Annotated in this window: 110 protein-coding genes, 1 tRNA gene, 1 other RNA gene and 1 riboswitch (2 of these 113 cut by a window edge); of the genes, 51 read left to right on the forward strand and 61 right to left on the reverse strand. The window is 60.2% G+C overall.

Features of this window, described 5'->3' with window-relative positions; all coding sequences use genetic code 11:
- Positions 1–334 carry the 3' portion of a pyrimidine 5'-nucleotidase gene (locus tag AKL25_RS04045; RefSeq protein ID WP_050476357.1) on the forward strand. The gene continues 395 nt to the left of window position 1, outside the view, so only the last 334 of its 729 coding nucleotides appear in the window; its start codon lies off the left edge, out of view; its stop codon occupies positions 332–334.
- A gap of 32 nt (positions 335–366) precedes the next feature.
- Here AKL25_RS04045 and AKL25_RS04050 read toward each other — a convergent pair whose 3' ends face one another.
- From AKL25_RS04050 to AKL25_RS04065, 4 genes are all read right to left on the reverse strand, one after another.
- On the reverse strand, positions 367–942 hold the full coding sequence (locus AKL25_RS04050; protein ID WP_050476358.1) for a Fur family transcriptional regulator: 576 nt from the start codon (positions 940–942) through the stop codon (positions 367–369).
- 125 nt (positions 943–1067) lie between these two features.
- Positions 1068–2048 carry a tyrosine recombinase XerC gene (gene xerC / locus AKL25_RS04055; RefSeq protein WP_050476359.1) on the reverse strand — a complete coding sequence of 327 codons (981 nt, stop codon included), beginning with the start codon at positions 2046–2048 and terminating at the stop codon, positions 1068–1070.
- Positions 2049–2076: 28 nt separating this feature from the next.
- Entirely contained in the window at positions 2077–2742 is a 666-nt protein-coding gene (locus AKL25_RS04060; protein ID WP_050476619.1) for a DUF484 family protein, read from the reverse strand.
- Between the two features lie 241 nt (positions 2743–2983).
- A complete protein-coding gene (locus AKL25_RS04065; RefSeq protein WP_050476360.1) occupies positions 2984–4162 on the reverse strand; it encodes a porin in 1179 nt (392 codons plus the stop codon).
- 370 nt (positions 4163–4532) lie between these two features.
- On the opposite strand from AKL25_RS04065, the gene AKL25_RS04070 reads away from it, so the two are divergent.
- A complete protein-coding gene (locus AKL25_RS04070; RefSeq protein WP_050476361.1) occupies positions 4533–6128 on the forward strand; it encodes a tetratricopeptide repeat protein in 1596 nt (531 codons plus the stop codon).
- 99 nt (positions 6129–6227) lie between these two features.
- On the opposite strand, the gene dapF is transcribed toward AKL25_RS04070, so the two are convergent.
- The 3 genes from dapF to AKL25_RS04085 are packed head-to-tail and all read right to left on the reverse strand — an operon-like array spanning position 6228 to position 8878.
- Complete coding sequence (gene dapF, locus AKL25_RS04075; RefSeq protein WP_050476362.1) at positions 6228–7079, reverse strand: diaminopimelate epimerase; 852 nt, start codon at positions 7077–7079, stop codon at positions 6228–6230.
- A gap of 27 nt (positions 7080–7106) precedes the next feature.
- Positions 7107–7988 carry an LpxL/LpxP family acyltransferase gene (locus AKL25_RS04080; protein WP_050476363.1) on the reverse strand — a complete coding sequence of 294 codons (882 nt, stop codon included), beginning with the start codon at positions 7986–7988 and terminating at the stop codon, positions 7107–7109.
- Positions 7985–8878: a lysophospholipid acyltransferase family protein gene (locus tag AKL25_RS04085; protein WP_276202999.1), complete on the reverse strand. Its 894-nt coding sequence runs from the start codon at positions 8876–8878 to the stop codon at positions 7985–7987. The genes AKL25_RS04080 and AKL25_RS04085 overlap by 4 nt, the downstream gene beginning before the upstream one ends.
- A 132-nt stretch (positions 8879–9010) precedes the next feature.
- Between AKL25_RS04085 and metK the strand changes: the two genes are divergently transcribed.
- The 4 genes from metK to metF all read left to right on the forward strand — a co-directional run bounded on the left by metK (position 9011) and on the right by metF (position 13182).
- Positions 9011–10174 carry a methionine adenosyltransferase gene (gene metK, locus AKL25_RS04090; RefSeq protein ID WP_050476365.1) on the forward strand — a complete coding sequence of 388 codons (1164 nt, stop codon included), beginning with the start codon at positions 9011–9013 and terminating at the stop codon, positions 10172–10174.
- Between the two features lie 84 nt (positions 10175–10258).
- Positions 10259–10335: riboswitch (S-adenosyl-L-homocysteine riboswitch) on the forward strand.
- 45 nt (positions 10336–10380) lie between these two features.
- Positions 10381–11796, forward strand: a complete 1416-nt coding sequence (gene ahcY, locus AKL25_RS04095; RefSeq protein WP_050476366.1) for an adenosylhomocysteinase — start codon at positions 10381–10383, stop codon at positions 11794–11796.
- Positions 11797–11926: 130 nt separating this feature from the next.
- Positions 11927–12277: a phage holin family protein gene (locus AKL25_RS04100; protein ID WP_050476620.1), complete on the forward strand. Its 351-nt coding sequence runs from the start codon at positions 11927–11929 to the stop codon at positions 12275–12277.
- Positions 12278–12339: 62 nt separating this feature from the next.
- Positions 12340–13182, forward strand: a complete 843-nt coding sequence (metF, locus tag AKL25_RS04105) for a methylenetetrahydrofolate reductase [NAD(P)H] (RefSeq protein ID WP_050476367.1) — start codon at positions 12340–12342, stop codon at positions 13180–13182.
- Positions 13183–13266: 84 nt separating this feature from the next.
- On the opposite strand, the gene AKL25_RS04110 is transcribed toward metF, so the two are convergent.
- Positions 13267–13875, reverse strand: coding sequence for a 5-formyltetrahydrofolate cyclo-ligase (locus AKL25_RS04110; RefSeq protein WP_050476368.1), 609 nt, complete (start codon positions 13873–13875; stop codon positions 13267–13269).
- A 26-nt stretch (positions 13876–13901) separates the two neighbouring features.
- Here AKL25_RS04110 and AKL25_RS04115 point away from each other — a divergent pair, with 26 nt between their 5' ends.
- The 7 genes from AKL25_RS04115 (at position 13902) to AKL25_RS04145 (ending at position 24443) form a co-directional block, all read left to right on the forward strand.
- Positions 13902–15860 (forward strand): lytic transglycosylase domain-containing protein, encoded by a 1959-nt coding sequence (locus AKL25_RS04115; protein WP_050476369.1) that lies wholly within the window; start codon positions 13902–13904, stop codon positions 15858–15860.
- Positions 15861–15921: 61 nt separating this feature from the next.
- Positions 15922–16890 carry a complex I NDUFA9 subunit family protein gene (locus AKL25_RS04120; protein WP_050476370.1) on the forward strand — a complete coding sequence of 323 codons (969 nt, stop codon included), beginning with the start codon at positions 15922–15924 and terminating at the stop codon, positions 16888–16890.
- 51 nt (positions 16891–16941) lie between these two features.
- On the forward strand, positions 16942–17640 hold the full coding sequence (locus AKL25_RS04125; protein WP_050476371.1) for a glutathione S-transferase family protein: 699 nt from the start codon (positions 16942–16944) through the stop codon (positions 17638–17640).
- A 7-nt stretch (positions 17641–17647) separates the two neighbouring features.
- Complete coding sequence (locus tag AKL25_RS04130) at positions 17648–18871, forward strand: multifunctional CCA addition/repair protein (RefSeq protein ID WP_050476372.1); 1224 nt, start codon at positions 17648–17650, stop codon at positions 18869–18871.
- Positions 18872–18880: 9 nt separating this feature from the next.
- A complete protein-coding gene (locus AKL25_RS04135) occupies positions 18881–19579 on the forward strand; it encodes a GNAT family N-acetyltransferase (protein WP_050476373.1) in 699 nt (232 codons plus the stop codon).
- Positions 19580–19692: 113 nt separating this feature from the next.
- Positions 19693–20583: a phenylalanine 4-monooxygenase gene (gene phhA / locus AKL25_RS04140; protein WP_050476374.1), complete on the forward strand. Its 891-nt coding sequence runs from the start codon at positions 19693–19695 to the stop codon at positions 20581–20583.
- A 263-nt stretch (positions 20584–20846) separates the two neighbouring features.
- Positions 20847–24443: an indolepyruvate ferredoxin oxidoreductase family protein gene (locus AKL25_RS04145; RefSeq protein ID WP_050476375.1), complete on the forward strand. Its 3597-nt coding sequence runs from the start codon at positions 20847–20849 to the stop codon at positions 24441–24443.
- Positions 24444–24601: 158 nt separating this feature from the next.
- On the opposite strand, the gene prmC is transcribed toward AKL25_RS04145, so the two are convergent.
- From prmC to AKL25_RS04230, 18 genes are all read right to left on the reverse strand, one after another.
- Positions 24602–25453, reverse strand: a complete 852-nt coding sequence (gene prmC, locus AKL25_RS04150) for a peptide chain release factor N(5)-glutamine methyltransferase (RefSeq protein WP_050476376.1) — start codon at positions 25451–25453, stop codon at positions 24602–24604.
- A 16-nt stretch (positions 25454–25469) separates the two neighbouring features.
- The gene (locus AKL25_RS04155) at positions 25470–25940 is read right to left on the reverse strand and encodes a disulfide bond formation protein B (protein ID WP_050476377.1); all 471 of its coding nucleotides are present in this window, start codon (positions 25938–25940) and stop codon (positions 25470–25472) included.
- A gap of 172 nt (positions 25941–26112) precedes the next feature.
- Positions 26113–27195 (reverse strand): peptide chain release factor 1, encoded by a 1083-nt coding sequence (gene prfA / locus AKL25_RS04160; RefSeq protein ID WP_050476378.1) that lies wholly within the window; start codon positions 27193–27195, stop codon positions 26113–26115.
- Between the two features lie 100 nt (positions 27196–27295).
- Positions 27296–28597, reverse strand: a complete 1302-nt coding sequence (hemA, locus tag AKL25_RS04165) for a glutamyl-tRNA reductase (RefSeq protein ID WP_050476379.1) — start codon at positions 28595–28597, stop codon at positions 27296–27298.
- Positions 28598–28723: 126 nt separating this feature from the next.
- Complete coding sequence (locus AKL25_RS04170; protein WP_083444569.1) at positions 28724–29653, reverse strand: alpha/beta fold hydrolase; 930 nt, start codon at positions 29651–29653, stop codon at positions 28724–28726.
- Positions 29654–29658: 5 nt separating this feature from the next.
- Positions 29659–30360 carry a response regulator transcription factor gene (locus tag AKL25_RS04175; protein ID WP_050476380.1) on the reverse strand — a complete coding sequence of 234 codons (702 nt, stop codon included), beginning with the start codon at positions 30358–30360 and terminating at the stop codon, positions 29659–29661.
- A 91-nt stretch (positions 30361–30451) separates the two neighbouring features.
- Positions 30452–30525: non-coding RNA, sX9 sRNA (locus AKL25_RS23660), on the reverse strand.
- Positions 30526–30586: 61 nt separating this feature from the next.
- Positions 30587–30853 (reverse strand): cell division topological specificity factor MinE, encoded by a 267-nt coding sequence (gene minE / locus AKL25_RS04180; RefSeq protein ID WP_050476381.1) that lies wholly within the window; start codon positions 30851–30853, stop codon positions 30587–30589.
- 1 nt (position 30854) lies between these two features.
- On the reverse strand, positions 30855–31670 hold the full coding sequence (gene minD / locus AKL25_RS04185) for a septum site-determining protein MinD (protein WP_007879447.1): 816 nt from the start codon (positions 31668–31670) through the stop codon (positions 30855–30857).
- 55 nt (positions 31671–31725) lie between these two features.
- On the reverse strand, positions 31726–32505 hold the full coding sequence (minC, locus tag AKL25_RS04190; protein ID WP_050476382.1) for a septum site-determining protein MinC: 780 nt from the start codon (positions 32503–32505) through the stop codon (positions 31726–31728).
- Between the two features lie 144 nt (positions 32506–32649).
- A complete protein-coding gene (locus tag AKL25_RS04195; RefSeq protein WP_050476383.1) occupies positions 32650–33051 on the reverse strand; it encodes an SRPBCC family protein in 402 nt (133 codons plus the stop codon).
- Between the two features lie 411 nt (positions 33052–33462).
- Entirely contained in the window at positions 33463–34602 is a 1140-nt protein-coding gene (locus tag AKL25_RS04200; RefSeq protein ID WP_050476384.1) for a BMP family ABC transporter substrate-binding protein, read from the reverse strand.
- Positions 34603–34685: 83 nt separating this feature from the next.
- Complete coding sequence (locus AKL25_RS04205) at positions 34686–35606, reverse strand: ABC transporter permease (RefSeq protein ID WP_050476385.1); 921 nt, start codon at positions 35604–35606, stop codon at positions 34686–34688.
- Between the two features lie 5 nt (positions 35607–35611).
- Positions 35612–36712 carry an ABC transporter permease gene (locus tag AKL25_RS04210; protein ID WP_050476386.1) on the reverse strand — a complete coding sequence of 367 codons (1101 nt, stop codon included), beginning with the start codon at positions 36710–36712 and terminating at the stop codon, positions 35612–35614.
- Entirely contained in the window at positions 36705–38291 is a 1587-nt protein-coding gene (locus AKL25_RS04215) for an ABC transporter ATP-binding protein (RefSeq protein WP_420840697.1), read from the reverse strand. The genes AKL25_RS04210 and AKL25_RS04215 overlap by 8 nt, the downstream gene beginning before the upstream one ends.
- An 89-nt stretch (positions 38292–38380) precedes the next feature.
- Positions 38381–39160 (reverse strand): ABC transporter permease, encoded by a 780-nt coding sequence (locus AKL25_RS04220; protein WP_050476387.1) that lies wholly within the window; start codon positions 39158–39160, stop codon positions 38381–38383.
- A gap of 12 nt (positions 39161–39172) precedes the next feature.
- The gene (locus tag AKL25_RS04225; protein WP_050476623.1) at positions 39173–39967 is read right to left on the reverse strand and encodes an ABC transporter ATP-binding protein; all 795 of its coding nucleotides are present in this window, start codon (positions 39965–39967) and stop codon (positions 39173–39175) included.
- A 41-nt stretch (positions 39968–40008) separates the two neighbouring features.
- Positions 40009–41040: an ABC transporter substrate-binding protein gene (locus AKL25_RS04230; RefSeq protein WP_050476388.1), complete on the reverse strand. Its 1032-nt coding sequence runs from the start codon at positions 41038–41040 to the stop codon at positions 40009–40011.
- An 823-nt stretch (positions 41041–41863) separates the two neighbouring features.
- Here AKL25_RS04230 and AKL25_RS04235 point away from each other — a divergent pair.
- On the forward strand, positions 41864–42700 hold the full coding sequence (locus tag AKL25_RS04235) for an outer envelope protein (RefSeq protein WP_050476389.1): 837 nt from the start codon (positions 41864–41866) through the stop codon (positions 42698–42700).
- 447 nt (positions 42701–43147) lie between these two features.
- Positions 43148–44359, forward strand: coding sequence for a urate hydroxylase PuuD (locus AKL25_RS04240; protein ID WP_050476390.1), 1212 nt, complete (start codon positions 43148–43150; stop codon positions 44357–44359).
- A gap of 97 nt (positions 44360–44456) precedes the next feature.
- Here AKL25_RS04240 and puuE read toward each other — a convergent pair whose 3' ends face one another.
- The 3 genes from puuE to AKL25_RS04255 all read right to left on the reverse strand — a co-directional run bounded on the left by puuE (position 44457) and on the right by AKL25_RS04255 (position 46511).
- A complete protein-coding gene (gene puuE, locus AKL25_RS04245) occupies positions 44457–45389 on the reverse strand; it encodes an allantoinase PuuE (RefSeq protein ID WP_050476624.1) in 933 nt (310 codons plus the stop codon).
- Between the two features lie 90 nt (positions 45390–45479).
- Positions 45480–46211, reverse strand: coding sequence for a GntR family transcriptional regulator (locus AKL25_RS04250; protein ID WP_050476391.1), 732 nt, complete (start codon positions 46209–46211; stop codon positions 45480–45482).
- Positions 46212–46229: 18 nt separating this feature from the next.
- Positions 46230–46511, reverse strand: coding sequence for a hypothetical protein (locus AKL25_RS04255; RefSeq protein ID WP_050476392.1), 282 nt, complete (start codon positions 46509–46511; stop codon positions 46230–46232).
- A 223-nt stretch (positions 46512–46734) separates the two neighbouring features.
- Here AKL25_RS04255 and AKL25_RS04260 point away from each other — a divergent pair, with 223 nt between their 5' ends.
- A complete protein-coding gene (locus tag AKL25_RS04260; protein WP_050476393.1) occupies positions 46735–48027 on the forward strand; it encodes a M20/M25/M40 family metallo-hydrolase in 1293 nt (430 codons plus the stop codon).
- Between the two features lie 99 nt (positions 48028–48126).
- Here the strand turns inward: AKL25_RS04260 and AKL25_RS04265 are convergent, their stop codons facing one another.
- A complete protein-coding gene (locus tag AKL25_RS04265; RefSeq protein WP_050476394.1) occupies positions 48127–49179 on the reverse strand; it encodes an adenosine deaminase in 1053 nt (350 codons plus the stop codon).
- 402 nt (positions 49180–49581) lie between these two features.
- On the opposite strand from AKL25_RS04265, the gene AKL25_RS04270 reads away from it, so the two are divergent.
- The gene (locus tag AKL25_RS04270; protein ID WP_050476395.1) at positions 49582–50127 is read left to right on the forward strand and encodes a hypothetical protein; all 546 of its coding nucleotides are present in this window, start codon (positions 49582–49584) and stop codon (positions 50125–50127) included.
- 114 nt (positions 50128–50241) lie between these two features.
- Here the strand turns inward: AKL25_RS04270 and AKL25_RS04275 are convergent, their stop codons facing one another.
- From AKL25_RS04275 to AKL25_RS04300, 6 genes are all read right to left on the reverse strand, one after another.
- Positions 50242–50970: an amino acid ABC transporter ATP-binding protein gene (locus AKL25_RS04275; protein ID WP_050476396.1), complete on the reverse strand. Its 729-nt coding sequence runs from the start codon at positions 50968–50970 to the stop codon at positions 50242–50244.
- On the reverse strand, positions 50951–51607 hold the full coding sequence (locus AKL25_RS04280; RefSeq protein WP_050476397.1) for an amino acid ABC transporter permease: 657 nt from the start codon (positions 51605–51607) through the stop codon (positions 50951–50953). Before AKL25_RS04280 ends, AKL25_RS04275 begins: the two co-directional genes overlap by 20 nt.
- Positions 51604–52275 carry an amino acid ABC transporter permease gene (locus AKL25_RS04285; RefSeq protein WP_050476398.1) on the reverse strand — a complete coding sequence of 224 codons (672 nt, stop codon included), beginning with the start codon at positions 52273–52275 and terminating at the stop codon, positions 51604–51606. Before AKL25_RS04285 ends, AKL25_RS04280 begins: the two co-directional genes overlap by 4 nt.
- A 185-nt stretch (positions 52276–52460) precedes the next feature.
- Entirely contained in the window at positions 52461–53243 is a 783-nt protein-coding gene (locus AKL25_RS04290; RefSeq protein ID WP_050476399.1) for a transporter substrate-binding domain-containing protein, read from the reverse strand.
- Complete coding sequence (locus AKL25_RS04295; protein WP_050476400.1) at positions 53243–54052, reverse strand: GntR family transcriptional regulator; 810 nt, start codon at positions 54050–54052, stop codon at positions 53243–53245. Before AKL25_RS04295 ends, AKL25_RS04290 begins: the two co-directional genes overlap by 1 nt.
- Before the next feature lie 304 nt (positions 54053–54356).
- Positions 54357–55361 (reverse strand): 5'-nucleotidase, encoded by a 1005-nt coding sequence (locus tag AKL25_RS04300; protein ID WP_050476401.1) that lies wholly within the window; start codon positions 55359–55361, stop codon positions 54357–54359.
- Between the two features lie 282 nt (positions 55362–55643).
- Here AKL25_RS04300 and AKL25_RS04305 point away from each other — a divergent pair, with 282 nt between their 5' ends.
- The 6 genes from AKL25_RS04305 to otnI all read left to right on the forward strand — a co-directional run bounded on the left by AKL25_RS04305 (position 55644) and on the right by otnI (position 61886).
- Positions 55644–56342: a FadR/GntR family transcriptional regulator gene (locus tag AKL25_RS04305; protein WP_007879494.1), complete on the forward strand. Its 699-nt coding sequence runs from the start codon at positions 55644–55646 to the stop codon at positions 56340–56342.
- 136 nt (positions 56343–56478) lie between these two features.
- A complete protein-coding gene (gene ltnD / locus AKL25_RS04310) occupies positions 56479–57384 on the forward strand; it encodes an L-threonate dehydrogenase (RefSeq protein ID WP_338034469.1) in 906 nt (301 codons plus the stop codon).
- A gap of 34 nt (positions 57385–57418) precedes the next feature.
- A complete protein-coding gene (gene otnK / locus AKL25_RS04315) occupies positions 57419–58705 on the forward strand; it encodes a 3-oxo-tetronate kinase (RefSeq protein WP_050476403.1) in 1287 nt (428 codons plus the stop codon).
- Positions 58702–59346, forward strand: a complete 645-nt coding sequence (gene otnC / locus AKL25_RS04320) for a 3-oxo-tetronate 4-phosphate decarboxylase (protein WP_050476404.1) — start codon at positions 58702–58704, stop codon at positions 59344–59346. Before otnK ends, otnC begins: the two co-directional genes overlap by 4 nt.
- A 346-nt stretch (positions 59347–59692) precedes the next feature.
- The gene (locus AKL25_RS04325) at positions 59693–61012 is read left to right on the forward strand and encodes an MFS transporter (protein WP_050476405.1); all 1320 of its coding nucleotides are present in this window, start codon (positions 59693–59695) and stop codon (positions 61010–61012) included.
- Between the two features lie 67 nt (positions 61013–61079).
- On the forward strand, positions 61080–61886 hold the full coding sequence (gene otnI / locus AKL25_RS04330) for a 2-oxo-tetronate isomerase (protein ID WP_050476406.1): 807 nt from the start codon (positions 61080–61082) through the stop codon (positions 61884–61886).
- Between the two features lie 72 nt (positions 61887–61958).
- On the opposite strand, the gene AKL25_RS24405 is transcribed toward otnI, so the two are convergent.
- From AKL25_RS24405 to AKL25_RS04340, 3 genes are all read right to left on the reverse strand, one after another.
- Positions 61959–62114 (reverse strand): hypothetical protein, encoded by a 156-nt coding sequence (locus AKL25_RS24405; protein ID WP_167541852.1) that lies wholly within the window; start codon positions 62112–62114, stop codon positions 61959–61961.
- Positions 62115–62315: 201 nt separating this feature from the next.
- Positions 62316–62882: an RDD family protein gene (locus AKL25_RS04335; protein WP_050476407.1), complete on the reverse strand. Its 567-nt coding sequence runs from the start codon at positions 62880–62882 to the stop codon at positions 62316–62318.
- Between the two features lie 308 nt (positions 62883–63190).
- Positions 63191–63266 (reverse strand) — tRNA-Phe (locus AKL25_RS04340).
- A gap of 194 nt (positions 63267–63460) precedes the next feature.
- Between AKL25_RS04340 and AKL25_RS04345 the strand changes: the two genes are divergently transcribed.
- Together AKL25_RS04345 and AKL25_RS04350 are read left to right on the forward strand one after the other, a co-directional pair.
- Positions 63461–64708: an FAD-dependent monooxygenase gene (locus AKL25_RS04345; protein WP_050476408.1), complete on the forward strand. Its 1248-nt coding sequence runs from the start codon at positions 63461–63463 to the stop codon at positions 64706–64708.
- Between the two features lie 94 nt (positions 64709–64802).
- Positions 64803–65552 (forward strand): DsbC family protein, encoded by a 750-nt coding sequence (locus AKL25_RS04350; protein WP_050476409.1) that lies wholly within the window; start codon positions 64803–64805, stop codon positions 65550–65552.
- A gap of 76 nt (positions 65553–65628) precedes the next feature.
- Here the strand turns inward: AKL25_RS04350 and pth are convergent, their stop codons facing one another.
- A complete protein-coding gene (pth, locus tag AKL25_RS04355) occupies positions 65629–66210 on the reverse strand; it encodes an aminoacyl-tRNA hydrolase (protein ID WP_050476410.1) in 582 nt (193 codons plus the stop codon).
- Between the two features lie 230 nt (positions 66211–66440).
- On the opposite strand from pth, the gene AKL25_RS04360 reads away from it, so the two are divergent.
- Positions 66441–68792, forward strand: a complete 2352-nt coding sequence (locus tag AKL25_RS04360) for a Tex family protein (protein WP_050476411.1) — start codon at positions 66441–66443, stop codon at positions 68790–68792.
- A 126-nt stretch (positions 68793–68918) separates the two neighbouring features.
- On the opposite strand, the gene AKL25_RS04365 is transcribed toward AKL25_RS04360, so the two are convergent.
- From AKL25_RS04365 to pilM, 9 genes are all read right to left on the reverse strand, one after another.
- Positions 68919–69692, reverse strand: a complete 774-nt coding sequence (locus AKL25_RS04365; protein ID WP_050476412.1) for a DUF5610 domain-containing protein — start codon at positions 69690–69692, stop codon at positions 68919–68921.
- A gap of 262 nt (positions 69693–69954) precedes the next feature.
- Positions 69955–71118: an ABC transporter substrate-binding protein gene (locus AKL25_RS04370; protein WP_157050479.1), complete on the reverse strand. Its 1164-nt coding sequence runs from the start codon at positions 71116–71118 to the stop codon at positions 69955–69957.
- Between the two features lie 366 nt (positions 71119–71484).
- Entirely contained in the window at positions 71485–72636 is a 1152-nt protein-coding gene (locus AKL25_RS04375) for a deoxyguanosinetriphosphate triphosphohydrolase (protein ID WP_050476413.1), read from the reverse strand.
- Positions 72637–72714: 78 nt separating this feature from the next.
- Positions 72715–74448 (reverse strand): bifunctional shikimate kinase/3-dehydroquinate synthase AroKB, encoded by a 1734-nt coding sequence (aroKB, locus tag AKL25_RS04380; protein ID WP_050476414.1) that lies wholly within the window; start codon positions 74446–74448, stop codon positions 72715–72717.
- 170 nt (positions 74449–74618) lie between these two features.
- Positions 74619–76766: a type IV pilus secretin PilQ gene (locus AKL25_RS04385; RefSeq protein ID WP_050476415.1), complete on the reverse strand. Its 2148-nt coding sequence runs from the start codon at positions 76764–76766 to the stop codon at positions 74619–74621.
- 2 nt (positions 76767–76768) lie between these two features.
- Entirely contained in the window at positions 76769–77254 is a 486-nt protein-coding gene (locus AKL25_RS04390; protein WP_240475647.1) for a pilus assembly protein PilP, read from the reverse strand.
- 35 nt (positions 77255–77289) lie between these two features.
- Positions 77290–77901 (reverse strand): type IV pilus inner membrane component PilO, encoded by a 612-nt coding sequence (locus AKL25_RS04395; protein WP_050476417.1) that lies wholly within the window; start codon positions 77899–77901, stop codon positions 77290–77292.
- Positions 77898–78485 (reverse strand): PilN domain-containing protein, encoded by a 588-nt coding sequence (locus AKL25_RS04400; RefSeq protein ID WP_050476418.1) that lies wholly within the window; start codon positions 78483–78485, stop codon positions 77898–77900. The genes AKL25_RS04395 and AKL25_RS04400 overlap by 4 nt, the downstream gene beginning before the upstream one ends.
- Positions 78485–79153 carry a type IV pilus biogenesis protein PilM gene (pilM, locus tag AKL25_RS04405; protein ID WP_050476419.1) on the reverse strand — a complete coding sequence of 223 codons (669 nt, stop codon included), beginning with the start codon at positions 79151–79153 and terminating at the stop codon, positions 78485–78487. Before pilM ends, AKL25_RS04400 begins: the two co-directional genes overlap by 1 nt.
- Positions 79154–79532: 379 nt before the next feature.
- Here pilM and AKL25_RS04410 point away from each other — a divergent pair, with 379 nt between their 5' ends.
- Positions 79533–81953 (forward strand): penicillin-binding protein 1A, encoded by a 2421-nt coding sequence (locus tag AKL25_RS04410; RefSeq protein WP_420840698.1) that lies wholly within the window; start codon positions 79533–79535, stop codon positions 81951–81953.
- 105 nt (positions 81954–82058) lie between these two features.
- On the opposite strand, the gene queC is transcribed toward AKL25_RS04410, so the two are convergent.
- The 3 genes from queC to AKL25_RS04425 form a co-directional block, all read right to left on the reverse strand.
- Complete coding sequence (gene queC / locus AKL25_RS04415; RefSeq protein WP_050476626.1) at positions 82059–82778, reverse strand: 7-cyano-7-deazaguanine synthase QueC; 720 nt, start codon at positions 82776–82778, stop codon at positions 82059–82061.
- A gap of 46 nt (positions 82779–82824) precedes the next feature.
- Positions 82825–83619, reverse strand: coding sequence for a DUF3108 domain-containing protein (locus AKL25_RS04420; protein ID WP_050476421.1), 795 nt, complete (start codon positions 83617–83619; stop codon positions 82825–82827).
- 141 nt (positions 83620–83760) lie between these two features.
- Positions 83761–84849, reverse strand: a complete 1089-nt coding sequence (locus tag AKL25_RS04425; protein ID WP_050476627.1) for a DUF3108 domain-containing protein — start codon at positions 84847–84849, stop codon at positions 83761–83763.
- Positions 84850–85109: 260 nt separating this feature from the next.
- Here AKL25_RS04425 and AKL25_RS04430 point away from each other — a divergent pair, with 260 nt between their 5' ends.
- From AKL25_RS04430 to rfaE2, 3 genes are all read left to right on the forward strand, one after another.
- On the forward strand, positions 85110–85910 hold the full coding sequence (locus AKL25_RS04430) for a PhaM family polyhydroxyalkanoate granule multifunctional regulatory protein (protein ID WP_050476422.1): 801 nt from the start codon (positions 85110–85112) through the stop codon (positions 85908–85910).
- Between the two features lie 139 nt (positions 85911–86049).
- The gene (locus tag AKL25_RS24410) at positions 86050–86910 is read left to right on the forward strand and encodes a ferritin family protein (RefSeq protein WP_050476423.1); all 861 of its coding nucleotides are present in this window, start codon (positions 86050–86052) and stop codon (positions 86908–86910) included.
- Between the two features lie 141 nt (positions 86911–87051).
- On the forward strand, positions 87052–87525 hold the full coding sequence (gene rfaE2, locus AKL25_RS04440; RefSeq protein WP_050476424.1) for a D-glycero-beta-D-manno-heptose 1-phosphate adenylyltransferase: 474 nt from the start codon (positions 87052–87054) through the stop codon (positions 87523–87525).
- A 113-nt stretch (positions 87526–87638) separates the two neighbouring features.
- On the opposite strand, the gene AKL25_RS04445 is transcribed toward rfaE2, so the two are convergent.
- Positions 87639–88136 (reverse strand): copper chaperone PCu(A)C, encoded by a 498-nt coding sequence (locus tag AKL25_RS04445; protein ID WP_050476425.1) that lies wholly within the window; start codon positions 88134–88136, stop codon positions 87639–87641.
- A gap of 60 nt (positions 88137–88196) precedes the next feature.
- On the reverse strand, positions 88197–88550 hold the full coding sequence (locus AKL25_RS04450) for a DUF2946 family protein (RefSeq protein ID WP_050476426.1): 354 nt from the start codon (positions 88548–88550) through the stop codon (positions 88197–88199).
- A 276-nt stretch (positions 88551–88826) separates the two neighbouring features.
- On the opposite strand from AKL25_RS04450, the gene AKL25_RS04460 reads away from it, so the two are divergent.
- From AKL25_RS04460 to AKL25_RS04475, 4 genes are all read left to right on the forward strand, one after another.
- On the forward strand, positions 88827–89804 hold the full coding sequence (locus AKL25_RS04460) for an ABC transporter substrate-binding protein (RefSeq protein WP_050476428.1): 978 nt from the start codon (positions 88827–88829) through the stop codon (positions 89802–89804).
- An 83-nt stretch (positions 89805–89887) separates the two neighbouring features.
- Positions 89888–90862 carry an ABC transporter substrate-binding protein gene (locus AKL25_RS04465; protein ID WP_050476429.1) on the forward strand — a complete coding sequence of 325 codons (975 nt, stop codon included), beginning with the start codon at positions 89888–89890 and terminating at the stop codon, positions 90860–90862.
- 188 nt (positions 90863–91050) lie between these two features.
- Positions 91051–91944, forward strand: coding sequence for an ABC transporter permease (locus AKL25_RS04470; RefSeq protein ID WP_050476430.1), 894 nt, complete (start codon positions 91051–91053; stop codon positions 91942–91944).
- Between the two features lies 1 nt (position 91945).
- Positions 91946–92740 carry an ABC transporter ATP-binding protein gene (locus tag AKL25_RS04475; RefSeq protein WP_050476431.1) on the forward strand — a complete coding sequence of 265 codons (795 nt, stop codon included), beginning with the start codon at positions 91946–91948 and terminating at the stop codon, positions 92738–92740.
- Positions 92741–92816: 76 nt separating this feature from the next.
- Here AKL25_RS04475 and AKL25_RS04480 read toward each other — a convergent pair whose 3' ends face one another.
- Positions 92817–93308 carry a tRNA (cytidine(34)-2'-O)-methyltransferase gene (locus AKL25_RS04480; protein WP_050476432.1) on the reverse strand — a complete coding sequence of 164 codons (492 nt, stop codon included), beginning with the start codon at positions 93306–93308 and terminating at the stop codon, positions 92817–92819.
- A 48-nt stretch (positions 93309–93356) separates the two neighbouring features.
- Positions 93357–94106: a ComF family protein gene (locus tag AKL25_RS04485; protein ID WP_050476433.1), complete on the reverse strand. Its 750-nt coding sequence runs from the start codon at positions 94104–94106 to the stop codon at positions 93357–93359.
- A gap of 99 nt (positions 94107–94205) precedes the next feature.
- Here AKL25_RS04485 and AKL25_RS04490 point away from each other — a divergent pair, with 99 nt between their 5' ends.
- The 8 genes from AKL25_RS04490 to AKL25_RS04520 all read left to right on the forward strand — a co-directional run bounded on the left by AKL25_RS04490 (position 94206) and on the right by AKL25_RS04520 (position 100653).
- Positions 94206–95147: a methyltransferase domain-containing protein gene (locus AKL25_RS04490; RefSeq protein WP_050476434.1), complete on the forward strand. Its 942-nt coding sequence runs from the start codon at positions 94206–94208 to the stop codon at positions 95145–95147.
- A 229-nt stretch (positions 95148–95376) separates the two neighbouring features.
- Positions 95377–95826, forward strand: a complete 450-nt coding sequence (locus AKL25_RS04495; RefSeq protein WP_157050481.1) for a DUF2244 domain-containing protein — start codon at positions 95377–95379, stop codon at positions 95824–95826.
- Between the two features lie 42 nt (positions 95827–95868).
- Entirely contained in the window at positions 95869–97041 is a 1173-nt protein-coding gene (coxB, locus tag AKL25_RS04500; RefSeq protein ID WP_050476435.1) for a cytochrome c oxidase subunit II, read from the forward strand.
- 65 nt (positions 97042–97106) lie between these two features.
- Entirely contained in the window at positions 97107–98726 is a 1620-nt protein-coding gene (gene ctaD / locus AKL25_RS04505; protein ID WP_050476436.1) for a cytochrome c oxidase subunit I, read from the forward strand.
- Between the two features lie 32 nt (positions 98727–98758).
- Positions 98759–98866, forward strand: a complete 108-nt coding sequence (locus tag AKL25_RS24600; protein WP_237719848.1) for a cytochrome oxidase small assembly protein — start codon at positions 98759–98761, stop codon at positions 98864–98866.
- Positions 98863–99408: a cytochrome c oxidase assembly protein gene (locus AKL25_RS04510; RefSeq protein WP_007879570.1), complete on the forward strand. Its 546-nt coding sequence runs from the start codon at positions 98863–98865 to the stop codon at positions 99406–99408. The genes AKL25_RS24600 and AKL25_RS04510 overlap by 4 nt, the downstream gene beginning before the upstream one ends.
- Positions 99409–99461: 53 nt before the next feature.
- Entirely contained in the window at positions 99462–99677 is a 216-nt protein-coding gene (locus AKL25_RS04515; protein ID WP_050476437.1) for a DUF2970 domain-containing protein, read from the forward strand.
- A gap of 115 nt (positions 99678–99792) precedes the next feature.
- Entirely contained in the window at positions 99793–100653 is an 861-nt protein-coding gene (locus AKL25_RS04520; RefSeq protein WP_050476629.1) for a cytochrome c oxidase subunit 3, read from the forward strand.
- A 139-nt stretch (positions 100654–100792) separates the two neighbouring features.
- Here the strand turns inward: AKL25_RS04520 and AKL25_RS04525 are convergent, their stop codons facing one another.
- Entirely contained in the window at positions 100793–100993 is a 201-nt protein-coding gene (locus tag AKL25_RS04525; RefSeq protein ID WP_050476438.1) for a twin transmembrane helix small protein, read from the reverse strand.
- Between the two features lie 93 nt (positions 100994–101086).
- Here AKL25_RS04525 and AKL25_RS04530 point away from each other — a divergent pair, with 93 nt between their 5' ends.
- Genes AKL25_RS04530 through AKL25_RS04550 form a run of 5 tightly spaced genes read left to right on the forward strand, consistent with a single transcriptional unit; the run spans position 101087 to position 105069 of the window.
- Positions 101087–101806 (forward strand): SURF1 family protein, encoded by a 720-nt coding sequence (locus AKL25_RS04530; RefSeq protein ID WP_050476439.1) that lies wholly within the window; start codon positions 101087–101089, stop codon positions 101804–101806.
- Entirely contained in the window at positions 101793–102437 is a 645-nt protein-coding gene (locus AKL25_RS04535; protein WP_083444573.1) for an SCO family protein, read from the forward strand. The genes AKL25_RS04530 and AKL25_RS04535 overlap by 14 nt, the downstream gene beginning before the upstream one ends.
- Before the next feature lie 7 nt (positions 102438–102444).
- Complete coding sequence (locus AKL25_RS04540; RefSeq protein ID WP_050476441.1) at positions 102445–103581, forward strand: COX15/CtaA family protein; 1137 nt, start codon at positions 102445–102447, stop codon at positions 103579–103581.
- Between the two features lies 1 nt (position 103582).
- The gene (gene cyoE, locus AKL25_RS04545; protein WP_050476442.1) at positions 103583–104476 is read left to right on the forward strand and encodes a heme o synthase; all 894 of its coding nucleotides are present in this window, start codon (positions 103583–103585) and stop codon (positions 104474–104476) included.
- Positions 104476–105069, forward strand: coding sequence for an SCO family protein (locus AKL25_RS04550; protein ID WP_050476443.1), 594 nt, complete (start codon positions 104476–104478; stop codon positions 105067–105069). The genes cyoE and AKL25_RS04550 overlap by 1 nt, the downstream gene beginning before the upstream one ends.
- Before the next feature lie 97 nt (positions 105070–105166).
- Here the strand turns inward: AKL25_RS04550 and rpoH are convergent, their stop codons facing one another.
- From rpoH to ftsY, 4 genes are all read right to left on the reverse strand, one after another.
- Entirely contained in the window at positions 105167–106057 is an 891-nt protein-coding gene (rpoH, locus tag AKL25_RS04555; RefSeq protein ID WP_050476444.1) for an RNA polymerase sigma factor RpoH, read from the reverse strand.
- 321 nt (positions 106058–106378) lie between these two features.
- Positions 106379–107302 (reverse strand): permease-like cell division protein FtsX, encoded by a 924-nt coding sequence (gene ftsX, locus AKL25_RS04560; protein WP_050476445.1) that lies wholly within the window; start codon positions 107300–107302, stop codon positions 106379–106381.
- Positions 107299–107991, reverse strand: a complete 693-nt coding sequence (locus tag AKL25_RS04565) for a cell division ATP-binding protein FtsE (protein ID WP_007879588.1) — start codon at positions 107989–107991, stop codon at positions 107299–107301. The genes ftsX and AKL25_RS04565 overlap by 4 nt, the downstream gene beginning before the upstream one ends.
- Positions 107992–108042: 51 nt before the next feature.
- Positions 108043–109134 carry a signal recognition particle-docking protein FtsY gene (gene ftsY, locus AKL25_RS04570; protein WP_050476446.1) on the reverse strand — a complete coding sequence of 364 codons (1092 nt, stop codon included), beginning with the start codon at positions 109132–109134 and terminating at the stop codon, positions 108043–108045.
- 162 nt (positions 109135–109296) lie between these two features.
- On the opposite strand from ftsY, the gene AKL25_RS04575 reads away from it, so the two are divergent.
- From AKL25_RS04575 to rsmD, 4 genes are all read left to right on the forward strand, one after another.
- Positions 109297–110688 (forward strand): M16 family metallopeptidase, encoded by a 1392-nt coding sequence (locus AKL25_RS04575; protein ID WP_050476447.1) that lies wholly within the window; start codon positions 109297–109299, stop codon positions 110686–110688.
- A gap of 94 nt (positions 110689–110782) precedes the next feature.
- Positions 110783–111454, forward strand: a complete 672-nt coding sequence (locus AKL25_RS04580; RefSeq protein ID WP_050476448.1) for a ParA family protein — start codon at positions 110783–110785, stop codon at positions 111452–111454.
- 43 nt (positions 111455–111497) lie between these two features.
- A complete protein-coding gene (locus tag AKL25_RS04585) occupies positions 111498–112814 on the forward strand; it encodes a M16 family metallopeptidase (protein ID WP_050476630.1) in 1317 nt (438 codons plus the stop codon).
- Positions 112815–112817: 3 nt separating this feature from the next.
- On the forward strand, positions 112818–113194 hold the 5' portion of the coding sequence (gene rsmD, locus AKL25_RS04590) for a 16S rRNA (guanine(966)-N(2))-methyltransferase RsmD (RefSeq protein ID WP_050476449.1). The gene runs 262 nt beyond the window's last position; 377 of the gene's 639 nt are visible here — the first part of the coding sequence; the start codon lies at positions 112818–112820; its stop codon lies beyond the right edge, outside the window.

Raw genomic sequence — 113194 nt, forward strand, 5'->3', positions numbered from 1 at the left:
GCATTTCGACCAGCACATTTCCATCGAATCGATGCGCGTGCACCGCCAACTGAAACCCAAGCCGTCGCGGCAAATGTTGCGCAAGCTGCTGGCGCGCGAGCGTGTCGCTGCACATCGCTGCGTGCTGGTGGAAGATACGCCGGCCAACCTGAAATCAGCCAAGGAGCTGGGTTTGCGTACGGCATGGGTGACGCAGTATCTGGCGGGTAATCCACACTTCTCTTCAGCAGGCGTGCGCCGCATGCTGACGATGCATCCGTCTTATGTCGATGTGAAAGTACGTTCAGTGCGGCAGCTGAACGGCCATTTGCGCCGTCTGGTTCTGCGCGCCTAGTTAAAGTACTAGACGACGCACCAGCCTTTGGCTCAATCGGCGCAGTCGGCGCACCAGCCTTTGATGGTCAATTCGATTTCGTGACTCTGAAACCCTTTGCCCAGCGATTTTTGCAGGGCGGTCTGGAGTTGCGCTGCGGTCGTCTGGCGCTTGCCGGATGAAGGCAAAACGCTTTCCAGAAAACCTGCTTCACCGCTGCCGTCGAGGCAAAACACGCGCGCACAGCGGGTGCATTTGAAGTGGCCATGCTGGTGTTGCGGATGGCCATGGGCATGCTGATGGGCGCCGTGGTCGTGATGTTCCGCGCCGGCGCCGGCGTTGTAGCGGAAGATGCGGTCGTCGCTGGCGATCTTGTGCGCCAGGCCGGCTTCGGTCAGGCAGTCCAGCGCGCGGTACAGCGTGACGCGATCCATGTCGACCAACTGATCCTGAATATCCTGATGCGACACGGCGCTGCGTGCGCTGAGCAAGGCTGCCATGACGCTGACGCGCGCTTGCGTGACGCGCACAGAGGCGTCGCGCAATTGCAATTCAGCCAATGCCTGTGCTTTGGCCGGTTCGTGGGCGAGAGCGGTAGGCATGGCGGTGTCGGCTGGCTTGGATTTCATGGGGTGTCTGCTGGGATTGCGGCCTGGAAGTAAAAGCCTCTGGACGAATTATGCCGCAATTCGCGGTGGCGGGCTTCCTGCTTGTTCGGTTCGGCGCAATTTGGCGTCACCGCGTCTCGACGTGGCTATTTCGGCGCGACTTTTTTGGCGCGCGGATGGGCGGCGTCGTAGACCTGGGCCAGGCGCTGGAAATCGAGCGAAGTATAGACCTGCGTTGCCGTGATGGACGCGTGGCCAAGCATTTCCTGCACGGCGCGCAAATCGCCGGAGCCTTGCAGGACGTGCGATGCGAAGGAGTGGCGCAAGACATGGGGATGCACATTGGTCGCCATGCCGAGCGCCTGGCCGTGCGCCTTGATGCGCAATTGCGTCACGCGCGCCGACATGCGGGCGCCGCGTTCGCTCAGGAAAAGTGCACGCCGATCGGCGTCGGCGTGGTTCGCCAGCACGCTTTCTCGCGCCGAGAGCCAGCTTTTCAGCGCCTGCATCGCCGGTTGTCCCACCGGCACGCTGCGCATCTTGTTGCCCTTGCCGGTGACGGTGACTTCGCAGCTGTCCATGTCTACCCATCCGGAGGAAGTATAGCCCGCTTCGTGATGGTAGCGGGCGTCCAGGCCAACCAGCTCGGACACGCGCAGGCCGCTTGAATAGAGCAGTTCGAACATGGCGAGGTTGCAGCGCTGCGCCGGCGCGTCGGCATCCTTCAATGGGTTGCTTTGCGACACCAGCTGCACCGCGTCGTCGGCAGCCAGCGCCTTGGGCAAGGGTTTGGCTTTTTTTGGGGCTTTGACGCCATCGACAGGGTTCGACTTCAATCCGCCTGATTCCGACAGCCAGCCGTAGAAGCCGCGCCATGCAGACAGCTTGCGCGCAATGGAACGGGCATTGAGTCCCTTGCCATGCAATTGCGCAGCAAATTTGCGGATCTGAAAGTGGGCAACAGCATCGAGGGCGACGCCGGCCGCCTGCGCCAGCGCATTCAGCTCAGCCAGATCGCGGGCGTAGCTGCTGATGGTGTGGGGCGACAGCATGCGTTGGTTCTGCAGGCTGTCGAGATAGTTTTCGACTTGACGATCAGCAGCGACTGAGGTGGGTTCGGCGCTCACACGAGTGGTCGAAGAGAAAAGGGATATTTCAGTGTAGCAGGCAGGCCAGGGCGGCGCTGGCGGTTTCGCCGATGCGCGTCAGGAAGTCTGTGCCCATTTCCGCCGAGAAGCGGCTCGGATCGGGAGAACCCAGCACCAGCAGGCCGAACGCTTCAGGCGCCGCACCGACGCGCAGCGGCAGCATCGAGATGGATTTGACCGACGTAGCGTCTTCGAGCCAGCCGGCGGCTTCGAATTCATTGTTCGGGCCGCAGAACGGTGTGGTCAGGCCATTCGCGAAAATGCGCGCGTCTTCCGATACGGTGGCGGTGAACCAGTTGCCGTTGTGCTTTTCGTCGATATTCCACAGGCGCAAGGTGACCTGGGGCACATTGAAGATGCTTTGCAGATTGCCGGACAAGGTCTGCGGCAGGTCGCTGTCATTGCGGGCCAGCAGCAAGGAGCGCGTCCACGATTGGAATTTGCTGGTGATCTCGTCGTTCTCCTGTGCGATGCGCATCAGGTCTGCCATGTGCAGTTCCTGCACCTTGATCTTCTCACGCAGGATTTCCATCTGGCGCTCTTGCAGGGAAATGGCGCGTCCCAGCAATGGGCTGGTAAGTCGGATCCGGCCGAGCAACTCCGCATGCTCTTCGAAGAAGTGCGGATGGTCGAGCAAGTAATCGGCGATCGAATCGGAGTCCAGAGGAGTCATGTGCATGCTTGTTGGGTTGAGTGTTTTTTGCGGCATCACGCTCCAGGCGCAGCCGGGCTTGCATATCCGCAATATCGCGAGATTATCTACGCTATCGCTGGTGCTGACAACTTTTTAATCAGGTGACGAAGACTTGGTGCTTACCAATAAAAACGGGCTTACATGATTGCTCATGTAAGCCCGAATTGTTCAATCAAGTTCTGATTCTGACGTTTGCACGTCAGAGCTTCAGAGACTTAAATTAGAACTTGTGACGGATACCAACAGTAACTGCTGTTTGGCTAGCGTCGTTACCAGTTGTGTCAGCAAACACGCCTGGGTTCTTCATGTCTTTAGCACGCAGGTTCGACACGAATGCGTACAAGTCTGTACGCTTCGACAGCCAGTAGTCTGTACCAATGTTGAATTGGGTCAGCTTGCCCTTGCCGCTCAGATTGTCGAAATCAGCACGAGTGTACTGAACGCTACCCAGCAGTTTCAACGAAGGAGTCAGCGAGTAAGCTGTGCCCAATTCGTACATGTCAGCCTTCTTCGACAGGCCCAGAGTAGCGCCAGTCAGACGAGTTGCTTGGGTCAGGCCAGTCACTGCAGCAGTGTTCAAGTCTTGCTTGACGCGCGAGTAGTTACCATACACGCGTGCAGGACCGAACTGGTAGCTGGCAACAACGTTCAACACTTTAGCAGCCGAGCTACCTGCGTTGATAGTGCCCAGAGTAGCCGAGCTTGCGATCAGGGAAGTATCGCTAGGTGTAGGACCTTGCTTCGATTGGTAGTAGTTGATACCCAGACCCAGTGGGCCGTTGTCGTACTTACCACCCAGACCGAACGATTGGCCGGCGCTAGTCTTGCCAGCTGTTTCGCCGAAACCGTACATCAGGTTACCGGTGAAGCCACCCAGGTTGTTGGTAGTGTAGCTGATCGAGTTGTTGGTACGTGTACCTTGCAGACGGTTCAGACCCGAACCCGAGTTCGAAGTAACGCCGCCGAAATCGTTCACAGCTGTGTAAGCGCTGATTGTGTCAGCAAAGTCAGTTTGACGACCCAGCAGCACGGAGCCGAAGCCACCAGCCAGACCAACAACCGACTTACGACGGAACAAGTTGTTCGAAGTTGTCGAATCTTGACCGTTCAAAGCGCCGTTGTCGTTGTTGAAGCCAGTTTCCAGTTGGAACACTGCATTCAGACCACCGCCCAGATCTTCAACGCCCTTGAAGCCGATACGCGAACCTTGGATAACGCCGGAGTTGACAGCAAACTTGCTGCCAGTGTTGATGTTGCCAGCAGTGCTGCTTGGAGTAGCAGCCTTGCTTGTGTATGTGATACCGGTATCAACGATACCGTAGATAGTGACGGAGCTTTGTGCTTGTGCAGCACCTGCAAACGCGCCGAGAACGGCCAGTGCAAGCAGAGATTTTTTCATTTGACATCCTTCTATAAAAATAGTCTTGAGGATCCGTACATCTAGTCGGATGGTGAGACATTAAGGGTTCTCATTAACCATGACCTTAGATTGGTCGTTTGGCGGACAAAGTTTTGGTTGAAATTCCGAAACTCCTACACGAGTGTTGTTTTTTTCTAACGCTTTAAACCCGATTCTCTCTCAGTAGGAGTTTTTTGGCCCCGGCTGATGTCAGAGGATTATGAAATTGCCTGGGTGGCAATAAAGCGCCGTTTAAAGACTTGAATTGTTGTTTTAAAGCTCCAAATTAGTCTCTCAGGACGCAGATTAAAAAAATATAGTGATTTATGGGGGATAATTTTTTCCTTCGAAAGTGGGCTTGGATTGATTTATGGCGAGTCGGGAAGATTTGGCAATTATTCGGGCGGCACGCGCCGGGCAGGCTGAGGCGCAGTTGGCCTTGGGACGACGCTATCTGTTTGGCGGCAACGGCTTGCCGCAAAGTTTTGCGACCGCGTTGCATTGGCTGGACCGCGCCGCGCGCCAGGGGGCGGCAGATGCCTGGTCCCTGATCGGTGAACACATCCCTTATGACGTGGTGGCGCAGGCGTCGAGGCCGCTTGACTATGTGCTGTGGTATGAGCGCGCCTTCGACGCCGGCCTGAAAACGGCCGGGATGGCTTTTGCGCGCCTGGTGCTGGCGCATCGGGCGCAGGCGGAGGCGCAGTCCATGCTGGGCAAAGCGGTCAAGGTGCTGGAAGCGGAGGCGCATGCCGGCACCGCCGAGGCGCAATGGCTGCTGGCTCAGCAGCAGGCGGGCGAGCGCATTGCCGGTGCGGCGCAAGTCGTGACGGATGAGCGTCCGCAAGCAGCGGTCGATGCTGCGGCCCAATGGGCGCAAAAAGCCGCGGACGCCGGCATCGGTCCGGCACAACTGTCCCTGGCAGATGCTGCCTGGCTGCGTCAGGATCAGGAAGACTTCATCCGCCGGGCCTTGCCGCTGGGTCGTTCCCTGTTGGCGCAATATGGCGCCGACCTGCCGCAATTGAATGCACCGTCGGAAACGCTCGTGCGGCATTTGGGCGACGGCAATATCGTACTGTTGTCTCGTCTGGCGCAGGTGTTGCCGAGCATTGACGATCTTGGCGTCGATGAAGCGCAACAATTGCTGGAGCTGGGCGCTTATGCCGACGACAAGGCCGCGCAGTTGGCGCTGGGTTTGTTCTTTGCCCGCATGCAGGAAGACGGCAGCCGTGCTTTTCCTGGCTTTGGCTCCGCTAATTATAAGAAGGCGATACGCTGGCTGACCCAAGCCGGAGAGCGTGGGCTGGCGCCTGCGTGGTTCGCGTTGTCGCGCATCTATTTAAAACCGGAATTTTCCCAGCGCAATCTGGCGGATGCCCAGCATTATCTGGAGCGCGCAGCCGAAATGGGGCATGCCCTGGCGCAACTGGAATGCGGCAGCAGCGCCTGGCGCAATCGCCGCGATGATCCGTCCAACGACGTGCGCGCCGTCTACTGGCTGCAAAAGGCGGCGGCACAGAACAACACGGACGCCCGCGATTTGCTGGACAAGATCGCCGACCGCCCTGTACCCACAGGTTGGGCGGTCGAAGCCCGGCGTCACATGACGCGCGAGTTCCTCAGCGCGTATCCATTTCTGGCCGCACGGCTGGAACTGGCGATCCTGTTTGGCCTGACGCGGCCTGAAACCTTGTTGATCGACCTGAAGCAGGCTGATTGCGGACATTGCCTGGTGGTCGACATCCGCGAATACTATGCACGCAGCAAGCGGCGCCTCATATTAATAGAGACCGGTGACGAGCGGCAGGTGCTCAATCGCATCGGACGCCTGTTCGAAGACGTTGATTGCAGCCTGAGCGGGCCGGAAGGCAATTATCGCCAGCGCATGTACCGCTTGAAAACGGCCTTGCCTCAGGTGGCCGATGAGCGTGAAGAAGAAGGCGATCTGGCGGAAGAGTCCTGACCCTCTCTCATATTAATAAGAGAGGACAAATAAAAAGAGATGGCGGATTGCCATCTCTTTTTCATTTGCGAAGCACCGGATCGACATCAACAACGGTGCTCAGATTTCGATTTCGCCTTCAAACACCGACACTGCAGGGCCGGTCATCATCACCGGCAGCCCGGAGCCGCCCCAGTTGATCACCAGTTCGCCGCCATGCGTCTGAACGGCAACCGGCGTATCCAGCAGGCCGCGGCGGATGCCGGCGACAACTGCTGCGCAGGCGCCGGTGCCGCAGGCCAATGTTTCTCCTGCGCCACGTTCAAAGACGCGCAAATTGACGTTGTGGCGATCCACCACTTGCATGAAGCCGGCGTTGACGCGTTTCGGAAAGCGCGGATGATGCTCGATGACAGGGCCGTCGACCAGAACCGGCGCGGCTTCCGTATCGGCGACGATCTGAACTGCATGCGGATTGCCCATCGATACGACGGAAATCCAGCTGATTTTTCCGTTCACCTCCAGCGGCCACAAGGTGTCGTCGCTTTCATTCTTGCCGCTCAGCCCGGCGGCATCGAACGGCACTTGCTCCGGCGTCAGTATCGGCGCGCCCATATCGACCGTCACGCGGCCGTCGTCTTCCAATGTCGGTTCGATGACGCCGGACATGGTTTCCACCCGAATAGCCCGTTTGGTCGTCAGGCCCTTGTCGCTGACGAAGCGGGCAAACGCACGCGCGCCGTTGCCGCACTGTTCGACCTCGCCGCCGTCGGCGTTGTAAATGCGATAGCGAAAATCGATGCCGGGCGATTGTGTTTTTTCCACCACCAGCATCTGGTCGGCGCCGATGCCGAAACGGCGGTCGGCGATGAACTTCCATTGATCGGGGGTCAGATCAATGTCCTGGTGGATGGCGTCAACCACAACGAAATCGTTGCCCGCGCCGTGCATTTTGGTGAATTTGATTTTCATGAGACTAATTATAGATGCTGGATGGTTTTAATCATCCTGGCCGTATACATTAGTTAGGCCCTCAGGCTGAGTTTTAAAGCGCTTGTGCGCCCAAAAATATTCGGCCGGCGCTTCCAGTACGCGTTGCTCGATGAAGGCATTCATCCTGCGGGTGGCTTCCACGATATCGTCGCCCGGATAGTTTTCCCAGGCCGGATAGAAAGTGGTTTTCCAGCCTTGATAGTTCGGCAGGAAGGTGGTGATCATCGGGATGACGTTGGCGTGTGTCGCTGCGGCAATGCGTGCGGTCGCAGTCAGTGTGGCAGCCGGTCGGCCGAAGAAGGGGACGAACTCGGCGTCGCGCAGGCCGAAGTCCATGTCCGGCAACATGATGAAGGGCAGGCCGTCGCGCATGGCGCGAATGATGGGCTTGACGCCTTTTTCGCGCGACAGCAGGGTCACCGGGCGGAAGCGGGAGCGGCCTTTCAGCAGCGCCTGATCAACGACTTCATTTTGTTGTCTGGAATAAATGGTGCAGATCGACAGATCGGAGTTGAGCACCAGCGCAATGCCGGGAATCTCAAGGCAGACGAAGTGCGGGCAAAGCAGGATAGTCGGGCCGGATTTGATCACGTCCACCGGCACGCCGGAATCGATCTTGATCAGGCGTTTCAGGCGTTTCTCCGAGGCCCACCACAGAATGCCGCGCTCCAGCGCGCTGCGGGCGTAGGCCTGGAAATGTTGCCGGGCGATGATTTCGCGCTCCGCCTCGGATTTGTCGGGAAAGCACAGCCGCAGATTGGTCAGCGTAATGTGGCGGCGCGGTTTCATGATGATGAACAGCAGGGAGCCCAGGCCTGCGCCGAGGCGTCCCAGTATGGGCAGCGGCAGCCAGTGCAGGAGCCACATCAATGCAATCAGCGCCTTCATTCTGCCGCTCCGGGCGCGCTCACGCCCGGCGGCGTCTTGTAGCGGTTATAACTCCATATATATTGTGCGGGGCAGCGCGCGATCAGTTTTTCCATCGCCAGATTGATGGCGCGGGCCTGCTGATCCGGCGTCTCGCCAAGTTCTTCTTCGAAGGCGACAAAGCGGATCACGAAGCCGCGGCCCCAGGACAGGCGCTCGGCATACGACAGGATGATCGGCGCGCCGCTCATCTGATGCATCTTGGCCGACAGGGTCATGGTGTAAGCCGGCTTGCCGAAGAAATCCGCCCAGACGCCTTCGCCATGCTGCGGCACCTGATCCGGCAGCAGGCCGATTGCCTTGCCGGCTTTCAGCGCCTTGAGCAGAATGCGTACGCCCGACAGATTGGCCGGCGCCAGATGCAGATTGGGGCGCGAGCGCGCACCTTCGATCAAGGGTTTCAGCGCGGCTTTGCGCGGAGGGCGATACAGGGCGGTCAGCGATGTCTGCTCGGCAATGGCTTGCGCGATGATTTCAAAGCAGCCCAGGTGCGGGGTCAGGAAAACCACGCCGGTTTTGGCATCCAGCGCCTGTTGCGCCAATTCCCAGTTTTCAATGCGAGCGGTACGCAAAACGCGCTTCGGTGCAGCGCACCAGACGAAGGGCAGTTCGAAGATGCCTTTGCCGGATTCGTTAATTGCGGTAAATAAATGTTGCCGGTAGCCGGCGCGGGTCAGATTCTCTTTCAAACGCTTGCGATAGGACGGCGATGCCAGGTAAACAAGCCAGCCTACTGCAATCCCGATCAGGTGCAGCAGGGGTAGCGGAAAAAAAGATAGCAGGCGGAATAAAGAAAAAATCATACTTGCCGTTACCGTGAATAATGCTGTGAAATTGCCGAATTTTTGCAAGAGGCGTAAAATAGCATGAAAGCCGTCGAGTTAATGACAACTTGCGAGACGGGATATAAATTTCGCTAAAGCGTCGCAGGCTAGGGATAAGGCCGCGACACCGGTTCAATCTCTATACTGCAGGAGTACGTGATGTCCAATGAATTTCTCTTCACTTCCGAATCCGTCTCGGAAGGTCACCCAGACAAAGTAGCCGACCAGATTTCCGATGCGATTCTGGATGCCATCTTTGCACAAGACCCACTGTCCCGCGTAGCCGCCGAAACCCTGTGCAACACAGGTCTGGTCGTGCTCGCCGGTGAAATCACCACGCGCGCCAACGTCGACTACATCGACGTCGCCCGCGAAACCATCAAGCGCATCGGTTACGACAATGCCGACTACGGCATCGACTACAAGAGCTGCGCCGTGCTGGTCGCCTACGACAAGCAATCCCCTGACATCGCTCAGGGAGTCGATGAAGGCAAGGGTCTCGACCTCGACCAGGGTGCCGGCGACCAGGGTCTGATGTTCGGCTACGCTTGCGACGAAACGCCTGAGCTGATGCCTGCTGCGATTTACTACGCGCACCGCATCGTCGAACGCCAGTCGCAATTGCGCAAAGACGGCCGTCTGCCATGGCTGCGTCCGGACGCCAAGTCGCAAGTCACGCTGAAGTACGTCGACGGTCGCCCGGTTGCGATCGACACCATCGTGTTGTCGACACAGCATGCGCCTGAAATGGAACACAAAGCCATCGAAGAAGCAGCGATCGAAGAAATCATCCGCCCGGTCGTGCCGGCTGAATGGCTGAAAAACACCCGTTACCTGGTCAACCCGACCGGCCGTTTCGTCATCGGCGGCCCGCAAGGCGATTGCGGCCTGACCGGTCGCAAGATCATCGTCGACACCTACGGCGGCGCAGCGCCGCACGGCGGCGGTGCATTCTCCGGCAAGGATCCTTCCAAGGTTGACCGTTCGGCGGCTTACGCCGGCCGTTATGTCGCCAAGAACATCGTGGCTGCCGGCCTGGCGTCGCGTTGCCAGATCCAGGTGTCGTACGCCATCGGTATCGCCAAGCCGACTTCGGTCATGGTCACCACCTTCGGCACCGGCAAGATCAGCGACGAAAAGCTGTCGCAACTGGTGCTGGAACACTTCGACCTGCGTCCGAAGGGCATCGTGCAGATGCTGGATCTGCTGCGTCCTATCTATCAGAAGACCGCTGCTTACGGCCACTTCGGCCGCGAAGAGCCGGAATTCTCGTGGGAACGTACCGACAAGGCTGCTGCACTGAAGGCTGCCGCCGGTCTGTAATTTCCCCACTGCAATCCGGCCTTGGCGGCCGGGTTGCATTTGCGTGCTGGCATTGCGCGCATAAAGTGATTTACAATGCCTTTCCGTATCAAGGAGCGTTGCGACAAGACATCGATCTTGCCAGGCTTGATACCGTCACCAAGCAACTGCGCTCACGTTACTTTTTTTCTGATTTTTTGAAAGGAGGGCGTGAGAACGCCGCAGCCATGACTACCAATTCCAATACCCAAGACTATGTGATCGCCGATATCGGCCTGGCGCAATGGGGCCACAAAGAAATCAAGATCGCAGAAACCGAAATGCCCGGCCTGATGGCCATCCGTGAAGAATTTGCTGCTGCCCAGCCGCTGAAGGGCGCGCGCATCACCGGTTCCATCCACATGACCATCCAGACCGCGGTGCTGATCCAGACGCTGGAAGCACTGGGCGCCAAGGTCCGCTGGGCATCCTGCAACATCTACTCGACGCAAGACCACGCTGCCGCGGCAATCGCCGACAAGGGCACCCCGGTGTTCGCGTTCAAGGGCGAGTCGCTGGACGACTACTGGGATTTCACGCACCGCATCTTCGAATGGCAAGGCGGCGAGAACGAACAAGCCAACATGATCCTCGACGACGGCGGCGACGCAACATTGCTGCTGCATCTGGGTACGCGCGCTGAAAAAGACGTATCGGTGCTGAACAACCCGACTTCGGAAGAAGAAATCTGCCTGTTCAACTCCATCAAGAAAAAGCTGGCGACTTCGCCTAACTGGTATTCGACGCGTCTGGCGCAAGTCAAGGGTGTGACCGAAGAAACCACCACCGGCGTGCATCGCCTGTATCAGATGTTCAAGGACGGCAAGCTGGCCTTCCCGGCCATCAACGTCAACGACTCCGTCACCAAGTCCAAGTTCGACAATCTGTACGGCTGCCGCGAATCGCTGGTCGACGGTATCAAGCGCGCGACCGACGTCATGATCGCCGGCAAGGTCGCCGTCATCGCCGGTTACGGTGACGTCGGCAAGGGTTCGGCGCAAGCCATGCGCGCGCTGTCGGCGCAAGTCTGGGTCACTGAAATCGATCCGATCTGCGCACTGCAGGCGGCAATGGAAGGCTACCGCGTCGTCACCATGGATTACGCTGCAGAACATGGCGACATCTTCGTGACATGTACCGGCAACTACCATGTGATCACGCACGACCACATGAAGAAGATGAAAGACCAGGCCATCGTCTGCAACATCGGCCACTTCGACAACGAAATCGAAGTCGCCGCACTGAAGCAATACAGCTGGGAAAACATCAAACCGCAAGTCGACCACATCATCTTCCCCGACGGCAAGCGCATCATCCTGCTGGCCGAAGGCCGCCTGGTCAACCTCGGCTGCGGCACCGGCCATCCGTCCTACGTGATGAGCTCGTCCTTCGCCAACCAGACCATCGCCCAGATCGAACTGTTCGTGAACACCAAGAACTATCCGGTCGGCGTCTACACGCTGCCCAAGCACCTGGATGAAAAGGTCGCGCGCCTGCAGTTGAAGAAACTCAATGCCCAACTGAGCACACTGACCGCAGAACAGGCTTCTTATATCGGCGTGAAGACAGACGGCCCTTACAAGCCTGATCACTACCGTTATTAATTAGCTTGACGGGCAACGCGGACAATATCCGTTTGCCCGGTGTTTACCGGACTCACCCGCCATCGGCCGGATTGCAGCAATTGCTCAGATTGTTGAAATCCGGCCGATGCGCCGCTCGAAAGGACGTTTCATGCGTTTGCTCATTCTCTGGCTGATCAATGCGCTGGCCTTGCTTGCTGTGCCATATCTCATGCATTCGGTGCAGGTCGACAGCTTCGGTGCGGCGCTGATCGCTGCGCTCATCCTCGGTTTCGTCAACACGCTGGTGCGTCCGGTGCTGGTGATTCTGACCTTGCCGGTGACGCTGCTCACGCTGGGTTTGTTCATTCTGGTGATCAACGGCCTGATGTTCTGGGCGGTCTCGCATCTGGTCGGCGGCTTCTACGTCGCGGGTTTCTGGGCTGGTGTCGGCGGCGCGCTGTTGTACAGCATCGTTTCCTGGGCGCTGTCCACGCTGCTGTTGAAATCCGGTCGCAATTGACGGCTCAGTAATCTGCTCAGCGACTTGCTCATCAGGTACTTGTTTTACGGATTGATTTTTCCATGACATCACATAATTTCAGTATCGAGTTTTTCCCACCGAAGACGCCTGAAGGCACGGAAAAGCTGCGCATCACCCGCGCCAAGCTGGCCGCGCTGCAGCCCAAGTATTTCTCGGTCACATTCGGCGCCGGCGGTTCGACGCAGCAAGGCACGCTCGACACCGTGCTCGAAATCATGCGCGAAGGCCATGTCGCCGCGCCGCATCTGTCTTGCGTCGGCAGCTCGCGCGCTGTACTGCGCGACATTCTGAATAATTACAAATCGCATGGCATCAAGAAGCTGGTCGCCTTGCGCGGCGACTTGCCGAGCGGCTTCGGCGCCGCAGACAGCGCTTCCGGCGAGTTCCACTACGCCAATGAGCTGGTCGAGTTCATTCGCGCGGAAACCGGCGACTGGTTTCACATCGAAGTCGGCGCCTATCCTGAAATGCATCCGCAAGCGAAGTCGCCGCAGGACGACGTGCAAAATTTTGCGCGCAAGATCAACGCCGGCGCCGATGCAGCCATCACGCAGTATTTCTACAACGCCGATGCGTATTTCAATTTCGTCGACGAAGCAGCGAAACTGGGCGTCAGCGCTCCGATCGTGCCCGGCATCATGCCGATCACGAACTATACGCAACTGATGCGTTTTTCCGACATGTGCGGCACCGAGATCCCGCGCTGGGTCCGTCTCAAGCTGGCCAGCTACGGCGACGACAGCGAATCGATCCGCGCCTTCGGTCTCGACGTCGTCACGCAGCTGTGCGAACAGCTGCTGGAAGGCGGCGCGCCGGGTCTGCATTTCTACACGCTGAACCAGCCGGCCGCGACGATGGCAATCTGGCAACGTCTGGTCGCCTGAGTCATTCAGCGAAATCAGGTTGCAAGCAAAAAGCCGGCAGATGCCGGCTTTTTTGCGTTCTTGCGCGATCTTGTATCGCCGCCCTCAGGCATCGGCGATGATCAGGTCCAGTGCGATATCGTGCGCCTGTCCGTCAAACTCCACCAGCGCATCGGCATAGGCGATCCCGATCGCCAGCGGGCGCGGGGTTTGCGCCAGCGTGCGGTCATAGAATCCTCCGCCGTAGCCGAGCCGCAGTTTCGCCGCATTGAAGCCCAGGCAGGGGATCAGCAGGGCCTGCGGCTGCACAATGGCTCCCTGCGCCGGCACGGAGGTTCCCATGGCGTCCTTGACCAGCATTTCTCCCGGCGTCCAGCGCACGAATTCCAGCGGCAACTCTTTTCCGCGAATAATCGGCAGGGACAGGTGCACGCCTTGGACACTCAGCGCGTTATAAACCGGATGCAGATCCGGTTCTTGCCGGATCGGATGGTAGACGCCGATGCTGGTGATTTGCTGAGTCTGCAGCCACGCCAGCAGACGCGTGCAAATGGACGCCTCTGCGGCAGCCCTGGCGGCAGGCGTCATGGCTTTGCGCGCAGCCAGCAGGCGGGTGCGCAGCGCGGATTTATCCGCAGCCGGGAGCGCCGTTTTGGTTGTGGTCTCAGCAGTGTCGGACGGCGTGGTGTCGCGTGCTATCCTTGAAGTCGTCATCTGTCTCAATCTAAGGTTGTATAAGAATGCAATTAAAGAAATGCGTGGTTGTGATCACCTGTGCCGTAGCAACGGCTGCGGCACTCAGTTTTGCGATGCCGGTTTATGCGCAAAAGCGTCTTTCCACCAACGTCGCACCCGATGATATCTTTCTCGCCCTGCGCGATGCCTCGCGCTCCGACGACTCGGTGAGCGCGGCGAGTCTGGCGGCGCGTCTGCCGGATTATGTCATTCCTTCCTATGTTGATTATTATCGGCTCAAACCGCGCGTGCGCGATTTCACCGCGCCGGTTTCCGAGATCCGCGATTTCCTGACGCGCTATGACGGCAGCGCCATCGCCGATCGCCTGCGCAACGACTGGCTGTTGGCGCTGGGCAAGACCGGCGACTGGACCACTTTCGACGAGCAGTATCCCTTGTTCGTGCTGAACGACGACGTGCAGGTCAAATGCTTTGCCCTCAACTCCCGCGCCCTCAAGGGCCAGAACGTCGCCGACGAAGCGCGCGCCTTGCTGACCAGTCCCAAGGATTATGGTCAGGGCTGCAGCGACCTGATCGGTACGCTGGCGCAAAACCACCAATTCAGCGAAAGCGACCTGTGGGCGCAGATCCGTCAGGCGGTTGAAGCCGGCAACACGACGGTCGCGCGCCGCGCGGCGATCTTCACCGACAACGGCGACGTCAGCCTGCAACAGGTTATCGACAAGCCGGCCCTGATGCTGGCGCGCGGACCCGGCCAGGGACGTACTTCGCACGAGTTGTACATCATCGCCATCGGCCGCGCCGCAAAGGGCAATCCGCAACAGGCCGCGACCTTCCTCGGCAGCGCCTCAGGATTGACTGCGCAGGAGCAGGCCATCGCCTGGGCGCAGATCGCCTTGCCGGCGTCGATGAAGCTGATGCCCGAAGCCATCGATTACTGGCGCAAGACCAAGGATGCGCCGCTGTCCTACGAAGCCTATCAATGGAAGGCGCGCATCGCCTTGCGCGCCGGCGACTGGAAGATGGTCAAGGCGACCATCGACGCCATGCCCGGCTCCTTGCGCAGCGACATCACCTGGACCTATTGGCTGGCGCGCGCATTGAAAGAAGACGGCCAGGCCGAAGCTTCGCAGCGTCTGTTCCAGTCGATTGCCTCCAACGTCAGCTTCTACGGCCAGCTGGCCACTGAAGACCTCGGACAAAAGATCGTGATCCCGCCGGGACCGGTGCCGCCGACGCCGGCCGAGATCGCACCGATGGCGCAGAACGGCGGCTTCAAGCGCGCGCTCAAATTCTACGACCTGAACATGCGCTACGAAGGTATCCGTGAATGGAACTGGGAACTGCGCAAGATGAACGACCGCCAGTTGCTCGCCGCCGCGGAATTCGCACGTCAGAGCGATGTGCTCGACCGTATGGTCAACACCTCGGACCGCACCCGGATGGAGATGGATTTCACCCAGCGCTTCCCGGCGCCGCACCTGACCGAGATGAGCGCCAACACGCGTCCGCTGGGTCTGGAAAACGCCTGGGTCTACGGGCTGATCCGCCAGGAATCGCGCTTCATCAAAAACGCCAAGTCCTATGTCGGCGCCTCCGGCCTGATGCAGTTGATGCCGGCCACCGCGAAGTACGTCGCCAAGAAAATCGGCTTGACCGAATTTACCCAAGACCAGATCAACGACATCAACACCAACCTGTTGCTCGGCACCAGCTACCTCAACATGGTGCTCAACAATCTGGACGGTTCGCAGGCCCTGGCGACAGCCGCGTACAACGCCGGTCCGGGCCGTCCGCGCACCTGGCGTTCGACCTTGAACCGACCGGTGGAAGGCGCGATCTTTGCCGAATCGATACCGTTCAACGAAACGCGCGGCTACGTCAAAAACGTCATGTCCAACGCCACCTACTACGCCGCGCTGTTCGAGAACAAGCCGCAGTCGCTGAAACAGCGCCTCGGCACAGTCGCGCCGCGCGTCAATACCCCGACCGATTTGCCGTGATGGCGCGCTGATCACAAGGCGCTGCGGTGAGATGAATGAGTAACGAAAGCGACAACTGATCATGGCGTATAAAAATATACTGGTAATCGGCGGCTCCGGCTTCATCGGCAGCCAGGTCGTCGCACAACTGGCGCGCAGCACCGCCAGCCGCGTCGTGGTGCCGACCCGCCGCTACGAGCGCAGCAAGCATCTGCTGGTGATGCCGACGGTGAGAACCGTGGTCGCCGATGTGCATGACGAAGCGGTGCTTGACGCCTTGTTCGACGGCGTCGATGCCGTCATCAATCTGGTCGGCATCCTGCATTCGCGCCGCGGTCCCGGCGGCAGCGACTACGGTCCCGATTTCCGGCAGGCGCACGTGGAGTTGCCGCGCAAGATCGTCGCGGCCTGCGGCCGTCACGGCGTCAAACGCTATTTGCACATGAGTGCGCTCGGCGCTTCCGCACAAGGGGCGTCGATGTATCAGCGTTCCAAGGCGGCGGGCGAAGCGGCGGCATTTGCCGATGCCGGCATGGCGACGACCGTGTTCCGTCCCTCGGTGGTGTTCGGCGAAGGCGACCGCTTCCTGAATCTGTTTGCCGCCTTGCAAAAACGCTTTCCCATCATGCCGCTGGGCAGCGCCGACGCCAAATTCCAGCCGGTCTATGTCGGCGACGTGGCGCAGGCCTTCGTCAACGCCTTGCAGCGCGCATCGACGATCGGCAAAACTTACGAGCTGGCCGGCCCGAAGGTGTATACCCTGCGCGAGCTGGTCTATCTGGCCGGCGCCTGCTCCGGCCATCCCCGTCGCATCGTCGGTTTGCCGCCGATGTTGGCAACTTTGCAAGCCTTATGTCTGGAATATTTGCCAGGACGCATGATGAGTCGCGATAATCTGGCTTCCATGCGGGCGGATAATATTGCCGGCGGGCCGATTGCCGCCGAACTGGGCGTCACGCCGACTGCGCTGGAAGCAATCGCACCGCGCTATCTCGCCGGTGTGCACATGCAGCAGCAAATGGACGCTCACCGCAGCGGAGCGCGACGCTAGGCAGAGTAAAAGCTAGGTAAGAGCAAGACACGTCATCAAAGGACAGACAGCATGCAAAACACCGAACTCGATCCGACCCTGTCGGCCACGCTGGAAAAGGCCGGCAAGAACGCCATCACGCTGGTCATCGGCAACAAGAACTATTCGTCCTGGTCGATGCGCCCGTGGGTGGTGCTGACCGCGTTCGACATCCCTTTCCGCGAAATCCGCATCTGCCTTGACCAGCCTGACACCGCCAGCAAGATCGCCGAATATTCCGCCGCCGGCCGGGTGCCGGTGCTGCTCGACGGCCAGACCCACATCTGGGATTCGCTGGCGATTTGCGAATACCTGGCGGAACAATTCCCCGACCGCGCGCTGTGGCCGCAAGAGACCGCCGCACGCGCCGTGGCGCGCAGCATCACCGCTGAAATGCATTCCGGTTTCACCGGCCTGCGCAGCGCCATGAGCATGGACATCCGCGGCAGCTACCCCGGCAAAGGCCGCACGCCGGAAGCGCAAGGCGACATCGGCCGTGTCTGCGAAATCTGGGAAGACTGCCTGGCGGAATTCGGCCATCATGAATTTCTGTTCGGCGATTTTTCGATTGCCGACGCCTTTTATGCACCGGTGGTGATGCGCTTCCGCAGCTATCAGGTGTCGCTGGCGCCGGCGCTGCAAGCCTACGTCGATCGCGTCGTCGCACATCCTGCGGTGGCGAAGTGGGTTGCCGAAGCGCTGGCCGAAAAAGAAATCCTGCCGGATCATTGAGTTGCCCATGAAGATCTACGTCGTCGGCGGCGCGGTGCGCGATGAGCTGCTCGGTTTGCCGGTGCAGGATCACGACTACGTGGTCGTCGGCGCCACGCCGGAAGACATGCTGGCGGAAGGCTTCCGGCCGGTCGGCAAGGATTTTCCGGTGTTCCTGCATCCCGATACGCAAGAGGAGTACGCGCTCGCGCGCACCGAGCGCAAGACTGCGCCGGGCTACAAGGGCTTCGTCTTTCACACCGACAGCGCCGTCACGCTGGAGCAGGATCTGGCGCGCCGCGACCTTACCATCAACGCCATCGCCAAAGGCGAAGACGGCGTACTGATCGATCCTTATCGCGGGCAGGACGATATTTTCCGGCGGGTGTTCCGCCATGTCTCCGAAGCCTTCGTCGAAGACCCCGTGCGCATTTTGCGCATGGCGCGTTTCGCGGCGCGCTTTCCCGATTTCACCGTCGCTCCCGAAACCAATGCGCTGATGCAGAAGATGGTACAAGCCGGCGAGGTCGACGCCCTGGTGCCGGAACGCGTCTGGCAAGAGTTGGCGCGCGGCATGATGGAACAGACGCCGTCGCGCATGTTCAATGTGTTGCGCGACTGCGGCGCGCTGGCGCGCATCCTGCCGGAACTGAACGCGCTGTGGGGCGTGCCGCAACCGGCCAAATACCATCCCGAAATCGATACCGGCGTACACGTCATGATGGTGCTCGACTATGCCGCTAGCCGATCGTATTCGCTGGGCGTGCGCTTTGCCGCCTTGATGCACGATCTCGGCAAGGGCACCACGCCGCCTGACTTGTGGCCCAGCCATCACGGCCACGAAGGCCGCAGCGTCGAGCTGGTGCAAGGGATTTGCGATCGCCTCAAAGTCCCCAACGACTGCCGCGATCTGGCCGTCATCACGGCGCGCGAACACGGCAACGTCGGCCGCGCGTTTGAACTGCGTCCCGCCACCATCGTCAACTTGCTGGCGCGCTGCGACGGCTTCCGCAAGCCGGAGCGGTTCAGGGAAATGCTGCAGGCGTCCGAGTGCGACCGCCGCGGCCGTACCGGTTTCGAAGAGGTTGAATTCCCGCAACTGGACTACCTCATGGGCGCACTGAAAGTGGCGCAGGGCATCGACGCCGGCGCCATCGCAGCGAAATGCAAGGAGCAGCCGCAACGCATCCCCGAAGCGATCCTGGCGGCGCGTACCGAGGCTGTGGCGGATTACGCGGCTCAGCTCCGTTAGACTGCGCCCATGTCAAAACTCACCACGCAACTGCGCGCCCGGCTGGAAGGCTTGAAGCGCACCATCATCGAGGCTTCGGACAAACCGCTGATCCTCGTCAAGGAATTGTCGCCGCGCTCGCGCCGGCATCTGCTGCGGCATTTTCTGGCGCTGGAAGAAAAAGACCGGCTGCTGCGTTTTGGCACCAAGCTGTCCGACGAGCTGGTGACGCGCTATGTGGAAAAAATCGACTTCACGCGCGACACCATTTTCGGCGTCTACGATCGCAAGCTGCGCTTGCTGGGCGTCGGCCATCTGGCGTTTGCGCCGCGCGAGACCTCGCGTGTTTCCGGCGCCACCGTCAAGGCGCGCGTGGCCGAATTCGGCGTCTCGGTATCGGCGGCGGCGCGCGGCATGGGGGTGGGCACCAAGCTGTTCGAGCGCGGCGCCATGCGTTGCCGCAACGCCGACGTCGACACCCTGTACATGCATTGTCTGTCTTCCAATAAAGTCATGATGCACATCGCCCGCAAAGCCGGCATGGAAATCCACCGCGATTACGGCGAGGCCGACGCCTATCTCAAACTCCAGCCCGCCAATTCCGTCACCGTCTTCCAGGAGGCGATGGAAGAGCAGGTCGCGATGATCGACTACATCGTCAAAGCCAACATGCGCGCGCTGTTCAAATGGGTGGGCAAGGTCACCGGCATCGGCAAGCCGAAATCCTGAATCTCTGAATTTTCTTCCGGCCTGATCCGGATCAAGTGTCCGCACCGGATTTGAATGCAAACTGGTCGGAAGGCGCATAATATGGTTATCAACGTATCTCAATAATTATTCTCATGGACACCACTGTCTCTACCGACGATTTCTTTGCCAGCGTCGCGACAAAATCCGACAGCGGGGCATTGCGCGGCGATTACACCCACGCCGACAAGAACTACGTCGTGGCCCAGAACTGGGCCGGCTATACACCTGAACAACACGCTTTGTGGCGGCGTCTGTATGAGCGCCAGGCCAAGCTGATTCCAGGCCGCGCCTGCGACGTCTTCCTCGACAGCATCAAGGCGCTCGACGTCTCGCAAGGCATCCCGCAATTCGATCGCACCACCGAGGCGCTGTACAAAGCCACCGGCTGGCAACTGGTCGCCGTGCCGGGGCTGGTGCCGGATCACACCTTCTTCGAGCATCTTGCCAATCGCCGCTTCCCGGTGACGGTCTGGCTGCGCGAAGAGCACGAGTTCGACTACATCGTCGAGCCCGACGTCTTCCATGATTTCTTCGGTCACGTGCCGCTGCTGTTCAATCCGATCTTTGCCGAGCATTTGCAGGAATACGGCAAGGGCGGACTGAAGGCGCTCAAGCTCGACGGCCTGGCTTTCCTCGCGCGGCTGTATTGGTACACGATCGAGTTCGGTCTGATCCAAAGTCCTGAGGGGTTACGCATCTACGGCGCGGGTATTTTGTCGTCCGGCGGCGAGGTCGAGTACGCACTGCGCGGTTCACCGCAGAATGGGCAACCGAACCGGATTCCTTTCCAGCTCGACCGCGTCATGCGCACCTTGTACAAGATCGATTCGTATCAGGAAACCTATTTCGTCATTCGCGATTTCCAGCAATTGTTCGACGACACGGCGCCCGATTTCACCGCCTTGTACGAACAGCTGAAGGAGCAGGATGCGCTGCCGGCCAATACGCTGTTGCCGGGAGAGCAAAACTTTCCGGTCGGCTGAGCGGAGCTTGTCTCCTTGCCAAACCAGCAAGCCCCTGTGTGAAAAGCAGGGGCTTTTTTTACGCCGTCAGCACGCAGTCAGTTTCATCCTCCACGGGATCCCTGGCGTGTTGCACCGTGCGTAGCGGCAATAAGCCGCTTGTGCTACTGTAGCCACATCAAAAGAACGAAACCATCCGCCCACAAGGCGGAAGAGTTTTAAGCAGGATCTTGAACAGATCCATGTGCAAACAAAGACACGATTTTTGGCACGGAGACAAGCGCATGAACGCACCCCTACCTTCCAGTCAACGCCTGTTGCTGGACGACATTTCCCTCGACGACAAATACGCGCTGGAGCGCGGCCGGGTTTTCATGACCGGGATACAGGCATTGATACGGCTGCCGATGCTGCAGCGGCAACACGACCTCCAGGCAGGACTGAACACCGCCGGTTACGTCACCGGTTATCGCGGCTCGCCGCTGGGCACGGTCGACCAGACCGCTGCCAAGGCCAAGAAATATCTCGACGCCGCGCACGTCAAATTCCATCCCGGCATGAACGAAGACCTGGCCGCCACCGCCGTATGGGGCACGCAGCAGGTCAATCTGTTCCCGGGCGCGCAATACGACGGCGTGTTCTCGCTGTGGTACGGCAAAGGCCCCGGCGTGGATCGCTGCGGCGACGTCTTCAAGCATGCCAACATGGCCGGCACCTCGCAGCACGGCGGCGTGCTGGTGATCGCCGGCGACGACCATGCCGCGAAATCGTCGACCACCGCGCATCAGAGCGAACACATCCTGAAGGCTTGCGGCATCCCGGTGCTGTATCCGTCGTCGGTGCAGGAATACCTCGACTACGGCCTGCACGGCTGGGCCATGAGCCGTTACACCGGCTTGTGGGTGTCGATGAAATGCGTGACCGACATCGTTGAATCCGGCATGTCGGTGATGATCGATTCGCAACGCGTGCAGCCGATTATTCCCACCGATTTCGAGCTGCCCCTAGGCGGCGTCAACATCCGTCAACCTGACACGGTGCTCGATCAGGAAACGCGGATGAACGTCTACAAGTGGTACGCCGCACTGGCTTACGCGCGCGTCAACAAACTCAATCAGATCATCTGGGACAGCCCGCATGCGCGCATCGGCATCGTCACCGCCGGCAAGTCCTACCTCGACACGCGCCAGGCGCTCTACGATCTCGGCATCGATGAACAAGTCGCGCGCGATATCGGCATCCGTCTCTACAAGATCGGCATGACCTGGCCGCTGGAAGCCGAAGGCGTGCGCGAGTTTGCACAAGGCCTCGACGAAATCCTGGTGGTCGAAGAGAAGCGTCAGATCCTCGAATACCAGATCAAGGAAGAACTCTACAACTGGCGCGACGACGTCCGTCCGCGCGTGGTCGGCAAGTTCGACGACACCGGCGAATGGAGCGGCTCGCCCAGCACCGGCCACGGCAACTGGCTGCTGCCGGCAACGTATGAACTGAGCCCGGCGCAAATCGCGCGCGCCATCGCCACGCGCATTTCCAAGTACTACGCCGGCCATCCGATCGAGCAGCGCGTCAAGGCGCGTATCGCCTTCCTCGAAGCCAAGGAAGCCACGCTCAACGTCAGCACCAAGCCCGATCCCAACAAGGACCGCATCCCGCATTTCTGCTCGGGCTGTCCGCACAATACCTCGACCAAATTGCCCGACGGCAGCCGCGCGCTGGCCGGCATCGGTTGCCATTACATGGTGACCTGGATGGATCGCGAGTCGTCGATCTTTTCGCACATGGGCGGCGAAGGCGTGACCTGGGTCGGCCAGGCGCCGTTCACCAGCGAGAAGCACGTATTCTCCAATCTCGGCGATGGCACCTATTTCCATTCGGGGTTGCTGGCAGTGCGTGCAGCGGTGGCGGGCAAGGTCAACATGACCTACAAGATTCTGTACAACGACGCGGTTGCCATGACCGGCGGACAAGAGTTCGACGGCCCGCTCGATCCGGCCATGATCTCGCGCCAGCTGGCGGCGGAAAACGTGCGACCCATCGTCGTCGTCACCGACGAGCCTGATAAATATCCCGCCGGCACGCCGTGGGCGGAGGGCGTAACCATCCGCCATCGCAGCGAACTCGACGCCGTGCAGCGCGAGCTGCGCGAAGTGCCGGGCGTGTCCGCCATGATCTACGACCAGACCTGCGCCTCGGAAAAACGCCGCCGCCGCAAACGCGACGCCTATCCCGATCCGGCCAAGCGCGCCGTGATCAACGAGGCGGTGTGCGAAGGCTGCGGCGACTGCAGCGTGCAATCCAATTGCCTGTCGGTGGAACCGCTGGAGACCGAATTCGGCCGCAAGCGCCAGATCAATCAATCGTCGTGCAACAAGGATTACTCCTGCGTGAACGGCTTCTGCCCTAGCTTCGTCACGGTGGAAGGCGGCAAGCTGAAAAAAGCCAAACGCGTCGCGGTGGAAAAAACTGAAGCAGTGGCCCAGGGGCCGGTGCTGCCAGAGCCGCAATTGCCGGCCATGGGCGACACCTACGGCATCGTCGTCACCGGCATCGGCGGCACCGGCGTCATCACCATCGGCCAGATCCTGGCGATGGCGGCGCACGTCGAAGGCAAGGCCTGCTCGGTGCTCGACATGAGCGGCCTGGCGCAAAAAGGCGGACCGGTGATGTCGCACGTGCGCTTGTCCGATCATGCCGACGACCTGTATTCGACCCGCGTCGGTACCGGCGCTGCGGATCTGGTGATCGGTTGCGACGTGATCGTCACCGCCAGCCGTGATGCCTTGTCGCGCATGGGAGAAGGGCGCACGCACGCCGCCGTCAATTCGACGCAGATGCCGACCGCAGCCTTCGTACGCAATCCGGACTGGCAATTCCCGACGGTGTCTGCCGAAGGCAGCATCCAGAGCGCCTGCGGCAAGGATCGCGTGGCATTGATCGACGCCGGCAACATCGCTACCGCGCTGATGGGCGATGCGATTGCAACCAACATGTTCATGCTCGGCTATGCCTGGCAACGTGGCTGGGTGCCGTTATCGGAAGGTGCCATCCTCAAGGCCATTGAACTGAACGCCTTGTCGGTCGACTTCAACAAGCAAGCCTTCGGCTGGGGCCGTGCCGCTGCGCATGATGCGGATGCCGTGGCGCTTGCCGCACGCCGCAACGGCATGACGGCGCAGGTGATCGATTTCAAGCGTCCGCCGTCGCTGGAGGAAATATTGGCCAAGCGCGTCGACTTCCTGACGCAATATCAGAACGCAGCGTATGCGCGCCAGTACAGCGATTTCGTCGAACAAGTGCGCCATGCGGAAGCGGCACTGGGTGAACCGACCAAAGGGATGAAGCTCAGCACGGCGGTAGCGACTTACCTGTTCAAGCTGATGGCGTACAAGGACGAGTATGAAGTGGCGCGTCTCTACACTGCGCCTGCTTTCCGCGAAAAAATCGCCGGCATGTTCGAAGGCGACTACCAGTTGAAATTCCATCTGGCGCCGCCGCTGCTGGCCAGGCACGACGCCAACGGCCATCTGATCAAGAAGCAATATGGTCCATGGATGATGCGCGCTTTCGGCGTGCTGGCGAAGCTGCGCTTCCTGCGCAACACGCCGCTGGACGTGTTCGGCTATACCGACGAGCGTAAGCAAGAGCGCGCGCTGATCGGTGAGTATTGCAAGACGGTCAGCGGTTTGTTAAGCAAACTCAACGTCGACAATCTGGCGCAAGCAACGGCGATTGCGCGCATCCCGGAAGAGATCCGCGGTTACGGCCACGTCAAGGAACGTCATCTGAAAGCGGCCAAGCAGAAGGAAGCGGATCTGCTGCGCATGTTTGACGCAGGGCAGAAGCCGCATGTACCGGCAGGTGGCAAGCAGGCTGCCTGATCTGTCTTGCAGGTGAATCAGTAATCACCGTCGTCCCGGCGAACGCCGGGACCCAGTGTCGTACAGCGTCCCAAGGATTTTATTGAGATGCGACGAACGCCGCTGGGTCCTGACTTTCGTCGGGACGACGGTGTTTTTATTTTCGGCCGTGAGATTTGTTACGAAGCGCGAGGGAGCTTGCCGCCGCTGACGCGTTCGATACCCGCCAGATCGCGCCAGCTTTGCACCTCGGCAAAACCGCGCTGCGCCAGCAGCTTGCGCACGGCTTCCGACTGGTCGTAACCGTGTTCCATCAACAGCCAGCCATCCGGTTTCAGATAAGCCGCCGCACCGTCGATGATGATGCGCAAGGCCGACAAGCCGTCGGCATGATCGGTCAACGCGGCTATCGGTTCGAAGCGCAAATCGCCTTGCGACAAATGCGCGTCGCCGGCGACGATATAAGGCGGATTGGAAACGATCAGGTCGAGATACGGCGCAGCGACTTCGCCGAGCGCTGCGTACCAGTCGCTGCGCAAGAAGTCTACCTTCGCGCCATGCCGCTGTGCGTTGCTTGCAGCGACCTTCAAGGCGGCTTCACTGACATCCAGCGCCGTCATGGCGACGTCCGGCCGCGTGTGCGCAATGGCAACCGCAATCGCGCCCGAGCCGGTGCCCATGTCGAGCGCCTTGCCCTGTAGCGGCAAACGCTCCAGCGCCAGCTCCACCAGCAATTCGGTATCGGGACGGGGAATCAATACGTCCGGCGTGACCTGCATGGCGAGACCGAAGAATTCGCGCTCGCCGACGAGGTAGGCAATCGGTTCGCCTTGCAGGCGGCGGCGCAACAGCGCGCTCAGCTGCGTCGCTTCTGCCGCCGTGAGCAGGCGTTCGGATTGGGTGATCAGCTGGATGCGCGTCAGTTGCAACGCATGGCCGATCAGGATGCGATTTTCCAGCGCATCGAGCGGCGCGCTGCGCAGCGCGTCGGCCAGGCTGATGCCTGGCGGGATGTCCGGAAAATCGCTCACGAGGAACTGCTGAAAATCAAGCGCGCTTGAACACACGGCGCGCCAGCAGGATGGCGATGATGGCGAACCAGATCAACGACCATTGCGGAATCGACAGGCCGAGGAAGGGATACGGATTCGCGCACAGGCCGTCGGCCTTGAACAGCGTCGGGAACAGGTTGGCGGTCGGGATCGTGTTGAGCGAAGTTTCCAGCGGATCGATGCCGCAGGAAGTGCCCGGATGCGCCTGCACCCACAAATGCCAGCCGGCGGTAGCGATGCCGCCCAATGCAGCCAGTACACCGAGGCCGGCGCCAAGCTTGGCGGAACCCGGCGGGAGGAAGGCGAAGATGATGCAGATGATGGCGATGGCGACGAAAATGTAGCGCTGGATGATGCACAGCGGACACGGCATCATTTCTTCGACGATCTGCAGATAAAGGGCGGCGCCGAGCAGGGCGATGCAAAGAAGGGCGACTGACAGAAACAGGGATTTGGACGATTTCATGAGCGTTTAATTTTGATGTTGTTCGAAGGTAGCTGCACTTGAAGCTGTACCTCAGAGAGGCCTTCGTGCAATTGGTTCCGGCGCTGCTGCATTGTGCCACAGGCCGCGACAATGCTGGATTACTGGTCGTTTTCGCGGAACAATTGCACGCTCAATCGGGCGCCGCAATCTCTTACTCGTCGTCGCCCAGTTGCGCCAACAACTCCGCCTGGTGTTCAGTGATGAGCGCATTGGTCAGCTCTTCCAGATCGCCATCCATGATGAAATCCAGCTTGTACAGCGTCAGGTTGATGCGGTGGTCCGTCATGCGTCCCTGCGGGAAATTGTAGGTGCGGATGCGTTCGCTGCGGTCGCCTGAGCCGATCAGCGATTTGCGCGTGGCGGCTTCCTTGGATTGCTGTTCGCGCAGTTGCACGTCCTTGATGCGCGCCGCCAGCACCTTCAATGCCGAGGCCTTGTTCTTGTGCTGGCTGCGGTCGTCCTGGCATTCCACCACGATGCCGGTCGGCATGTGCGTGATGCGCACCGCCGAGTCGGTCTTGTTGATGTGCTGGCCGCCCGCGCCCGAGGCGCGATAGGTGTCGATACGGATGTCGGCCGGGTTGATGTCGACGTCTTCGACTTCATCGGCTTCCGGCATCACGGCGACGGTACAGGCCGAGGTATGGATGCGGCCCTGGGTTTCAGTGGCGGGCACACGCTGCACGCGATGGCCGCCCGATTCGAACTTCAGGCGTGAGTAGGCGCCGAAACCGGCGATACGCACGATGACTTCCTTGTAGCCGCCGATTTCGGAATCGGACGCCGACATCATTTCCACCTGCCAGCGATTGCGTTCGGCAAAGCGCGTGTACATGCGCAGCAGGTCGCCGGCGAACAGCGCCGATTCGTCGCCGCCGGTGCCGGCGCGGATTTCCAGGAAGATGTTGCGCTCGTCGTTGGGATCCTTCGGCAGCAGCATCTTTTGCAGGTCGGCTTCCAGCGCTTCCATGCGCGCCTTGGCGCCGTTGATTTCTTCCTGCGCGAACTCCTTCATGTCGGGATCCGACAGCAGCTCCTGCGCCGTGACGATGTCGTTGGAGGCCTGCGAATAGGTCAGGTACAGCGCCACCAGCGGACCGAGTTCGGCGTGTTCGCGCGTCATCTTGCGGTAGTTGTCCATGTCGGACGTCGCGTCTTCCTGCATCAGCAGATTGTTGAGTTCTTCCAGCCGTTCGGCGAGCTGGTCGAGTTTGGCGAGCATGGATGGTTTCATGGGCTTACTTTACGTTGAAGAGGGGTGATGCGATGCCCGCTGAAAACATGGGCAGAAGAGAGCCGGTGATCGCCAGGATCACGGCGTACGAATGGAGTCGCTAACGCTTGGTGCGGAACAGTTGCGGCAGCAGCTGGACCAGTTGCGCGCGTTCGTCGCCTTGCGCGTGATGCAGGGCCTGTTGCGGGCCGTGCAGAAATTTGGCGGTGAGGCCTTTGGACAAGGCGTCGAGTACGGCGTCGATGTCTTCGCCTTTGGCCAGCAGTTTGCGTGCGCGTTCCAGTTCGGCCATGCGCAGCGATTCGCCGGCGTCGTGCAGATCCTGAATCACCGGCACCACGGCGCGGCTGTCGATCCAGTGCATGAAGGACTGCACACGGGTTTCGATGATGGCTTCGGCTTGCGCGACGGCGGCCTGGCGGTTTTCGACGCCGCTTTGCACGACCGATGCCAGATCGTCGACGGTGTACAGGAACACGTCGTCGAGGCGGCCGACTTCGGATTCGATATCGCGCGGCACGGCCAGGTCGACCATGAAGATCGGTTTGTGGCGGCGAGCCTTGACGGCGCGTTCCACCAGGCCGAGGCCGATGATCGGCAGCGACGAGGCGGTACAGGAGACCACGATGTCGAACTTCGACAATTGCGTCGGCAGATCGGCCAGGCGCAGGGCCGAGCCGTTGAAGCGATGCGCCAGCGTCTCGCCGCGTTCCAGCGTGCGGTTGGCGACGGTCAGCGATTTCGGATTCTGTGCAGCAAAGTGGGTGGCGCACAGCTCGATCATTTCACCGGCGCCGATGAATAACACGTTCTGGCCCGAGATGGAGTCGAAAATCCGTTGCGACAAACGCACCGCAGCGGCGGCCATCGACACGCTGTGCGCGCCGATTTCGGTGGTGCTACGGACTTCCTTGGCGACCGCGAAGGTGCGCTGGAACAACTGATGCAAATAGGTGCCGAGACCGCCGGCGGCATCCGCCTGGCGCACGGCATCCTTCATCTGGCCGAGGATCTGCGGTTCGCCCAGCACCATCGAATCGAGCCCGGAGGCGACGCGGAAGGCATGGCGCACGGCATTATCCTGCGGCAAGGCATACAGGAAAGGCCGCAGGTCGGCGTAAGAAAGCTTGTGATAGTCGGCCAGAAAATGCGCCGTGCTGTCGATCGCGGCATCGATACCGCCATGCGCAGCCGTGCTGGCGGCATACAGCTCAGTGCGGTTGCAGGTCGACAGGATCGCCGCTTCGCCGGTCTGCGCCAGAGTCGAGCTCAAATCGGCACGGCCGAACCAGGCACGCGCCGAAGCCACCGCCTGACCGATCTGGTCAGCCGGGAACGCAACCTTCTCGCGCAGGGAAACCGGCGCGGTGGTGTGGTTCAGTCCGACGGCAAGCAGGTGCATGGCGTGTTTTACGGGGCTCGACAGCGTGAAAAATGGGGAAATATCAACTCGGTATTATACCCGCTGCACGTAAAGGGGTTTTGAACTGTATCAATAATGACTATATGCGCAGACTATTGGCCGACGTCAGCGCGAGACAGGGTCTGCAGCAATTTTTGCCATATGGGCAACTATTTCTCCGGCGTATCGTTCCGGCTGTTCCAGGTCGGGAAAATGTCCGCAATCGGCGAAGCGGCGGATCTCCAAGTGCGGCAGCAATTCCCGCAAGGATTCCGGATCGGTCGCGCGATGCGAGCGGTCCTGATCGCCCCAGATCAGCGTGCAGGGAAGGACGAGAGAAACCTCGCCCGGAGCCAGAACGGTCTCCCGCAGCAGGCCCTGCACCACGCCTGCCAGGCAAAAACAGGCGCCGGCATCGAAGGCTTGCCGCGTTGTCTGCTGGAACGGCGCCGCATTGGTCGATGCCGGCAAGGCGCTGCGATGCCACAGATGCGCCAGCTTGCGGCGCGCCAGCCAGGTGATGAACTGCCCTGCAACCGGAACCCGCAGCGGCTGCGGAATCATGCGGTAAGCCCAGGCTTGCATCGCGGCCAGCGACGGCGTTTGCGACAGCATCAGGCTGGCAATGCGCGTCGGCGCCAGTTGTGCAGCCCGGATGGCGTACAAGCCGTTGGCGCAACTGAAAGCCAACGTGGCTTGTGCAACACTGAGCTGGTCAAGAACGGCGAGCACGGCTCGCGCTCCCTGGTCAAGGCCATGTCCATAATCCGCCGCCGGCAGCGAAAAGCCGAAACCGGGCATGTCAAAGCACACCACGCGAAAACGCGGCATTAGCAGAGCGATAAGACGCTGGTAATGCGCCACGACATTGGGGCCATCGGGAGTGAAAACGATGCAGGGACGATCGGCGGGACTGTTTTCATTGCCCGGTTCGCTTGCCGAATCGAAGACGTGCACGCGTCCCGCAGCAGTCTCGACGTACTTCAGATTCGCAGGTGTACCGGCCAGCGATGCCGACAGGCGCGTCAGGAAGTAATCGGTGCGGGATCGCGGCATGGACGCTATTTCTTGACGGCGGGCGCCGCCAGCTGTTCCAGCTGATAGCCGTAGCCGTACACCGTAGTCAGCCGGAAACCCTTTTCCGGTTTCAGCTCCAGCTTGTTGCGCACGCGCGAGATATGGGTGTCGATGGTGCGGGTCGGCAATTCGTTTTCGTCTTCCAGACCCCAGACGCTTTCCTGCAGGTAAGCGCGGGACAATGGCCGGCCAAGATTGCCGAACAGCAAAACCGCCAGCGCAAATTCCTTTTGCGTCAGCGTCGTGGCGCCGCCGGCGTGGGTGACGATGTGTGCAGGCGATTCAAAGACGTAGTCGCCGAATTGCTGCACCTGTTTTTCGTCATGGTCCGGATAGGCGCGTTGCAGCAGCAGCTTGACGCGCGCCGCGATCGCATTGCGCCGCAGCGGTTTGAATTCGCTGTCGATCAGGCGTTCGCCGGCAGACTCTGCCGGCAAGCCAGCCAATGCAGCCAGGTCGGATGGCGTATCCGTCGCCAGCAGCAGCACCGGAATGGCGGGCATCCTGGCGATCTGCAATATGTCCGCCAGATGCATACCGGCGCCGGCGATATCCACGATCAGCAAGTGCGGATGCGCGCGCCGCAGATCGGCGCGTTGCTGCACGCCCTGGCAATCGTGCGCAGGCAGGCTGCGTGCGATCAGGGCGATGTCGGCGGCGGAGCTGCTGAAGATGGAGATGTGCATGGCGCGGGGAGAGAGCGGATGCCTGAAGAGCTGAAACGATAGCCCCGGAAACTATTGCGCCGGATCAGGTCCGGCGCAATGGACAGAATCTGCTTGAGATCTGTAGCGAGAGGCCATCAGTCGGTGGCGGACGGAGCGGAGGAACCGGAGTGTACTTTAGTACATGAGGATTCCGAGCACCGTCCGACGCCGAATCATGGCCTCGCAGTAAGATCGCAAGCAGATTCTAAGGCGCGTCGGCGTCCGGCAGCACCACATTCACATCCAGCACCTCCAGGTTGCCCTGGCGGTCCAGCGAGATCTTGATGTCGTCGGCGTTGACCTTGGTGTACTTGGAAATGACCTCGATCAGTTCCTTGTGCAAGGCCGGCAGGAAGTCGTAACCCTGGCCCTGGCGACCGCCGCGTTCGCGCGCGATGATGATCTGCAGGCGTTCCTTGGCAGCCGTGGCGCTCTTCGCCTTGGGCGGAAACAGGAAGGAAAGCAAAGCCATGTCATTTACCTCCGAAAATACGCTGGAGCAGGCCCGGCTTTTCGTAGCTGGTAAAGCGCAGCGGCAGGTCTTCGCCGAGGAAGCGGCTGACCAGATCCTGATATGCCTCGGACACGTCGGTCTCTTTCAGGTGGATCGCAGGATTGCCCTGGTTGGAAGCGTGCAGCACGGATTCCGATTCAGGAATGATGCCGATCAGCGGGATGCGCAGGATTTCCTGCACGTCGGTATAGGACAGCATTTCGCCGGCTTCGACGCGCTTGGGCGAATAGCGGGTGATCAGCAGATGTTCCTTGACCGGCTCGCCGCCGCTCAGGGCGCGGCGCGACTTGGCCTGGATGATGCCGAGGATGCGGTCCGAGTCGCGCACCGAAGAGACTTCCGGATTGGTCACGATGATGGCTTCGTCGGCAAAGGTCAGCGCCATCACGGCGCCGTGTTCGATACCGGCGGGCGAGTCGCAGATGATGTATTCGAAGTCCATCTTTTGCAGGTCGCCCAGCACGCGTTCCACGCCTTCTTCCGACAGCGCGTCCTTGTCGCGGGTTTGCGAGGCCGGCAGGATGAACAGGTTGTCGCAGTGCTTGTCCTTGATCAGCGCCTGGTTCAGCGTTGCTTCCTGATTGACGACATTGATCAGGTCGTACACCACGCGGCGTTCGCAGCCCATGATCAGGTCGAGGTTACGCAGGCCGACGTCGAAGTCGATGACGACGGTCTTGTGTCCGCGCAAAGCCAGACCCGATGCGAAACTGGCGCTCGACGTCGTTTTGCCGACGCCGCCTTTACCGGATGTCACAACGATGATTTTTGCCACAAAAGACTCCTTAGAAGATCAGATTTGATTGTTCGATGAATGTTCGAATACTAAATTATTTGCTGGTATTGATAGCCAACACGTCGATGCGGTCGCCGGTCAGGCGTACCTGCACCTGTTTTTGCGCCAGTTCCGGCGGATGGCCGTTCTCAAAGGTACGGTAGACGCCGGCAATCGACACCAGTTCCGCTTCCAGGCTCGCTGCGAAGATGCGCGCGCCGGTATTGCCGCTGGCGCCGGCCAGGGCGCGGCCGCGCAACGGGGCGTACACGTGGATGCTGCCGTCGGCGATGATCTCGGCGCCGTTGTTGACCGCCGCCATGATCACCAGATCGGCGCCGCGGGCATAAATGCGCTGGCCGGCGCGTACCGGCGTGTCGATGATCATCGTGGCGGCAGCCGGTGTCGCCTGGGCAACCGGGGCCGCTTGCGTTGGCGCGGCGACAGCAGCAGGAGCGGGGGCCGGTGCAGGCTGCGGGGCTTCTTCTTCCGCAGCAGCTTCCTGCTGTTGCGGACGCGGCGCGCCGCTGTCGATGGAAAGTCCCTGTGCGGCGATTTCGGCGTGCAGTTCTTCCGGAGCGTTGCGCACGGCGACGGCATTGAGGCGATAGCGCTTGAACAAGGCCACCAGCGCGGTCCAGTCGATACCTGCGCCGGAAGCGTCCAGTGCGCCGATGTCGAGCACGGCGAATTCGTCTTCAAAGAAGTCGGAGACGCCGCCGGTCATGTCCTTGAGCGCCTTGTCCAGCGCCGCCGGATCGGTTTCATGCAGGATCGCGGAAATGGCGACCACTGTGGATATCTTGATTTCGATCGGTTTACGAGCTTTTTGCATAAATTGTTCAGTGCCTGCGTTTTCCAGCAGGAAAACAGCCAGGATCGTTGCGTTCGGGGATTGTTCTTAAACCGTCTTGCGCCGGCGCGGTCCAGCCGCCAGCCTGTATTGGTTTGGCATTATACAGTCAGCCGGGCGGCATTTTTAGGCTTCCAGCAAGGTTTTGAGGGCCTCCAGATCGCGCGTCACCCAGGCGGTGTCTTCGTTGAATTTTTCATCGCTCATGCCGGGCTGGCGAAACAAGGTAAAGCTCAGCTCGCAGCCGTCGCCGTTGGCGACCACGCGCATGGGGATGAAGACGCTTTCTCCAGAGGTAAGCACCACCTCATGATCGAGCACGCCAAAATCGTTGAAGGGTGTGAAACGCACTTCCAGTTTGCCTTCCGGCGTATCGGCGAGCCACTTGCCATCCACCAGTTCCATGCCTTTACCCAGACCTGAAGCCCATTGCGGCATGTTGGCCGGATCGGCAAGAAAGCGGTAAGCATCCTGCACGCTGCGTTCGAGGGTGACGTGGATGACGCGGGTGGGAAGCGGTCTGGACATGGCGATCTCCTTGGGCAAGGAAACCATTATGCCGCCAGGGGATGAAAACCGGACGGACAAAAAAATGCCGGAGACGCCAGGGCCTGTTAGCAATGAATTTGCGAGATGCGTTTCAACCAGAAGGCGTGCTGGCAAGGCGCGTGGCGTAGCAGGTGGTGGGCCCACCTGCAAGCCATGCAACGTGGCCAGCGCGCCTTCTGGTTGAAACCCTTCGGGAACGGCTGCAGGCGTCGCCTGCCGTTGTTGCAGCTCCTTGCCGTAGCACCGCTACGTCGCGTCGCTGCGCCTAGGCAGTCAACGCCTGCCGCGCGTTCGCACTCGCAAATTAATTGCTAACAGGCCCTATGGTCTCCGGCAGATTGCTACATTGGCAAGTCCGACGGCTTGCGCCGGACCCGAGGAGCGGAAAAATCAGCCCGGAACCTTGCCTTCCACGCCTTCAACGTAGAACTTCACGCCGTGCAGGAAGCCGTCGTCAGCCACGGCATCCTTGGCGACCTGTTCCTTGCCGGTGTTGTCCTTGATCGGACCCTTCCAGATCGGTGCGGAGCCGTCGGCGATGCCCTTCTTGCGCTCTTCGACCAGCGTCTTCACGTCAGCCGGAAGGTCAGGATTGAAGCCGCCCAGGTCGATGCCGCCTTCCTTCAGGCCGATCCAGGTGCTGCCGGTCTTCCACGAGCCATCCAGCACGGCTTGCACGCGCGCTGTGTAGTAGACGCCCCAGTTGATCATCGATGCCGCCAGATGCGCCTTCGGACCGAAGCTGGTCATGTCGCTGTCCCAGCCGAATGCGTAGACGCCTTTTTCCTGTGCAGTCTGGACGACGGCGGCGGAGTCGGTGTTTTGCATCAGCACGTCGACGCCCTGGCCGATCAGCGTGGTCGCGGCTTCACGTTCCTTGCCCGGATCGAACCACTTGTTGACCCAGACCACGCGTGTCGTGACCTTTGGATTGATCGAGCGTGCGCCCATGGTGAAGGCGTCGATGTTGCGGATCACTTCAGGAATCGGCACCGAAGCGACCACGCCCAGCTTGCCGGACTTGCTCATCTTGCCGGCGACCACGCCTGCCAGGTAAGCGCCTTCATAGGTGCGCACGTCGTATTGCGCCAGATTGTCGGCAGTCTTGAAGCCGGTCGCGTGTTCGAATTTGACGTCCGGGAATTCCTTGGCGACTTTCAGCATCGCTTCCATGTAGCCGAAGGTGGTGCCGAAGATCAGCTTGTTGCCGTCGGTTGCCAGCTGGCGCATCACGCGCTCGGCGTCGGCTGCCGATTCAGGTACGTTTTCGACGAAAGTGGTCTTGACCTTGTCGCCGAACTTGGCTTCGACCGCCTTGCGGCCGTTGTCGTGCGCGAATGTCCAGCCGGCATCGCCAACCGGTCCGATGTAGACGAAGGCGACCTTCAGCGGATCTGCCTTGGGAGCAGGAGCTGCCGCAGCAGCAGGCGCAGCGGCCGGCGCCGGTTCTTCTTTTTTGCCGCAACCGATCAACGAGGCTGCGGCGATGGTGGCGAGCATCGCAATCGAGGCTCTGCGCGAAATTTTCATACTTTTCTCCCTGGGCGTTGTTGGTAAATAAAAAGCAAAACAGCAAAACAGCAAAAATCAAAACATCAGTCGAACTGCAAAAATCAGGAAGCTCCCGGGCGGAACGGCTTGCCCAGCGAGGCCGGCATGTTCAGGCGGATCCAGTCCGGATTGCGCGAGATCAGCGCCAGCACCACGATGGTGGCGACATACGGCAGCATCGACAGAATCTGCGACGGGATCGTCACGCCGATGCCTTGCAGATAAAACTGCAGAATCGTCACGCCGCCGAACAGCAGCGAACCGAGCAAGACGCGTGCCGGACGCCAGGTGGCGAAGGCCGTCAGCGCCAGCGCGATCCAGCCGCGGCCGGAGACCAGGCCTTCGACCCACATCGGCGTATAGACCAGCGACAGATACGCGCCGGCCAGACCGCAGCAGGCGCCGCCGAACAGCAGCGCGATGAAGCGGATGCCGCGCACCGAATAACCCAGTGCGTGCGCAGACTCCGGCGACTCGCCGACTGCGCGCAGGATCAGGCCGGCCCGTGTGCGGTACAAGAACCACGCAATCGCCGCGCACAGCAGCAGCGCGACATAAGCCATCCAGTGCTGGTTGAAGAAAGCCGGGCCGATGAAGGGAATATTGTTCAGGCCGGGGATGCCGGCGCTTTGCGAGGGCAAGGCAAGGCCGACGAAACGCTGGCCGATGAAGGCCGACAAGCCGGTGCCGAAGATCGACAGCGCCAGTCCGGTAGCGACCTGGTTGGTCGCCAGGATCAGCGCCAGCCAGGAGAACAGCGTCGCCATCAGCATGCCGCAAATGGCGCCGGCGCAGAAGCCCAGCAGCGGGCTCTTGGTGGTGTAGCCGACCGCGAAACCGGCAATCGCCGCGACCAGCATCATGCCTTCGGCGCCGAGGTTGAGTACGCCGGCGCGTTCGTTGATGAGCAGGCCCATGGCCGCCAGCAGCAGCGGCGTGCCGGCATTGATCGAGGCTGCGATGAGAGGAGCGAGTTGGTCCATTGTGCTTATCCTTTTTGTTTCCAGCGCAGGCGATAATCGATCAGCGTGTCGCAAGCCAGCAGCAGGAACAGCAGCATGCCCTGGAACACGCCCGTGATCGCCGACGGCAGGCCCAGGCGCGACTGCGCCAGCTCGCCGCCCAGATACAGCAGCGACATGATCAGCCCTCCGAATACTGCGCCGACCGGATGCAGGCGGCCGATGAAGGCGACGATGATCGCCGCGAAGCCGTAACCCGGCGATACCGACGGCAACAGCTGGCCGATCGGTCCGGCGATTTCAAACGCACCGGCCAGACCGGCGAAGCCGCCTGAAATCAGCAGCGACACCCACAAGGCGTTGCGGCTGGAGAAACCGGCATAGCGCGCGGCATGCGGCGCCACACCGCCCACCGTCAGCGAGAAACCGCGGAAGCTGCGCATCATGAACACCGCCATCACAATCGCCGCGACAATGGTGACCACAAAGCCGACATGCAGGCGGGTGCCGCTCATCAGCATTGGCAGCATGAACTCGCTGGAGAACACTTTCGATTGCGGGAAGTTCATTCCGTTGGGGTCCTTCAGCGGACCGTTGACGGCATACATCAGCAGCAGCTGCGCCACGTAAGTCAGCATCAGCGACACCAGGATTTCATTGGCGTTGAACTTGTCGCGCAACAGCGCCGTGATGCTGGCCCAGAACGCGCCGCCGACCACGCCGGCCACGATCATCAGGACCAGCCCGACGCCGCCGGAGATGGCGTGATCCGGCACGTCGATCCACACCAGCATCGCGCCCGCGCACATGGCGCCGACGGTGAACTGGCCTTCGGCGCCGATGTTCCAGATACTGGCGCGGAAGCACACGGCAAGGCCCAGCGCGCACAGGATCAGCGGAATCGACTTCAACAGCAATTCGCTGATGGCGCGCTTGCTGCTGAAGGGATCGACCAGGAACACTTTCAGTCCCGCAATCGGATCCTTGCCCAGCGCCATGAACAGCAAGGCGCCGAGGAATAGCGTCAGGACGATTGCAATCACCGGCGACAGATAAGTCATGCGGCGCGAGGGCGTGCCGCGCAGTTCGAGACGGAATGGCAGGGAGGTGAAGACCGAGTTAGACATGGGCAGCCTCCGACGCGCCGGCATCCGTCGCTTCGTCATGCCACAAGCCGCTCATCCATAAACCGACCTGTTCGCGCGTAGCCTGTTCGATGGGAATCGAGGGCGACAACTGTCCCTTGGCGATCACATGCAGGCGATCGCACAGGGCGAATAATTCGTCGAGTTCTTCAGAGATCACCAGCACCGCACAGCCTTCTTGTTTGAGCGCCAGAATTTCGGCGTGGATTTGCGCAGCGGCGCCGACGTCGACGCCCCAAGTCGGTTGCGCCACGATGAAGACGCTGGGTTTGCGCTCCATCTCGCGGCCGACGATGAATTTTTGCAGGTTGCCGCCGGACAGGCTTTTCGCCAGCGCATCGGGACCGCCGGCCTTGACCTTGAAGCGTTCGATGATGGAGGCGGCGATCTTGCGCGTGTAGCCGAAATCGATCATGCCGTGCTTCACGTACGGCAGCTTCTGATGAGACAGCAGCATGTTGGCCGACAGGCTCAGCGTCGGCACGGCGCCGCGGCCGAGGCGTTCTTCCGGCACCAGGCCGAGGCCTTTGGCGCGGCGCGGATTGGGCGCCAGATGGCCGACGGCGCTGCCGGTCAGCATGATCATGTTGGGCGCGGCGCGCTGGTCTTCGCCGGACAGCGCCGCCAGCAATTCCTGCTGGCCGTTGCCGGACACGCCGGCGATGCCGACGATTTCACCGGCGCGCACTTCGCATTCGATGTCTTTCAGTTCCGTGGCGAACAGATGCGCTTTCGGCAGGCACAGGCGATTAATATGCAGCTTGCGCTCGTTGCGCTGGGATTCCGGATTGCGCTCGCGGCGCAGGCGCACCAGTTCTTCGCCGATCATCATGCGCGACAGGCCGGCGCTGGTTTCATTGCGCGGATCGCAGTTGCCGGTCACGCGGCCGCCACGCATCACGGTGGCGCTGTGGCACAGCGCGCGGATTTCATCGAGCTTGTGGCTGATGTAGAGAATGCTGCAGCCTTCGTCGGCCAGCTTGCGCAGCGTGACGAAGAGTTTCTCGACCGCCTGCGGCGTCAGCACCGAAGTCGGCTCGTCGAGGATCAACAATTGCGGATTGGTCAGCAGCGCGCGCACGATTTCCACGCGCTGGCGTTCGCCCACCGACAGCGTGTGGACGTGGCGATTCGGTTCCAGCTCCAGCCCGTATTTCTCACCGGTCTGGCGGATGCGCGCGATCAGGTCCTGCATGTCGGTATCCGAATCCAGACCCAGCGCGATGTTCTCGGCAACGGTCAGCGTGTCGAACAGCGAGAAGTGCTGGAACACCATGGCGATGCCGAGTTTGCGCGCGATCTGCGGATTGGCGATGTGCACCAGTTCGCCGTTCCAGTAGATCTCGCCGGCGTCGGGTTTGACGGTGCCGAAGATGATTTTCATCAGCGTCGATTTGCCGGCGCCGTTTTCGCCGAGCACGGCATGGATCTCGCCGGGTGCGACGCTCAGATTGATGTCGTCGTTGGCCAGCACGCCGGGATAGGCCTTGCGGATGTGCGCGATGTGCAGGCGGGAAGATGGTGCAGTCACGGATTCCCCTTCAGAGACCGGCGCGGTCATATGCGCAGGCGGTCTTTACGTTATTCAAATGATCTGCGGAATTTACCATAGCCGGATTGTCGACAATCAGGAAAAAATCAGGAAAATCATCACTTGTTGCCGCCCCGATGGGCCCAGCGCGTAGTGCGCTTCTCGATGATCGCAAACAACTCGTACATCGCCATCGCCATGGCGCCGATGACGACCAGGCCGGCGAAGGCCAGCGGCATCTTCATCGACGACCCGGCCGACACCAGCAGGTAGCCGATGCCTTCGTTGGAGGCGTTCATTTCCGACACGGTCGAGCCGACGAAGGCCAGCGTGATGGCGACCTTCAGCGAGGCGAAGAAATACGGCAGCGAGCGCGGCAGGCCGACCTTGAGCAGGATGTCCATGCGCTTGGCGCCGAGCACGCGCAGCACGTCTTCCAGTTCCGGCTCCAGTGTCGCCAGGCCGGTGGCGATGTTGACCATGATAGGGAAGAAGGAAATCAGGAAGGCCGTCAGGATTGCCGGGCCGGCGCCGATGCCGAACCACACCACCAGCACCGGCACGAAGGCGGCCTTGGGCAGCGCGTTGAACGCCGTCATCAGCGGATAGGCCGCAGCGTACAGCAGCGGCGACGAACCGATCAGGAAGCCCAGCGACACGCCCACCGCCACGGCGATGGCGAAACCCACCATGGTGACCCAGAAGGTGCTGATGGCGTGATGTGCGATCGGCCCGGCGAATTCGATCATGGCCTCGATAATCGCCATCGGGCTCGGGAAGATGAACTCGGACACTTCCAGCACGCTGCACAAGAACTGCCAGATCACCAGGATGGCGAGCAGCAGGATCCAGGGCGCCAGCGTGCGGGCGGCTTTGTTCAGTGAAGATGGTTTTTTCATGTTCGCCTCGGCTTAGGTATTTCTGACGCGGCCGATATGCTCGCGCAACTCGTGCACCAGGGCGTTGAAGGGATCGGTGTAAGTCAGTTCCAGCTCGCGCGGACGCGGCAGCGGATTTTCCTTGCGCGCCACGATGCGGCCCGGGCGTTTGCTCATTACATAAATGGTGTCGGCCAGGAAGGCGGCTTCGCGCAGATCGTGCGTGACCAGGATGACGTTGAATTTGCGCTCGGTCCACAGGTCGCGCAGAACGCACCACAGTTCTTCGCGCGTGAACGCGTCGAGCGCGCCGAAGGGCTCGTCCAGCAACAGCATCTTCGGTTCATGGATCAGCGCGCGGCAGATCGAGGCGCGCTGCTGCATGCCGCCCGACAGCTCCCACGGGAACTTGTCGGCATAGCCGTCGAGGCCGACGGTTTTGAGCAGCTTGAGTGCGCGCTCGGTGTACTGCGCCTTGTTCTTCTTGAAGTCCTGGCGATACGGCTCGACGATTTCCAGCGGCAGCAGCACGTTATCGAGCGTGGTGCGCCACGGCAGCAGGGTCGGCGCTTGGAAGGCCATGCCGACGAACTTCAGCGGCCCGGTGACCTCGGCGCCGGCGATGGCGACGCTGCCGCGAGTCGGGCGTTTCAGCCCGGTCGCCAGTTTCATGAAGGTCGACTTGCCGCAGCCGGACGGACCGACGATGGCGATGAACTCTCCCTGTTTGGTTTGCAGGGAGATGTCTTCGACTGCGAACTCGTCGGAACCGTCGTAGGACAGGAAGACGCGGCGGAAATCGACGAAGGTGTCAGTTGTGGCGCTCATGACTGTTTCGCTGGTAGTGGTCGGCAATATCGCTTGCAACATTATTTTCCGAACACGTTGAGCGCTTCTTTCGACGGCAGGTAAGCCGCGGTCCAGATCTTGTCCGGGTTGACGCGGGTCTTGGTGCCGTAGGCGTCGGACACTTGCGAAGCCATCAGCGTCAGGCGCGGCAGGAACACCTGGCCGTAACCTTCGGCCTTGGCGTGCGGCGTGGCGATAGCGCTGGAGATGGCGAGCTTGAGACGGCGCAGTTCCAGTTTTTCGTCGATCAGGCCGTCGCGTTCCTTGAGCACCTTGATGGCGGCTTCCGGATTGGCCAGCACGTCCCTGGTGGCCTTGGCGAAGGCGCGCAGGAAGCCCTTGAGCGCTTCCGGATTGGTCTTCATCAGGCTTTCATTGGCGATGATGGCGTTGCCGTACAGCTTGACGCCGTAGTCGGGGAACATCATCACATTGATGTCGGAATCCTTGATGCCGCGCGCATTCAGGTTCAGCAGCGAGGTGAAATAGAAGCCGGTGATGGCGTCGACATCGCCGCGTGCCAGCATGGTTTCACGCAACGGCGGATCCATGCTGATCCAGTTGGCTTTGGAGGCATCCAGGCCGTTGGCCTTGGCGAAGATCGGGTAGCCGCGGCGGCCGGCGTCGAACACAGGCGAACCCAGCTTCTTGCCGACCAGGTCGGCAGGCGTCTTGATGCCGGTTTTCTTGAGCGAGAAGATCGCTGCCGGCGTGTCGTTGTAGACCATCATCACGGCCATCGGCTTGCCCGGCGAGCTTGGATTGTTGGCGGTGAATTCCATCAGCGCAGCCATGTCGGCAAAACCCATGTCGTAGGTGCCGGATGCCACGCGATTGACTGCATTGCCCGAGCCGCTGCCGGCGTCGATGATGACGTCCAGTTTCTCCTGTGCAAAATAACCCTTGGACTTCGCCACCAGGAACAGCGCGGACGGACCTTCAAAGCGCCAGTCGAGCTGGAATTTGATCTTGGTCTCCTGCGAAAAGGCAGATGCGCAGGCGGCGCTGAGCAACAAGGCGGCGGTGTACTTGAAGAGTTTCTTTGCGTGCATGGTTGGTTTCCCTTTTTTGGTCCGATGATCTGTTGGCGCTTCGTCTGGCGGCTGGCTCGGCACCGTCCCTGATGCTGTTGCCAATGCGTCCGCATTTTGTGAACCGGTTTTTGCAAACGATGTGCGTTGAAAAGCATTTACTGTGCCAAGAACGTCGAATGTGTTCTGCGCGGCGGCGGCAGGTGTCTTTGCCGGGGTGACGAGGCCGGGGAGAAAAAAGCAGTCGTTGTCGACTTTCCGGGGAGGGCTATTTTGTCGACAATCTAAAAAATCTTTTGCAACAATTTGGTGCTTTGTTGCACCTGTCTAGAAACGGTTGCACTAAAAACAGTATTCTTACGCGCCTGTAAGCCTTGTAAGGACTGGACAATTCGCAGATTTCAATTTAGTACTATCGTTCTTTATCCTGTCGACAATCTTGTCTCTCCGCTTTGCATATTCCCGATGCGGTGCAGCGTTTTCCCGTGATGGCGATGAGCGGCTGCTGCGGCCGGCGCTTCTGTGCTGCTTTCATTTATCGCCGCGCGCATGCGGCTCCCAATCTGTTTTTAATCGCCCACCGCTTTGTCGACAGTTTTTCCGACGCGTGATTTTTTGCTGGCACGGCGTTTGCATTAACGAACCCGGCGGATTGAGCTTCGGCAGATGCCGGCAGCAACATGACCGACCTTGTTTGAATGGGTGAGCAAATGAAGGAGCGCGTCAAAGTACCTTACCGACGACTGATCAAACGATAAACCGCATGCTCAGTTGTTGGTAATCGCACGATGCGCGCATGGGATCCGGATTTTATTTTTCATGAATTGTAAAAAGGGAGAAACGTATGAAGAAAAGTGCAATGGGGATGTGCTTGACTACTGCAGCGCTGGCGGTTTCGGCCATGGGCAGCATGTCGGCCAACGCAGCCGACTGGGCGGATAATTCGATCGGTATTCGCTACGGCACCAAGTTTGCCGAGCCGTTCAATTCGCAAGACATCTCGAAGAAAATCGTCAACTTCACGCATGCCAGCGGCTACAAATACGGCACCAACTATCTGAACGTCGACCTGCTGATGTCGGATAGCAAAGACAATGAATCGCAAGAAGCTTATATCGTCTATCGCCATACACTGGATATCGGCAAGGTCGCCGGGAAAGATCTCTCTTTCGGTCCTGCACGCGGCTTCGGCCTGACGGCCGGCTTTGACTGGAACACCAAGAATGACCCCGGCTACAGCTCGCGCAAGCGTATGATCGTTGCCGGTCCTACCATCATGATGGACGTGCCGGGCTTCTTGAATATCAGCCTGCTGGCTCTGTGGGAAAGCAACCAGCCATTGAATAACGGCGTGCGCATGTCCAGCCGTTATTCCTACGACACGCATCCGATGCTCAATGCTGCCTGGGGTATCCCATTCGGCACGAGCGGCTTTGCGTTCGAAGGCTATGTGAACTACATCGCCGCCAAGGGCAAGAACGAATTCGGCGGCGGTACTGCGCCTGAATTGAACTTCGACGGCCAGATCATGTACGACGTCGGCATGCCGCTGGGCATGGGCAAAAATACTTTCCGCGTCGGGCTGGAATATCAATACTGGCGCAACAAGTTCGGCAACCCGCATACCGTTCCCGGCTCGCTGGCCAAGACGCCTATGATCCGCGCCGAATACCATTTCTAAATGGTTCTGCAAACGATGCGGTGCGGGCGTCGCGCCGTATTGTTTTGTTTCGGCAGGATCTGCCGGAGCTTAAGTGCCAGGTCTTCGGACCTGGCATTTTTTATTGGACGAATCGATTGATAATGGAGGCCGTCGTCATGCCATTGGCATAAGTCCTGCTCCATGGATATTGGCGGTAAGCCGGTTCGTTTTTGTCAACAAAGCGGACGAATGTTTGTGACGGATTGGTGCCGATGCTGCACTAATTTTGACGCGCTGCACTAAAACAGGCTCTGTGCAGAAGCCGTGCAAGCAAGGCCGGGTCTGGATGTTACTGCGATCAGGCAGCGCCGTGCGGCGGGAAACAGGCAAGAAAAATTGTCGACAATGATTGTCTGAAATCGCTGTCGCCAAATAAACAGTATAAATAGTTTTCAAACGAATTCACGAATTGAAAAGCGGGACAACATGGAAGCGTACATCTTCGACTGGCTCAACCTTTTGCTGCGCTGGCTGCATGTCATCACGGCGATTGCCTGGATAGGTTCGTCGTTCTACTTCGTCTGGCTCGACAACAGCCTGACCAAACCGGAAGACCCGGAGTTGCTGCAAAAGGGCGTCGGCGGCGAGCTGTGGGCGGTGCACGGCGGCGGCTTCTACAATCCGCAAAAATACCTGCTGGCGCCGAAGACGCTGCCGCAGAACCTGCACTGGTTTTTCTGGGAGTCCTACAGTACCTGGCTGTCGGGTTTTGCCTTGTTCTCGGTGTTGTACCTGTTCAACGCCGGCACCTTCCTGGTGGACAAGCATGTGCTCGACATGACGGCGACCACGGCGGTGTTTGCCGCGCTGGGATACCTGGCGGCGGGCTGGGTGGTGTACGACGCCATCTGTCGTCTGTTCGGCGACAAGCCGGGCGGCGATCGCGTGGTCGGCATATTGGTCACGATCTACGTCGTCGCTGCAGTCTGGGTGGCTTGCCATGTGTTTTCCGGACGCGCGGCGTTCCTGATGACGGGCGCATCGCTGGCGACGGTGATGAGCGCCAACGTGCTGTTCTGGATCATTCCCGGCCAGCGCAAGATGGTGGCGTCGATGCGCGCCGGCCAGAGTCCCGATCCCATCCACGGCAAGCGCGGCAAGCAGCGCAGCGTGCACAACACTTACTTCACGCTGCCGGTGATCTTCGCCATGCTGTCGAACCACTACAGCATGACCTACAGCGCCGCCAACAACTGGCTGGTGCTGCTGTTGATCATGCTGGCAGGGGTGCTGATCCGGCAGTTCTTCGTGCTCAAGCACAAGGGTATTTTCAAATGGCAGTATCCGGCGGCAGCGGTCGTGATCCTGGCCGGCGTGGCCGCATGGATCGTGCCGAAGTCGGCGCTGCAGCCGGCGCCGGTTGCGGTGCAAGGCGCTCCCGCAGTCTCGTTCGCCCAGGTGCAGCAGGTGGTCGAGACGCGCTGCATTCAGTGCCACGCAGCCAAGCCGACGCTGATGCCGGTGCCGGGCAAGGGCATCCTGCTCGACAGCAAGGACGGCATCTTGCAGCACGCCCAGCAGATCTATCAGCAGGCCGTGGTGCAAAAAGCCATGCCGCTGGGGAACCTGACCAACATCACGGACGACGAGCGCGCGTTGCTGGGCAAGTGGTTTGAGGGCGGCGCCAAAGGCGAGTAATCAGGAAAGAACCAGCGGACAAGAACCGGCTGGAAAGAAAAAAGGCTGAACTTCATGTTCAGCCTTTTTGTTTTGCGCGGACGGTCCGGTCAGCGGCTTATTTCGCCGGATACGGATGTTGCGCGCGCCAGTGATCGGCGATGTCGATGCGGCGGCAGATCCAGACGCGTTCATGCGACTGTATGTAGTCGAGGAAGCGTTGCAGCGCGGCGAAGCGGCCGGGGCGGCCGAGCAGGCGGCAATGCATGCCGATCGACAGCATCTTGGGCGCTTCTTCGCCTTCGGCATACAACACGTCGAAGCTGTCCTTGAGATATTGGAAGAACTGCTCGCCGGTGTTGAAGCCCTGCGGGGTGGCGAAGCGCATGTCGTTGGTGTCGAGCGTGTACGGCACCACCAGATGCGGCTGTTCGCTGCCGTCGGCCAGCGCGACTTTGGTCCAGAACGGCAGGTCGTCGCCGTAGTAGTCGGAGTCATAGGTAAAGCCGCCGTGCTCGACCACCAGTTGGCGCGTGTTGGGCGAGTCGCGGCCGGTGTACCAGCCTTGCGGATGGACGCCGGTCAGCTTGCGGAAAATCTCGACGGCGGCGCGCATGTGTTCGCGCTCGGTCTCGATGTCCATGTTCTGATAGTGAATCCAGCGCAGGCCGTGGCAGGCGATCTCGTGGCCCAGTTCGACAAAGGCCTGGGTGACTTCGGGATGGCGCTCCAGCGCCATGGCGATGCCGAAGACCGTCAGCGGCAACTGGCGTTTCTCAAACTCGCGCAGGATGCGCCAGACGCCGACGCGCGAGCCGTATTCATAGATCGATTCCATCGACAGGTGGCGCGCCGGGTAGGCGGCCGCGCCGATGATCTCGGACAGGAATTGTTCCGACGCCGGGTCGCCGTGCAGCACCGAATTCTCGCCGCCTTCTTCATAGTTCAGGACAAACTGTACGGCGATCTTGGCCTGGCCCGGCCAGTTGGCGTGAGGGACGTTGCGACCGTAGCCGATCAGGTCGCGCGGGTAATTGTCTGCTGGTTGCATGTAGTGCATGTGTTCTTTTGTAATGATGAAGACGGTGTTCGCTGATGTTGCCACGCCGCTGCGGCCTTGCCGTCGAAGTCGTATTGTCGCTCAGGCGTTCTTGCCCAGCACTGCACGCAAATCGAAATGATCGTCGTCGTTGGGACGCACGCGGTCTTCGCATAAGTGCAAATGGTGTGCCATGTGCTCTTGCGCCAATGCGATGTCGCCGCTTTCCAGCGCCGCCAGCACGGTGTCGTGTTCGTCGAAGGAGCAGGCATTGTGCCCGGGCGCTTCCGTCTTGGCGATCATCAGCGTGGTGCGCGAGACCAGCTTGCGCAGCGTGTCGACCAGCAAGGCGTTGCCGGTCAGCTCCGCCAGCGCCAGGTGGAACTGGGCCGACAGCCGGATCCAGCGCGGGCGGTCGCCGGTCAGGTAGGACTGGCGTTCTTCTTCGACCATCTTGCGCATGCCGGCGATCTGGCGCGTGCTGGCTTCGCGGCCGACCTTGTCGAGCACCGCGTATTCGATGATGTTGCGCAGCTCGAACATGTCCTTCACCTCGGTGTTGGACGGGCTGGCGATGAAGGCGCCGCGGTTGGCTTCCAGATCGACCATGCCCTCCGTGGCCAGGCGCGACAGCACCTTGCGCACTGTGTGGCGGGCGGTATCGTAAATCTGGCACAAGACCTGCTCAGTGAGCTTGGTGCGCGGCGGCAGGCGATGTTCCATGATGGCGTCGTAGATGTCCTGGTAAATGCGTTCCTCCACCGCCGGCGACTGATCGCGGACGGCGGTTTGCGAAGCCAGGAAAGAGCGGGATGTCTTGGTTGATTTGGTCATGGCTGTTTAAGAATGACATCAATGAGAGAAAAGGATTGCGCTGCTGCCGGATGCGGAGCAGGAGTCGTACCGGCGCGCAGTATTGTCGACAATGAATAAATCGATTAGCGACAATTTGGTGAATGTTTGCACCAGAATTGACGATTGCCGGCTCCGCTTGCACCACAACGCAGTGCGCTGCTGCAGGCTTGCGGCGGTGCAATTGGCGGCAATGCTCCAAGCGACAACAATCTGCGGCGCGTGTTGACGCCGCAGAAGCTGTGATTTTTTATTGTCGACAATTGTTTGCTGGTTTTTCATCAGGAATTGCTTATGCGTTTTGACGATTCTTTTCTATCTTATGCAAGAACCGTACTTGCTGCGCTCTTTCTGTTCTTCAGTGCGCTGAGGATTGCTGCCAAAGGCGCGCCACCATGCGGGGCGTAAGTCTTCTACAATGATCCATTGCTTGCCGGGATGATGTTTTCCGATATCAGCCCGGGATGAATACAGCGTTTTTATCGTTTATCTTCACAGGTCCTCTATGTCGTCATCTTCATTATCTTCGTCAGCGTCAGCATCAGCATCCCTGCATTCCCTGGCCACAGCCTTTCTCGACAAAGAACACGGCGCCCAGACACGTTTCCTGCAGGAACTGGTGCGCGTGCCGTCGGACAATCCTCCCGGCGATTGCGCCGCCCATGGCGTACGCGCAAAGCAGTTGCTGGAAGAACTGGGTTTTGAAGTCGAGGCGCATGTCGTGCCCGATGCGCTGGTCAACGCCAACGGCATGATCTCGGCCACCAACCTGATCGTGCGCAAGCGCTTCGGCAGCGGCGGCCCGACCATCGCCATGAATGCGCACGGCGACGTCGTGCCGCCGGGCCTCGGCTGGAGCAAGGATCCCTACGGCGGCGAAATCGTGCAGGACGCCGAACACGGCCCGGTCATGTATGGCCGCGGCGTGGCCGTATCGAAGTCGGATTTCGCCACCTACACCTGGGCGCTGCTGGCGCTGATCGCAGCAGAGAAGCAAGGCGTCGCGCTGAACGGCGCGATTGAATTGCAGTTCACCTATGACGAAGAAGCCGGCGGCGACATCGGTCCGAAATGGATACTGGAGCAAGGCCTGAGCAAGCCGGACTATGCGATCTCGGCCGGTTTCGCCTACGGCATCACCTCCGCGCATAACGGCTGCCTGCATCTGGAAGTTACGGTCAAGGGCAAGCAGGCGCACGCCGCCATGCCGCACACCGGCATCGATGCGATCGAAGCGGCCACCGGCATCTTGCAAGCCTTGTATGCTTATCGCGCCGAGCTGGCGAAGAAAAAATCCAAGGTCACCGGCATCAATCACGCGACCCTTAACGTCGGCCTGATCAAGGGCGGCATCAACACCAACGTGGTTCCCGACCTGGCGTCGTTCCGCCTGGATCGGCGCATGATTCCGGAAGAGGCGGGCTTCGACGCCGAAGGCGATCTGCACCGCGTGATCGATGCCGCTGCGGCCCATTACCCGGGTATTGAAATCAGCGTGCAGCGCATCCTGCTGGCGGAGCCGCTGGCCGAGCTGCCGGGTGTGGAAAAACTGATCGCCGCGTTTCAGCGCAACGCCGAAGCCGTGCTGGGCGAACCGGTTGCCGCGCACGGCGTGCCGCTGTATACCGACGCCCGCCACTACACCAAGCAAGGCATTCCGACGATCCTGTACGGCGCCGGACCGCGCACGCTGATGGAAGCGCGTGGCCACAATTCGGACGAGAATCTGCGTCTGGACGATTTGCTCAAAGCGACCAAGGTGGTGACGCTGGCGTTGGGGGAGCTGCTGCAAGCCTGATCGCCGTATAAGTTGCGCACGTAAAAAAACCTGCCGTCTTCAAACGGCAGGTTTTTTTATGCTGGAAACGCTGTGTTGTCGATGGCGATTTCAGTTCTGTCAGTGCGCAGCGCCGAATTCTTCCACTTCCTGCATCAGGCGCGCTTTGTCGGCGGCCGGCAGGAAGCTGGCGTTGACGCCGTTGCGCGCCAGTTGCAGCAGTTCTGCGCGCGTCAGCGCCAGCGACGCGGCAATCGCCAGATAGTTGGCGTTCATGTAGCCGCCGAAGTAGGCCGGATCGTCCGAGTTGACCGTCACCGCCAGACCGGCGCGCAGCATGCGGGCGATATTGTGCTCGGCCATGTCGTCGACCACGCACAGTTTGAGGTTGGACAGGGGACACACGGTCAGCGGCATTTTTTCATCGATCAGGCGTTGCATCAGCGCCGGATCTTCTTCGCTGCGCACGCCATGGTCGATGCGCTCGACCTTGAGCACATCGAGCGCGCTGAGGACGTATTCCGGCGGACCTTCTTCGCCGGCATGGGCAACCAGATGGAAGCCGAGCTCCTTGCAGCGGGCGAACACACGGGCGAATTTTTCCGGCGGGTTGCCGCGCTCGGACGAGTCCAGGCCGATGCCGTTCCACAGGTCGGCATATTGCTCACGCAGAGGCAAGGCGGCGTCCAGCGTGACGAAGGCGTCTTCTTCCGACAGATGGCGCAGGAAGGACATGATCATCGAGCTGGAAAAACCATGCTGCTCGCGTGCTGCGCGCAGGGCGCGGGCGATGCCGGCAAACACGACGTCGATGGCGATGCCGCGCTCGGTGTGCGTCTGCGGATCGAAAAAGATTTCGGCGTGGCGGACGTTGTCGGCGCGTGCGCGATCGATGTAGGCCATGGTCATGTCGTAGAAGTCCTGTTCGGTGCGCAGCACGTTGGCGCCGGCGTAGTACAGGTCGAGGAAGGATTGCAGGTCGGTGAAGGCGTAGGCCGCGCGCAGCGCTTCAACCGAGGCGTAGGGCAGGTCGACTTTGTTGCGTTGCGCCAGGGCAAACAGCAGTTCCGGCTCCAATGTGCCTTCGATGTGCAGGTGCAGCTCGGTCTTAGGCAGCGCTTCGATGAACGCGCGCATGTCTGCAGGGAGGCTGGGGGTGGCGGAGGAAGTCATGGCTGGGCCTTTTTGTTGAACTGAAACGAGTGATCTGAAATAAATGCGCTGAAACAAATGAACTAAAGCGATGGCGTATTTTCTCAGAAAAGTGGAATGCGACCGAAAAACTCCCTTCCTGCAAAAACTGAACCAGCTGCGTGCTAACTCAGGATTTGAGTGCGATATGTCCTGCGTAGAGCGATGAGGAGAATAAAAGCGTAAAGATTTCGTGAAATTCTTCGCATCGCAGGATTTGCATGTTTTAATGCTGTGCCGTCAACGGGACCAAAAAATTGCTAAAAAACCTTGATGGCAAGGCACGCCGATGCGGGCAGTAGGCAGGTGCCTTAGTTGAGCAGAACCGGGAGACGCAACGCCGCCAGCGGCGTTTTGTTAGTAGCGCTAAGTGCGAAATCAGGTATGAAAAAGATAATTGCAACGACGATGACATGCAGCATGCTGGCGGGCGCGGGTGTGACGCTCTCCGGCTGCTCTCTGATGTTCTGGAAGAAAAAGGAAGATCCGACGCTGGTGCCTTTCTCGACGATACCGAGCGGCTCCTACCAGAGCTTCGTCAAGAATTGGGACGAGAAGGAGCAACCGGTGCTGTGCGCCCTGATCCGTTCTTCCGGCGAATGGAACTACTGGTTCCAGCCGGCGGCGGCGATGCGTCAGAAGAATGCGCTGGCGCCGTCGTCTGAGTATTTCGAAACACGCCAGCTGATGCTGGCCACGCGCGTGATCCAGGCGCCCGACGCCGCCGAGCGCGGCCAGATCTTCACCGCCGACAAGGTCACGATGAAGGGCGGCGTGCTGAAGCTGGAATACCGTTTTGTGCGTCCGGCGTCCGGTGCGACCTACCAGATCAAGGATTTCCTGCTGGTGGAAATCCCCAAGGAGCGTTATACGACGGGGCCGGTGCAGTTTGTCGAAAACGGTCAGAAGGTGTGCCAGATTTCGCGCTGATTGTTTTTTTTGATTCCGATGCCGCGAATGAAAAAGCCTGAGTGGCAAACACTCAGGCTTTTTCGTTTTCAACGACCGCCATGACGGCGGATTGAGGGCTTCAGTAACGAAGATTCAATGCGTCATGCCGATGAACTGTTGCAGTTCCGGTGTTTTCGGATTGGTGAACAGTTCTTCCGGCGGTCCGATTTCGTGGACTTTGCCCTGGTGCATGAACACCACCCGATCGCACACTTCGCGCGCGAAGCGCATTTCATGCGTGACCATCAGCAGCGTCATGCCGTCATCCGCCAGGCTGCGCACCACGGCCAGCACTTCATTGACCAGTTCCGGATCGAGCGCCGAGGTGATTTCGTCGCAGAGCAAGGCTTGCGGCTGCATGCTCAGCGCGCGGGCGATCGCCACGCGCTGCTGCTGGCCGCCCGACAACTGCTCGGGGAAGGCATCGAATTTCATGCCCAGGCCGACGCGCTCCAGATTCTTCTTGGCCAGCTCGCGGGCTTCCGCTTCCGGCATGCCCTTGACGATCATCGGCGAGATCATCACGTTGCGGCCCACGCTCAGATGCGGGAACAGGTTGAACTGCTGGAAGATCATGCCGACCTTCAGGCGCAGCGTCTTGAGTTCCAGTTCGCTTTGCCCGAGGTAGGCGCCGGCGACGCTGATGGAGCCTTCGTCGATGGTTTCCAGGCCGTTGATACAGCGCAGCAGGGTGCTCTTGCCGGAACCGCTCTTGCCGATAATGGCGATCACTTCCCCGGCTTCGACCGACAGGCGAATGCCCTTGAGCACTTCGTTGTCGCCGTAGCGTTTTTTGACATCCTCAATGGCGATGAGCGGCATTGAATTTCCTTTCCAAAAATTGGCTGTACTTCGACAGCGGCCAGCACAGGGCAAAGTAAAAAAGTCCGACGACGGCAAACACGGTGAACGGCATGAAGGTGGCGTTGGTGATCACGGTGCCGGCTTTCGACAACTCGACGAAGCCGATGATCGAGGTCACCGCAGTGCCCTTGATGATCTGCACGCTGAAGCCGACGGTAGGCGGAATCGCGATGCGCAGCGCCTGCGGCAGGATGATGTGGCGCATCTGCTGCATGTGGCCCATGGCCAGCACCGAAGAGGCTTCCCACTGGCCGCGCGGAACCGCTTCCACGCAACCGCGCCAGATTTCAGCGAGGAAGGAGGCGCTCCACAAGGTCAGCGCCAGACCGGCCGCGAGCCAGGCCGGAACTTCCATGCCGAACAGGGCCAGTCCGAAGAAGATCAGGAACAGCTGCATCAGCAGCGGCGTGCCCTGGAAGACTTCGATATACAACTGGGCCGTACGGCGCAGGAAAGGACGCTTGGAAATGCGCATGAACAGGATGATCATGCCCACCACGCTGCCCAGCACGAAAGTCGCCAGCGACAGCAGCACGGTCCAGCGGCCTGCCAGCAGCAGGTTGCGAACGATGTCCCATAAGGAAAAGGAAATCATGAGGCCCTCCGCGCAAAGATGAACTTGTTGCCGATCAGGCGCAGGAACTGGCGCAGCAGGATCGCCATCGCCAGATACACCGCCGTCGCCACCAGGTAAGCTTCAAAGGCGCGGAAGTTGCGGCCCTGGATGAAGTTGGCGGCGAAGGACAATTCTTCCACGGCGATCTGCGAACACACCGCCGACCCCAGCATCACGATCACGATCTGGCTCGACAGCGCCGGCCAGATTTTTTGCAGCGCCGGGCGCAGGATGATGTGGCGGAACGCCTGGATGCGCGACATCGACAAGCTCAGCGCCGCTTCCATCTGTCCGCGCGAAATGGCGTTGACGCCGGCGCGGATGATTTCCGTGCTGTAGGCGCCGAGGTTGATCACCATGGTCAGAATTGCGGCCTGCATTTCGCTGATCTGTATCCCCAGGCTGGGCAAGCCGAAGAAGATGAAGAACAGCTGTACCAGGAAGGGCGTGTTGCGTATGAGCTCGACGTAGGCGCTCACGATGGGTTTGAGCCATCGCGGTCCCTGCGTACGCGCCCACGCTCCGAAGATGCCGACGGCAATGCCGATGACGCCGCCGATGGCGATCAGCTCGATCGTCGTCAGCACGCCCTTGACCAGCACGTCGGTATAGTCGAAGGTCGACAGGAAATCAAAGTGATAGGCCATGTGGTTTCATTTTCTGAAAATGGTGGTCAGCGTTGAATCACTTGGAATCAAGAGTCACCGGATCCCGCGTTGGCCGGGGCGTTGCTCGCTGTTGCTGCCGTTTATTGCTCAGCAAGTTTTGAGCCATCCCCGCACATCCCCGTTCATCCCGGCGTATGCCGGGACCCGGTGTCGCTACTAAGCAATTACAGATTTGCCGGCAGCGGCAGACCCAGCCACTTCACGGTCAGTGCGCTCAGTTCGCCGTCTTTCTTGATCTCGGCGAGGATGGCGTTGACCTTGTCCAGCAGCTTTTTCTCGTCCTTGTTCAGGCCGATGAAGCATGGCGAGTCTTTGATCAGGAACTTGGTTTCAGGCTTCTTCGGCGGGTTCTTGGCGATAATGGCGGCGGCGACCACGTTGCCGGTCGCGACCAGTTGCACCTGGTTCGACAGGAAGGAACTGATGGTGCCGTTGTTGTCTTCATAGCGCTTGACGGTGGCGCTGGCCGGAATGATCTTCGACAGTTCCAGATCTTCCACCGAACCGCGGGTCACGCCGATGGTCTTGCCTGCCAGATCGGCGGGGCCGCTGACTTTTTGATCGGCCGGGCCGAACACGCCGTTGAAGAACGGTGCGTAGGCGGCAGTGAAGTCGATCACTTTTTCGCGTTCTGCATTCTTGCCCATGCTGGAGATGACCAGGTCGACCTTCTTGGTTTGCAGGTAAGGCACGCGGTTGGCGCTGGTGACGGGAATCAGCTCAACCTTGACGCCCAGTTTCTTGGCGATCAGGGTGGCGACGTCGATGTCCAGGCCTTGCGGCTTGAGGTCGGCGGTGACCGAGCCGAACGGCGGGAAATCTTGCGGCACGGCGACGCGCAGCACGCCGGCTTTCTGGATGTCGTCCAGTGCTTCGGCGCGCGCGGCGGAAGCGGAAATCAACAGTGCGCCAGCCATCAGGCCCAGCAAAAGTTTCGAGAGTTTCATCATGATTCTCCAGGTTGAGATGAAGTGACAGAAGTGAGAGAGGTGGCTGAAGCAGCCACGGTTTTTTTACCGGATCGCGAAGCAGATTTCTTCGGCTTCGCGGGTGCTGCAAAAGAGTTGCCCACGGCGGACACGGGCGCCAGCGCCTGGCGCAGCGATCCCAGCGGATCATTGACGCTGACCTTGTTGAGACCGGCTTCGACGTGTTGCAGGTGGTCGTGCATGAGTTGTTCGGCGGCGGCCAGGTCGCCACGTTCCAGGGCGGCGACGATGTGCACGTGTTCGGCGCACGAGTCTTCGGCTTGTTCCGAGGACTGATGCAGCATGGCGGTCAGCGTGGTGCGCGCGGTCAGGTCGCGCAGGGTGTCCGACAGCAGGGTGTTGCCGAGGCACTCGCACAGCGCGACGTGGAAATCGCCCAGCAGGTAGCTGCGGGCGCCGATGTCGTCGCCTTCGATAGCGGCCTGCTCGCGCCGGATGTGGTCGCGCAGCTGCTCGATCGCGGTCTTGGTGATGGGCCGTGCGTGGCGCAGCAGGCCGAGTTCGATCACGCGGCGCGCTTCGAAGGCTTCGCGCGCGTCGCTGGGGGTCGGTTCGATGACGAACCAGCCGCGCCGGGCGCTGACCGTGACGATGCCGCGCGTGACCAGGCGCGTCAGCGCTTCGCGCACCAGGGTGCGGCTGACGCCGAACAATTCGGACAATTGCTGCTCGCCCAGGCGCGTGCCGGGGGCAAGCTGCTTGGCAAGGATCGCTTCCATGATGCGGCTGGCGATCTGAATCGAGGATTTGATGGCGTCTGTGCTCATGTCCCCACTACAGCAATATGCATGCCATGTATGCCAATCTGATATACAAGATTGACGTACAGAAAGACCTGAGGCCTGGGCAGGGCGAGAGCGGCATCGGGAACGCACCTCAGGGCTGGTTAGTCGCGCCGGCGTACGCCACGCGGGATGTTGCGGCGATTCAGTGTGGAAGGGAGATGATCACCGGAATGGTGCATCTTGTATACCAGTTCCCGATAAAGGAGCGTTTTTCAACGGCAGAAAGCACACCGCCCGCTGCCGGTGAGGGCAGCGGGCGGTGCGTTATATATAGAGAGCCGGCGGTTCAGGTTTTGGATGCTTCCAGCGATGCGTTGCTGTCGCTGGTCTCTGCCTTGTCGACCGGCGCTGCCGGCGGCTTCGCGACAGGCTTGCGCGCGGCGCGGCCGTTCAGGGTGCCGCCTTCATACGGGACGCGTCCCGACGGGACCACGGCGGAGGCCAGTTCGACGTGGCCTTCCTGGTCGTCGAAGAACATGTGCGCGCCGAAGGCGTGCAACACGTCGGCCTTGGGCAGGCCGCCGAGGAAGAAGGCTTCGTCGACCGTCACGTTCCAGGTACGCAGCGTGTGGATCACGCGCTTGTGCGCCGGGCTGTTGCGGGCGGTGACGATGGCGATGCGCACCGGGCAGGTTTCGGGCGTGAATTGCTTCTGGATTTCCGCCAGTGCGAACAGCAACTTGGCCAGCGGGCCTTCCTTCATCGCCTTGTTGCGGTGGCGCTGTTCGTGACGCACAAAGGCTTCCAGGCCCTTTTCGGCGTAAATCTGCTCCGACTCGCGCGAAAACAGCACCGCATCGCCATCGAAGGCGATGCGGATCTGGTTTTCCGGGGCGACGTAATTGGTCGGCGCGGTATACAACTGCGCTGCGGCGACGCCGCCGTCGATGGCGGCTTGCACATCGCTTTTGTCGCGCGACAGAAACAGGTCGATCTTGAATGCTTCCAGGTAATGCACGATCGGTTCGCCGCCGGTGAAAGCGGCGCGGCTGATGTCGAGTTTGTGGGTTTCGATGGCGTTGAAGGCGCGCAGGCCGGTGTCGGGCGAGTTGCGTGAAATCACCACCACCTCCACCAGGCGCCGGTCGGGGATCAGCGTATTGAGCTGGAGCAGGGCCTTGACCAGCGGGAATGCCGTGCCCGGTTCGAGCGGATCGTTTTCATGCTGGCGCTGGTAATCGCTATAGGCGGTCACGCCTTCGGTGTCGTAGATGGCGTTTTCGTGTTCGAGGTCGAACAGCGCGCGCGAGGAAATGCCGATGACCAGCATGCCGGAAAGATCGTAAGCCATGTTTGTATAACCAGTGATGGACTGCAAAATTTGATCTGCGAAGTGTGCCACAGATGCGATTTTCGCCCTAGTTGTGTAGTGCATTCGTCCTGTGCGGGATACTCATGATGCGCCTTCGCGTTCGCTCCATCTCCCATTTGCGCGCTATCTCCGTCAAAACACGCCATATTGTTTGCATCTTTGATAAATATTGCTGAAAAGTATTTTGTAGTGATGGATTGCATCGCGCTACAGAAATTTGTATGATGACCGTATAACTTCATCAAAAACGACGAGACATTCATGTTCCAAAAGATTCCGGTGCAGGCGCTCAGCGATACGGTAGCGCGGCAATTGCTGGAAAAAATCGACCTCGGCGCGTTCCCTCGCGGCGGCAAATTGCCGACTGAAGCCGTGCTGGCGCAGGAATTCGGCGTCAGCCGCACGGTGGTACGCGAAGCGATTTCCCGGCTCAAGCATGAAGGCGTGGTCGAACCGCGCCAGGGCAGCGGGGTGTTCGTCACCGAGCAGGCCGGCATCAAGCCGTTGCGCATCGATTACACCGAAGTCAGTTCGCCGGAAGCGGTCTTGCAGATCGTCGAGCTGCGCCGCGCCATCGAAGCCGAAGTGGCGGCGCAGGCTGCCAAGCGTCGCACCGATGCCGATATGGTCGCTATCGACAACGCACTCGCGCGCATCGGCATGGACGTCAAGGAAGGCGGCGACGGCGTTGCTGCCGACGTCGCATTCCACCGCGCGCTGGCGACGGCGACGCGCAATCCGTATTTCATCAAGACGCTGGAGTTCCTCAGCCAGTATCTGGAAGCCGCCACCACCGTCACGCGTGGCAACGAAGCGCGGCGCGACGACTTTTCGCGCCAGGTGCGCGAAGAACACGAGGCCATCGTCGCCGCGATTCGCGCCGGCGACGAGATGGCGGCGCGTGCGGCGGCGCAGACGCATATGTTCAACGCGGCCCGGCGCTTGAGTCAGGCCGGGTAGCAAAGATAAATACTCGCGGTAAGAAACGCGGAAAAACTCGCAGTAAAAAATCGCAGTTAAAAATTCTAACCAGGCGCAGCGTGCCGGATCCCCGACTCAGAGATTGAGTGATCCACAGCCAACGCCGCCGCAATCAGTGGAGTCGACGATGTCTAAAAATGTTGGTGTGATCGGTCTGGGAGCAATGGGTCTGGGCGTTGCTCGCTCATTGCTGCGCGCGGGTTTCAAGGTGCATGCCTGCGACGTGCGCAAGGAAGTGCTGGACAAGTTTGCGGCCGAAGGCGGCATCGCCTGCGCCAATCCTGCCGAGATGGGCAAAGCGGTCGACGTGGTCGTCACGCTGGTGGTCAATGCCGCACAGACCGAAACCGTGCTGTTCGGCGAGAACGGCGCCGCATCGACATTGAAGGCGGGTAGCGTGGTGATTTCCAGCGCAACGGTCGCGCCGGACTTTTCGATTGCATTGGGCCAGCGTCTTGCCGAAAAAGGTTTGCTGATGCTGGACGCGCCAGTGTCGGGCGGCGCCGCGCGCGCCGCTTCGGGGGAGATGACGATGATGACTTCCGGCCCGGCCGACGTCTACGCCAAGATCGAAGACGTGCTCAAGGGCATGGCCGGCAAGGTCTATCGCCTGGGCGACACGCACGGCATCGGCTCCAAGGTCAAGATCATCAATCAGCTGCTGGCCGGCGTGCACATCGCCGCCTCGGCGGAAGCGATGGCGCTCGGTCTGCGCGAAGGCGTCAATCCCGACGCGCTGTATGAAGTCATCACGCACAGCGCCGGCAACTCGTGGATGTTTGAAAACCGCGTGCCGCATATCCTCAACGGCGACTACACACCGCTGTCGGCGGTCGACATCTTCGTCAAGGATCTGGGCCTGGTGCTCGATACCGCGCGCCGCAGCAAATTCCCGTTGCCGTTGTCGGCCGCTGCGCATCAGATGTTCATGATGGCCTCGACTGCCGGTCACGGCGGCGAAGACGATTCCGCGGTGATCAAGATTTTCCCGGGTATCGATCTGCCGCCATCGAAACAGTAAAAGTAAAACAGTACCAGCAATACAGGAGTTGACCATGTCCCAAGCCAAACCTCTGCTCGGTTGTATCGCCGACGATTTTACCGGCGCCACCGATCTCGCCAACATGCTGGTGCGCGGCGGCATGCGCACCGTGCAAACCATCGGCATCCCCGAACAGTTGCCTGCCGTCGCAGCCGATGCGCTGGTGATCGCGCTCAAGTCGCGCACCATTCCTGCCGCCGAAGCGGTCGAGCAATCGCTGGCCGCATTGCGTTGGTTGCAGCAACAGGGCTGCACGCAATTTTTCTTCAAGTATTGCTCGACCTTCGATTCCACCGACGCCGGCAACATCGGCCAGGTGACCGATGCGCTGCTGACCGAGTTGGGCGCCGACTTCACCATCGCCTGCCCGGCTTTCCCGGAAAACGGTCGCACCATTTATCGCGGCTACCTGTTTGTCGCCGATGCCTTGCTGAACGAATCGGGCATGGAGAACCACCCGCTCACGCCGATGACCGACGCCAATCTGGTGCGCGTGCTGCAGCGTCAGACCGAATCCAAAGTCGGCCTGGTGCGTTACGACACCGTGGCCAAGGATGTCGCCGCCGTCACCGAGCGCTTCACTGCGCTGCGCGCCGACGGCGTCAAGATGGCGATTGCCGATGCCGTGTCGGACCGCGACTTGTACGTGTTGGGCGAGGCGTGTGCCGAACTCAAGCTGGTCACCGGCGGTTCCGGCATCGCGCTCGGTTTGCCGGAGAATTTCCGCCGCGCCGGCTTGTTGCATGCGGCAGGCGAAGCGGCGCAATTGCCGAAGATTGACGGTTTGTCGGTGGTGCTGGCAGGAAGCGCGTCGAAGGCTACCAATGCGCAGGTCGCCGAGTGGAAGAGTAAACATCCTGCCTACCGCATCGACCCGCTCGCTTTGGCGCGCGGTGAAGCAATCGTGGCGCAGGCGCTGGCCTTCGCGGATGAACACATCAAGCAAGAACCGGTGCTGATTTACGCCACCGCGACGCCGGACGAAGTGAAGGACGTGCAAAAAGAACTGGGCGTGGCCAAGGCGGGGCATCTGGTGGAGCAGGCATTGGCCGATATCGCCAAGGGCTTGCGCGACCGTGGCGTACGCCAGTTTGTGGTGGCCGGCGGTGAGACGTCCGGTGCCGTGGTGCAGGCGCTTGACGTGCGCGCATTGCGCATTGGACCGCAGATCGATCCGGGCGTGCCGGCGACCGCTACGCTCGACGAGCAGCCGCTGGCGCTGGCATTGAAGTCGGGCAATTTCGGTAGCGTCGATTTCTTCGAGAAGGCCTTGCGCTTCCTTGGCGGAGCAAAGCAATGAGCAAGGAAAGCCAACTGCGCGAAGAGATTTGCCGTACCGGCGCTAGTCTCTATCAACGCGGCTATACCGTCGGTTCAGCCGGCAACATCAGCGCGCGTCTGCCGGACGGGGAAGGCTGGCTGATCACGCCGACCGACGCCTGTCTCGGCTACCTCGATCCGGCCGGCATCGCCAAGGTCGATGCCGGCGGCAACTGGGTCTCGGGCGACAAGCCGTCCAAGACGCTGGCGCTGCATCGCATGGTCTACGACAACAATCCGGAAATGCACGGCGTCGTCCATACGCACTCGACCTACCTGGTCAAGCTCAGCATCAAGGGCGTGTGGTCGCAGGACGATGTGCTGCCGCCGATCACGCCGTATTACGTGATGAAGGTCGGCCACATTCCGTTGATTTCGTATCGCCGCCCGGGCGATCCGCTGGTGGCGGAACAGGTGAAGCAACTCGCCGGCAAGGTGCGCGGCGTGCTGCTGGAACGCCTCGGTCCGGTAGTGTGGGAAAGCTCGGTGTCCAAGGCGGCATATGCCCTGGAAGAGCTGGAAGAAACCGCCAAGCTGTGGCATCTGGCAGGCGGCAATGTGGCGCCACTGGACGAGGCTGCGCTGCAAGAGTTGCGCGAGGTGTTCAACGCCCGCTGGTAGTCATTCAGCAGTCCGGATCGGTTTCAATAAAACAAAAAACAATCGAACAGGGACGCCGGCGAAAACCGGTATCCCAGCGGCAGCATTCACTTTTTTTCGCCAGCCACGCGCCAGCCGATTTTCTATCAGCACGTCAGATTTTTAAATTGCCTGCATTTTTTTAAAGCAGGCGCCATCAGAGCCGCTAACAAAACGTCGATGGCAAGGCGCGCCGACGAAGGCAGTACGAAAGTACCTTAGTTAAGCTGAACCGGGAGAAGCAACGCCGTCAGCGTGTTTTGTTAGCGGCTCTAAACCAATGGCCGTTGGAGCGGCCTTATCATAATCAACAGGAGATTGTCGTAGCATGACTGCATCAACCACACTAGGAGCCGCATTGGGCTCCAGCGCCAACGAACAAGAAAAGAACCGGGTCTACGCCAAAGTATTTTGGCGCATCATGCCTTTCCTCATGCTGTGCTACGTCATCGCGTATCTGGATCGCGTGAACGTCGGTTTTGCCAAGCTGCAGATGTCGGTCGACCTCGGCTTCAGCGAAACCGTATTCGGCCTCGGCGCCGGCGTGTTCTTCATCGGCTATTTCCTGTTCGAAGTGCCGAGCAATATTCTGATGCACAAGGTCGGCGCGCGCGTCTGGATCGCCCGCATCATGATCACCTGGGGCATCCTGTCGGCGGCCTTCATGTATGTTGAAACGCCGATGCAGTTTTATGTGCTGCGCTTCCTGCTGGGTCTGGCCGAAGCCGGCTTTTATCCCGGCATCATCCTGTACCTGACTTACTGGTATCCGTCGCATCGTCGCGCCAAGGTGATCGCCGTGTTCATGTCGGGCATTCCGGTTGCCGGCATTCTCGGCAATCCGCTGTCAGGCTGGATCATGGACGCCTTCCACGGCACCACCGGCATGCACGGCTGGCAATGGATGTTCGTCATCGAAGCGATTCCTGCGGTGCTGATCGGCCTGGCGACGCTGGCGTATCTGGACAACGGTATCGCCAAGGCAAAGTGGCTCAACGACGATGAAAAGAAATTGCTGGACGACGAAATCGCCGCCGACCAGCACGGCAAGGAAAGCGTGCACTCGTTTGCAGACATCGTCGGCGACAAGCGCGTGTGGCTGATGTGCCTGATCTATTTCTGCTTCGTCATGGGCCAGTACGGCCTGACGCTGTGGATGCCGACTCTGGTGAAGGCGACCGGCGTGACCGGCAACCTGCACATCGGTCTGTTGAGCGCGATTCCTTTCGGTTGCGCCATCATTGCGATGAACCTGATCGGCCGCAGCGCCGACGCGCGCCGTGAACGCCGCTGGCATCTGATCGTGCCGGCCATGATGGGCGCAGTCGGTTTCGTCGGCGCCGCCCTGTTTGCCGACAACACGGCAATCTCGATTGCATCGCTGTCGCTGGCCGCTGCCGGCGTGCTGACTTGCGCACCGCTGTTCTGGTCGCTGCCGACGTCCTTCCTGTCGGGCGCCGCTGCTGCAGTCGGTATCGCCGCCATCAATTCGGTCGGCAACCTGGCAGGCTTCGTCAGCCCCTATCTGATCGGTTATCTGAAGGATCTAACGCACAACGGCGCGACCGGCATGTATATGCTGGCGATCATGCTGGTGATCGGTTCTGCCGCCGTGTTAAAAACTTCACCTAAACTGGTCAACAAGTAACTGTTACGAGTAAGCTTACCGGCGCGCATCTGAACAAGATGCGCGCCTTCATTCCAAGGAGATCACGATGCTGCGCTTTGCCGCCAACCTGAGCATGATGTACAACGAACATGCTTTCCTCGATCGCTTCGCCGCTGCCGCCAAAGATGGTTTCAGCGGCGTTGAGTTTTTGTTTCCCTATGATTTTCAGGCCGAAGAAATCCGGTCGCGCCTCGACGCGCACGGCTTGACGCAAGCTTTGTTCAACGCGCCGCCGGGCGACTGGGCGGCAGGCGAGCGCGGCATCGCCTCCCTGCCGGGACGCGAAGACGAATTCAAGCGCAGCATTGATACCGCGCTGAAATACACCAACGTCATCGGCAACAAGACGCTGCATGTGATGGCAGGCCTGATTCGCCCCGAGCAGGATCGCGCCAAACATCGCGCCGTCTACATGGACAATCTGTCGTACGCGGCGCATCACGCCGACCTGGCCGGCGTGACCGTGGTGATCGAGCCGATCAATACGCGCAACATTCCCGGCTTCTTCCTCAATCGCCAGGACGATGCGCAAGCCATCTGCGCAGAAATCGGCGCGGAGAATCTGAAGGTGCAGTTCGATTGCTATCACTGCCAGATCGTCGAAGGCGACGTTGCCGTCAAGCTGAAACGCGACATGGCCGGCGTCGGCCACATCCAGATCGCCGGCGTGCCGGAACGCCATGAGCCGGATATCGGCGAGCTGAATTATCCCTACCTGCTCAAGCTGATCGATGCCTTGGGCTACAAGGGATGGATCGGTTGCGAATACGTGCCGGCAGCGGCGACTTCGGACGGCCTTGGCTGGTTGAAGGCGTTGGCGGAGCAGGGCCTGACGGAACTCAAGCCGCGCTGATCCGGGCGGATCCAAACAAAAAGCGGAGCGACCTTTTAGAGGCGCTCCGCTTTTTTCATTCTTGTTCGTCGCTTACCGTTCGTCAGGTTTGACCTGTGCGGTGACGCTGTGTTTGGTGTGGCATTTGATGCAGGTCGCGTAGTGCCAGATGGCGCTGACGGGAATCTTGTAGCCGCTCTTGAGGCCGCAAGGGCCGCAGACCAACTGGCCTTGCTCGGGGATGTTCATGGTGTGTTACTGCGTGATGATGGTTGCTCAAAGTCGCGGAGCCGCCCTGTGGGAAGTTAATGACAAATTAAGTAAATGCATTAACCAGAGACAACAGTTCACAGACTGAGGTCGATTTTACTCTTGATTGGAAAAGCCTGCCGGGAGGGCGGTACTTTGATTCCAATATATGCCTGAGTGTTGGAAAAGAATAAAGCGAGCCTATGCGCCTTCAGCAGGAGGTACCGCAGCATCGGTATCGCGTCTGATCACGATAGTACCAGCCATGAAATCATGAGCAGCCCGGCGCTTCTTATTGAGCAGCATGGTGACAAACTCTCCCCAGATCCAGATCTGCAGCAATACGGAAATGGTAGTGTACCAATGCGGGGCAAGCTCCAGCGTCATTCTGGAACGCGCCAGATAGTCGAGAGAAAAATATTGGGCATCGGTCATTTTTAAAGTGCCAATGAGCACTGCAAGTGATGAAAGTGTGCTCAGTGCAAAGAGGACGCTGTATCTGATAGCTGCAGCTCTATAGGTCACGGATGAGCCATCGGCCATGGCAATTCTTATTTTAAGCAGTAGCTTACCGGGAGTGCCTCCGTGTTTTGCGACCAGGTAGACGTAAAACCACCATCCAAACAGCAAGCCTGGAATAAAAAAGTACAGATTGAATAGGCGCGACTTTTCGCTTAGAAAATAGCCAACGCCCCACATCCAGGGAGTGAGGATTATCGTGTCTGCCCAGAATGCGCCAAATCTTCTCCAGAATCCTGCATATTTCATGGATGTCTCCACTGACTATTTATTGTTGGATGTCGATTGTTTTAAATCTCGTCCGCACAGCAGCATTGCTAACGAATCCATCTTCACGATCCATGTGTAAGTCTCTGAATTACAACGAACTCTGCGCGTGCTGAATAACGGCAGTTGCGGATACTTTTTAGAGAACAGAGAGCAAAAAAGAATCGAGCGAAGTAAAAGCAGTCGCTTTCAAGGACAGCCGCCGCACATGCAAAACAGCCCAAACCCTGCGCCGCACGGCGTTCTTCGGAAACGAAAATGCCCACTGAGAACAGTGGGCATTGATGTCTTGGTGGCCCGGGGCGGAATCGAACCACCGACACAAGGATTTTCAATCCTCTGCTCTACCGACTGAGCTACCAGGCCAAGAGGCCGAATTATAGCAAGATAATTTTAGAATGCAAAGGGTGCTTCCACTTTTTTTATAAAAAGTTTGTTCAGCCCATTTGTTTCCTCTTTGTTGTCGGCGCGCAGGCCTTTATTCATGCGGCGTTTCTATGGGTTTCTTGTGATGGAGATCAAGGAAGGCGTTGCCGTGAAGCCGTTTATAATGCTTTCCCATGAATGGTCATACATTAAATTCTTCTTCGGCCGCCGCACGCAAGACGACGGATCCGCAGTCCGGCGATATCTGCATCGTCGGCAACGGCGCGATCGGCAAGACTGCTGCCTTGGCATTGGCGCAAGCCGGCCTGCGCGTCAATTTGCTGGCGCCGGCATCGTCGGCGACTGCGAATGCCGAACCGGCGAGCTGGGACGTGCGCGTCTATGCGGTCAATCAGATTGCGCGTGATCTGCTCTCTTCCATCAAGGTGTGGGATGCGCTCGATGCGGCGCGTGTGGCAGCGGTGGATGGCATGGAAGTGTTCGGCGACGGCGACAACCATCCGGGCAAGCTGGCTTTCGATGCCTACTCGGCGCATGTCGACGCCCTGGCCTGGATCGTCGAGGACCGCAATCTGAATGCCGCGCTCGACGCGGCGCTGAAATTTTCTCCCAATGTGCGCGTGACCAACGGTCGCGCCGTGTCGCTGCGCACGGATGCGCAAGGCGTCGATCTGCAACTGGAAAACGGCGACGTGCTGAAAGCATCGTTGCTGGTCGGCGCCGATGGCGGCCAGTCGTGGGTGCGCGGACAATGCGACATCGGGCTCGATTATCGCGCCTATGGACAGCGCGCCATCGTGACCAATTTTTCTTGCGAGAAGGCGCATCAGGGCGTGGCCTATCAATGGTTCACTGCTGCCGAAGGCATCGTGGCGCTGTTGCCCTTGCCGGGTCAGCGCGTGTCGCTGGTGTGGTCGGCGCCGGATGCCTTGGCGGAAACCTTGTTGCGCCAGCCTGCTGCGCAACTGGCGCAACATCTGGCTAAATACGCAGGACCTGTGCTGGGCGCCTTGACGCCGCTGGAGCCGGAACTGGTGCGCGATTTTCCGCTGACGCTGGTGAAGCCGCATGCGATGACGGCCGCGCGCGTGGCGTTGATCGGCGATGCGGCGCACGTGATTCATCCGTTGGCCGGGCACGGCATGAACCTCGGCTTTGCCGATGTTGCCGCGTTATTGAATGTGATCAGCGCGCGCGAACCGCAACGCGATTGTGGCGATGCACGCGTGCTGGGGCGTTACGCTCGCGCGCGCAAGGAAGAAGTGTTGCTCATGCAACTGGCGACCGACGGTCTTGCCCGCCTGTTTGAAACCAATATCGAGCCTTTGCGCATCGTGCGTAATCTGGGATTGAACTTGGTGAACCACCTGCCGGTCTTAAAGCGGCGCCTGATGGCCCACGCGCTCGGCAAACGGATTTAATTAATTTAACTTATAGTGTGGGCAGAATTTGCGCGAGCCGGTCGATGAAGCATCTTGTACCGGCTCCGACGACCGTCCTTCCATTGGAATAAACATGAAAAAGATTTTTGCACTCCCAGCGGCACTCTCCGCAGTCGTGGCCGCAGCCGGCTTGTTCCTGGCCTGCGTCGGCGGTTCGGCCTGTGCTGCCGATACGACCGAAGCCACCATCAAGAAACTGATTGAACCGCGTCTCGGCGACGGCGCCAAGGTGGAGGCGGTGACCAAGACGCCGTATTCCGGTCTGTACGAAGTGCAGATCGACGGCGACGTGATTTATACGGATGCCAAGGCGCAATACTTGTTCATCGGCCGCGTGGTCGATTCGCAAACCTATCGCGATTTCACCAAGGAAAAGATCCAGGCGATCAACAAGGTCAAGTTCTCCGACCTGCCGCTGGACCTGGCGATCAAGACCGTCAAGGGTAACGGCAAGCGTTTCATCGCCGTGTTCGAAGATCCGAACTGCGGCTATTGCAAGCGTTTCCAGAAAACCTTGCAGGAAGTCGACAATGTGACCGTCTACACTTTCCAGTACAACATCCTGGCGCAGGACTCGATCGAGAAGTCGCGCAACATCTGGTGCGCCGCCAATCCGAGCAAGGCCTGGAGCGACTGGATGATGAACGGCAAGGAAGCATCGGCAGCGCCTGCATCGTGCAACGCGCCGCATGAGCAAGTGCTGGCGCTGGGCCAGAAGATGAAGGTCACCGGCACGCCGACCATCATTTTTGCGGACGGCTCGCGTATCCCCGGCGCGATCGATGCCAAGACGCTGGAGCAGAAGTTTTCTGCGCTGAAGTAATTTCCTGAGCAGAAGCGAAAACGCCGGCAGCTTGCCGGCGTTTTTTATTGGGAGCCCGGTTCCGGGAGACGCGGGACTATTTCGCCGCCGTATGCAGCTGCATCATGCCTGCTTCAAACTTGCCTTCGACCAGCAGAGGAATCGCATCGAGACTCTTCTCGATGGCTTCGTTGATCAGCGCCTGTTCTTCCTTGCGCGGACGATGCAGCACGAAGTCGGCGACCGGTTGTTGCAGGCCCATGGTGCGCGGATGGCCGATGCCGATGCGCAGGCGCCAGTAGTCTTGCGTGCCGAGCGCCGCGGTGATGTCCTTGAGGCCGTTGTGACCGCCCGAGGAGCCGCCTTTCTTGATCTTGGCGCTGCCGGGCGGAATATCCAGTTCGTCGTGCACCACCAGCACTTCGTCCGGCGCTATCTTGTAGAAGCGCGCCAGTGCGCCGACCGATTGCCCGGAACGGTTCATGAAGGTCTGCGGTTCGAGCAGCCAGACTTCGTTGCCGCCGATGAATGTTTTTGCGGCCAGCGCGTTGAAGCGCGTTTCGCGTGCAAGACGGGTGCCGCCGGCGAGATTGTCTACCAGCCAGAAGCCGGCGTTATGCCGGGTTTGCTCGTATTCCGGGCCGGGATTGCCGAGGCCGACGATGAGACGGATAGACATACTGGATAATAAAAAGTTAACAATGAAAGCGACGATTATCGCGGATATCGAATCGCTCCGTCCAATCGGCGCGCGTTTCTGACAATTTATCGCCCCAAAAACCACCCGCGCCCGCATGCAAGCGATTTATTTCATCTATTCGGCAAGAAATAAGTCCTGTCAAGATTGGCGCATGCGGTTGAATTGCGTATCATCCAACGCTTGTTTTTCAATTCCCGGATTTCATTGTCATGTTGCCTTCCATCGAACAACGTTTAGCTCTTGAACTCGTCGCCAAGCCGGCGCAGGTCGCCGCCGCGGTCGCCTTACTCGACGAAGGCGCGACTGTGCCGTTTATCGCGCGTTACCGCAAGGAAGCCACCGGCGGCCTGGACGACATCCAATTGCGCCTGCTGGAAGAGCGCCTGCGCTATCTGCGCGAGCTGGAAAGCCGCCGTACCGCCATCATTGCGTCGATCGAAGAGCAGGGCAAGATGACGCCGGTTTTGCTCGACGCCATCGTCCATGCGGAAGACAAGACCCGTCTCGAAGATTTGTACCTGCCATACAAACCGAAGCGTCGCACCAAGGCCCAGATCGCGGCCGAAGCCGGCCTGACCGAACTGGCCGATGCGCTCATGAACGACCCGATGCTGAACCCGGAAGAAGAAGCCGCCAAGTACCTCAAGCCGGCCTTCACCACCGACAACGGCGACAACCCGGGCGTGGCCGACACTAAGGCGGCGCTGGACGGCGCACGCCAGATCCTGATGGAGCGTTTCTCCGAAGATGCGGAGTTGCTGCAAGCCCTGCGCGAATACCTGACCGACCACGGCGTGGTCGAGTCGAAAGTAATCGAAGGCAAGCAGGACGCCGGTGAAAAATTCGCCGACTATTTCGATTACTCCGAAACCCTCGGCACCATTCCGTCGCACCGTGCGCTGGCCCTGTTCCGCGGTCGCCGCGAAGAAATGCTGACCGTGACCCTGCGTCTGGACACGGAAGAAGAAAAGCCGAAGTGGGACGCGCCGCATAACCCGTGCGAAAACCGCATCGCCGCACGTTTCGGCGTCAGCAACAAGGGTCGTCCGGCCGACAAGTGGCTGGCCGACACCGTGCGCTGGGCCTGGCGCGTGAAGGTCTTCATGCACCTGGATACCGAACTGATGACCGGCCTGCGCGAGCGCAGCGAAGCCGAGGCGATCAACGTCTTCGCACGCAATCTGAAAGATCTGCTGCTGGCCGCGCCTGCCGGTCCGCGCGCCACCATGGGCCTGGATCCGGGACTGCGCACCGGCGTCAAGGTGGCAGTGGTCGACGCCACCGGCAAGGTGGTCGACACTACCGCGATCTTCCCGCATCAGCCGCGCAACGATTGGGAAGGTTCGCTGCACACACTGGCCAAGCTGGCCGAGAAGCACAATGTGTCGCTGATCTCGATCGGCAACGGCACGGCATCGCGAGAAACCGACAAGCTGGCGCAAGACCTGATCAAGATGCGTCCCGAACTGAAGCTGACCAAGATCGTCGTGTCGGAAGCCGGCGCGTCGGTGTACTCGGCGTCCGAATTCGCTTCCAAAGAATTGCCTGATCTGGACGTCTCGATCCGCGGCGCGGTGTCGATTGCACGCCGTCTGCAAGATCCGCTGGCGGAGCTGGTCAAGATCGATCCGAAGTCGATCGGCGTCGGCCAGTATCAGCATGACGTCGGCCAGTCGCAATTGGCGCGCTCGCTGGACGCGGTCGTTGAAGATTGCGTGAACGCCGTGGGCGTCGACGTCAACACCGCATCGGCGCCGCTGCTGGCGCGCGTGTCGGGTCTGAACGCGGCGGTGGCGCAAAGCATCGTGTCGTATCGCGACATGAAGGGCATGTTTGTTTCGCGCGCCGCATTGCGCGAAGTGCCGCGCCTGGGCGACAAGACTTTCGAACAGGCGGCGGGTTTCCTGCGCGTGATGAATGGCGAGAATCCGCTGGACGCTTCGGCAGTCCACCCGGAATCGTATCCGCTGGTGCAAAAGATCCTTGCCGACATCAACAAGGACGTCAAAGGCGTGCTCGGCGAAGCGGCATTGCTGAAATCGCTCAGCCCGTCCAAATATGCCGACGAAAAATTCGGCGTGCCGACCGTGACCGATATCCTGAAGGAGCTGGAAAAGCCGGGCCGCGATCCGCGTCCTGAGTTCACCACGGCGACCTTCAAGGATGGCGTGGAAGAGATCAAGGACCTGCGTCCGGACATGATTCTGGAAGGCGTGGTCACCAACGTGGCGGCCTTCGGCGCCTTCGTCGACATCGGTGTGCATCAGGATGGTCTGGTGCATATCTCGGCGCTGTCGAATACCTTCGTCAAGGATCCGCATACGGTGGTCAAAGCCGGTCAGGTGGTCAAGGTGAAGGTGCTGGAAGTCGACGAGAAGCGCAAACGCATCGCGCTGACCATGCGCCTGTCCGACAGCGCGCCGGTGGCCGGCAGTAAGCCTGAGCAGCGCGGCGATCGCAACGACGCACGCCGTCTGTCGCAACACCAGGGGCAGCAGTCACGTCAGCAAGCGCCGGTGAACAGCGCCATGGCGGCGGCGTTCGCCAAGCTGAAAGGCTAGGCCGATACCGCTCTGCGTTGTGGGATGAAAACGCAGAGTGAGCGATGAAAGAAAAAGACGCGGCATGCCGCGTCTTTTTTTACATCCGCAATCTTCATTGCGCCGATGCGGCCACTGCTGCATCCATCAGGTGTTGGTGACTTCGGTCTGGATCGATGTGACCGAGACGGAAATCGAGACGGATGTGTAAGTCGAGCTATAGCTGCTGCCATCGCCTGTTGCAGGCGTCGAGCCATCGTCGCCCTTCGGATTCTTGATGGAGTCGATGAAATCGGCGATGCCCTTTTTGAGGATCTCGTAGGTTTTATCGATGTTGCTGGCGATATCGCCATTGAGCACATTGAGACCCGACAGGATGCCGCGCGCTTCGCTGAAGCCCTGGTCGACGCCTTTTTGGATCAGGCTCATGAAATTGTCGAAGGCGGCGTTCTGATCGGCGCCGTTGCTGCCGTTCGTACCGTCAGCGCCATCGCTGTTGTTCGTATCGCCGGTGCCCTGCGTGCTGTTGCTGAGGCTGAACATCTGGAACGCGCTCTTGATGAACGACAGAATGCGTCCCGCAGTCGCTTCCGGGCTGTTGTCCTGAGACGCGGCGTTCTGGATCGCATTGTCGCCAAGCTGGGGCTTGAGGATCTGGTTGATATTTTCGATCGCAGATTTGTACACCAGCGCCAGCGGATCGTTTTGCGAGCTGATCGATACTTCCAGCGAGGCTTGCAGAATCGATGCATTGAATTGCTGTTTCACGATCTCGGGCGTCAGCTTGGTTTGACCGGCGCCGTTGGCGCTGGCGGTCGTACCGGTGCCGGTCGTCACATCGGTGTTGTCCGTATTGGCAGGCAAGGTGTTTGTCTGCGGGATGGTGCTTAAGGTATTGAGGTCGGTGGTGCTGATTGCCATGGCAGTCTCCTGTACAAGGACCGCACAAAAGAAGGGGAAGAAACGCAGTCCATCCTCAACTTACGGCATTCAAAAAGGATTCTGAAGGTCAGAAAGGCAACTAACGATGTAGGAATTTGCTGACAAAAGCGAGACAATACGTATCGTTTTCGCTGAAGTTGTACAGTTTTTGCCGCTTGGTAATCCTCTTTCGAAACGATCTTCCCCATGCGGCCTGCATCGCAAACAATCGTTTCCCCCGGGCCGCCAAAGGCGCAATTATCTAATGCACGATAGTTCCGTGTTTATCGATGGTTGTTGTGTCGACATAGGTCGAGCCATGGTGATTCGTTGCGGAATAATTGATCCGGAAGCCGGCGAGCTTGTAATTTGTTTGATTGATGCCTTCCATGGCGGCAATTAATTTCTCGCGCGTCATGTTTGGTCCGGCGCGACGCATGCCTTCCGCCAGAACCTTGGCGGCAATGAATCCCTCCAGGCCGAGGTAGCTGAATTTCTTGATGCCGGCCTTGAGCATGGCGTGTTGATATTCATGCACGATCGGTGTGGCGGCGCGCCAGGGGAAGGGAACGATTTGCGAAATGATCAGGCCGTTGGCGGTGTCCTCGAGATTGTTGGTGAGCAGCGGGCTGCAGATCAGGGAATTGCAGTAGAGGTAGCCGAGATAAGCCTTGGCGTGCAGGCTTTTGATCAGGGCGACGTTCAGCTTTTGCGTGACGCTCATGATCAGGATGACATCGGGCCGCGCCTGCAGCAGCTTGTCCGCGATCTTGTCGATGTCCTGGCCGATGCCGCTTTCGGACGCGACCAGTTGCGCCTTGGCGTTGACGATCAGGGTTTTTATGAAGGCAATCTGCTGAGGCCCGGTGCCGTCGTCGAAGATGGCCAATCGTTTCAGGCCGATCCGGGGGAGGCGCGAAAACAGATATTCATATTCGTTCACATAGCTGGCGCGAATCGTGAAGATGTGGCGGTTGGCCGTGGAGTAGACGGCCCGGTTTCCCGTGATCGGCGCAAAGAACAATACTTTCCGCTGATTGACGATGGGCTGCACCGCCATGCTGGTCTGTGCACCGGTATAGCCGAACAGCGCCACGGCCCCGGCGTTCTGCAGAAATTGCACGGTGTTCCTGACGGCGAGCTCGGGGTCGCCTTTGTCGTCGGCGGAGAGCAGCCTGAGCTTGCGTCCGCGAATCCCGCCTTGGGCATTGAGTTGCGCGAAATAGACATTGGCGCCGGTAAGGAATTGCTGGCTGATGGGGGCGAATTGCCCGCTGAGGTCGGCAGATTGGCCGATGACGATGTCGCCTTGTCCGGGCGGATGCGAAGGATTGTCGCTGTGCCCGGCGGCGCTGCGACCGACGATAGCCAAGGCAAGGAGCAGGATGCCGGTGTTTAGTATTCGTGAGTGAATGGATCTCTGCATGACGCTCATCTTTGCATGTCGTTCGTTTGCAGTGGAACTCGCGTACGTGTGCCGGCGGCCACCAAGCAAATGGTAGCAACGACAATGGAGAGTGCAATGGCTGAGCGCCGAATTGATTGAAAGAAGAAATAAATTTCAATCGGTTTTAAAACTTACTACGATGGTTTTTCAGGGCCTGTTAATAATTAATTTACGAGATGCGTTGCTTTCACAAAGCGTGCTGGCAAGGAGCGTGGCGTAGCAGGTGGTGGGTCCACCTGCAAGCCAGGCGACGCGGGCAGCGCGCTTTGTGAAAGCAACCCTCGGGAACGGCTGCAGGCGTCGCCTGCCGCGCGTTCGCACTCGCAGATTAATTGTTAACAGGCCCTAAAGTTCTTCCACCATGAACAAGCGGCGATGTTCGCGCATGGCGTAGCGGTCCGTCATGCCGGCGATATAGTCGGCCACCTGGCGCGCCTGGCGGCGACGCGCATCGTCGTCTTCGCCGCCGACCTGATAGTCGGGCGGCAGCAGGTTGGCTTGGGCGTTGAAGGCGGCGAACAGCTCGGCGATGATGCGGCGGGCTTTGCTGGTCATGCGGTTGACCTGGTAATGGCGATACAGGTTCTGGCGCAGGAAGCGTTTGAGAATCGCCGCCTCTTGTCGCATCGGTTCGGAGAAGCCGATCAGCGGCGGCGCATTGCGGACGTCCCCGATGTTCTTCGGATCGGCGGCGGCGATGTTGGCCTGCGAGGTGCGGATCAGGTCGACGATCAGGGCGTTGATCATGCGGCGCACGGTTTCATTGATGGCGCGGCGGCCGGTGATGCCGGGATAGACCTGCTCGGCCTCGCGCTGATGGCGCGCGAAGAAGTCGACTTCGCCCAGTTGCGCCAGGGTCAGCAGGCCGGAGCGCAGACCGTCGTCGATGTCGTGGTTGTTGTAGGCGATTTCATCGGCCAGATTGGCCAGTTGCGCTTCCAGTCCTGGCTGCTTCTTGTCGATGAAACGCTGGCCGATGGCGCCGAGCTGTCTGGCGTTGGCGAGCGAACAATGCTTGAGAATGCCTTCGCGCGTTTCGAAGGTCAGGTTGAGGCCGTCGAACGCGCCGTAGTGCTGCTCCAGGTCGTCCACCACGCGCAGGCTCTGGAGATTGTGTTCGAAGCCGCCGAAGTCTTTCATGCAGCTGTTGAGTTCATCCTGGCCGGCGTGGCCGAAAGGCGTGTGGCCGAGGTCATGCGCCAGCGAAATGGCTTCCACCAGATCTTCGTTCAGGCGCAGGTTGCGCGCGCAGGAGCGGGCGATCTGGGCGACTTCGATGCTGTGGGTCAGGCGCGTGCGGAACAGGTCGCCTTCATGATTGACGAAGACCTGGGTCTTGTATTCGAGGCGGCGGAACGCGGTGGAGTGGACGATGCGGTCGCGGTCGCGCTGGAATTCGGTGCGCGAACCGGGCGCCGGTTCCGGGAAGCGCCGCCCTGCCGAGTTCGCTGCATGTGCGGCATAGGGGGCAAGCTGGAGCGGCGCGTCTTGGGTCATGTCAGGAACTCATTTCAAAGGTTCTTCAATGCAGCGCAAAACAGGAGCAGCGAAACGGCAAGCAGGAAGAAAATGCGATCAGCTTTCCGTGCACGCTGCCAGGGTTTGCAGCAGGATGTCTTGCGGCACGCTGGTGATCAGCGGTTGTCCCAGCGGCTTGATCAGGATGAACTTGATCTGGCCGCCTTCGTTTTTCTTGTCGACTTCCATCAGTTCCAGCCAGCGCTGTGTGCCGAGATTCGGCGCCACCACCGGCAGGCCGGCTGCCTTGATCAGCGCGGTCAGGCGATCTTTCGTGGCAACGTCGATGAAGCCCAGGCGTTGCGACAGGTCGGCCGCCATCACCATGCCGCAGCCGACGGCTTCGCCGTGCAGCCATTGGCCGTAACCGAGGCCCGATTCAATCGCGTGGCCGAAGGTGTGGCCGAAATTCAGGATGGCGCGCAGGCCGCCTTCGCGCTCGTCCTGGCGCACGACGTCGGCCTTGATTTCGCAGGAGCGCTGGATCGAATACGCCAGCGCCGCGTTGTCCTTGGCGACCAGCTTGCCGATGTTGGCCTCGATCCAGTCGAAGAACGGCGCATCGATGATGGCGCCGTGCTTGATGACTTCCGCCAGGCCGGCCGACAGTTCGCGCGCCGGCAGCGTATGCAGCGTCGCGGTGTCGGCGATCACGGCTTGCGGCTGGTAGAAGGCGCCGATCATGTTCTTGCCGAGCGGATGATTGATGCCGGTCTTGCCGCCGACCGACGAATCGACTTGCGACAGCAGCGTGGTCGGGATCTGCACGAAAGGCACGCCGCGCATGTACGACGCTGCCGCGTAGCCGGTCAGGTCGCCGATGACGCCGCCGCCCAGCGCGATCATGGTGGTCTTGCGATCGCATTTTTCTGCGAGCAGGACGTCGAACACCTTCATCAGGCTGTTCCAGGTTTTTTCTTCTTCGCCGTCGGGCAGCACGATGGCGGTGACTTGCTTGCCGGCGTCTTCAAGCAGCTTCTGCACCTGCGCCAGATACAGCGGGCCGACCTTGTCGTTGGTGACGATGGCGGCGCGCTTGCCGGCGACATGGCGCGTCAGCAATTCGGGATTGGACAGCAGGCCGTGGCCGATGGTGATCGGATAGCTGCGCTCTCCCAGGTCGACTTGCAGGGCGATGGCGGAGAGGGTGGAAGCGGTCATGGCAGGTTCTGCTGGAGTAGCGTTGTTGAGTAGGGTGGAGATGGCTTCGACCGCGATGGTTGTCGCCGCCGTATTGGCGGCTTCGGTGGCGGTCGACAGCATGTCGGCGGTTTGCTTGGGCGTCAGCTCGAGCTGGCTCAAAATGGATTGCACAAGGAATTGCACGTTCGGACGGCCGGTTTCGATGACGAAATCGGCGACCTCGCGGTAGTAGGGATCGCGCTGGCGCGACAACTCTTCGAGCTTGCGGCGCGGATCGGCGGTTTGCAGCAGCGGGCGGTTCTTGTCGCGGCCGGTGCGTTGCAGGATCTGGTTGATGCCTGCGCGCAGATAAATCACGGTGCCGCGCTGTTTGAGGTATTCACGTGTTTCGGCGCGCAGGATGGCACCACCGCCGGTAGCCAGAACGATGTCATGCTGGGCGCTCAGTTCGCGGATGACGTCGGCTTCGCGCCTGCGGAAACTTTCTTCTCCCTCGATCTCGAAGATCACGGGGATGGTTGCGCCGGTGCGCGACTCGATCTCGTGATCGGAGTCGACGAAGCGCTTGTTCAGTTTTTTCGCAAGGGCACGCCCTATGGTTGTCTTGCCGGCGCCCATCAGGCCGACAAGAAAGATGCTTCCAGTCATATGCTAATTTCACTACGGGATTGTCCGGAGGGCCGGTTGCAAAGGGGGCGGCGTGCATGTTCTGTGCATGTTTTGCGCCTTCCCATGGCAACGGGCTGCAACAGACGATTTTACCGTCTGTTGCTGTGTTGTCGGGAAAATATCGGGAAAAAGATGGCTTCGGGCCTGTTTCAGCGTAGAAATTGCCGGTCCATCACGATTTTGGGCGTCAGGAAGATCAGCAGTTCGGTCTTGTCGTCGACCCTGGTTGTGTTCTTGAACAGGTTGCCGAGGACGGGTATATCGCCCAGCAAGGGCACTTTGGCGACGTTGGTCGATTGGGTTTGCGTGTATATCCCGCCGATGACTACCGTGCCGCCGTTTTCCACCTGCACCAGCGTCTTGACGTGCTTGGTGTTGATGGCCAGGCCGCCCGGCGTGGAGGTGCCGCGGCTGTCCTTGTTGATGTCGACGCTGAGGATGACGTTGCCGTCGGGCGTGATCTGCGGCGTGACTTCCAGTTTGAGATTGGCTTTCTTGAACGCGGTCGACGTGGCGCCGCTGCTGGTGGCTTGCTGGTAGGGAATTTCTTCGCCTTGTTCGATCAGCGCGGCTTGCTGGTCGGCTGTCACGACGCGCGGGCTGGAGACGATTTTTCCCTTGCCGTCGGCTTCCAGTGCAGAGAGTTCGAGGTTGAGGAAGCGATTGGCGGCGGCGTTGAAAAGGCTCAATGCAAAGCTGCCTGCGCTGGCGCCGCCGAGGGCCTGCGCCGGCAGATTGACGGCGCGATTGTTGGCGTAGGACGTGGGTGTTGCCGGCGTCAGTCCGGCCAGTTCGCCGACGCTGTTATAGCTATTGCCGGCGGCGAAACCGTTGGCTTTCGCGGAGAAGCCCAGCCGCACGCCGAGATTGCGGCTGAAGGAGTCGTCCGCCTCGACAATGCGCGCTTCGATCAGCACCTGGCGCGAGGCAATGTCGACTTTCTCCAGCAGCTTGCGAATGTTGTCGAGAACGCTGGGCGTGTCGGTGACGAACAGTTGATTGGTGCGCTGATCCACCACGGCGCTGCCGCGGCGCGACAGGATGCTGTTGCGGCGTTCCGGACCGCCGCCGTAACTGTTGCCGTAGCCGCCGTCATCGCTGATGCCGAAGACTTTGCGAAACGCCTCCGCTTTCTGATAGTTCAGCTGGAAGACTTCGGCGCGCAGCGGCTCCAGCTCGGCGATTTGCGCGCGCTGTTCCAGCTCCAGTTTTTCCTTGGCCAGCAGTTCATTGTGCGGGGCGATCCAGATGACGCTGCCGTTGCGGCGCATGTCCAGTCCGCGCGCCTGCAGCACGATATCCAGCGCCTGATCCCAGGGCACGTCTTTGAGCCGCAAGCTCAGTGCGCCGGCGACGCTGTCGCTGGTGATGATATTGAGGCCGGTGAAGTCGGCGATGACCTGCAAAATCGCGCGCACCTCGACGCTCTGGAACTGCAGCGACAATTTGTCGCCGCGATATTGTTGCTGCGAACGCTTGCCCTTGTCCCCGGGTGTGTGAAGGTCGATGACGAGCTGAGTGTCTTTTTGGTAGGCGCTGTACTCCCAGGCGCCTTCCGCATCAATCAGCATGCGCACTGCAGATCCCTCCTGAATGCTGCGTATGGTCCGCACCGGCGTGCCGAAATCGGCGACGTCGAGACTGCGCTGCAGAGATGCCGGCAAGCCTGCGTTGCTCAGTTCGGCGATCAGTTGCTTGCCCTGTTGCCTGACGTTGAGCGCGGTGGCTGCATCCGGCAAGTCGACGATGATGCGGCCTTCGCCCTGCGGGCCGCGTCGGAAATCGATGTTTTTCACCAGTGGCGCATCTGGGCGGGATATCGGCAACGGCTCTCCCTTTGTCGCAGGGGCGGACACATCGAGGCGCAGCATCAGGCTGCGGCCCTCTGCGCTGAGCGTGTAAGGCAGCGCAGAGGTGAGCTTGAAGACGATACGGCTGCGTTCTTCGGATTGCGCAATCGAGTAGGAGCGCAGGCTGTGCAGATTCAGGTCCTGGCTTTGTTTGTCCGTTGCGTTGTCCATGGCGGGAAGATCGATCGCAATGCGCGCAGGATGCAGCGTGGAGAAATGCAGCGGCGGCCTCACCAGCGGTTCGCGAAGCCGGATGCGAACGTCGATGTGCTTGTTTGTTGCCGTCGCATCGATGGCGAGAATGGCATTTCGCCCAGGTTGCGCATCGGTCGTTTGTGCGGTCGCCGCAGAGGATGAGAAGACGCACATCATCGCTGCGGCAAGCGCCAGAATGGCTTGCAACAAGCGGCGGCGAAGGCTGTCGGCGTGGCATGGTCCGGGATGCATGATCATTTCCTTCCGCCTTGCAGCGACAGCAGCGCCTGGCGTGTCGTCCAGCGGCCCTCTGCCGCGGGGAGCAGTTCTTCCAGTTCAATTTCGTCGTCGGCGATGCGGCGAATCACGCCGAAATTTTTCCCAAGATAATCTCCGGACTTGGCCAGGTAGACAATCCGGTCCGCTTGCAGCAAGACATAGCGGCGATTCTCCTGTGAAATCGTGCCGACCATGCGTATCGATTCCAGGGGAAACTCTTCCAGGGGCTGCGCATCGCCACGTTGCGCCGGCCTCGCGTGGAGGAGGTAGGATTCAGCGGCATCGATGGGCTCAAAAGGCGTGCGGCCGGTCGTTGCCTCATAAGGCAAAGGCAGGAATGCAGGCGCTGCAGCGGATCGCGGCGGCGTCGTGATCGCGTTGTTGTGCGCCATGTGGAACCAGGCCTGCAACTGCTCGGGCGTCTCGCGTTCTGCGCAGCCGGCAAGAGCCATGGCGGCCATGAACAAGGGCATTTTCCCGGTAGAAGGTCGTCGATTCATGGCAAGTCCCTTGCTGCCGTTGCGCGGACTTGTCCGACATCGTCGTCTGCTGTGCGACGGTGGTAACTCAAGGCGATAGCCTCCATGACGACGCTATTGTGATCGGCCGCCGACAACTGCAGATCGCTCAATACCACGATGTGCGGCATGGCCGCGACGTCGGCCGCGAAACGTCCCAGATCGTGATAATTCCCGCTGAGACGAATGCCGGCGGCGTGGACGCTGTAGTCGGCCAAGGTGTCGGTGTTGCCTGGTTTGGCGGATTCGAACAGCAAGCCGTGCGCTTGCGCAGTCGTGGCGATGTCTTGCAGCACGGAACCCCGATCGTCGGGAGCGGCGAGCTGGCGCAACTGCAATTGCAGCGCCTCCGTCGTTTGTTGCAGCCGGGTTTGCAGGAAGGGCAGGCTGACAGCGGTATCGAATTTGGCTTTGTACGCGCTCTTCAACGTTCGCCCTTCCCGTTCGCGATCCTTCAGCTGCTGCAGGTCCGGCTGCAGAAAGTGCTGCCAGCCTGCGAACACGATCACGGCAAACGCAACAACGCAGATCAATACTTGTTGGGATGGCGGCAAATTGCCCGGATGGCGCATCGATGGACGGTCCGTCATTGCGCGGCCTTGCTGTTGCGCGCGACAGGCGCGCGTTCGGTGGCGATGACAAAGTCATGGCTGGTACGCTGTGCTTTGCCGTCGCCCGGCAGCTGTTGTACGACATGCGTTTCGACCAGCTCCGCATGGCTGAGTGCGCCCTTGTCTTCACGCAGATTCGCCAGCAGCTGGACGATGTCGGTCGGGGAGGGCGCATTTCCGCTGAGGGTGATGTGCGCGCCTTGTTGTTTGAATGTCCGCAGATGAATCTTGGGCGGCGTCCGGGCCGCCAATGTTTGCAAGAGCCGGGTGGCGTGATTTTTTTGTTGGTGTAGCGCTGCGATGCCTTGTAGTTGTGCTGTCAGCGCAGCGATTTTTGTTTGCAGGTTCTTGCCCTGGTCCATCTGTGCGTCGAGTCTGGCGTGTTCGGCTTGCAACAACTGCACCAGCGCTGTCTGTTGCGTGATTTGTCGGTCGAGCAGCAGCTTGGCAATCCACACGCTGATGGCGCTAGCCATCAATGCGCTGCAGAACATCAGGTAGAACCGTTGTTGCCGCTTCTGTTCCTCGGCAATGCGATGGGGCAGGAAGTTGAGCTTCGCCATCAGTCGAATCCTCGCAACGCCAACCCGCACGCGACCAGATAATTTGATCCCTCCGCTTGCAACTGACCGGCGTCGATTCCGGCGGCGAGAACCATGTCGGAAAAGGGGTTGGCACGTCCGCCGGCGACATGTGCGGCGTGGCTTTCCGCCTCGGCGACGATGGCATGCAGCTTGAGAAATTCGGCGACAGCGAGCCTATCCTCGACGTTTTCCCGGCGGGTTGCCGCCACCAGGACCTCGACTTGCCCGGCAAGCTGCGATGCCGCTTCGAGGACGCAGAAATCGATGCAGGCATCGGTGACGTGATAGTCCAGCAGCGGCGCGATGTGTTCTTTGGCCAGCGCCTCAAGCCGCGCGTCAGGCTGCCCGCGGCCGGCGTGGAATGTGCGTTCGGTGACCGCCGCGGGAGGAATGCCGATGGCGACTTTGCGCGCCTTGAAAGCCGACCGTTCCCACAGGCGGGAGGCGGCGTTCATGACATGTTCGAGATCGTCGATGCCGTCATCGGTGACGGCGCCCTCGGCAAGGTGTTCGCTGCCATAGCCTCGCAGCACGAACACGCCGGTCTTGCGGCGAGACAACTCGACCATGCGCACGGCATGGCGGCCGATGTCCATGCCGATGAATGCGGCGTTGCGAGAGAGGAAGAGGCGCGAGAGATCGAACACGGCGGCGTTCCGGTTGTGGTGGGAGGTTTGTCGGTGGCGGCTTGCAGTCAACGGCGTCAACAAAGGGCGTCAGATGAGATCAAACGGCGCTGCAAAAACAATCGGAATGATTGTCATTATTGCAATATGCAGCATCCTAGCAACAAGATTTGTTGTCTGTAAAGAAATTTTCCATCAGGTAAGAAAAACCGTTTCTCAGGACAAAAGAGAAACTTATTGTCGAAAATGCTCTCAGAACACCGATTCCGGTTCGCCGTCGCGCCGGCAAGCGCATATCGCCGGCCTGTGCAGGATGCGGATTCCTGTCAATTGCCGAATTTCCCCTCCTTGCAAGTCGCTATAATGCGAAGATTGTCTTTCTCAAGCCCAGCCTCAACGCATGACCACCCCTGAAAACAAAGGCAAAGCGCCGATTCCAGCTCCTGCTGCCGCGCCTGATCCTGAACCAACAACTCCCGTCGCTACCCCCAAGACCAAGAAACGTTTGCATCCGGTCATCCGCATCTTGCTGGGGATGGTTGGCACACTGGTGGCGCTGGTGCTGATGGCGGTGCTGGTGCTGGGATTTGTGGTGACGCTGGCCTATCCGAAGCTGCCGGATCTCGATTCGCTGACCGACTATCGCCCCAAGATTCCGCTGCGCGTGTTTTCGGCTGACGGCGTGCTGATCGGCGAATTCGGCGAAGAGCGTCGCAACCTCGTGCACATCAAAGATATCCCGGACATCATGAAGAAGGCCGTGCTGGCGATCGAAGACGATCGTTTCTACGAGCACGGCGGCGTTGACTACCAAGGTATCGTGCGCGCCAGCTTCGCCAATCTGTCGGGCGGTGGCGGCGGCGCCAGCACCATCACGCAACAGGTGGCGCGCAACTTCTTCCTGACCAGCAACGAGCCGACCTTCCTGCAAAAGGCCTCGCGCAAATTCCTGTATGAAATTCCGCTGGCCTGGAAGATCGAACGCAATCTGACCAAGGATCAGATCCTCGAGGTCTACATGAACCAGATCTACCTCGGTCAGCGCGCTTACGGTTTCTCGTCGGCGGCGCAGATTTATTTCGGCAAGTCGCTCAAGGAATTGACCATCGCCGAATCCGCCATGCTGGCCGGTTTGCCGAAGGCGCCGTCGGCCTACAACCCGGTGGTCAATCCCAAGCGCGCCCACGCGCGCCAGCAGTACATCTTGCTGCGCATGCGCCAGCTCGGCTACATCACCGAACAGCAATACACCCAGGCCAAGGATGAAGAACTGCAGGTCAAGAGCGACAGCACCGCCTTCGGCGTGCATGCCGAATACATTTCCGAAATGGCGCGCCAACTGGTCTACGCGCAATTCAAGGACGACACCTACACGCGCGGCCTGAACGTCTTCACCACCATCACCAAGGCAGATCAGGACGCCGCCTACCTGGCGCTGCGCCGCGGCATCATCGACTATGAACGCCGTCACGGCTATCGCGGTCCGGAAGGCTACATGGAAATCCCGACCACCTCCAAGGAAGAGGCCGACGACGCCATCGAATCTGAACTGGCCGATCATCCCGACAGCGACGACCTGGTCGCCGCCGTGGTGCTGGAAGCGACCACCAAGGAAATCACCGCCGTGCTGGCGACCGGCGACGAGATCAAGATTTCCGGTTCCGGCCTCGGTTTTGCCGGCAACCTGCTGAGCGAAAAAGCGCCGCCGCAGAAGAAGATCAAGCGCGGCGCCATCATCCGCGTCTTCCAGGACGGCAAGAACTGGATTGTCACGCAGATGCCGGAAGTCGAATCGGCGTTCGTCTCGGTCAATCCGAACGACGGCGCGATCCGCGCGCTGGTCGGCGGCTTCGATTTCAACCGCAACAAGTTCAACCACGTGATCCAGGCATGGCGTCAGCCGGGTTCGTCGTTCAAGCCCTTCATCTATTCTTCGTCGCTGGAAAAGGGTTTGTCGCCGGCCACCATCATCAACGATGCGCCGCTGACCTTCACCCAGACCGGCGGCCAGGTCTGGCAGCCGAAGAACTACGGCGGCAAGTTCGAAGGCCCGATCTCGATGCGCCGCGCGCTGCAGAAGTCGATCAACCTGGTGTCGATCCGCATTCTTGAACGCGTCGGCGTCAAATACGCGCAGGAATACATCACGCGCTTCGGCTTCGACGCCGACAAGAATCCGCCTTACCTGACGCTGGCGCTGGGCGCCGGTGCAGTGACGCCGCTGCAGATGGTGGGTGCGTATTCGGTGTTCGCCAACGGCGGCTACAAGATCAATCCCTACCTGATCTCCAAGATCACCGACAACAACGGCAACACCCTGTCCGAAGCGCAACCGGCCAGGTCCGGCGACGAAGCCAATCGCGTCATCGATGCGCGCAACGCCTTCGTGATGGACAGTATGCTGCGCGACGTCGTGCGTCACGGCACGGCGGTCAAGGCCTTGTCGCTCAAGCGTACCGACCTGGCCGGCAAGACCGGCACCACCAACGATTCGATGGATGCCTGGTTCGCCGGTTATCAGCCGAACCTGGTGGGTATCGCATGGATGGGTTACGACCAGCCGAAGAGCCTGGGCGACCGCGAAACCGGCGGCGGCCTGGCCTTGCCGATCTGGATCAGCTACATGCAGAAGGCGCTCAAGGATGCGCCGATGGTCGATCGCACCGTGCCGAGCGGCCTGATCGAATCGGGCGGCGAATACTACTATTCGGAATATCCGCCTAACGCCAGCGTGCGCGACCTGGGCATGGGCGACCATGGCACGACGGCGTCGCCGGAAGAAGAGAAAGCCAAGAACCAGATGAAGAACGAATTGTTCTGAGGCTGATTCGACGGATCTGATGTCGCGCCCCGAAAGCGCAGCGCAAAAGAAAAACGGCAGGCGGGATGATCCCGATCCTGCCGTTTTTTTATGTGCCGAAGACGCTTACGCGGCCTGCGTGTACTGCTGGTAGCCGCGCGCGCGCAGGTCGCAGGCCGGGCAACTGCCGCAGCCGTAACCCCAGTCGTGCAGCGCGCCGCGCTCGCCGAGGTAGCAGGTGTGCGTGTCCGCACGAATCAGGTCGACCAGCGCTTGTCCGCCCAGTTCATTGGCCAGGCGCCAGGTGGCCGCCTTGTCGATCCACATCAGCGGCGTTTCCACTTTCAGGTTGGTTGCCATGCCGAGATTGAGCGCGACTTGCAAGGCCTTCATGGTGTCGTCGCGGCAATCCGGGTAGCCGGAAAAATCCGTCTCGCACATGCCGCCGACCAACACGTCCAGCCCGCGGCGATAGGCCACGGTCGCCGCCACTGTCATGAACAGCAGATTGCGTCCCGGCACGAAGGTGTTCGGCAAGCCGTTTTCCTGCATCGAAATGGCGACGTCACGCGTCAACGCGGTGTCGGAAATATTGCCGATCAGCGACAGGTCGATCATGTGATCTTCGCCCAGCTTCTTGTTCCACTCGGCCGAAAAGCCGCGCATTTTCTCCAGCAAGGTCGGCCGCACCTTCAGTTCGATGGCGTGACGCTGGCCGTAATCAAAGCCGATGGTTTCCACCTTCTCATAGCGCGACAGCGCCCACGCCAGGCAGGTCGTGGAGTCCTGGCCGCCGCTGAAGAGCACCAGCGCGCGATGAGAGAGAGAAGGACGGGGAGTGGTCATGTTCTTGTTTCCGGCAGTCATTATTTTGTTGATGTTGTCTTGTTGCTCAGCTTGGCTTCTTGTTCACGCTATCGAGCGTCTGTTCGATGAAATCGCCATCCGGGTCGGTGAAGCGCAAGCGTGCAGGATACCAGTCCGACGACGGCGCCAGCCAGATGTCGAGCTTTTGTCCCTTGTCGTCCGGCGGCGGTGCGCGCAGCACGTGGACGGCGTTGATTTCACCCTGCTTGGTCTTGATCTTTTCGCGGCCCACCACCTTGAAGCTCCATTGTTCGGCGTCGCGCGGGCCGGCGACGAAGAACAGCCACTCCGAGCCCGGCGTGAATTTGTCGGCATTGCCGTGCGCTACCGCGATCAGTTGCCAGATGATGCTGGCGCGGTCCTGTTCGCCGCCCTTGAGCGGATAGGTTTCGGCCGACTGGGTGAAGTTGATGGCGTTGGTTTCGCGGTTGAAGGTGGTGGTCGACGCTTCGCGGCGGAAGCGCTTGTCGACGAAGCGCGTCGGCGCCAGGCCGTAGCTGTCGATGTCGCCTTCGCTGCTGGTTTCCAGGATCTTGCCGAGCATCATGGCGCGGGTTTCCGTGGTGACGATGTATTTTGTGCCGTTGTTGTTCCATTTGACCAGCGCTTCGCCATTGACTTGCAAGCCGCTTTGCTTGGCTTCGATGCTGTAGTGGAGTTCGGCTGACGGCGGCAGGCTGACCTTGCGTTTGATCACCGGATGTTCGGCGGGATCGGCGGCAATGGCCGGCGCAGAAACGACGGCGCCGGTCAGGAACAGAGCGCCAAGCAGCCGCGAGAGTGTGCGGAATGCGCGGCGCGGGGAGGTGGATATCGGCATGTGGATTCACTTGAAAATTCGGCAACTGTCCGGCGCGCAATTGGATAGTGCGGCGACATGGCGGGAACTGTGCCTACGGTTTTTCGGAGCGTAGCGGGGGCGAAGAGCGGCCGGTCCGGCCTCTTCGCCAAAAACCCTAGTTTACCGAGTTTTGAGCTTGGACAGCGACATCTCCAAATAATCCCCGTTTGTTTCAGTAAACCGCAGACGCACCGGATACCATTGCCGGCCCGGATCCAGCCAGATGTCGAGCCGCTGGTCGTACGAGCCCGGGCGCGGCTGGCGGACCACATGCCAGGCCTGGTGTGCGCCGTCGGACAAGCGGATGTCTTCCTGGCCGATGATCTGCATGCGCCACACTTCGCCGTCGCGCACGCCGGCGACAAACATGTCGATGACCGCGCCGGGCGCGAATTTGGCCGGATCGCCCCGGCCGATCGCCGCAAGCTGCCAGACGATGCTGGCGCGGTCCTGCTCGCCGCCGACGCGCGGATAGGTGGTGGTGGACGATGAAAAGCTCACCAGGTTGCGCTCGCGGTTGAAGTGCGTATTGGTGGCGGCGCGGTTGCGTTTCTTCTCCGTATAGATTTCGGGGGAGACGCCGAATTCGTTGAGGTCGCCCTGGCTGGTGTAGGTCAGGAAGGTGATCTTGGTGAACATCCGCACATAGACTTCACCATCCACGACGTAGCGGCCGCCGTCGGCTTTCCAGGCTTGCGTGCTGGTGCCGTGCCAATCCAGATTGTCGAAGAAGGCGTGGACCTCGTATTCCAGATCGGCCGAGGGAGGCGGAGCAAATTGATAGTGCGTGCCTTGCTCCTGCTGCTTTGGTGCAGTCTTGTCGTCGGCTGAGGTAGCGGCCGGCGCCGCAGCATCAGCAGTGTCGCCGGAAGCGGGTTCGGGCGAAGTCGGAACAGCAGGGGCTGTGACGGAGGATGCATCGGTAACCGAACTTGTCGAAGTGTCTGTTGGCGGTGCTGCTTTCGGGACAGGTCTTGGCTTCGGCCTCGATGCTTTCTGCTTGGTGGCGACGGGCAGCGACACCGGCTGCTTCGGCTGTTTCAGCGGCACCAGCGTCACGCTCATGCTGGACGCCTGGTCGTCGGCCTTGGCCGCGTTGAAGGAAGCTTCGCCCCAATGGATCGCCAGCACATGCAGCAGGATGGTGACGACGATCAGCGCCGCAATGCGCCATCGTCTGGTCGGAGGGAAAGCCTTTGTTTCTGTCATGGCGTAAGTGTATCGCGGCTCTTGGGCGGCGCCCTTGTTTTGCCGGGCGCGAATGCGGAAAACGGCGAGGCAAACCACGTACAATGCGATTTTTCCGACCGGCGCGTTTGTCGTCGAGGAAGAAAAACGCGTTCTTCCTGGCAGCGGCATTGTTGCGCAGCATGAGGAAGGAGCGCATGATCAAGGCACTTTCTGTACAGCGCCGCCGCGCAGACACGGCGGCGGCAGATGTTTCAATTGCGGATCGACAGGAGACTGAAATGCTGAATCACAACAACATGCCCGGCGCCGGATCGATTGCCGACACCATGGAATTCATGCGCAAGATGTGGGGCAGCATGGGCGCACCGGCCATGGGAATTCCATCGTTGTCGGTCGAGGAAATCAACAAGAAGATCACGGACCTCAAGACCGTAGCGTCCTGGCTGGAACTCAACATGAACATGCTGCGCGCGACCATCCAGACACTGGAAGTGCAAAGCGCCACCTTGTCGACCTTGCAGGCGATGGGGGCGATCCTGACGCCGCGTGACGCCGATGAGGCTGCTGCGGCAGCGAAGGCCGCTTCGCCGTTCGGCTTCCCGGCCTGGCCGCCGCAAGCGCCTGATCAGGAAAAGGAAGCGCCGCGCAAGGCCGCAGCGCCGCAGCCTGAGCCGGCCGTGGAAGATGAAGAGGAGTCCGAAGAAGACATGCCGGAAGATTTGTCGGCAGCGGGCCAGGACACAGCAGTAAAAGCCGGAGCCGCCGGGGAAAAGCCGGCTGCGGAGGAAAAATCAATGCCGGCGCCGGATTTCCAGGCTTCCATGGCCAATCCCAATGCCTGGTGGAATCTGTTGCAGGAGCAGTTCCAGCAAGCCGTCGGCAATGTGCTGGCGGATCAGGCTCCTGCAGCGAAACCGGCCAAGGACGCCAAGACCGCCGCTAAACCGGCAACCAAGCCCGTAGCCCCGAAAAAAACAACAAAACCCAGGGCGGAAGCCAAACCGCGAACACGCGCCAAATCGACTGTTGTACAATCTCGCCAATCCAAGCCAGCCTCCCGCAAGCCAAAATCCCCTTGATCGGCGCAAAACAACAACATTTGTCCGCAAATGTGCGTGACTTTGCTGCATGTCATCATTCTGAAACGAAGCCGTTTTAGTATGGGGGAGGAGAAAACTCTTGGTAAAATCAACAAGTTAAATCATAGGCAAGGTCAGAATGCTGTACCCAGAACTGTTTAAATCGCTCGAACAAGTCCGCTGGAATATGGATAAAGATATTCCTTGGGATAAATTCGATGCTTCGATGCTCTCCGACGAGCAAGCCCAGACCATTCGCATGAATGCGATCACTGAATGGTCGGCGCTGCCTGCGACGGAAATGTTCCTGCGCGACAACCGCGGCGACAGCGACTTTTCCGCTTTCATGTCGGTGTGGTTCTTCGAAGAACAAAAACACTCTCTGGTGCTGATGGAATATCTGCGCCGTTTCAAGCCGGAATTCGCGCCGACGGAAGAAGAGCTGCACAACGTGCGCTTCGAATTCGATCCTGCGCCGCCGCTGGAAACCCTGATGATGCACTTCTGCGGCGAAATCCGCCTGAATCACTGGTACCGTTGCGCCTCCGACTGGCACACCGAGCCTGTCATCAAGCAAATCTACAAGATCATCAGCCAGGACGAAGCACGCCACGGCGGCGCTTACCTGCGCTACATGAAAAAGGCCTTGGTCGAAGTCGGCGATACGGCGCGCGCAGCCTTCGCCAAGATCGGCGTGCTGATGGCCTCCGCCCGCCGCACCGAAAAGCCTTTGCATCCGACCAACCTGCACGTCAATCAGGCGCTGTTCCCGAACGACACCGTACAAAGCCGTCTGCCTGATCCTGAGTGGCTGGAGCACTGGCTCGACACGCAGATCAAGTTCGACAGCGAGTGGGAAAAGAAAGTGGTCGACCGCATCCTGCACAACATGTCCCTGCTGTTCGAGCGCACCTTTGAAACCGTGCAGGAGCTCAACCGCTATCGCAAGGAAATCGTCACCCGCATGGCGCCTGTGCCGGTGCAACCGGCTGCTGCCTGATCCTGATCAGCTTGCAGTCTGACGACGAAAGCCGCACACTACGTGCGGCTTTTTTATTTGGAACAGCCGTGCAGTACCGCATGGCAAAGCGTCGCATGGCAGCAGCGTTGCGCGCAGCCGGAACAGAACAGAAAGAACCAGATGAGCGATTTTGAGAAAAAGATTTGCAGCCGCGCCGAGCTGAAAGCACGCGTCGCCGCGCTGCCGCAGCCGGTCGTGCTGACCAACGGCGTGTTCGACATTTTGCATCGCGGCCACGTGACGTATCTGGCGCAGGCGCGTGCAGAAGGCGCATCGCTGGTGGTGGCGGCCAATACCGACGCCTCGGTGAAGCGTCTCGGCAAGGGCGACGATCGTCCGATCAATACCTGCGAAGACCGCATGGCGGTGCTGGCAGCCCTGGAATCGGTATCGCTGGTGGTCCCCTTCGATGAAGACACGGCGCTGGAAGTCGTGCAGGAAGCGCGTCCGCAGATTTATGTGAAGGGCGGCGACTACGACATGGCGGCGATTCCGGAAGGGCAAGCCGTGGCGGCCTATGGCGGAAAGTCGGTGGCCATCGCTTTCGAGCATGACCGCTCCACCACCAAGTTGCTGGCCAAGGTGCGCAAATAGCACGCTCAGCAGCGTAGAGCGCGGCGCAATGCCGGCGACAAAAAAAGCGGCCCGCGGGCCGCTTTTTTATTGCCCGCTTTTCAACGCCGGCTGGATGCTGAACGCATCGTCGATCAATGGTGCATGTGTTCCATGCCGCCCTTGTCGCCGCCTTTATCGGCCGTCTTGTCTTCGACGTAAACCGAGACTTCCAGCTTGCCGGCCTTTTCAAACGTCAGCGTCATCGGAATCTTGTCGCCGGCTTTCAGCGGCTGGCTCAGGCCGATCAGCATGATGTGATAGCCGTTGCCGGGCTGCATGGCGATCTTTTCGGCAGGCTTGATGTCGATGCTGCCGACTTCGCGCATCTTCATCACGTTGCCGTCCATGGACATGGTGTGGATTTCCGCCGACTTGGCGACGGGAGAGGCGACCGCGATCAGCTTGTCGCCGGCTTTGCCCTTGTTTTCAATGCTCAGGTAAGCGCCGCCGGACGGCTGGCCGGGCACGGTCGGGCGCGCCCATGGGTGGCCGACTTGCAGTTCCGCAAGCTTGTAATCGTGGGCGTAAGCGGCGCCGGTCAGCGTGAAGCTGAGAGCGGCAATGACGTTGAGTAAGTGACGGTAAGACATGAGTATCCTTTGAATGGTGAGCGTAGGTCGCGAGGCGGGTGCACATGGCAGGTGAGACGCTCAGGCCGGCGGCGCTCTGGCCCGGTTGTCCGTGCTCGATATCTGTGGAAAGTGCTCGCGCTGCAGCGTTTGCGCCGCCAGATACATCGATGTGGCGCGGAACGCATCGACATTGCCGCCGGGAAAATACAAGGCATAGGGCTGGCCGCTGCAGCAAAGGCTGCAATGGGCGTGCGCCGGCTGAGCGGGCGCGGAGCCGGGACCTTGCCACGCCGCGTTCGCACCGGTGGAGCAGATCGCCATGGCCGACGCGGGCGTCTTCGCCGCCGCCACGGAAGCAAGCGGCAACAGGCTGCCGAACACCAGGCAGGCGATGGCAATCCAGGCGGCGACGGAGCGAAGGGCGGTTGGCATGGGCGCAGATTATATCAATTGCGGTTTTCTCGCTTTTTCTGCTTCTCAATGCGAACCGGATTTGGCATCTGTTGCGTGATATGTTGGCGGTTTTATGGAAAATACGAACGGATGTGCGAAAGATCGTGCCGGATGCTCGATTTTTGACGCCGATGCGGCGTCCGGCCACCGTTTTGCTGCTGCTTCAAATCGTTTACGTAAATTGATTGTTGGCAGGCGCTAGGCTAGACTTACCGTCTTTTGCCGCTTTCACCTAATAATTTCGAGGAGACACTCATGTCCAGCATGAAAAAATTGTCGTTGCGCACTATGGTAAGCACCCTGGCCCTGGCTGCGGTCTGCTCTGCGCCGGCGTTCGCCGCGGACAAAGCGGTCCTGGTTACTGCCATCGTCGAGCATCCTGCCCTGGATGCCGTCCGCGACGGCGTGAAGGATGAACTCAAGGACGAAGGCTTCGAAGCCGGCAAGAACCTGAAGTGGGAATACCAAAGCGCCCAGGGCAACACCGGCACCGCCGCCCAGATCGCCCGCAAGTTCATCGGCGACAAGCCTGACGCCATCGTCGCCATCGCGACACCGTCGGCACAAGCCGTCGTGGCCGCCACCAAAACCATTCCTGTCGTCTACTCCGGCGTGACCGACCCTGTCGCGGCGCAACTGGTCAAGGACTGGAAGCCGTCCGGCACCAACGTCACCGGCGTGTCCGACCTGCTGGAGCTGGAAAAGCAAGTCGATCTGATCAAGCGCGTCGTGCCTAACGTCAAGCGCGTCGGCATGGTCTACAACCCGGGCGAAGCCAATTCGGCCGTGGTCGTGAAGGCCTTGAAAGAACTGCTGGGCAAGTCCGGCATCAGCCTGGTTGAAGCCGCCGCACCGCGCAGCGTCGATGTCGGCTCCGCCGCCAAGAGCCTGATCGGCAAGGTCGACGTGATCTACACCAATACCGACAACAACGTGGTGTCGGCCTACGAAGCGCTGGTCAAGGTCGGCAACGACGCCAAGATCCCGCTGGTGGCGTCCGACACCGACAGCGTCAAGCGCGGCGCGATTGCGGCGCTGGGTGTGAACTACTACGACCTCGGCCGTCAGACCGGCAAAGTCGTGGCGCGTATCCTGAAGGGCGAAAAGCCGGGCGACATCGCCTCGGCCACCAGCAGCAAGCTGGAACTGTTCGTCAATACGACCGCCGCACAAAAGCAGGGCGTGACCTTGTCGGCTGACCTGATCAAGTCGGCCAAGACAGTCATCAAATAATCGCATTGCTGAAAAACAAGCGCCCGCCAAGAGGCGCTTTTCATACCCGAAGAAACACATAAAGAACCACCCGAGGAGAGGACATGTTCACATTGACTAAAACTTTGCGCGTCATCACCGGCGCGCTTGCGCTGGCTGCCGTTTGCGCCGCACCGGCGCTGGCTGCCGACAAGAGCGTGCTGGCGACTTCCATCGTCGAACATCCGGCGCTCGACGCCGTGCGCGACGGCACCCGCGACGAACTGAAGGCTGAAGGTTTCGATGCCGGCAAGGGCTTCAAGTGGGAATTCCAGAGCGCCCAGGGCAATGCCGGCACCGCCGGCCAGATCGCCAAGAAATTCGTCGGCGACAACCCTGATGTGATCGTCGCCATCGGCACGCCGTCGGCCCAGCCGCTGGTGGCATCGACCAAGACCATCCCTATCGTCTATTCGGCCATCGCCGATCCGATCGCCGCGCAACTGGTCAAGGACTGGGGCCCGTCCGGCACCAACGTCACCGGCCTGTCGCACATGCTGGATCCGGTCAAGCAAGTCGAGATCATCAAAAAAGTGGTCCCTAACGCGAAGCGTATCGGCATCGTTTACAATCCGGGCGAATCCAATTCGGTCTCGGCGCTCAACGCACTCAAGGCCGTGCTGGAAAAGCAGGGCATGACGCTGGTGGAAGCCGCGTCGCCGCGTTCGGTTGACGTCGCGCCTGCCGCCAAGAGCCTGATCGGCAAGATCGATGTGATGTACACCACGACCGACAACGTCGTCGTGTCGACCTTCGAGTCGCTGGCCAAGGTCTGCAACGACGCCAAGATCCCGCTGATCGCCTCCGACACCGGCAGCGTCAAGCGTGGCGCGGTTGCCGCACTGGGCGTGAATTTCTACGACCTGGGCCGCCAGACCGGTAAAATCGTGGCGCGCATCCTGAAGGGCGAAAAGCCGGGCGACATTCCATCGTCGACCAGCAAGAACCTGGAGCTGTACATCAACACGTCCGCCGCGCAGAAGCAAGGCGTGACGCTGAGCCCGGACTTCCTGAAGTCGGCGACCAAGGTTATCAACTGATCGGCTGACCTGCCTCGCCGCCTGGCCGGGCCGGGCAGCGCGTTGTACCTAGTCGTACTCTATGCATGCCGTGCGGCGCCACCAGCGCTCCACGGCATGATTTTCAGAGGACATCCGGCATCGACCAGCATGTTACCCACATGCCGCACCGGTCTATGCCGAATGTGTTTTTTAAGAAAGACCTTTTTATGTCGCTGTATACGCTCTTGGGCGCACTGGAAATCGGGCTGATTTTCAGCCTGGTCGCCCTCGGGGTGCTGATTTCCTTTCGCATCCTCACTTTCCCCGATCTGACCGTCGACGGCAGCTTTCCGCTGGGCGGCGCCGTGGCGGCAACGATGATCGCCGCCGGCTACAACCCCTTCCTGGCAACCGGGGTGGCGATCCTGGCCGGCGCACTGGCCGGCTTCACGACGGCATGGCTGAACGTGCGCCTGAAAATCATGGACCTGCTGGCCAGCATTCTCATGATGATCGCACTGTACTCCATCAACCTGCGCGTGATGGGCAAGCCGAACGTGCCGCTGATCAGCGAACCGACCATTTTCAGCATCCTGCTGCCGGACTGGATGCCCGACTATGTCGAGCGTCCGCTGGTGCTGATCGTCGTGGTGATCCTTGCCAAGCTGCTGCTGGACTGGTTCTTCTCTTCCGAAATCGGCCTGGCCATGCGCGCCACTGGCGCCAACGCCCGCATGGCGCGTGCGCAAGGTATCGCCACCGGCCGCGCCACGCTGGCCGGCATGGCGCTGGCCAATGCATTGGTCGCGTTGGGCGGCGCCTTGTTCGCGCAGACCCAGGGCGGCGCCGATATTTCCATGGGCATCGGCACCATCGTGATCGGCCTGGCGGCGGTGATCATCGGCGAAAACATCCTGCCGGCGCGTCGTCTGGTCTGGACCACGCTGGCCGTGATCCTCGGTGCGATTCTTTACCGCTTCTTCATCGCGCTGGCGTTGAACAGCGATTTCATCGGCCTGCAGGCGCAAGACCTGAATCTGGTCACCGCCGTGCTGGTCATGCTGGCGCTGGTGCTGCCGATGGGCAAGCGCAAGCTGAAGTTGCTGTGGAAGGGAGCCTGATATGTTGAAGGCACAAGAACTCAAAATCACCTTCAATCCCGGCACGCCGATTGAGAACCCGGCCCTGCGCGGTCTCGACCTGGAAATTCCGACCGGCCAGTTCGTCTCCGTGATCGGCTCCAACGGCGCCGGCAAGTCGACCTTCCTCAACGCGATTTCGGGCGACCTGCTGGTGGATTCGGGCAGCATAGAAATCGACGGCGTCGACGTCACCAGGAAACAAGCCTGGGATCGCGCCGGCATGGTGGCGCGCGTGTTCCAGGACCCGATGGCGGGCACCTGCGAGGCGCTGACCATTGAAGAAAACATGGCGCTGGCGATGGCGCGCGGCAAGCGCCGCGGCTTCGGCTTCGCCATCAAGCGCAACATGCGCGAACTGTTCCGGGAAAAGCTGGCGATCCTGAATCTCGGTTTGGAAAAGCGCCTGACCGACCGCATCGGCCTGCTGTCCGGCGGCCAGCGCCAGGCCGTCAGCCTGTTGATGGCGTCCTTGCAGCCGTCGCGCATTTTGCTGCTGGACGAGCACACCGCCGCGCTGGACCCGAAAACGGCGGCCTTCGTGCTGGAACTGACCGCCAAGATCGTCACCGAGAGCAAGCTGACCACCATGATGGTGACCCACAGCATGCGCCAGGCGCTGGATTACGGCGACCGCACGGTGATGCTGCATCAGGGCAAAGTGGTACTGGACGTTTCCGGTGAAGAGCGCGCCGGCCTGGATGTGCCTGATCTGCTCAAGATGTTTGAGCGCACCCGTGGAGAAGTGCTCTCCGACGATGCGCTGCTGCTGGGGTAATTGGCAGCAATCGAATAAAAAAGGCCGCGTGTGCGGCCTTTTTTATTGCGCGGACGGTTCGGCGAGTTAATGAAACTCAGCTGCCGCCAGCGAAGCCGTTCTGCCGCCACGCCTCATACACCACCACGGCGACAGTATTCGACAAATTCAGGCTGCGATTGTCCGGCCGCATCGGCAGGCGGATGCGCTGGCCGGTAGGGAAGGATTCGCGCAATTCCGGCGCCAGGCCGCGCGTTTCGGCGCCGAACACGAACACGTCGCCGGGACGGAAGGCCACGCCGGCAAACGGCGTCGAGCCATGCGTGGTCAGCGCGAACATGCGCGCAGCGTCGAACGGCCCGAATTGCAGATCCGCCCGGCGTTTTTCAATGAAGGCGTCCCAGTTGGGATGCACCTGCATGGTCGCGTAGTCGTGATAGTCCAACCCCGCGCGTCGCATCTTGGCGTCGTCCAGCGGAAAGCCGAGCGGTTCGATCAGGTGCAATTGCGCGCCGGTGTTGGCGCACAGGCGGATGATGTTGCCGGTATTGGGAGGGATTTCCGGCTCGACCAGAACGACGTGAAACAAATGATTCTCCTTGAATGAAGCGGATGATGAGGCAGGCAAGAGTTTGCGCTATTTCGATACCGTGCGGGCAAACACGATATTGGTCACGCGCCTGGCGCCGAAGCGCTTGAGCGTGGCGGCGATTTCGTTGAGCGTTTCGCCGGTGGTGATGACGTCGTCGATCACGCCGATATGCGCGCCGCGCACGTAATTCATGGCATGCGTCGGCACCACGAAGGCGCGGCTGATGTTGCGCCGGCGTTCCTCGTTAGGCAGCGTCGACTGGGCCTGGGTGTCGCGCAGACGCACCAGCAAGGGTTGCAGCGGGATGTTGAGCAGGCGCGACAGCGGTCGGGCGATTTCCAGGGATTGGTTGAAACCGCGCTCCTGCAGCCGCAGTTTGCCCAGCGGCACGGCCGTCAGCAGCGTCGGCAGCTTCAGGCCGAGGTCGGCGTCATGGGCCGCGGCTTGCGCCAGCATGTCCGCCATGAGCGGCGCCAGCGGCAGTCTGGCGCCGAACTTCAACGCCAGCACCAGTTGGTCGGCCGGTGCGGCGTAGTCGGCCACCACCACGGTGGCGTCGAAGGCCGGTTTGTACTTCAGGCAGTCGCCGCAGCGGATTTCCTTGGCGGTCGTTGGAATCGGCATGGCGCATTGCACGCAGCGCCGCGGCCGCAGTGTGAAATGCTGCTGGCGGCAAGGCTGGCACAGGGCGTTGCGGTCGGTCTGGCCACACAACACGCACGAGGACGGCAGCAGTTGCGGCAGCCAACGCGGCCACAGCGGGCTTCTGGTCACACTTTGCAGGCGGGCGAACATGATCGGATTATCCTGACGGCTTGGGGGCGGGTTTGCACCCGAAATAGCGAATTGGACTACACTAGCGCCGATTATCTCATCTTGCCCGCCCGATTTTTCATGTCTTTGCCTCCGCCTAACGCCAGCGCCAAATTGAGCGCGCCGATCGACCTGCCTCTGGTGCGCCGCCTGTTTTCCACGCCGGTGCGCGTCGCCGAATCGGACTTTTTGCGCCGCGAAGTCTCCGCCCGCATGCAGGAGAAGCTGCTGCTGATCAAGATCGAGCCGCAGCGCGTGCTGGACGCCGGTTGCGGCGAGGGCGCCGACATCGCCGCCCTGCAAAAACGTTTCACCGACGCGCAGATCATCGGCCTGGACGGCGCTTTCAACATGCTGGCCCTGGCGCAGGAGCGCCAACAGGCGGCGCAATCGGCGGTCAACCGCCTGCTGACCAAGTGGCTGCCGTCGTCCGGTTCCGGCAGCGCCGGCAGCCTGGCGTGCGCCGATTTCGCGCAATTGCCGTTTGCCGTCAATGCGCTGGATGTGGTCTGGTCCAACCTGGCCTTGCAATGGCATCCGCAGCCGGACCGGGTGTTCGCCGAATGGCGCCGGATCCTGCGCGTCGAGGGTTTGCTGATGTTTTCCTGCTTCGGCCCGGATACCTTCAAGGAAGTGCGCGCCGCCTTCGACACCGTGGATACCGCCCCGCACAGCCTGCCGTTCGTCGACATGCACGACTTCGGCGACATGCTGGTCAACGCCGGCTTTTCGACGCCGGTGATGGACATGGAAAACATTACCGTCACCTATGAAACACCGCAGCGCCTGCTGGCGGACGTGCGCGCCTGGGGCGGCAATCCGCTCGAAAGCCGGCGGCGCGGCCTGCTCGGGCGCAATGCTTACGACAAGCTGATCAACGCGCTGGAACAACTGCGCAGTGTTGACCACGATGGCAAGATACCGCTGACGTTTGAAGTGATCTACGGCCACGCCTTCCGCCCGGTGCCCAGGACCACCGCCGGCGGCGAGTCGATAATTCGCTTCGATTTGCCGAAAAAATAGCCATGCGCGCCGCCGATTCGACATTTCATCGTGTTGTATCGTCGTCCGATGGGGATTTTTTTGGTGCAGGCGGGTGCTTTCCGAGGGCTGAAAAGGCGTTGTGTCAAGAGCGAAAAAGCGACTTTATTCCGCTTGATAACATTTACAGTTACCCCTTATACTCCGAGGGTTTTAGCTTGTGCGGACGTGCTCGGCCTCATGGTTCGAAGAGCAATAATGAGAGCGCGCCGTGGTAAAGCGGGAGTGGATGTTGAAGCGCAACTGTTCGATTGCGCCGCACCAATTGGGGCAAGTTTTCGCGATCCTCTGCGCGGTTTCTTTGACAGTAGCGTTTATTTTCACTTTGCGTGGAGCCTGGTACATATTGGTTTTCTCTGTACTTGAGTTGTCCGCAGTCGGTTTTGCTTTTCTGATTTATGCACGTCATGCGACTGATCGCGAGTACATCGCGCTGGTCGAAGATTGTTTGCTGGTCGAATTCGTACGCGCAGGAAAAACGAGTCGTTTCAGGCTCGATCTGCATAAGATACGAATCGAACCGGCGGAGTCTCACCGCAAATTGGTGAGGCTGGAGTCCTCTGGAATACGAGTCGATGTAGGTCGGTACCTGACGGAATGGAAGAGACGCGAGTTCGCACTGGAGCTGAGGCAGGAAATCGGCGGCAGTAGCGTCAGGTAGTTGGCACAATTCTTATAATTATTTTGGGCTTTTGAGGAAATCATGATAATTGCGAAGCGCCTTCATTCTTTGCTACTTGGTGCATCGCTCCTGACGGCTTCCGTGCCGTCATGGGCATGGGGAGATAAGGTCGTCGACAGTCAGGGCGGTCCAGCCGTATTGCAGACCAATTTCCAGCCGCCGGTCACGCAGATCGCTGAACAGATCTATGATTTGCATCATTTGATGCTGATCATCTGCCTGGTGATTTTCCTGGCCGTGTTCGGTGTCATGTTTTACTCCATCCTCAAACACCGCAAGTCCCTTGGCCACAAGTCGGCCAGTTTCCACGAAAGCACCACCGTTGAAATCGCCTGGACCGTGGTTCCTTTCCTGATCGTGATCGGCATGGCGCTGCCCGCCACCAAGACCGTCGTCGCGATGAAAGATACTTCCAACGCCGACCTGACCATCAAGGTCACCGGCATGCAGTGGAAGTGGGGCTACGATTACCTCAAGGGCGAAGGCGAAGGCATTTCCTTCTTGTCCAACCTGGCCACCCCGCGTGAGCAGATCGTCGACTCTTCGCTGAAGAAAAACGACAACTACCTGATCGAAGTCGACAATCCTGTCGTCGTGCCGGTCAACAAGAAGGTCCGCATCGTCACCACCGCCAACGACGTGATCCACTCGTGGACCATTCCGGCCTTCGGCGTGAAGCAGGATGCGATTCCCGGCTTCGTGCGCGACACCTGGTTCAAGGCCGAGAAGATCGGTACCTACCGCGGCCAGTGCGTTGAGCTGTGCGGCAAGGACCACGCCTTCATGCCTATCGTCGTCAACGTAGTCAGCGAAGCCGACTACAAGACCTGGGTCGACGGCAAGAAAAAAGAAATGGCCGCCAAAGCCGATGATCCGACCAAGGTCTGGACCATCGACGAGCTCAAGCAGCGCGGCGAAAAAGTCTACACCTCCAACTGCGTGGTTTGCCATCAGGCCAACGGCAAGGGCGTACCCGGCGCATTCCCTGCGCTGGACGGCGACCCGGTCGTGAACGGCCCGAAGGCCGCGCAGATCAATACCGTGTTGAACGGCAAGAACGCGATGCCAGCCTGGAAGTCGGTGCTTAACGACACCGAAATCGCCGCCGTGATTACCTACACGCGCAACAGCTGGTCCAATAAAGCACAAGAAAATATCGTTCAACCAGCTGACGTACTGGCTGCGCGCAAGTAACTGAACTGAGTGAGAACCTGAGCGCTTACTTCGTACGCGCACATGTATCGAATTGGGAGACTGAAATGAGCACAACAGTAGTCGATCACGGCCACGATCATTCACATGACCACGCACACGGTCACGATGATCACGGGCATCATGACCACCCGCACGGCTGGCGCCGCTGGATCTTCGCCACCAACCACAAGGACATCGGCACGCTGTACCTGTGGTTCTCGTTCACCATGCTGCTCTCCGGCGGCGTGCTGGCGCTGCTGATCCGCGCCGAACTGTTCCAGCCCGGCCTGCAATTCTTCCGCCCTGAATTCTTCAACCAGCTGACCACGATGCACGGCCTGGTGATGGTGTTCGGCGCGATCATGCCGGCCTTCGTCGGCTTCGCCAACTGGATGATCCCGCTGCAGATCGGCGCCTCCGACATGGCGTTCGCCCGCATGAACAACTTCTCGTTCTGGCTGCTGCCGCCTGCGGCGCTGCTGCTGGCCGGCTCCTTCCTGGTGCCGGGCGGTGCAACTGCCGCCGGCTGGACCCTGTATGCGCCGCTGTCGACGCAAATGGGCCCGGGCATGGACATGGGTATTTTTGCGATGCACATCATGGGCGCATCGTCGATCATGGGTTCGATCAACATCATCGTCACCATCCTCAACATGCGCGCTCCCGGCATGACGCTGATGAAGATGCCGATGTTCTGCTGGACCTGGCTGATCACCGCCTACCTGCTGATCGCCGTGATGCCGGTGCTGGCTGGCGCGATCACCATGACGCTGACCGATCGCCACTTCGGCACCTCTTTCTTCAACGCAGCCGGCGGCGGCGACCCGGTGATGTATCAACACATCTTCTGGTTCTTCGGCCACCCCGAGGTCTACATCATGATTCTGCCGGCCTTCGGCATCGTGTCGCAGATCATCCCGGCCTTCGCCCGCAAGCAATTGTTCGGCTATGCATCGATGGTGTACGCGACCGCATCGATCGCGATCCTGTCCTTCATCGTCTGGGCCCATCACATGTTCACCACCGGCATGCCGGTGACTGCACAGCTGTTCTTCATGTACGCGACGATGCTGATTGCGGTGCCGACCGGCGTGAAGATCTTCAACTGGATCGCCACCATGTGGCGCGGTTCGATGACCTTCGAAACGCCGATGCTGTTCTCGGTCGGCTTCATCTTCGTGTTCACCATGGGCGGCTTCACCGGCCTGATCCTGGCCGTGACCCCGATCGACATCCAGATGCAGGATACCTACTACGTGGTGGCGCACTTCCACTACGTGCTGGTGGCCGGTTCGCTGTTCGCGCTGTTCGCCGGTTTCTACTACTGGGGTCCGAAGTGGACCGGTTTCATGTACAACGAAACCCGCGGCAAGATTCACTTCTGGAACTCGCTGATCTGGTTCAACGTGACCTTCTTCCCGATGCATTTCCTGGGTCTGGCCGGCATGCCGCGCCGCTACGCTGACTATCCGGCGCAGTTCACCGACTTCAATATGGTCGCGACCATCGGCGCCTTCGGCTTTGGTCTGTCGCAGGTGTACTTCCTGTTCTTCGTCGTGATCCCGTCGATCAAGGGCGGCGTCAAAGCGGAAGACAAGCCATGGGAAGGCGCAGAAGGCCTGGAGTGGACAGTGCCGAGCCCGGCGCCTTTCCACACATTCGAAACGCCACCGACAGTTAAATAAAGGGAGCGGCAGGCTGGTCCTGCCCACTCTGTATGACAGATCGTAAAAAGCCGAACAATCTGCGCACAGGCTTGTTGCTGGCGCTGGTAGCAGCAGGGTTCTTCGTAGGTATCTTCATCAACCGCATCTGGTTCAAATGACGACCGATCGCAAACTGAATCGGCAGATGCTGGGGAAGTTGCTGGTCATCGCCGTCCTGATGTTTGGTTTCGGGTATGCGCTGATTCCGGTGTACAAGAAGATCTGCGAAGTGACCGGCGTCAATTTCCTGACGCCCAAGGATGTGACGGTCGAAGCGCCGACGAACAGCCAGATCGACAAAAGCCGCACCGTGACGATCGAGTTCGACGGCAATTCGCAAGGACCGTGGCGTTTCCGTCCGACGGTGGCGAGCATGCAAGTGCATCCGGGCGAAATGACGCAGGTGCTGTACGAAGTGGTCAACACGCAGGCGCGCAGCGTCGATGCGCAGGCGATACCGAGTTACGCGCCGCAACAGTCGGCGGCCTTCTTCAAGAAGGTGGAATGCTTCTGTTTTACGCAGCAAACTTTGGGGCCGAATGAGGCCAAGCAAATGCCGGTGGTGTTCTATATCGATCCGGCGCTGCCCAAGGATGTGAAGACGATTACGCTGTCTTATACCTTCTTCGAAATCGAAGGACTGAACAAGAAGGCAAGCTGAAGCAAACCGGCGGCAGGCATCTGCTTCCTGCGGTCAAAGAAGGAAAGCGGCGAATGAGCGACCTGAAAGATGCAACGCAGCGCAAGGCATCATTTGCGGCGACGATGAAGGCGGTGTTCTGGTCGTTCTTCGGGGTGCGCAAGCGCAGCGATTACGAAAGCGATGCCGCCAGGCTGAATCCGGTGCATGTCATCATTGCCGGCGTCATCGGTGCAGCGATTTTTGTGACCGTGTTGGTGTTGATAGTAAAGATGGTGGTGGCTCAGTAATACAGAGTAAATACAATCGCTCGGCGAAGCGATGGCGGAGCAGCCAAGGGATGCGGCAGTACCAGTCTGAAGCAGTCATTTATAAAAGATCCGAATTTTGTATTGGGAGATGGAGATGAGTTCTCAACACGCTAAAGCACCGTACTATTTTGTACCCGGTCCATCGCAATGGCCGGTGCTGGCGGGCATATCGATGCTGGTCACCATGGCCGGCGCGTCGGCCTGGGTCAACGGCCATTCCTGGGGCATGGCGCTCAACATCATCGGCATCCTCGCGGTGCTGGTGGTGCTGTACAAGTGGTTCGGCCAGGCCATCGGCGAGTCCGAGTCCGGCCAGTACAGCGAGCGCATCGACGCCTCCTTCCGCTGGAGCATGGGCTGGTTCATCTTCTCGGAAGTAATGTTTTTCGCGGCATTCTTCGGCGCCTTGTTCTACGCGCGCAGCATCACCATGCCGTGGCTGGCCGATCTGGATCACAAGGTGATCTGGCCCGACTTCGCGGCACACTGGGGCAATGCTGGTCCGGCCGGCACGATCGAATCGTTCCAGACCATGGGGCCGTTCCCGATCCCGACCATCAATACCGCCTTGCTGCTGCTGTCGGGCGTGACGCTGACGATCTCCCATCACGCCTTGCGCGCCGGTCATCGCACGCAGACGGCGATCTGGCTGTTTGCGACGATCCTGCTGGGCGCGATCTTCATGGGCTTCCAGGCTTATGAATATCACCACGCCTACACCGAGCTGAACCTGAAACTGACCTCGGGCGTCTACGGTTCGACCTTCTTCATGTTGACCGGCTTCCACGGTTTCCACGTGACGATGGGCGCGATCATGCTGTCGGTGGTGCTGTACCGCGTGCTGCGCGGCCACTTCACGCCGGAACATCACTTCGCCTTCGAAGGCGCCGCCTGGTACTGGCACTTTGTGGACGTGGTCTGGCTGGGCCTCTACGTGGTGGTCTACTGGCTGTAAAGTTCAGGCAGCCGGCCAACAAAAAAGCCGCACTTCGGTGCGGCTTTTTTACGATCCGACGACGGCTCGAAAATAATCGAGAAACATGTAACCTTCGGCTTGATTCTTTGTCGAAGCTGCCGTATTCCGCAGTAAGGCGTCAGCGGATGCCGGTAGGCTGGATCAGGCCGAATTTATACGCCACCAGCAACAGGATGAACAGCAGCACCGAAACACCGACGCGCAAGGTCAGCGCATACACCGTGCGGTTGCTCTTGCCCTTGTCGCGCATCAGGAACAAAAAGGCGGAAGCAAGGCTGCCGATGATCAGGATGAAAGCAATGGCGACGATGATTTTCATGGCAGGGGTGGTCTCGGAAGCGTCTGCATCGGCGGTCCCCAAAGCTGAAGACCGCGTAGAGACTATTGTCGTATTGAGTGAAGTGACATTGTAATGCCAATCAGATTCCGGGTTAGATGGGTTCCGCTGGTCGCGACGCTGGTTGTTGCGGCCATCGGCGTGTCGTTGGGGCAGTGGCAGACGCGGCGCGGCGACGAGAAGCAGGCCATCCAGGACAAAATGGCCGAACGCCAGGCGGCGCCGGCGATCGGGCTGAGCGGCAATGTACTGCAACTCGACATTGATCAGAACGAATATCGCCATGTGCGCGTCAAGGGCGAATTCGTTTCCTCCTGGACCAGCTATCTCGATAACCGCCCTTACAATGGCGCGCCCGGCTTCTATGTGCTGACCCCGTTTAAAATAGCGGACTCGGATACCGCGGTGCTGGTCGAACGCGGCTGGACGCCGCGCGACATCAGCGACCGCACCAAGGTGCCGGCTTTGCCGGCGCCGGCGGGCGTGGTCGAAATCGAAGGCGTGATCCGCCGCGACGCCGGCCACCTGCTGCAACTGGGCGCGGCAGAAGCGCCGAAGCCGGGCGCCATCATGCAGAATCTGGATCTTCCGGCTTATGCCGCCGCCAGCAGCCTGAAGCTTGCGCCTTTTCTGATCGAGCAGGGCGGCGCGATGAAGGACGGCCTGGTGCGCGACTGGCCCGCGCCGTCGCTGGGCATCGAACGTCATCGCGGCTATGCCGTGCAGTGGTATGCGCTGGCCTTGATGGCCGTTATTTTCTTTGTTGTGACAGGATTTCGAAGTGGAAAAAAGTAAAGTGCAGGCGCCGCAAATTCAGCCACAAACTCAGCCGCAAATTCAGTCGGAAGCGCAACGCAAACGCGGCCGCTGGAAGTTGCTCGTAGTCGTTGCCGTGTGCGCCGCGCCGATGATCGCTTCGTACCTCACGTACTACGTGATCAAGCCGCAAAGCCGCACCAACTACGGCGCGCTGATCGATCCGCGCCAATACCCCATCCCGGCCCTGGCCAGCACCGAGCTCGACGGCAAACCGGCCCGTCTGGAAGACTACAAGGGCAAGTGGGTCATGCTGCAAGTGGCCGGCGGCGAGTGCGACGACGCCTGCAAGACGCGCCTGTTCGCCATGCGCCAGCTGCGTCTGATGCAAGGCAAGGAAATGGAGCGCATCGAACGCGTCTGGCTGATCACCGACGCCAAGCCGCTCGACACCGTGCTCATACGCGAATACGACGGCACCGACATGTTGCGCGTCGATGCGAAATTGTTGAAGGCCTGGCTGCCGACCGACGCAGGCACGGCGATGGAAGATCACATCTACATCATCGATCCGCTGGGCAACCTGATGATGCGTTTCCCCAAGGATGCCGATCCCAACAAGATGAAAAAAGACATCAGCAAACTGTTGCGCGCGTCGGCGATAGGGTGAGGCGGCGATGCTGATTCAACTTGCCATCATGGGGCTGCTGGTCGCGCTGATTCCGCTGACGCTGACCTGGGTTTCCAACGACGTCGACAAATACCGCAAGCTGGTCTGGGTCACGCTGTTCCTGACCTTTGACCTGATCATGTTCGGCGCCTTCACGCGCCTGACCGATTCCGGGCTGGGCTGCCCCGACTGGCCGGGCTGCTACGGCCACTCCAATCCGTTGCTGGCGCACGCACATATCAGCGCCGCGCAGGAAGCCATGCCGACCGGCCCCGTCACCGTCGCCAAGGCCTGGATCGAAATGACCCATCGCTACCTGGCGATGGCGGTCGGCGTGCTGATCATCACCCTGATGGTGATTGCATGGAGGCGCTGGATCAAATCGCGCCACATCGAAATCAGGTTCCGGCCATGGTTTCCGACGGCGCTGTTTTTGTTCGTGTGCCTGCAGGGCGCGTTCGGCGCCTGGACCGTGACCATGAAGCTGCAACCCGTCATCGTCACCATCCACTTGCTGCTCGGCCTGACGCTATTGGCGATGCTGGCCTGGCTTGGGGCGCAACAGAACGCGCACGCGCCGGTGTCGGCGCCGGGCCGGGCACTGGCGCTGCCGGCGCTGATCGGCATGCTGCTGCTGATCGTGCAGATCGCGCTGGGTGGCTGGGTCAGCACCAATTACGCGGCGCTGGCCTGCAACGATTTTCCACTGTGTCATGGCGCAGTGATTCCGCAGATGGATTTTGAGAACGGCTTCACCTTGTGGCGCCATCTGGGCAAGACTGCCGACGGCGAATACCTGCCGTTTCCGGCGCTGACGGCGATCCACTGGGTGCACCGTTCATTTGCTTTCGTGGTGATTGCCTATGTCGCGTGGCTGGCGCACAAGGCGCTCAGGGATGCTGGGTTGCGCAAAACCGGGCGTTGGCTGCTGATCGTGATCGCGCTGCAACTGGTGACGGGCTTGTCGACGATCTACCTGAACTGGCCGCTGGCGATTGCCGTCATGCACAACGGTGGGGCAGCCTTGCTTCTGCTTTTGCTGGTCATGCTAAACTACAAGGCTAGGTACGCACCGCTTGCCGAGGGGAAAACGGCCCGTGTTTCCGTCCCGCATGCCGGGGAAAATACTGCGCCGACAATCTGACATGACCACATTGACCGTACAAACCAACCGCATTGCCCAGTATTGGGCGCTGACCAAGCCGCGCGTGACCCAGCTCGCGGTGTTCTGCGCCGTCATCGGCATGTTCCTGGCGACGCCGGAATTGCCGGACTGGCGCAAGGTCGTGTTCGGCACGATCGGCATCTGGCTGCTGGCCGGCGCTGCGTTCGCCATCAATTGCCTGGTGGAACGCGAAATCGATTCGCGCATGGCCCGCACCGCACGCCGCCCGATGGCGCGCGGTGAAATCACGGTGGCGCAGACGCTGGTGTTTTCCGGCGTTATCGGCGGCATGGGCATGTGGGTGTTGTACAACCTGGTTAATCCGCTGACCATGTGGCTGACGCTGGCGACCTTCGTCGGCTACGCCGTCATCTATACGATCATCCTCAAGCCGTCGACGCCGCAAAACATCGTGATCGGCGGCCTGTCCGGCGCGATGCCGCCGGCGCTGGGCTGGGCTGCAGTGGCCAATGACGTGCCGATGCAAGCCTGGATTCTGGTGCTGATCATCTTCATCTGGACGCCGCCGCACTTCTGGGCGCTGGCCATGTACCGCCGCGACGACTATGCCAAATCCGGCCTGCCGATGCTGCCGGTCACGCATGGCATGAAGTTCACCCAGCTGCAGATCCTGCTGTACACGATCGCACTGATTGCCACCACCATGCTGCCGTTCGCCGTCGGTATGAGCGGCTTGATCTACCTTGCCAGCGCAGCCGTGCTGGGCGCGATTTTCTTCTATTACTCCTGGCAGATTTATCGTCACTACACGGACCTGATCGCGCGCAAGGCATTTACCTATTCGATCATCTATCTGTCCTTGCTGTTTGCCGTGCTGCTGGTCGACCACTATTTCCTGTTCAGGACTTTCTGATGAAGCGTTTGCGTTCGTTGTTGCCGGCAGCTCTGCTGGCCTTGTCGACCTTGCTGCTGGCCGCCTGCCAGGGCAATACCGAGAAATTCGTCAACACCGACGTCACCGGCCTGGAATACGCCAAGGATTTCGCGCTGACCGACCACAACGGCAAGCCGCGTACGCTGGCTGACTTCAAGGGCAAGGCGGTCGTGATGTTCTTCGGCTATACGCAGTGTCCGGACGTCTGCCCGACCACCATGGCCGAGATGGCCAATGTGATGAAGGAACTCGGCCCGCAAGCCGACAAGGTGCAGGTGTTGTTCGTCACCGTCGATCCGGCGCGCGATACGCCGCAGATTTTGTCGCAATACGTGCCTGCCTTCGACAAGCGTTTCCTCGGCTTGTATGGCGATGAGGCGGCAACCGCCAAGGTCGCCAAGGAATTCAAGGTGTTTTATCAGAAGGTGCCGGGCAAGACGCCGGGCAGCTACACCATGGATCACACCGCCGGCAGCTATGTCTTCGATCCGCAGGGACACATCCGCCTGTTCGTCAAACATGGCCAGGGCGCGGAGCCCATCGTGCATGATTTGAAATTGCTGCTGTCGTAAGCGGTGCCGCATGATGCAGAAGGCGGCAAGGGTTGCAGACAAAAGAAAAGGCGCTCAACCGAGCGCCTTTTTCATTACTGCCGATTACCGTTGCAGATCAGGAAAACGCCTGCAGCGCACCCTTCATCTTCTTCAGGGCAACCGCTTCGATCTGGCGAATACGTTCGGCAGACACGCCGAATTCATCAGCCAGTTCGTGCAGCGTCGCACCGCTGCCGTCGTCGTTGGCCAGCCAGCGTGCTTCCACGATGCGGCGCGAACGGTCATCCAGCTTGCTCAACGCAGCTTCCAGGCCTTCCGACTGCAGACGGTCGTATTGCTTGGCTTCCATCACGCGGGTCGGTTCGCTGTTGTCCGAGGACAGGTAAGCGATCGGCGCGAATTTGTCGTCTTCGTCGTCGGTCGGCGCTTCCAGTGCAACGTCGCGGCCGGAGAGGCGGGTTTCCATCTCGATGACTTCTTCACGCTTGACGTCCAGCGTCTTGGCCAGCGCGTCGACTTGCGCCGGCGTCATGGCGTCCAGGCCTTCCTTGTGGCTGCGCAGGTTGAAGAACAGCTTGCGCTGGGCCTTGGTGGTCGCTACTTTGACCAGACGCCAGTTCTTCAGGATGTATTCGTGCATCTCGGCCTTGATCCAGTGCATCGCGTACGACACCAGACGCACGTTTTGATCCGGATCGAAGCGTTTGACCGCTTTCATCAGGCCGATATTGCCTTCCTGGATCAGGTCGGCGTGCGGCAGGCCGTAGCCCAGATAGCCGCGGGCGATCGAGACCACCAGGCGCAAGTGCGACAGCACCAGTTTTTGCGCTGCAGCGAGGTCATTCTTGTCGCGCAGACTTTGCGCGAGCGAAACTTCTTCAGCCTGCGTCAGCATAGGCAGGCGATTGACGGCCGAAATATAGGCGTCGATATTGCCCAGGCTGCCGGAGAAGCCGAGCGCAAGCGCATTGGTCTCGACGGGCATGAGTGCAGTAGCTGATTTCATTGATTCTCCTTGGTTCCTAAATGAGGAAGCGATGCATAAATTAAGCAGTTGCTTTAAAGCTGGAGTATTTCTATCAACTATTCTAGCACTCCTTCCAGGGGAGTGCTAATAACGAATCTGGAAGGAAGGAATAGCTAATTTCTATGGTTGCTTTTGATGCAATTGGCTTTCATCGCAAGAATTAGAGGGAATCTGAGGGCCAAAGTTGCCTCTTTCAAGGAGAAAGCTGTAACAATTTTTGCAGGGCAACAATGAAAAAAGACGATAGTTTCCCTCTGGAAATTATCGTCTTTGGAAGAGCGTGAAACCCGGAAGCCGGGATCAGGTCAGCCGGGACAGATGCCGCTTGACCGACAGCATGGCGCCAAGCAAGCCGAGCAAGGCGCTGGCGCCGAGCAGGAAGGCGATGGCTTCGATGCTCGGCGCCGCCAGGCGGAATTCCGAGGCATACAGGCGAGCGAAATCGGTGATGGCCAGATTCAGCGGCTGCAAGGCCAGCACCACCAGCCCCAGCGCCAGGCCGCCGGCGCACAGACCCAGCAGGGCGCCGGTGTAATAGAACGGGCGATGGATGAAGGCGTTGGTGGCGCCCAGCAGGCGCGAGACCTCGATTTCTTCATATTGCGTCATGACTTGCAGGCGAATCGTGTTGAACACCACCGCCACCACCACCGCGCCCAGCGTGATGCCGAGGAACAGCAACACCAGCCGCAAGATGCGCAGCAACGCCGCCAGGCGCTTGACCCAGGCCGAATCGATCTGGACCGTGTCCACGCCGGGCATCGCTTTGAGCTTCTGGGCGATGTCGTCGACGCGGCTGGCGTCCATGGCGTTCTGGAATCCCGAGAGTTTCAGGACATAACTGTCCGGCAACGGGTTCGAGCCCAGCGTCGCCAGCACGTCGTTGAGGCCGGTCTTGCTCTTGAGCGAATCGAAGGCTTTTTCGCGCGGTGTGAATTCAACCTTGGCGGTACTGCCGCTGCTTTGCAGGATGCCGTTGATGCTTGTGCTGAGCGCCGTGGCCTTGTCGCGCGAGACGTCCATTTTCAGGAAGATGCTGATTTCAGGCTCGACGGCCAGTTGTTCCGATACCGGCCGCACGTTTTCCAGCACGGTCAGGCCGGCGAAGGGCAGCGCCAGCGCAATCGAGACCACCAGCACGTTGAGGACGAAATTGCCCGGCGAACGCAGCAGATGGCTGAAGGCGTCGGCGAAAGCGAAGAAGTGTTGGCGCAGCCAGTTCATTGCGAAATCTCCACCGGATGGCTGACGCCGTTGTGCCAGCCGTCGACGATGCGGCCGCGGTCCAGGTAGACGATGCGGTCGGCGCCGGTCAGGTATTGCTCGTCATGGGTCGAGATCAGGCAGGTCACGCCGACGCCGTGGAAGGACTTGAGCGCCGCCAGCACCTTGTTGGCGTTGTCGCGGTCGAGATTGGCGGTCGGTTCGTCGGCCAGGATGATTTGCGGGCGGTTGACGATGGCGCGGGCAATCGCCACGCGCTGCTGTTCGCCACCGGAGAGTTCTTGCGGGCCCGAAGCCGCCTTGTCGAGCAGATCCACCTTGTCCAGCGCGGCGCGGGCGCGTTTCTCGGCGTCCGAACGGGCGGCGCCGGTCACGATCAGCGGCAACATGACATTGGCCAGGATGCTGCGGTCTTGCAGCAGGCGCTGCTGCTGGAAAATCAGGCCGAGGTTGCGGCGCAGATAAGGCATGCCGGAAGGCTTGATGGTGTTGATGCTCTGGCCGTTGACGCTGAGCGTGCCGCTGCTGGGGCGCTCCATGGCGGCGATCATTTTCAGCAAGGTGGATTTGCCGGCGCCGGATGGGCCGGCGAGGAACAGCAATTCGCCTTTTTGCACCGACAGCGTGATGTCGCGCAAGGCGAACACATCGCGCGAGTATTGTTTGGAGACCTTGGCGAATTCAATCATCGTCGGTTGTCTGATCTTTTCTTTTTGGCGTATTTCAGCTTTGTGTATTGATTAACTTAACAAGGCATCCACGAATTCTTCGGCATCGAAGGCTTGCAGGTCGTCGATCTGTTCGCCCACGCCGATGAAGTACAGCGGAATCGGACGGGTCTTGGCGATCGCCGCCAGGATGCCGCCCTTGGCGGTGCCGTCCAGCTTGGTCACGACCAGCCCGGTCAGGCCCAACGCATCGTCGAAAGCCTTGACCTGCGCCAACGCATTTTGGCCGGTATTGCCGTCGATGACCAGCAGTACTTCGTGCGGCGCGGTGTCCATGCCCTTGCCGATGACGCGTTTGATCTTCTTCAGCTCGTCCATCAGGTGCAATTGCGTCGGCAGGCGGCCGGCGGTGTCGACCATCACGACGTTGGTGCCGCGCGCCGTCGCCGAGTGCACGGCGTCGTAGGCGACCGCGGCCGGGTCGCCCGACTCCTGCGAAATCACGGTGATGTTGTTGCGTTCGCCCCAGATCGTCAGCTGTTCGCGCGCGGCGGCGCGGAAAGTGTCGCCGGCGGCCAGCAGCACCGACTGATCATGCGCCTGCAAATGTTTGGCCAGCTTGCCGATCGTGGTGGTTTTGCCGGCGCCGTTGACGCCTGCAATCATCATCACCAGCGGCTGATGGCGGCCCAGCACCAGCGGCTTTTGCAGCGGGCGCAGCATATCGACAAGCAGCACACGCAGGGCCTGGCGCACCTGGTCGGCTTCAGTCAGTTTTTCATCCCTGACCTTTTTCTTGAGCGAATCGAGCAGGAACTGGGTGGCTTCCACGCCGGCGTCCGAGACCAGCAGGGCCGATTCCAGCTCTTCGTAGAGCTCGTCGCCGATCTTGGCGCCGACGAACAGCGTGGTCAGGTTGCTGGAGGTCTTGGACAGGCCGCTTTTGAGGCGAGCCAGCCAGGAGCGCTTGGCTTCCGGCGACGGCGCAGCAGCTTCGACGATTTCTTCAGCGACGGGCGCAGATACTGGCACCAGCGTCGGCGCCGGCGTTTCGGGTGTTGCAATAACGACAGGAGCGGCGGCAACAGGAGAAGCAACAGCGGGCGCGGCTTCCTTGGCGACGATGGGTTCTGGCTGGGGCTTTTTCTTGAAGAAACTAAACATCGGATGCTGGGCTGATTCGTCGAATGTGGCTGCGGTGTCGGGTGGGGGCGCGCTTCCCTGGTTTCCGGGAGGGAAAACGCGATGAACAAGGTACAATTGGCGCGGAATATTGCCCTCTGGGCACTCCCTGGCCAGCCCTCGCATTCTATCAGAGCACAGCGAATGAAATTGAAGATCAGCGCAATCCTGTCGACCGGCCTGTTATTCGGCTGCCTGGCGGCCCCGGGTGCCGCCGCGCTGGCCCAGTCGGCGCCATCGGTCGCCTCGGAGTTCATGCTCAGGAACGGCATGAAAGTGATCGTCAAGGAAGACCATCGCGCGCCGACGGCGGTGCAGATGGTCTGGTACAAGGTCGGCTCCATCGACGAAACCAACGGCACTACCGGCATCGCCCATGCGCTTGAGCACATGATGTTCAAGGGCACCAAAAAGCACAAGACCGGCGAATTCAGCCGTCTGGTCGCCGAACTGGGCGGTCGTGAAAACGCCTTCACCAATCGCGATTACACCGCCTACTTCCAGCAAGTCGAGCACACCCGGCTGGAAGCGGTCATGGCGCTGGAAGCCGACCGCATGCGCAATTTGCAGTTCGACAAGAACGAATTCGCCAAGGAAATCCGCGTCGTCATGGAAGAGCGCCGCTGGCGTACCGACGACCAGCCGCAGGGGCTGATGAACGAAGCGCTGCACGCCGCGGCGTTCGTCGCGCATCCTTACCATCATCCGGTGGTCGGCTGGATGGACGATCTGCAGAACATGACCATCGCCGATATCGAAGCCTGGTATCGCCGCTGGTACGCTCCCAACAACGCCACGCTGGTGGTCAGCGGCGACGTCAGCGCCGACAAGGTGGCGGCGCTGGCCGAGAAATATTTCGGTAGCATTCCCGCCAAAACCATCGTGCGCGGCAAGCCGCAAAACGAACCTGAGCAACACGGCTTGCGCCGCGTCACCGTCAAGGCGCCGGCCGAGAATCCTTACGTGATCCTGGCCTTCAAGGTGCCGACGCTGCGCGATGTCGACAAGGACCAGGAAGCCTACGCGCTGGACGTGCTGTCGGCGGTGCTCGACGGCTATGACAATGCGCGCCTGAACAACAAGCTGGTGCGCACCGACAAGGTCGCCAACAGCGTCGGCGCGGGTTACGACGACATCACGCGCGGCCCCACTCTGTTCACGCTGGAAGGCAGCCCGGCGGCCGGCACCACCACCGCGCAACTGGAAGCGCTGTTGCGCGCCGAAGTCGCGCGCATCGCCGACGACGGCGTGTCCGCGCAAGAATTGCAGCGCGTGAAGACGCAACTGATCGCCTCGCAGATTTACAAGCGCGATTCCATCTTCGGCCAGGCCATGGAAATCGGCGTGATGGAAATGTCCGGGCTGTCGCACAAGAATATCGACCGCATCGTCGACAAACTGAAATCCGTGACGCCGCAGCAAGTGCAGGCCGTCGCGCAAAAGTATTTCACCGACGACAAACTGACCGTGGCCACGCTGGAGCCCTTGCCCTTGTCGGGCAAGAAGCTGGGGCCGCCGCCGGGCCCGCTGCGGTGAGCGGCATTGTGCCGGTATTGAGTTGGTAGCCTGATTGAATGACGATGTTTGTCCAAAAAACTGACCGAGCGTTGCACTCTTACGGAGGAAAAACATGCCAGTGATCGTCGTTGCGAACCCGAAAGGCGGCGTAGGTAAAAGTACTCTTTCCACCAACCTGGCCGGCTATTTCGCCAGCCGCGGACATGGCGTATTGTTGGGCGATATCGATCGCCAGCAATCGGCGCGCGCCTGGCTCAACATCCGGCCGCCGGCAGCGACGCAGATCGCCACCTGGGATATCAGCGAAGACTACATCGCCAAGCCGCCCAAAGGCACCACGCACGTGGTGCTGGATACGCCGGCAGGCTTGCACGGGTGGCGCCTGAACGATGTCCTGAAAATGGCCGACAAGGTGATCGTGCCCTTGCAGCCGTCGATCTTCGACATCCTCGCGACACAGGATTTCCTGCGCCGGCTGGCGGAAGAAAAAGCCGTGCGGCAGGGCGAGATCGATGTCGGCATCGTCGGCATGCGCGTCGACGCGCGCACGCGTTCGGCCGATCAGTTGCACCGCTTCATCGAAGGCCTGAACCTGCCGGTGCTGAGCTATCTGCGCGACACGCAGAACTACGTGCAATTGGCTGCGCACGGACTGACGTTGTGGGATATCGCGCCGTCGCGCGTGCAACGCGACATCGAACAGTGGCAGCCGATCGTCGACTGGGTCGAAGGCCGGCCGCTTCCTGCTCCTGCGGTCTCCGCGATTACCATGCCGCCGCAGTGATGGCGGCTTTCCTGATTTGTACGTTCATTCAGTCAGCATCAAGATGAAAAAATATTGGTTGGTTTGCGCGACGCTGCTCGCTTGCTTTGCCACGCAGGCGCAGGCCGCCTTGCAGATCCAGTCGTGGTCTTTGCCCAATGGCGCGCGCGTGCTGTTCGTCGAAAACCATGCCATTCCCATGCTCGATCTCAGCGTAGAGTTCGATGCCGGCGCGCGCCGTGATCCGGCTGGAAAATCCGGGTTGGCGTCGCTGACCAACGCCATGCTCACGCGCGGTACAGCTGCCGCCGGCGATGCGCCGGTCTTGTCGGAAGCGCAGATCCTTGACGGTTTCGCGGATGTGGCGGCACAGCGCGGCGGCGGCGCCAGCATGGATCGCGCCGGCGTCACTTTGCGCATGTTGTCGAGCGCGGTCGAGCGTGATGCCGCAACAGGCTTGCTGGCGCGCACGCTGGCGCAGCCAAGCTTCCCGGCAGAACTGTTCGCCCGCGATCAGGCGCGCACCATCGCCGATGTGAAAGAGTCGCAAACCAAGGCCGAAGACATCGCCAACAAGGCGTTCTGGGCCGCGCTGTATGGTGAGCATCCATACGCACGCCAGGAAAGCGACGCCTCGGTCGCTGCGATTACGCGCGACGATCTGGTGAATTTCCATCGCACGTATTACGTCGCCAACCGCGCCGTCATCGCCATGATCGGCGACGTCACGCGTACGCAGGCAGATCAGATTGCACAGCGCCTGACGCAGCAATTGCCGCAAGGCGCCGCGCTGCCGGCCTTGCCTGACGTGGCCGCAAACAAGGCGACGGAGCAACGCATCGCCCACCCGGCGTCGCAGTCTCACATCTTGATCGGCATGCCGGCGCTGGTGCGCGGCGATCCGGATTTCTTTGCGTTGACGGTCGGCAATTACATCCTCGGCGGCGGCGGGTTTGTGTCGCGCCTGACCAACGAAGTGCGCGAAAAGCGGGCCTTGAGCTACAGCGTCTACAGCTATTTCTCGCCGCTGGCGCAACAAGGTCCGTTCCAGATCGGCTTACAGACCAAGCGGGAGCAGACCGACGAAGCGCTCGGCGTGGTGCGCAGCACGCTGGCGGCTTATCTGCGGGATGGCCCGACGGCGGCCGAGCTGAAGGCGGCCAAGGACAACCTGGTCGGCGGCTTCGCCTTGCGTATCGACAACAATCGCAAGATCCTCGACAACCTCGCCGTGATCGGCTATTACCGCTTACCGTTGGATTATCTCGACACCTGGACGGCAAATATCGGCAAAGTCACGATTGCGCAGATTCGCGATGCCTTCAAGCGTAAAATTGCGCCCGATCAATTCACGACTGTCGTGGTGGGCGAGGCAAAATAAAATATGAGCAAGACTGTAAGAAAACACGGCGTTGCAGCGCATAGCCGCAGCGCGCATCAGGTTCGCATCATCGGCGGGCAGTGGAAACGCACGCCGCTGCCGGTGCTGGACGCCGAAGGCCTGCGGCCGACGCCGGACCGTGTGCGCGAAACCGTATTCAACTGGCTGACGCATCTGATCGACGGCGATTGGGAACACGTGACTTGCCTCGACCTGTTCGCCGGATCCGGTGCGCTCGGCTTCGAGGCCGCCAGCCGCGGCGCGCAGCGCGTCGTGATGGTGGAAAACCACACGCCGGCGGTGCGCCAGCTCGAAGCCAACAAAGAAAAATTGCAGGCCGCGCAAGTCGAGATCCAGCGCGGCGATGCGCTGGCGTTGTT

It is taken from the genome of Herbaspirillum rhizosphaerae (assembly GCF_001189965.1).
In the GTDB taxonomy this organism is placed as follows: Bacteria; Pseudomonadota; Gammaproteobacteria; order Burkholderiales; family Burkholderiaceae_D; genus Herbaspirillum; species Herbaspirillum rhizosphaerae.

Coding starts and splice junctions, on each gene's coding strand:
- AKL25_RS04050 (WP_050476358.1), bottom strand. CDS start 942: ATGAAATCCAAGCCAGCCGACACCGCCATGCCTACCGCTCTCGCCCAC.
- AKL25_RS04060 (WP_050476619.1), bottom strand. CDS start 2,742: ATGACTCCTCTGGACTCCGATTCGATCGCCGATTACTTGCTCGACCAT.
- AKL25_RS04065 (WP_050476360.1), bottom strand. CDS start 4,162: ATGAAAAAATCTCTGCTTGCACTGGCCGTTCTCGGCGCGTTTGCAGGT.
- AKL25_RS04070 (WP_050476361.1), top strand. CDS start 4,533: ATGGCGAGTCGGGAAGATTTGGCAATTATTCGGGCGGCACGCGCCGGG.
- dapF (WP_050476362.1), bottom strand. CDS start 7,079: ATGAAAATCAAATTCACCAAAATGCACGGCGCGGGCAACGATTTCGTT.
- AKL25_RS04080 (WP_050476363.1), bottom strand. CDS start 7,988: ATGAAGGCGCTGATTGCATTGATGTGGCTCCTGCACTGGCTGCCGCTG.
- metK (WP_050476365.1), top strand. CDS start 9,011: ATGTCCAATGAATTTCTCTTCACTTCCGAATCCGTCTCGGAAGGTCAC.
- ahcY (WP_050476366.1), top strand. CDS start 10,381: ATGACTACCAATTCCAATACCCAAGACTATGTGATCGCCGATATCGGC.
- AKL25_RS04100 (WP_050476620.1), top strand. CDS start 11,927: ATGCGTTTGCTCATTCTCTGGCTGATCAATGCGCTGGCCTTGCTTGCT.
- metF (WP_050476367.1), top strand. CDS start 12,340: ATGACATCACATAATTTCAGTATCGAGTTTTTCCCACCGAAGACGCCT.
- AKL25_RS04110 (WP_050476368.1), bottom strand. CDS start 13,875: ATGACGACTTCAAGGATAGCACGCGACACCACGCCGTCCGACACTGCT.
- AKL25_RS04115 (WP_050476369.1), top strand. CDS start 13,902: ATGCAATTAAAGAAATGCGTGGTTGTGATCACCTGTGCCGTAGCAACG.
- AKL25_RS04120 (WP_050476370.1), top strand. CDS start 15,922: ATGGCGTATAAAAATATACTGGTAATCGGCGGCTCCGGCTTCATCGGC.
- AKL25_RS04125 (WP_050476371.1), top strand. CDS start 16,942: ATGCAAAACACCGAACTCGATCCGACCCTGTCGGCCACGCTGGAAAAG.
- AKL25_RS04130 (WP_050476372.1), top strand. CDS start 17,648: ATGAAGATCTACGTCGTCGGCGGCGCGGTGCGCGATGAGCTGCTCGGT.
- AKL25_RS04135 (WP_050476373.1), top strand. CDS start 18,881: ATGTCAAAACTCACCACGCAACTGCGCGCCCGGCTGGAAGGCTTGAAG.
- phhA (WP_050476374.1), top strand. CDS start 19,693: ATGGACACCACTGTCTCTACCGACGATTTCTTTGCCAGCGTCGCGACA.
- AKL25_RS04145 (WP_050476375.1), top strand. CDS start 20,847: ATGAACGCACCCCTACCTTCCAGTCAACGCCTGTTGCTGGACGACATT.
- AKL25_RS04155 (WP_050476377.1), bottom strand. CDS start 25,940: ATGAAATCGTCCAAATCCCTGTTTCTGTCAGTCGCCCTTCTTTGCATC.
- prfA (WP_050476378.1), bottom strand. CDS start 27,195: ATGAAACCATCCATGCTCGCCAAACTCGACCAGCTCGCCGAACGGCTG.
- hemA (WP_050476379.1), bottom strand. CDS start 28,597: ATGCACCTGCTTGCCGTCGGACTGAACCACACCACCGCGCCGGTTTCC.
- AKL25_RS04170 (WP_083444569.1), bottom strand. CDS start 29,653: ATGCCGCGATCCCGCACCGATTACTTCCTGACGCGCCTGTCGGCATCG.
- AKL25_RS04175 (WP_050476380.1), bottom strand. CDS start 30,360: ATGCACATCTCCATCTTCAGCAGCTCCGCCGCCGACATCGCCCTGATC.
- minE (WP_050476381.1), bottom strand. CDS start 30,853: ATGGCTTTGCTTTCCTTCCTGTTTCCGCCCAAGGCGAAGAGCGCCACG.
- minC (WP_050476382.1), bottom strand. CDS start 32,505: ATGCAAAAAGCTCGTAAACCGATCGAAATCAAGATATCCACAGTGGTC.
- AKL25_RS04195 (WP_050476383.1), bottom strand. CDS start 33,051: ATGTCCAGACCGCTTCCCACCCGCGTCATCCACGTCACCCTCGAACGC.
- AKL25_RS04200 (WP_050476384.1), bottom strand. CDS start 34,602: ATGAAAATTTCGCGCAGAGCCTCGATTGCGATGCTCGCCACCATCGCC.
- AKL25_RS04205 (WP_050476385.1), bottom strand. CDS start 35,606: ATGGACCAACTCGCTCCTCTCATCGCAGCCTCGATCAATGCCGGCACG.
- AKL25_RS04210 (WP_050476386.1), bottom strand. CDS start 36,712: ATGTCTAACTCGGTCTTCACCTCCCTGCCATTCCGTCTCGAACTGCGC.
- AKL25_RS04215 (WP_420840697.1), bottom strand. CDS start 38,291: ATGACCGCGCCGGTCTCTGAAGGGGAATCCGTGACTGCACCATCTTCC.
- AKL25_RS04220 (WP_050476387.1), bottom strand. CDS start 39,160: ATGAAAAAACCATCTTCACTGAACAAAGCCGCCCGCACGCTGGCGCCC.
- AKL25_RS04225 (WP_050476623.1), bottom strand. CDS start 39,967: ATGAGCGCCACAACTGACACCTTCGTCGATTTCCGCCGCGTCTTCCTG.
- AKL25_RS04230 (WP_050476388.1), bottom strand. CDS start 41,040: ATGCACGCAAAGAAACTCTTCAAGTACACCGCCGCCTTGTTGCTCAGC.
- AKL25_RS04235 (WP_050476389.1), top strand. CDS start 41,864: ATGAAGAAAAGTGCAATGGGGATGTGCTTGACTACTGCAGCGCTGGCG.
- AKL25_RS04240 (WP_050476390.1), top strand. CDS start 43,148: ATGGAAGCGTACATCTTCGACTGGCTCAACCTTTTGCTGCGCTGGCTG.
- puuE (WP_050476624.1), bottom strand. CDS start 45,389: ATGCAACCAGCAGACAATTACCCGCGCGACCTGATCGGCTACGGTCGC.
- AKL25_RS04250 (WP_050476391.1), bottom strand. CDS start 46,211: ATGACCAAATCAACCAAGACATCCCGCTCTTTCCTGGCTTCGCAAACC.
- AKL25_RS04255 (WP_050476392.1), bottom strand. CDS start 46,511: ATGAAAAACCAGCAAACAATTGTCGACAATAAAAAATCACAGCTTCTG.
- AKL25_RS04260 (WP_050476393.1), top strand. CDS start 46,735: ATGTCGTCATCTTCATTATCTTCGTCAGCGTCAGCATCAGCATCCCTG.
- AKL25_RS04265 (WP_050476394.1), bottom strand. CDS start 49,179: ATGACTTCCTCCGCCACCCCCAGCCTCCCTGCAGACATGCGCGCGTTC.
- AKL25_RS04270 (WP_050476395.1), top strand. CDS start 49,582: ATGAAAAAGATAATTGCAACGACGATGACATGCAGCATGCTGGCGGGC.
- AKL25_RS04275 (WP_050476396.1), bottom strand. CDS start 50,970: ATGCCGCTCATCGCCATTGAGGATGTCAAAAAACGCTACGGCGACAAC.
- AKL25_RS04280 (WP_050476397.1), bottom strand. CDS start 51,607: ATGATTTCCTTTTCCTTATGGGACATCGTTCGCAACCTGCTGCTGGCA.
- AKL25_RS04285 (WP_050476398.1), bottom strand. CDS start 52,275: ATGGCCTATCACTTTGATTTCCTGTCGACCTTCGACTATACCGACGTG.
- AKL25_RS04290 (WP_050476399.1), bottom strand. CDS start 53,243: ATGAAACTCTCGAAACTTTTGCTGGGCCTGATGGCTGGCGCACTGTTG.
- AKL25_RS04295 (WP_050476400.1), bottom strand. CDS start 54,052: ATGAGCACAGACGCCATCAAATCCTCGATTCAGATCGCCAGCCGCATC.
- AKL25_RS04300 (WP_050476401.1), bottom strand. CDS start 55,361: ATGGCTTACGATCTTTCCGGCATGCTGGTCATCGGCATTTCCTCGCGC.
- AKL25_RS04305 (WP_007879494.1), top strand. CDS start 55,644: ATGTTCCAAAAGATTCCGGTGCAGGCGCTCAGCGATACGGTAGCGCGG.
- otnK (WP_050476403.1), top strand. CDS start 57,419: ATGTCCCAAGCCAAACCTCTGCTCGGTTGTATCGCCGACGATTTTACC.
- otnC (WP_050476404.1), top strand. CDS start 58,702: ATGAGCAAGGAAAGCCAACTGCGCGAAGAGATTTGCCGTACCGGCGCT.
- AKL25_RS04325 (WP_050476405.1), top strand. CDS start 59,693: ATGACTGCATCAACCACACTAGGAGCCGCATTGGGCTCCAGCGCCAAC.
- otnI (WP_050476406.1), top strand. CDS start 61,080: ATGCTGCGCTTTGCCGCCAACCTGAGCATGATGTACAACGAACATGCT.
- AKL25_RS24405 (WP_167541852.1), bottom strand. CDS start 62,114: ATGAACATCCCCGAGCAAGGCCAGTTGGTCTGCGGCCCTTGCGGCCTC.
- AKL25_RS04335 (WP_050476407.1), bottom strand. CDS start 62,882: ATGAAATATGCAGGATTCTGGAGAAGATTTGGCGCATTCTGGGCAGAC.
- AKL25_RS04345 (WP_050476408.1), top strand. CDS start 63,461: ATGAATGGTCATACATTAAATTCTTCTTCGGCCGCCGCACGCAAGACG.
- AKL25_RS04350 (WP_050476409.1), top strand. CDS start 64,803: ATGAAAAAGATTTTTGCACTCCCAGCGGCACTCTCCGCAGTCGTGGCC.
- pth (WP_050476410.1), bottom strand. CDS start 66,210: ATGTCTATCCGTCTCATCGTCGGCCTCGGCAATCCCGGCCCGGAATAC.
- AKL25_RS04360 (WP_050476411.1), top strand. CDS start 66,441: ATGTTGCCTTCCATCGAACAACGTTTAGCTCTTGAACTCGTCGCCAAG.
- AKL25_RS04365 (WP_050476412.1), bottom strand. CDS start 69,692: ATGGCAATCAGCACCACCGACCTCAATACCTTAAGCACCATCCCGCAG.
- AKL25_RS04370 (WP_157050479.1), bottom strand. CDS start 71,118: ATGCAGAGATCCATTCACTCACGAATACTAAACACCGGCATCCTGCTC.
- AKL25_RS04375 (WP_050476413.1), bottom strand. CDS start 72,636: ATGACCCAAGACGCGCCGCTCCAGCTTGCCCCCTATGCCGCACATGCA.
- aroKB (WP_050476414.1), bottom strand. CDS start 74,448: ATGACTGGAAGCATCTTTCTTGTCGGCCTGATGGGCGCCGGCAAGACA.
- AKL25_RS04385 (WP_050476415.1), bottom strand. CDS start 76,766: ATGCATCCCGGACCATGCCACGCCGACAGCCTTCGCCGCCGCTTGTTG.
- AKL25_RS04390 (WP_240475647.1), bottom strand. CDS start 77,254: ATGGCCGCCATGGCTCTTGCCGGCTGCGCAGAACGCGAGACGCCCGAG.
- AKL25_RS04395 (WP_050476417.1), bottom strand. CDS start 77,901: ATGACGGACCGTCCATCGATGCGCCATCCGGGCAATTTGCCGCCATCC.
- AKL25_RS04400 (WP_050476418.1), bottom strand. CDS start 78,485: ATGGCGAAGCTCAACTTCCTGCCCCATCGCATTGCCGAGGAACAGAAG.
- AKL25_RS04410 (WP_420840698.1), top strand. CDS start 79,533: ATGACCACCCCTGAAAACAAAGGCAAAGCGCCGATTCCAGCTCCTGCT.
- queC (WP_050476626.1), bottom strand. CDS start 82,778: ATGACCACTCCCCGTCCTTCTCTCTCTCATCGCGCGCTGGTGCTCTTC.
- AKL25_RS04420 (WP_050476421.1), bottom strand. CDS start 83,619: ATGCCGATATCCACCTCCCCGCGCCGCGCATTCCGCACACTCTCGCGG.
- AKL25_RS04425 (WP_050476627.1), bottom strand. CDS start 84,849: ATGACAGAAACAAAGGCTTTCCCTCCGACCAGACGATGGCGCATTGCG.
- AKL25_RS04430 (WP_050476422.1), top strand. CDS start 85,110: ATGCTGAATCACAACAACATGCCCGGCGCCGGATCGATTGCCGACACC.
- AKL25_RS24410 (WP_050476423.1), top strand. CDS start 86,050: ATGCTGTACCCAGAACTGTTTAAATCGCTCGAACAAGTCCGCTGGAAT.
- rfaE2 (WP_050476424.1), top strand. CDS start 87,052: ATGAGCGATTTTGAGAAAAAGATTTGCAGCCGCGCCGAGCTGAAAGCA.
- AKL25_RS04445 (WP_050476425.1), bottom strand. CDS start 88,136: ATGTCTTACCGTCACTTACTCAACGTCATTGCCGCTCTCAGCTTCACG.
- AKL25_RS04450 (WP_050476426.1), bottom strand. CDS start 88,550: ATGCCAACCGCCCTTCGCTCCGTCGCCGCCTGGATTGCCATCGCCTGC.
- AKL25_RS04460 (WP_050476428.1), top strand. CDS start 88,827: ATGTCCAGCATGAAAAAATTGTCGTTGCGCACTATGGTAAGCACCCTG.
- AKL25_RS04465 (WP_050476429.1), top strand. CDS start 89,888: ATGTTCACATTGACTAAAACTTTGCGCGTCATCACCGGCGCGCTTGCG.
- AKL25_RS04470 (WP_050476430.1), top strand. CDS start 91,051: ATGTCGCTGTATACGCTCTTGGGCGCACTGGAAATCGGGCTGATTTTC.
- AKL25_RS04475 (WP_050476431.1), top strand. CDS start 91,946: ATGTTGAAGGCACAAGAACTCAAAATCACCTTCAATCCCGGCACGCCG.
- AKL25_RS04485 (WP_050476433.1), bottom strand. CDS start 94,106: ATGTTCGCCCGCCTGCAAAGTGTGACCAGAAGCCCGCTGTGGCCGCGT.
- AKL25_RS04490 (WP_050476434.1), top strand. CDS start 94,206: ATGTCTTTGCCTCCGCCTAACGCCAGCGCCAAATTGAGCGCGCCGATC.
- coxB (WP_050476435.1), top strand. CDS start 95,869: ATGATAATTGCGAAGCGCCTTCATTCTTTGCTACTTGGTGCATCGCTC.
- ctaD (WP_050476436.1), top strand. CDS start 97,107: ATGAGCACAACAGTAGTCGATCACGGCCACGATCATTCACATGACCAC.
- AKL25_RS24600 (WP_237719848.1), top strand. CDS start 98,759: ATGACAGATCGTAAAAAGCCGAACAATCTGCGCACAGGCTTGTTGCTG.
- AKL25_RS04510 (WP_007879570.1), top strand. CDS start 98,863: ATGACGACCGATCGCAAACTGAATCGGCAGATGCTGGGGAAGTTGCTG.
- AKL25_RS04515 (WP_050476437.1), top strand. CDS start 99,462: ATGAGCGACCTGAAAGATGCAACGCAGCGCAAGGCATCATTTGCGGCG.
- AKL25_RS04520 (WP_050476629.1), top strand. CDS start 99,793: ATGAGTTCTCAACACGCTAAAGCACCGTACTATTTTGTACCCGGTCCA.
- AKL25_RS04525 (WP_050476438.1), bottom strand. CDS start 100,993: ATGAAAATCATCGTCGCCATTGCTTTCATCCTGATCATCGGCAGCCTT.
- AKL25_RS04530 (WP_050476439.1), top strand. CDS start 101,087: ATGCCAATCAGATTCCGGGTTAGATGGGTTCCGCTGGTCGCGACGCTG.
- AKL25_RS04540 (WP_050476441.1), top strand. CDS start 102,445: ATGCTGATTCAACTTGCCATCATGGGGCTGCTGGTCGCGCTGATTCCG.
- cyoE (WP_050476442.1), top strand. CDS start 103,583: ATGACCACATTGACCGTACAAACCAACCGCATTGCCCAGTATTGGGCG.
- AKL25_RS04550 (WP_050476443.1), top strand. CDS start 104,476: ATGAAGCGTTTGCGTTCGTTGTTGCCGGCAGCTCTGCTGGCCTTGTCG.
- rpoH (WP_050476444.1), bottom strand. CDS start 106,057: ATGAAATCAGCTACTGCACTCATGCCCGTCGAGACCAATGCGCTTGCG.
- ftsX (WP_050476445.1), bottom strand. CDS start 107,302: ATGAACTGGCTGCGCCAACACTTCTTCGCTTTCGCCGACGCCTTCAGC.
- AKL25_RS04565 (WP_007879588.1), bottom strand. CDS start 107,991: ATGATTGAATTCGCCAAGGTCTCCAAACAATACTCGCGCGATGTGTTC.
- ftsY (WP_050476446.1), bottom strand. CDS start 109,134: ATGTTTAGTTTCTTCAAGAAAAAGCCCCAGCCAGAACCCATCGTCGCC.
- AKL25_RS04575 (WP_050476447.1), top strand. CDS start 109,297: ATGAAATTGAAGATCAGCGCAATCCTGTCGACCGGCCTGTTATTCGGC.
- AKL25_RS04580 (WP_050476448.1), top strand. CDS start 110,783: ATGCCAGTGATCGTCGTTGCGAACCCGAAAGGCGGCGTAGGTAAAAGT.
- AKL25_RS04585 (WP_050476630.1), top strand. CDS start 111,498: ATGAAAAAATATTGGTTGGTTTGCGCGACGCTGCTCGCTTGCTTTGCC.